Annotated in this window: 118 protein-coding genes and 2 riboswitches (1 of these 120 cut by a window edge); of the genes, 61 read left to right on the forward strand and 57 right to left on the reverse strand. The window is 64.3% G+C overall.

Annotation, left to right across the window (positions count from 1 at the left end; translation table 11 throughout):
• From secA2 to gcvP, 11 genes are all read left to right on the forward strand, one after another.
• A protein-coding gene (gene secA2, locus MAB_RS12225; RefSeq protein WP_005110903.1) for an accessory Sec system translocase SecA2 crosses the window boundary here: on the forward strand, positions 1-1,298 show its 3' portion. The gene continues 1,027 nt to the left of window position 1, outside the view; the window shows 1,298 of its 2,325 coding nt (coding positions 1,028-2,325); its start codon lies off the left edge, out of view; it ends in the stop codon at positions 1,296-1,298.
• A gap of 56 nt (positions 1,299-1,354) precedes the next feature.
• Positions 1,355-1,951, forward strand: a complete 597-nt coding sequence (locus MAB_RS12230) for a CDP-alcohol phosphatidyltransferase family protein (RefSeq protein ID WP_005079356.1) — start codon at positions 1,355-1,357, stop codon at positions 1,949-1,951.
• A 1-nt stretch (position 1,952) separates the two neighbouring features.
• Positions 1,953-2,921: a DUF881 domain-containing protein gene (locus MAB_RS12235; RefSeq protein WP_005079358.1), complete on the forward strand. Its 969-nt coding sequence runs from the start codon at positions 1,953-1,955 to the stop codon at positions 2,919-2,921.
• Between the two features lie 36 nt (positions 2,922-2,957).
• Positions 2,958-3,290, forward strand: coding sequence for a small basic family protein (locus MAB_RS12240; RefSeq protein ID WP_005058551.1), 333 nt, complete (start codon positions 2,958-2,960; stop codon positions 3,288-3,290).
• A 4-nt stretch (positions 3,291-3,294) separates the two neighbouring features.
• Complete coding sequence (locus MAB_RS12245; RefSeq protein WP_005110906.1) at positions 3,295-4,074, forward strand: DUF881 domain-containing protein; 780 nt, start codon at positions 3,295-3,297, stop codon at positions 4,072-4,074.
• A 55-nt stretch (positions 4,075-4,129) separates the two neighbouring features.
• Positions 4,130-4,525: a glycine cleavage system protein GcvH gene (gene gcvH / locus MAB_RS12250; RefSeq protein ID WP_005079361.1), complete on the forward strand. Its 396-nt coding sequence runs from the start codon at positions 4,130-4,132 to the stop codon at positions 4,523-4,525.
• Positions 4,526-4,784: 259 nt separating this feature from the next.
• Entirely contained in the window at positions 4,785-5,258 is a 474-nt protein-coding gene (gene garA, locus MAB_RS12255; protein WP_005058543.1) for a glycogen accumulation regulator GarA, read from the forward strand.
• Positions 5,255-5,998, forward strand: a complete 744-nt coding sequence (gene ftsR, locus MAB_RS12260; RefSeq protein ID WP_005058541.1) for a transcriptional regulator FtsR — start codon at positions 5,255-5,257, stop codon at positions 5,996-5,998. Before garA ends, ftsR begins: the two co-directional genes overlap by 4 nt.
• A 45-nt stretch (positions 5,999-6,043) precedes the next feature.
• Positions 6,044-6,547: a bifunctional nuclease family protein gene (locus MAB_RS12265; protein ID WP_005058539.1), complete on the forward strand. Its 504-nt coding sequence runs from the start codon at positions 6,044-6,046 to the stop codon at positions 6,545-6,547.
• Positions 6,548-6,804: 257 nt separating this feature from the next.
• On the forward strand, positions 6,805-7,428 hold the full coding sequence (locus tag MAB_RS12270) for a MerR family transcriptional regulator (protein WP_005079363.1): 624 nt from the start codon (positions 6,805-6,807) through the stop codon (positions 7,426-7,428).
• A gap of 62 nt (positions 7,429-7,490) precedes the next feature.
• A riboswitch (glycine riboswitch) is annotated at positions 7,491-7,588 on the forward strand.
• Between the two features lie 155 nt (positions 7,589-7,743).
• Entirely contained in the window at positions 7,744-10,611 is a 2,868-nt protein-coding gene (gcvP, locus tag MAB_RS12275; protein WP_005088877.1) for an aminomethyl-transferring glycine dehydrogenase, read from the forward strand.
• Positions 10,612-10,691: 80 nt separating this feature from the next.
• Here the strand turns inward: gcvP and MAB_RS12280 are convergent, their stop codons facing one another.
• The 9 genes from MAB_RS12280 to MAB_RS12320 form a co-directional block, all read right to left on the reverse strand.
• Positions 10,692-12,527 (reverse strand): vWA domain-containing protein, encoded by a 1,836-nt coding sequence (locus MAB_RS12280; protein WP_005110911.1) that lies wholly within the window; start codon positions 12,525-12,527, stop codon positions 10,692-10,694.
• Between the two features lie 188 nt (positions 12,528-12,715).
• A complete protein-coding gene (locus MAB_RS12285; protein ID WP_005075497.1) occupies positions 12,716-14,923 on the reverse strand; it encodes a malate synthase G in 2,208 nt (735 codons plus the stop codon).
• A 100-nt stretch (positions 14,924-15,023) separates the two neighbouring features.
• Positions 15,024-16,079: a hemolysin family protein gene (locus MAB_RS12290; protein WP_005079371.1), complete on the reverse strand. Its 1,056-nt coding sequence runs from the start codon at positions 16,077-16,079 to the stop codon at positions 15,024-15,026.
• Complete coding sequence (locus MAB_RS12295) at positions 16,072-17,433, reverse strand: hemolysin family protein (protein ID WP_005079373.1); 1,362 nt, start codon at positions 17,431-17,433, stop codon at positions 16,072-16,074. The genes MAB_RS12290 and MAB_RS12295 overlap by 8 nt, the downstream gene beginning before the upstream one ends.
• Before the next feature lie 106 nt (positions 17,434-17,539).
• Positions 17,540-18,976: a GuaB1 family IMP dehydrogenase-related protein gene (locus MAB_RS12300; RefSeq protein WP_005088872.1), complete on the reverse strand. Its 1,437-nt coding sequence runs from the start codon at positions 18,974-18,976 to the stop codon at positions 17,540-17,542.
• Between the two features lie 25 nt (positions 18,977-19,001).
• Positions 19,002-20,456: an NADP-dependent phosphogluconate dehydrogenase gene (gndA, locus tag MAB_RS12305; protein WP_005091773.1), complete on the reverse strand. Its 1,455-nt coding sequence runs from the start codon at positions 20,454-20,456 to the stop codon at positions 19,002-19,004.
• A 144-nt stretch (positions 20,457-20,600) separates the two neighbouring features.
• The gene (locus tag MAB_RS12310) at positions 20,601-21,566 is read right to left on the reverse strand and encodes a M56 family metallopeptidase (RefSeq protein WP_005075506.1); all 966 of its coding nucleotides are present in this window, start codon (positions 21,564-21,566) and stop codon (positions 20,601-20,603) included.
• A 14-nt stretch (positions 21,567-21,580) separates the two neighbouring features.
• Positions 21,581-21,988, reverse strand: coding sequence for a BlaI/MecI/CopY family transcriptional regulator (locus MAB_RS12315; protein ID WP_005058519.1), 408 nt, complete (start codon positions 21,986-21,988; stop codon positions 21,581-21,583).
• 29 nt (positions 21,989-22,017) lie between these two features.
• Positions 22,018-22,155 (reverse strand): hypothetical protein, encoded by a 138-nt coding sequence (locus tag MAB_RS12320; protein ID WP_005091772.1) that lies wholly within the window; start codon positions 22,153-22,155, stop codon positions 22,018-22,020.
• Positions 22,156-22,233: 78 nt separating this feature from the next.
• On the opposite strand from MAB_RS12320, the gene MAB_RS12325 reads away from it, so the two are divergent.
• Both MAB_RS12325 and MAB_RS12330 read left to right on the forward strand, forming a co-directional pair.
• On the forward strand, positions 22,234-22,992 hold the full coding sequence (locus MAB_RS12325) for a hypothetical protein (protein WP_005075510.1): 759 nt from the start codon (positions 22,234-22,236) through the stop codon (positions 22,990-22,992).
• A 177-nt stretch (positions 22,993-23,169) separates the two neighbouring features.
• Positions 23,170-23,580 (forward strand): PaaI family thioesterase, encoded by a 411-nt coding sequence (locus tag MAB_RS12330; RefSeq protein ID WP_005079384.1) that lies wholly within the window; start codon positions 23,170-23,172, stop codon positions 23,578-23,580.
• Positions 23,581-23,710: 130 nt separating this feature from the next.
• On the opposite strand, the gene MAB_RS12335 is transcribed toward MAB_RS12330, so the two are convergent.
• From MAB_RS12335 to MAB_RS12350, 4 genes are all read right to left on the reverse strand, one after another.
• Positions 23,711-24,520, reverse strand: coding sequence for a sensor domain-containing protein (locus tag MAB_RS12335; RefSeq protein WP_005088867.1), 810 nt, complete (start codon positions 24,518-24,520; stop codon positions 23,711-23,713).
• Positions 24,517-25,281: a sensor domain-containing protein gene (locus tag MAB_RS12340; RefSeq protein ID WP_005079388.1), complete on the reverse strand. Its 765-nt coding sequence runs from the start codon at positions 25,279-25,281 to the stop codon at positions 24,517-24,519. Before MAB_RS12340 ends, MAB_RS12335 begins: the two co-directional genes overlap by 4 nt.
• Before the next feature lie 99 nt (positions 25,282-25,380).
• On the reverse strand, positions 25,381-26,121 hold the full coding sequence (locus tag MAB_RS12345; protein WP_005091770.1) for a sensor domain-containing protein: 741 nt from the start codon (positions 26,119-26,121) through the stop codon (positions 25,381-25,383).
• A gap of 11 nt (positions 26,122-26,132) precedes the next feature.
• Positions 26,133-26,888 (reverse strand): sensor domain-containing protein, encoded by a 756-nt coding sequence (locus tag MAB_RS12350; protein ID WP_005079392.1) that lies wholly within the window; start codon positions 26,886-26,888, stop codon positions 26,133-26,135.
• 148 nt (positions 26,889-27,036) lie between these two features.
• Here MAB_RS12350 and MAB_RS12355 point away from each other — a divergent pair, with 148 nt between their 5' ends.
• The 6 genes from MAB_RS12355 to MAB_RS12380 are packed head-to-tail and all read left to right on the forward strand — an operon-like array spanning position 27,037 to position 31,393.
• Positions 27,037-27,339 (forward strand): urease subunit gamma, encoded by a 303-nt coding sequence (locus tag MAB_RS12355; protein ID WP_005058500.1) that lies wholly within the window; start codon positions 27,037-27,039, stop codon positions 27,337-27,339.
• Between the two features lie 5 nt (positions 27,340-27,344).
• Complete coding sequence (locus MAB_RS12360) at positions 27,345-27,668, forward strand: urease subunit beta (protein WP_005110916.1); 324 nt, start codon at positions 27,345-27,347, stop codon at positions 27,666-27,668.
• Positions 27,665-29,398: an urease subunit alpha gene (locus tag MAB_RS12365; protein WP_005079396.1), complete on the forward strand. Its 1,734-nt coding sequence runs from the start codon at positions 27,665-27,667 to the stop codon at positions 29,396-29,398. Before MAB_RS12360 ends, MAB_RS12365 begins: the two co-directional genes overlap by 4 nt.
• Complete coding sequence (locus MAB_RS12370) at positions 29,398-30,042, forward strand: urease accessory protein UreF (protein WP_005110918.1); 645 nt, start codon at positions 29,398-29,400, stop codon at positions 30,040-30,042. The genes MAB_RS12365 and MAB_RS12370 overlap by 1 nt, the downstream gene beginning before the upstream one ends.
• Before the next feature lie 21 nt (positions 30,043-30,063).
• The gene (gene ureG, locus MAB_RS12375) at positions 30,064-30,756 is read left to right on the forward strand and encodes an urease accessory protein UreG (RefSeq protein WP_005079400.1); all 693 of its coding nucleotides are present in this window, start codon (positions 30,064-30,066) and stop codon (positions 30,754-30,756) included.
• Positions 30,746-31,393 (forward strand): urease accessory protein UreD, encoded by a 648-nt coding sequence (locus MAB_RS12380; RefSeq protein WP_005079402.1) that lies wholly within the window; start codon positions 30,746-30,748, stop codon positions 31,391-31,393. Before ureG ends, MAB_RS12380 begins: the two co-directional genes overlap by 11 nt.
• A gap of 10 nt (positions 31,394-31,403) precedes the next feature.
• Here MAB_RS12380 and MAB_RS12385 read toward each other — a convergent pair whose 3' ends face one another.
• From MAB_RS12385 to MAB_RS12400, 4 genes are all read right to left on the reverse strand, one after another.
• Positions 31,404-32,858 carry an NAD(P)/FAD-dependent oxidoreductase gene (locus tag MAB_RS12385; RefSeq protein WP_012296549.1) on the reverse strand — a complete coding sequence of 485 codons (1,455 nt, stop codon included), beginning with the start codon at positions 32,856-32,858 and terminating at the stop codon, positions 31,404-31,406.
• Between the two features lie 123 nt (positions 32,859-32,981).
• Positions 32,982-33,587, reverse strand: coding sequence for a TIGR03086 family metal-binding protein (locus MAB_RS12390; RefSeq protein WP_005114352.1), 606 nt, complete (start codon positions 33,585-33,587; stop codon positions 32,982-32,984).
• 42 nt (positions 33,588-33,629) lie between these two features.
• Positions 33,630-34,613, reverse strand: a complete 984-nt coding sequence (locus MAB_RS12395) for an LLM class F420-dependent oxidoreductase (protein ID WP_005110924.1) — start codon at positions 34,611-34,613, stop codon at positions 33,630-33,632.
• Between the two features lie 94 nt (positions 34,614-34,707).
• Positions 34,708-35,391, reverse strand: a complete 684-nt coding sequence (locus tag MAB_RS12400; RefSeq protein WP_005110926.1) for an SDR family oxidoreductase — start codon at positions 35,389-35,391, stop codon at positions 34,708-34,710.
• 195 nt (positions 35,392-35,586) lie between these two features.
• On the opposite strand from MAB_RS12400, the gene modA reads away from it, so the two are divergent.
• The 4 genes from modA (at position 35,587) to MAB_RS12420 (ending at position 39,470) form a co-directional block, all read left to right on the forward strand.
• A complete protein-coding gene (modA, locus tag MAB_RS12405; RefSeq protein ID WP_005110929.1) occupies positions 35,587-36,414 on the forward strand; it encodes a molybdate ABC transporter substrate-binding protein in 828 nt (275 codons plus the stop codon).
• Complete coding sequence (locus tag MAB_RS12410) at positions 36,411-37,211, forward strand: ABC transporter permease (RefSeq protein WP_005091761.1); 801 nt, start codon at positions 36,411-36,413, stop codon at positions 37,209-37,211. Before modA ends, MAB_RS12410 begins: the two co-directional genes overlap by 4 nt.
• The gene (locus tag MAB_RS12415) at positions 37,204-38,265 is read left to right on the forward strand and encodes a sulfate/molybdate ABC transporter ATP-binding protein (protein ID WP_005110932.1); all 1,062 of its coding nucleotides are present in this window, start codon (positions 37,204-37,206) and stop codon (positions 38,263-38,265) included. The genes MAB_RS12410 and MAB_RS12415 overlap by 8 nt, the downstream gene beginning before the upstream one ends.
• Positions 38,266-38,435: 170 nt before the next feature.
• Positions 38,436-39,470 (forward strand): APA family fibronectin-binding glycoprotein, encoded by a 1,035-nt coding sequence (locus MAB_RS12420; RefSeq protein WP_005122600.1) that lies wholly within the window; start codon positions 38,436-38,438, stop codon positions 39,468-39,470.
• Positions 39,471-39,591: 121 nt separating this feature from the next.
• On the opposite strand, the gene MAB_RS12425 is transcribed toward MAB_RS12420, so the two are convergent.
• A complete protein-coding gene (locus MAB_RS12425) occupies positions 39,592-39,867 on the reverse strand; it encodes a GlsB/YeaQ/YmgE family stress response membrane protein (RefSeq protein WP_005058449.1) in 276 nt (91 codons plus the stop codon).
• Between the two features lie 113 nt (positions 39,868-39,980).
• A complete protein-coding gene (locus tag MAB_RS25195) occupies positions 39,981-40,166 on the reverse strand; it encodes a hypothetical protein (RefSeq protein WP_005125912.1) in 186 nt (61 codons plus the stop codon).
• Between MAB_RS25195 and MAB_RS12430 the strand changes: the two genes are divergently transcribed.
• The 4 genes from MAB_RS12430 (at position 40,149) to MAB_RS12445 (ending at position 45,316) form a co-directional block, all read left to right on the forward strand.
• Positions 40,149-43,922, forward strand: a complete 3,774-nt coding sequence (locus MAB_RS12430) for a bifunctional nitrate reductase/sulfite reductase flavoprotein subunit alpha (RefSeq protein WP_005079415.1) — start codon at positions 40,149-40,151, stop codon at positions 43,920-43,922. The two genes, MAB_RS25195 and MAB_RS12430, sit on opposite strands and share 18 nt — an antisense overlap.
• Positions 43,923-43,937: 15 nt before the next feature.
• Positions 43,938-44,010, forward strand: a riboswitch (Fluoride riboswitch).
• 94 nt (positions 44,011-44,104) lie between these two features.
• Entirely contained in the window at positions 44,105-44,494 is a 390-nt protein-coding gene (locus MAB_RS12435; protein ID WP_005110990.1) for a FluC/FEX family fluoride channel, read from the forward strand.
• Positions 44,491-44,862, forward strand: a complete 372-nt coding sequence (gene crcB / locus MAB_RS12440; RefSeq protein WP_005079419.1) for a fluoride efflux transporter CrcB — start codon at positions 44,491-44,493, stop codon at positions 44,860-44,862. The genes MAB_RS12435 and crcB overlap by 4 nt, the downstream gene beginning before the upstream one ends.
• Positions 44,863-44,872: 10 nt before the next feature.
• Positions 44,873-45,316, forward strand: a complete 444-nt coding sequence (locus MAB_RS12445) for a universal stress protein (RefSeq protein WP_005079420.1) — start codon at positions 44,873-44,875, stop codon at positions 45,314-45,316.
• A 31-nt stretch (positions 45,317-45,347) separates the two neighbouring features.
• Here MAB_RS12445 and MAB_RS12450 read toward each other — a convergent pair whose 3' ends face one another.
• On the reverse strand, positions 45,348-45,764 hold the full coding sequence (locus tag MAB_RS12450) for a DUF6194 family protein (RefSeq protein WP_005079423.1): 417 nt from the start codon (positions 45,762-45,764) through the stop codon (positions 45,348-45,350).
• A 31-nt stretch (positions 45,765-45,795) separates the two neighbouring features.
• Between MAB_RS12450 and MAB_RS12455 the strand changes: the two genes are divergently transcribed.
• On the forward strand, positions 45,796-47,058 hold the full coding sequence (locus MAB_RS12455; RefSeq protein WP_005110991.1) for a competence/damage-inducible protein A: 1,263 nt from the start codon (positions 45,796-45,798) through the stop codon (positions 47,056-47,058).
• 2 nt (positions 47,059-47,060) lie between these two features.
• Here MAB_RS12455 and MAB_RS12460 read toward each other — a convergent pair whose 3' ends face one another.
• A complete protein-coding gene (locus tag MAB_RS12460) occupies positions 47,061-47,864 on the reverse strand; it encodes an HD domain-containing protein (RefSeq protein ID WP_005079427.1) in 804 nt (267 codons plus the stop codon).
• A 29-nt stretch (positions 47,865-47,893) separates the two neighbouring features.
• Between MAB_RS12460 and MAB_RS12465 the strand changes: the two genes are divergently transcribed.
• Positions 47,894-48,847, forward strand: coding sequence for a GlxA family transcriptional regulator (locus MAB_RS12465; RefSeq protein WP_005079429.1), 954 nt, complete (start codon positions 47,894-47,896; stop codon positions 48,845-48,847).
• A 10-nt stretch (positions 48,848-48,857) separates the two neighbouring features.
• On the opposite strand, the gene MAB_RS12470 is transcribed toward MAB_RS12465, so the two are convergent.
• Together MAB_RS12470 and MAB_RS12475 are read right to left on the reverse strand one after the other, a co-directional pair.
• Positions 48,858-49,838 (reverse strand): pirin family protein, encoded by a 981-nt coding sequence (locus MAB_RS12470; RefSeq protein ID WP_005079430.1) that lies wholly within the window; start codon positions 49,836-49,838, stop codon positions 48,858-48,860.
• A 67-nt stretch (positions 49,839-49,905) separates the two neighbouring features.
• Positions 49,906-50,502 carry a TetR/AcrR family transcriptional regulator gene (locus MAB_RS12475; RefSeq protein WP_005090991.1) on the reverse strand — a complete coding sequence of 199 codons (597 nt, stop codon included), beginning with the start codon at positions 50,500-50,502 and terminating at the stop codon, positions 49,906-49,908.
• A 108-nt stretch (positions 50,503-50,610) separates the two neighbouring features.
• Here MAB_RS12475 and MAB_RS12480 point away from each other — a divergent pair, with 108 nt between their 5' ends.
• From MAB_RS12480 to MAB_RS12490, 3 genes are all read left to right on the forward strand, one after another.
• On the forward strand, positions 50,611-50,991 hold the full coding sequence (locus MAB_RS12480; protein WP_005079433.1) for a DUF4345 domain-containing protein: 381 nt from the start codon (positions 50,611-50,613) through the stop codon (positions 50,989-50,991).
• A gap of 99 nt (positions 50,992-51,090) precedes the next feature.
• A complete protein-coding gene (locus tag MAB_RS12485; protein ID WP_005079434.1) occupies positions 51,091-51,963 on the forward strand; it encodes an LLM class flavin-dependent oxidoreductase in 873 nt (290 codons plus the stop codon).
• 174 nt (positions 51,964-52,137) lie between these two features.
• Positions 52,138-53,124, forward strand: coding sequence for an undecaprenyl-diphosphate phosphatase (locus tag MAB_RS12490; protein ID WP_032668088.1), 987 nt, complete (start codon positions 52,138-52,140; stop codon positions 53,122-53,124).
• Here the strand turns inward: MAB_RS12490 and MAB_RS12495 are convergent.
• Entirely contained in the window at positions 53,014-54,441 is a 1,428-nt protein-coding gene (locus MAB_RS12495; protein WP_005093306.1) for an alpha/beta hydrolase, read from the reverse strand. The two genes, MAB_RS12490 and MAB_RS12495, sit on opposite strands and share 111 nt — an antisense overlap.
• A 39-nt stretch (positions 54,442-54,480) precedes the next feature.
• Between MAB_RS12495 and MAB_RS12500 the strand changes: the two genes are divergently transcribed.
• Positions 54,481-55,026 (forward strand): hypothetical protein, encoded by a 546-nt coding sequence (locus MAB_RS12500; RefSeq protein WP_005079442.1) that lies wholly within the window; start codon positions 54,481-54,483, stop codon positions 55,024-55,026.
• 4 nt (positions 55,027-55,030) lie between these two features.
• On the opposite strand, the gene MAB_RS12505 is transcribed toward MAB_RS12500, so the two are convergent.
• From MAB_RS12505 to MAB_RS12515, 3 genes are read right to left on the reverse strand one after another with little or no spacing between them, the layout of a single operon-like run.
• Complete coding sequence (locus MAB_RS12505) at positions 55,031-55,594, reverse strand: hypothetical protein (RefSeq protein WP_005087517.1); 564 nt, start codon at positions 55,592-55,594, stop codon at positions 55,031-55,033.
• A 43-nt stretch (positions 55,595-55,637) separates the two neighbouring features.
• The gene (locus tag MAB_RS12510) at positions 55,638-56,417 is read right to left on the reverse strand and encodes an SGNH/GDSL hydrolase family protein (protein ID WP_005093305.1); all 780 of its coding nucleotides are present in this window, start codon (positions 56,415-56,417) and stop codon (positions 55,638-55,640) included.
• Between the two features lie 9 nt (positions 56,418-56,426).
• Positions 56,427-57,200, reverse strand: a complete 774-nt coding sequence (locus tag MAB_RS12515; protein ID WP_005110992.1) for an HAD family hydrolase — start codon at positions 57,198-57,200, stop codon at positions 56,427-56,429.
• A gap of 57 nt (positions 57,201-57,257) precedes the next feature.
• Between MAB_RS12515 and MAB_RS12520 the strand changes: the two genes are divergently transcribed.
• Positions 57,258-58,757, forward strand: a complete 1,500-nt coding sequence (locus MAB_RS12520) for an FAD-binding oxidoreductase (protein ID WP_005093303.1) — start codon at positions 57,258-57,260, stop codon at positions 58,755-58,757.
• A 96-nt stretch (positions 58,758-58,853) separates the two neighbouring features.
• On the opposite strand, the gene MAB_RS12525 is transcribed toward MAB_RS12520, so the two are convergent.
• The gene (locus MAB_RS12525; RefSeq protein WP_005079454.1) at positions 58,854-59,306 is read right to left on the reverse strand and encodes an SRPBCC family protein; all 453 of its coding nucleotides are present in this window, start codon (positions 59,304-59,306) and stop codon (positions 58,854-58,856) included.
• 28 nt (positions 59,307-59,334) lie between these two features.
• Positions 59,335-59,994 carry a TetR/AcrR family transcriptional regulator gene (locus MAB_RS12530; protein WP_005110993.1) on the reverse strand — a complete coding sequence of 220 codons (660 nt, stop codon included), beginning with the start codon at positions 59,992-59,994 and terminating at the stop codon, positions 59,335-59,337.
• Between the two features lie 31 nt (positions 59,995-60,025).
• Between MAB_RS12530 and MAB_RS12535 the strand changes: the two genes are divergently transcribed.
• From MAB_RS12535 to MAB_RS12560, 6 genes are read left to right on the forward strand one after another with little or no spacing between them, the layout of a single operon-like run.
• Positions 60,026-60,556 carry a DUF4242 domain-containing protein gene (locus MAB_RS12535; protein WP_005079458.1) on the forward strand — a complete coding sequence of 177 codons (531 nt, stop codon included), beginning with the start codon at positions 60,026-60,028 and terminating at the stop codon, positions 60,554-60,556.
• Entirely contained in the window at positions 60,553-61,602 is a 1,050-nt protein-coding gene (locus MAB_RS12540) for an acyl-CoA dehydrogenase family protein (protein ID WP_005093301.1), read from the forward strand. Before MAB_RS12535 ends, MAB_RS12540 begins: the two co-directional genes overlap by 4 nt.
• Entirely contained in the window at positions 61,578-62,306 is a 729-nt protein-coding gene (locus MAB_RS12545) for an ABC transporter ATP-binding protein (protein WP_005093300.1), read from the forward strand. The genes MAB_RS12540 and MAB_RS12545 overlap by 25 nt, the downstream gene beginning before the upstream one ends.
• Positions 62,303-63,472: an ABC transporter substrate-binding protein gene (locus MAB_RS12550; protein WP_005093299.1), complete on the forward strand. Its 1,170-nt coding sequence runs from the start codon at positions 62,303-62,305 to the stop codon at positions 63,470-63,472. Before MAB_RS12545 ends, MAB_RS12550 begins: the two co-directional genes overlap by 4 nt.
• The gene (locus tag MAB_RS12555; protein WP_005093298.1) at positions 63,469-64,293 is read left to right on the forward strand and encodes an ABC transporter permease; all 825 of its coding nucleotides are present in this window, start codon (positions 63,469-63,471) and stop codon (positions 64,291-64,293) included. The genes MAB_RS12550 and MAB_RS12555 overlap by 4 nt, the downstream gene beginning before the upstream one ends.
• A gap of 41 nt (positions 64,294-64,334) precedes the next feature.
• Positions 64,335-64,586 carry a hypothetical protein gene (locus tag MAB_RS12560; RefSeq protein ID WP_005093297.1) on the forward strand — a complete coding sequence of 84 codons (252 nt, stop codon included), beginning with the start codon at positions 64,335-64,337 and terminating at the stop codon, positions 64,584-64,586.
• Positions 64,587-64,593: 7 nt separating this feature from the next.
• Here the strand turns inward: MAB_RS12560 and MAB_RS12565 are convergent, their stop codons facing one another.
• Together MAB_RS12565 and MAB_RS12570 are read right to left on the reverse strand one after the other, a co-directional pair.
• Positions 64,594-65,244, reverse strand: a complete 651-nt coding sequence (locus tag MAB_RS12565) for an enoyl-CoA hydratase-related protein (protein WP_005079467.1) — start codon at positions 65,242-65,244, stop codon at positions 64,594-64,596.
• Positions 65,245-65,270: 26 nt separating this feature from the next.
• Entirely contained in the window at positions 65,271-65,900 is a 630-nt protein-coding gene (locus tag MAB_RS12570) for a TetR/AcrR family transcriptional regulator (RefSeq protein ID WP_005110996.1), read from the reverse strand.
• Between the two features lie 135 nt (positions 65,901-66,035).
• On the opposite strand from MAB_RS12570, the gene qcrB reads away from it, so the two are divergent.
• From qcrB to MAB_RS12585, 3 genes are read left to right on the forward strand one after another with little or no spacing between them, the layout of a single operon-like run.
• Positions 66,036-67,613, forward strand: coding sequence for a cytochrome bc1 complex cytochrome b subunit (gene qcrB / locus MAB_RS12575; RefSeq protein WP_005110998.1), 1,578 nt, complete (start codon positions 66,036-66,038; stop codon positions 67,611-67,613).
• Positions 67,614-67,652: 39 nt separating this feature from the next.
• Positions 67,653-68,054, forward strand: coding sequence for a guanyl-specific ribonuclease (locus MAB_RS12580; protein ID WP_005079646.1), 402 nt, complete (start codon positions 67,653-67,655; stop codon positions 68,052-68,054).
• A complete protein-coding gene (locus MAB_RS12585; RefSeq protein WP_005079645.1) occupies positions 68,051-68,353 on the forward strand; it encodes a barstar family protein in 303 nt (100 codons plus the stop codon). The genes MAB_RS12580 and MAB_RS12585 overlap by 4 nt, the downstream gene beginning before the upstream one ends.
• A gap of 51 nt (positions 68,354-68,404) precedes the next feature.
• Here MAB_RS12585 and katG read toward each other — a convergent pair whose 3' ends face one another.
• The 4 genes from katG to MAB_RS12605 all read right to left on the reverse strand — a co-directional run bounded on the left by katG (position 68,405) and on the right by MAB_RS12605 (position 72,508).
• Positions 68,405-70,621, reverse strand: coding sequence for a catalase/peroxidase HPI (gene katG / locus MAB_RS12590; protein ID WP_005111000.1), 2,217 nt, complete (start codon positions 70,619-70,621; stop codon positions 68,405-68,407).
• 36 nt (positions 70,622-70,657) lie between these two features.
• On the reverse strand, positions 70,658-71,116 hold the full coding sequence (locus MAB_RS12595) for a Fur family transcriptional regulator (protein ID WP_005058377.1): 459 nt from the start codon (positions 71,114-71,116) through the stop codon (positions 70,658-70,660).
• Between the two features lie 148 nt (positions 71,117-71,264).
• On the reverse strand, positions 71,265-71,672 hold the full coding sequence (locus MAB_RS12600; RefSeq protein WP_005058373.1) for a MarR family winged helix-turn-helix transcriptional regulator: 408 nt from the start codon (positions 71,670-71,672) through the stop codon (positions 71,265-71,267).
• Positions 71,673-71,842: 170 nt separating this feature from the next.
• Positions 71,843-72,508, reverse strand: coding sequence for a GNAT family N-acetyltransferase (locus tag MAB_RS12605; protein WP_005093324.1), 666 nt, complete (start codon positions 72,506-72,508; stop codon positions 71,843-71,845).
• Between the two features lie 245 nt (positions 72,509-72,753).
• On the opposite strand from MAB_RS12605, the gene ripD reads away from it, so the two are divergent.
• Positions 72,754-73,308: an NlpC/P60 family peptidoglycan-binding protein RipD gene (ripD, locus tag MAB_RS12610; protein ID WP_005068180.1), complete on the forward strand. Its 555-nt coding sequence runs from the start codon at positions 72,754-72,756 to the stop codon at positions 73,306-73,308.
• A gap of 28 nt (positions 73,309-73,336) precedes the next feature.
• On the opposite strand, the gene MAB_RS12615 is transcribed toward ripD, so the two are convergent.
• Positions 73,337-73,783 carry an SRPBCC family protein gene (locus MAB_RS12615; protein WP_005088252.1) on the reverse strand — a complete coding sequence of 149 codons (447 nt, stop codon included), beginning with the start codon at positions 73,781-73,783 and terminating at the stop codon, positions 73,337-73,339.
• Positions 73,784-73,893: 110 nt separating this feature from the next.
• On the opposite strand from MAB_RS12615, the gene MAB_RS12620 reads away from it, so the two are divergent.
• Positions 73,894-74,601: a (2Fe-2S)-binding protein gene (locus MAB_RS12620; RefSeq protein WP_005114360.1), complete on the forward strand. Its 708-nt coding sequence runs from the start codon at positions 73,894-73,896 to the stop codon at positions 74,599-74,601.
• Here the strand turns inward: MAB_RS12620 and MAB_RS12625 are convergent.
• The 3 genes from MAB_RS12625 to MAB_RS12635 are packed head-to-tail and all read right to left on the reverse strand — an operon-like array spanning position 74,598 to position 77,237.
• Complete coding sequence (locus MAB_RS12625) at positions 74,598-76,079, reverse strand: flavin-containing monooxygenase (RefSeq protein ID WP_005079636.1); 1,482 nt, start codon at positions 76,077-76,079, stop codon at positions 74,598-74,600. The two genes, MAB_RS12620 and MAB_RS12625, sit on opposite strands and share 4 nt — an antisense overlap.
• Positions 76,080-76,121: 42 nt before the next feature.
• Complete coding sequence (locus tag MAB_RS12630) at positions 76,122-76,544, reverse strand: SRPBCC domain-containing protein (RefSeq protein ID WP_005111004.1); 423 nt, start codon at positions 76,542-76,544, stop codon at positions 76,122-76,124.
• Between the two features lie 36 nt (positions 76,545-76,580).
• Positions 76,581-77,237: a maleylpyruvate isomerase N-terminal domain-containing protein gene (locus MAB_RS12635; RefSeq protein ID WP_005111006.1), complete on the reverse strand. Its 657-nt coding sequence runs from the start codon at positions 77,235-77,237 to the stop codon at positions 76,581-76,583.
• Between the two features lie 99 nt (positions 77,238-77,336).
• Here MAB_RS12635 and MAB_RS12640 point away from each other — a divergent pair, with 99 nt between their 5' ends.
• The 3 genes from MAB_RS12640 to MAB_RS12650 all read left to right on the forward strand — a co-directional run bounded on the left by MAB_RS12640 (position 77,337) and on the right by MAB_RS12650 (position 80,601).
• Complete coding sequence (locus MAB_RS12640) at positions 77,337-77,819, forward strand: hypothetical protein (protein WP_005111007.1); 483 nt, start codon at positions 77,337-77,339, stop codon at positions 77,817-77,819.
• Between the two features lie 167 nt (positions 77,820-77,986).
• A complete protein-coding gene (locus MAB_RS12645; RefSeq protein WP_005114361.1) occupies positions 77,987-79,234 on the forward strand; it encodes an MFS transporter in 1,248 nt (415 codons plus the stop codon).
• Positions 79,231-80,601: an LLM class flavin-dependent oxidoreductase gene (locus MAB_RS12650; RefSeq protein WP_005079626.1), complete on the forward strand. Its 1,371-nt coding sequence runs from the start codon at positions 79,231-79,233 to the stop codon at positions 80,599-80,601. Before MAB_RS12645 ends, MAB_RS12650 begins: the two co-directional genes overlap by 4 nt.
• Here MAB_RS12650 and MAB_RS12655 read toward each other — a convergent pair.
• From MAB_RS12655 to MAB_RS12670, 4 genes are all read right to left on the reverse strand, one after another.
• Positions 80,590-80,880, reverse strand: coding sequence for a hypothetical protein (locus MAB_RS12655; protein WP_005075643.1), 291 nt, complete (start codon positions 80,878-80,880; stop codon positions 80,590-80,592). The genes MAB_RS12650 and MAB_RS12655 overlap by 12 nt on opposite strands.
• Positions 80,881-81,047: 167 nt before the next feature.
• A complete protein-coding gene (locus MAB_RS12660; RefSeq protein ID WP_005093331.1) occupies positions 81,048-81,884 on the reverse strand; it encodes a ChuX/HutX family heme-like substrate-binding protein in 837 nt (278 codons plus the stop codon).
• Positions 81,874-83,616 carry a diflavin oxidoreductase gene (locus MAB_RS12665; protein ID WP_005088244.1) on the reverse strand — a complete coding sequence of 581 codons (1,743 nt, stop codon included), beginning with the start codon at positions 83,614-83,616 and terminating at the stop codon, positions 81,874-81,876. The genes MAB_RS12660 and MAB_RS12665 overlap by 11 nt, the downstream gene beginning before the upstream one ends.
• A gap of 7 nt (positions 83,617-83,623) precedes the next feature.
• Positions 83,624-89,041 (reverse strand): glutamate synthase-related protein, encoded by a 5,418-nt coding sequence (locus MAB_RS12670; RefSeq protein ID WP_227469805.1) that lies wholly within the window; start codon positions 89,039-89,041, stop codon positions 83,624-83,626.
• On the opposite strand from MAB_RS12670, the gene MAB_RS25395 reads away from it, so the two are divergent.
• Positions 88,922-89,173 (forward strand): hypothetical protein, encoded by a 252-nt coding sequence (locus MAB_RS25395; protein WP_005079618.1) that lies wholly within the window; start codon positions 88,922-88,924, stop codon positions 89,171-89,173. The two genes, MAB_RS12670 and MAB_RS25395, sit on opposite strands and share 120 nt — an antisense overlap.
• Before the next feature lie 162 nt (positions 89,174-89,335).
• Here the strand turns inward: MAB_RS25395 and MAB_RS12675 are convergent, their stop codons facing one another.
• Positions 89,336-89,668: a hemophore-related protein gene (locus tag MAB_RS12675; protein ID WP_005079616.1), complete on the reverse strand. Its 333-nt coding sequence runs from the start codon at positions 89,666-89,668 to the stop codon at positions 89,336-89,338.
• Positions 89,669-89,957: 289 nt separating this feature from the next.
• Here MAB_RS12675 and MAB_RS12680 point away from each other — a divergent pair, with 289 nt between their 5' ends.
• Both MAB_RS12680 and MAB_RS12685 read left to right on the forward strand, forming a co-directional pair.
• Entirely contained in the window at positions 89,958-90,845 is an 888-nt protein-coding gene (locus MAB_RS12680; RefSeq protein ID WP_005058333.1) for a universal stress protein, read from the forward strand.
• Between the two features lie 9 nt (positions 90,846-90,854).
• Positions 90,855-91,403, forward strand: a complete 549-nt coding sequence (locus tag MAB_RS12685; protein WP_005075651.1) for a DUF1802 family protein — start codon at positions 90,855-90,857, stop codon at positions 91,401-91,403.
• Here MAB_RS12685 and MAB_RS12690 read toward each other — a convergent pair.
• The gene (locus MAB_RS12690; RefSeq protein WP_005111012.1) at positions 91,373-92,149 is read right to left on the reverse strand and encodes a hypothetical protein; all 777 of its coding nucleotides are present in this window, start codon (positions 92,147-92,149) and stop codon (positions 91,373-91,375) included. The two genes, MAB_RS12685 and MAB_RS12690, sit on opposite strands and share 31 nt — an antisense overlap.
• Positions 92,150-92,280: 131 nt before the next feature.
• Here MAB_RS12690 and MAB_RS12695 point away from each other — a divergent pair, with 131 nt between their 5' ends.
• Positions 92,281-93,897 (forward strand): diflavin oxidoreductase, encoded by a 1,617-nt coding sequence (locus MAB_RS12695; protein WP_005079611.1) that lies wholly within the window; start codon positions 92,281-92,283, stop codon positions 93,895-93,897.
• Between the two features lie 28 nt (positions 93,898-93,925).
• On the opposite strand, the gene MAB_RS12700 is transcribed toward MAB_RS12695, so the two are convergent.
• Both MAB_RS12700 and MAB_RS12705 read right to left on the reverse strand, forming a co-directional pair.
• Positions 93,926-94,747 carry an aminoglycoside 6-adenylyltransferase gene (locus tag MAB_RS12700; RefSeq protein ID WP_005111014.1) on the reverse strand — a complete coding sequence of 274 codons (822 nt, stop codon included), beginning with the start codon at positions 94,745-94,747 and terminating at the stop codon, positions 93,926-93,928.
• Positions 94,748-94,916: 169 nt separating this feature from the next.
• Positions 94,917-95,543 carry a TetR/AcrR family transcriptional regulator gene (locus tag MAB_RS12705; protein WP_012296554.1) on the reverse strand — a complete coding sequence of 209 codons (627 nt, stop codon included), beginning with the start codon at positions 95,541-95,543 and terminating at the stop codon, positions 94,917-94,919.
• 124 nt (positions 95,544-95,667) lie between these two features.
• On the opposite strand from MAB_RS12705, the gene MAB_RS12710 reads away from it, so the two are divergent.
• Positions 95,668-96,897, forward strand: coding sequence for an acyl-CoA dehydrogenase family protein (locus MAB_RS12710; protein WP_005111017.1), 1,230 nt, complete (start codon positions 95,668-95,670; stop codon positions 96,895-96,897).
• A gap of 21 nt (positions 96,898-96,918) precedes the next feature.
• A complete protein-coding gene (locus MAB_RS12715; protein ID WP_005079606.1) occupies positions 96,919-98,067 on the forward strand; it encodes an acyl-CoA dehydrogenase family protein in 1,149 nt (382 codons plus the stop codon).
• Here MAB_RS12715 and MAB_RS12720 read toward each other — a convergent pair.
• The 3 genes from MAB_RS12720 to MAB_RS12730 are packed head-to-tail and all read right to left on the reverse strand — an operon-like array spanning position 98,064 to position 101,231.
• Positions 98,064-98,681 carry a DUF1345 domain-containing protein gene (locus MAB_RS12720; protein ID WP_005079604.1) on the reverse strand — a complete coding sequence of 206 codons (618 nt, stop codon included), beginning with the start codon at positions 98,679-98,681 and terminating at the stop codon, positions 98,064-98,066. The genes MAB_RS12715 and MAB_RS12720 overlap by 4 nt on opposite strands.
• Before the next feature lie 50 nt (positions 98,682-98,731).
• Complete coding sequence (locus tag MAB_RS12725; protein ID WP_005088239.1) at positions 98,732-100,171, reverse strand: Hsp70 family protein; 1,440 nt, start codon at positions 100,169-100,171, stop codon at positions 98,732-98,734.
• Positions 100,172-100,229: 58 nt separating this feature from the next.
• Positions 100,230-101,231 carry an alpha/beta fold hydrolase gene (locus tag MAB_RS12730; RefSeq protein WP_005111019.1) on the reverse strand — a complete coding sequence of 334 codons (1,002 nt, stop codon included), beginning with the start codon at positions 101,229-101,231 and terminating at the stop codon, positions 100,230-100,232.
• 174 nt (positions 101,232-101,405) lie between these two features.
• Here MAB_RS12730 and MAB_RS12735 point away from each other — a divergent pair, with 174 nt between their 5' ends.
• The 3 genes from MAB_RS12735 to MAB_RS12745 all read left to right on the forward strand — a co-directional run bounded on the left by MAB_RS12735 (position 101,406) and on the right by MAB_RS12745 (position 103,269).
• Positions 101,406-101,927, forward strand: coding sequence for a hypothetical protein (locus MAB_RS12735; RefSeq protein ID WP_005093345.1), 522 nt, complete (start codon positions 101,406-101,408; stop codon positions 101,925-101,927).
• Positions 101,924-102,190 carry a YdeI/OmpD-associated family protein gene (locus MAB_RS12740; protein WP_005079596.1) on the forward strand — a complete coding sequence of 89 codons (267 nt, stop codon included), beginning with the start codon at positions 101,924-101,926 and terminating at the stop codon, positions 102,188-102,190. Before MAB_RS12735 ends, MAB_RS12740 begins: the two co-directional genes overlap by 4 nt.
• Positions 102,191-102,252: 62 nt before the next feature.
• A complete protein-coding gene (locus tag MAB_RS12745; RefSeq protein WP_005093348.1) occupies positions 102,253-103,269 on the forward strand; it encodes a DNA topoisomerase IB in 1,017 nt (338 codons plus the stop codon).
• Positions 103,270-103,281: 12 nt separating this feature from the next.
• Here the strand turns inward: MAB_RS12745 and MAB_RS12750 are convergent, their stop codons facing one another.
• The 4 genes from MAB_RS12750 to MAB_RS12765 are packed head-to-tail and all read right to left on the reverse strand — an operon-like array spanning position 103,282 to position 108,438.
• Positions 103,282-104,730 (reverse strand): FAD-dependent oxidoreductase, encoded by a 1,449-nt coding sequence (locus tag MAB_RS12750; RefSeq protein ID WP_005088236.1) that lies wholly within the window; start codon positions 104,728-104,730, stop codon positions 103,282-103,284.
• 28 nt (positions 104,731-104,758) lie between these two features.
• A complete protein-coding gene (locus tag MAB_RS12755; RefSeq protein ID WP_005079592.1) occupies positions 104,759-105,325 on the reverse strand; it encodes a hemerythrin domain-containing protein in 567 nt (188 codons plus the stop codon).
• Between the two features lie 36 nt (positions 105,326-105,361).
• Positions 105,362-107,782: a phosphoketolase family protein gene (locus MAB_RS12760; protein ID WP_012296555.1), complete on the reverse strand. Its 2,421-nt coding sequence runs from the start codon at positions 107,780-107,782 to the stop codon at positions 105,362-105,364.
• Positions 107,779-108,438 carry a Crp/Fnr family transcriptional regulator gene (locus MAB_RS12765; RefSeq protein ID WP_050546848.1) on the reverse strand — a complete coding sequence of 220 codons (660 nt, stop codon included), beginning with the start codon at positions 108,436-108,438 and terminating at the stop codon, positions 107,779-107,781. Before MAB_RS12765 ends, MAB_RS12760 begins: the two co-directional genes overlap by 4 nt.
• Positions 108,439-108,587: 149 nt before the next feature.
• Here MAB_RS12765 and MAB_RS12770 point away from each other — a divergent pair, with 149 nt between their 5' ends.
• Together MAB_RS12770 and MAB_RS12775 are read left to right on the forward strand one after the other, a co-directional pair.
• A complete protein-coding gene (locus MAB_RS12770; RefSeq protein ID WP_005093354.1) occupies positions 108,588-109,097 on the forward strand; it encodes a flavin reductase family protein in 510 nt (169 codons plus the stop codon).
• 58 nt (positions 109,098-109,155) lie between these two features.
• Positions 109,156-110,163, forward strand: a complete 1,008-nt coding sequence (locus MAB_RS12775; protein ID WP_005111029.1) for an iron-containing redox enzyme family protein — start codon at positions 109,156-109,158, stop codon at positions 110,161-110,163.
• Here MAB_RS12775 and MAB_RS12780 read toward each other — a convergent pair.
• The gene (locus tag MAB_RS12780; RefSeq protein ID WP_005093358.1) at positions 110,160-110,327 is read right to left on the reverse strand and encodes a CDGSH iron-sulfur domain-containing protein; all 168 of its coding nucleotides are present in this window, start codon (positions 110,325-110,327) and stop codon (positions 110,160-110,162) included. The two genes, MAB_RS12775 and MAB_RS12780, sit on opposite strands and share 4 nt — an antisense overlap.
• A gap of 44 nt (positions 110,328-110,371) precedes the next feature.
• Positions 110,372-111,067 (reverse strand): HemK2/MTQ2 family protein methyltransferase, encoded by a 696-nt coding sequence (locus MAB_RS12785; RefSeq protein WP_071997912.1) that lies wholly within the window; start codon positions 111,065-111,067, stop codon positions 110,372-110,374.
• Positions 111,068-111,375: 308 nt separating this feature from the next.
• Between MAB_RS12785 and MAB_RS12790 the strand changes: the two genes are divergently transcribed.
• Together MAB_RS12790 and MAB_RS12800 are read left to right on the forward strand one after the other, a co-directional pair.
• Positions 111,376-112,194 (forward strand): RNA polymerase sigma factor SigF, encoded by an 819-nt coding sequence (locus MAB_RS12790; protein WP_005093360.1) that lies wholly within the window; start codon positions 111,376-111,378, stop codon positions 112,192-112,194.
• A gap of 512 nt (positions 112,195-112,706) precedes the next feature.
• Positions 112,707-113,129: an STAS domain-containing protein gene (locus MAB_RS12800; RefSeq protein ID WP_005111031.1), complete on the forward strand. Its 423-nt coding sequence runs from the start codon at positions 112,707-112,709 to the stop codon at positions 113,127-113,129.
• Positions 113,130-113,179: 50 nt separating this feature from the next.
• Here MAB_RS12800 and MAB_RS12805 read toward each other — a convergent pair whose 3' ends face one another.
• Positions 113,180-113,635 carry an ATP-binding protein gene (locus tag MAB_RS12805; RefSeq protein WP_005114366.1) on the reverse strand — a complete coding sequence of 152 codons (456 nt, stop codon included), beginning with the start codon at positions 113,633-113,635 and terminating at the stop codon, positions 113,180-113,182.
• Positions 113,636-113,772 lie beyond the last annotated feature (137 nt).

The following is a 113,772-nucleotide window of genomic DNA, read 5'->3' on the forward strand; positions in this document are numbered from 1 at the left end:
AAGCGGCCGTCGAAGCCAAAGAAGGAATCGAAACCACCGATACCGGTGAGGTTCTCGACACCATCACCGTGCAGGCGCTCATCAACCGCTACCCGCGGGTCAGCGGCATGACCGGTACAGCGCTCGCGGCCGGCGAACAGCTGCGGCAGTTCTACAAACTGGGTGTCTCACCGATCCCGCCCAACACGCCGAACATTCGTGAAGACCAGCCCGACCGCGTGTACATCACCGAGGCAAGCAAGAACGACGCCATCGTCGCGCATATCGCCGAGATCCACGCCACCGGTCAGCCGGTGCTCGTCGGCACCCATGACGTCGCCGAATCCGAGGCGCTGCATCACCGTCTGGTGCGGGCCGGAGTTCCCGCGGTGGTGCTGAACGCCAAGAACGATGCCGAAGAAGCCCGCGTCATCGCCGAGGCCGGAGCCCTCAAGGCCGTCACGGTGTCGACGCAGATGGCCGGCCGGGGTACCGATATCCGCCTCGGCGGCTCCGATGAGACCGACTACGACGCCGTCGTCGAGGCTGGCGGGCTGCACGTCGTCGGCACCGGGCGGCACCGCACCGAACGACTCGACAACCAGTTGCGTGGACGCGCGGGGCGCCAGGGCGACCCGGGATCGTCGGTCTTCTTCTCCAGCTGGGAGGACGAGGTGGTTGTGGCACATCTGGATTCGGCCAAGCTGCCCACCGAAACCGATGAGAACGGTCGGATAGTCAGCCCCAAGGCGGGCGGCCTCATCGACCACGCCCAGCGCGTGGCCGAGGGCGCGATGCTTGACCTGCACGCCAACACCTGGCGATACAACCAACTGATCGCTCAGCAGCGTGCGATCATTTCCGATCGCCGGGATACCTTGTTGCGCACCGACACCGCCCGCAAGGAGCTTCAGGAGCGCTCCCCGGAGCGCTATGACGAGCTGGCCGAGGAACTTTCCGAAGAGTGGCTGGAGCGCATCTCGCGGCAGATCATGCTGTATCACCTGGATCGGGGCTGGGCCGACCATCTGGCCTACCTCTCGGACGTGCGCGAGAGCATTCACCTGCGCGCACTGGGACGCCAGAACCCGATCGACGAATTCCACCGGCTGGCTGTCGATGCCTTCGCGTCGCTGGCCGCCGACGCCGTGGAGGCCGCCCAGCAGACCTTCGAGACCGCGAATCTGGTTGACGAGGAACAGGGATTGGATCTGTCGAAGCTCGCCCGGCCGACCTCGACGTGGACGTACATGATCCACGACGACCCGCGCAAGAACGACAGCCTCTCGATCCTGAACCTGCCCGGCGTCTTCAGCTGACGACAGGCCGCCCATTTGCGCGGGGTATCGCTTCGCGAATATGAGAGGCTGGCCGGATGGGAACCGCGGAACCGTCCACCGGAGACGACCGGATAGTGACGGTCCCCAACCTGCTGAGCGTCATTCGGCTGGCATTCATCCCACTGTTCCTGTACCTGCTGCTGGTCAGGCATGCCGACGGGTGGGCGGTGGCCATCTTGATGCTCAGCGGGTTCACCGACTGGGCCGACGGCAAGATCGCCCGGCTGATGAATCAGTCGTCGCACCTCGGGACACTGCTGGATCCGGCCGCGGATCGCCTCTACATGGTGACCACGCCGATAGCCTTCGCCATCCGGGACATCGTGCCATGGTGGATCGTGATCACCCTGCTGGCACGCGATCTCATTCTCACCCTGGGGCTACCCGTCGTGCGCCGACGTGGAATCGAGGCACTGCCGGTCATCTACATCGGCAAGGCCGCCACCTTCGCACTGATGTCGGCATTTCCGCTCATCCTGATCGGTGAATGGGACTCCTTGTGGGGCAGAGTGATCGGTCCATGCGGGTGGGCGTTCCTCATCTGGGGCTTGGGCATGTACTTGTGGACGTTCGTGCTCTACGTCGCGCAGATCGTGATGATCGTGCGACGACTGCCGAAGGTGGACACCTGACATGGACGCACAGGACACCTCGGCGAACGGCAAAGAGCCCCAGATACACGGCACCGGCCCGCACCTCATGGGTGGTTTCGAGCCGGAGGAGGGGCTGGGCCACCACAGCGCCAACCGGCCCAAGCGCAATCCGGTGCCCTCGCTACTGCGCACATTGCTTTCCGATCATCTGGACGCCGGATATCTGGAGGCCGCCCAGGCCCGCAAGAACGGGGCCAAGCCGCGCTCGCGGCTGGCCGAATGGGGCTGGCAGGCAATCGCGGCCATCGCCATCGCGGTGGTCTTTGCCGCGGCAGTCGCTCAGACCACGCGTATCGCCCCCGGCATGAAGCAGGAGAAGCAGGGCCTACTGGCCAGCATCCGCAGTGAACAGCGCGATTCCGGCGCGCTGGAGTCCACCCGCGACCGGCTCTCGTCCGAGGTCGCCGGCGCGCGGCGCAGTCAGCTGGAAGGCAATGAACAGGGTAAGGAACTCCTGAATCGGTTGGACCAGTTGGGCCTTGCCGCGGCGTCCACGGAGGTGCGCGGGCCCGCGCTCGTCGTCACGCTGGCCGATCCCGGCAGCGGCGGTGATCTCTCGGATGTCTCCAAGGAGCGCATACCGCGCAGCCAGCAGGTCATCCTGGACAGGGATATGCAGCTCGTCGTGAATTCGCTCTGGACCAGTGGCGCAGAGGCGATTTCGGTCTCCGATGTGCGAATCGGCCCGAACGTGACGATGCGGCAGGCCGGGGGAGCGATCCTGGTCGACAACCAGCCCACGAGCTCCCCCTATCGGATCGTGGCGATCGGCCCGGCTAATACCATCAAGTCCGCGTTCGAGCGCAGTCCGGGGATGGCCCGAATGCGGTTGCTGCAGAAGTCGTATGGCATTCGACTCACCCTCGCTACCCAGGAGAACGTGCAGATGGCCCCGGCGGCCAGTCGGGATGTCAAATACGCCAAAGAGATTCCGGCGGGCAACCGGTGAGGTGGACCCGACCGTGATGTGGAGAGGAAGTGGACGATGATCGGCATAGTCGCGCTGGCGATCGGCGTGGTACTGGGGTTGGTGTTTCACCCGAACGTGCCTGATGCTGTCGCCCCGTACTTGCCGATCGCAGTGGTAGCGGCGCTCGACGCACTCTTCGGCGGCGCGCGGGCCTACCTGGACCAGATATTCGATTCGAAGGTCTTTGTGGTCTCCTTCGTATTCAACGTCCTGGTGGCGGCACTGATCGTTTTCGTGGGTGACCAGCTCGGAGTCGGCACCCAGCTATCGACAGCCATCATCGTCGTTCTCGGCATCCGAATCTTCGGTAATGCTGCCGCCCTGCGGCGCAGGTTGTTTGGGGCGTGAGCCAGTGAACCAATCCCATCCTGGACAGCCCGACCCGCGGCTCGAATCGCACCCCGGCAAACACGAGATGCCCAAGACGCGCCGGCCACCGACGCGCAGCCAGATCACTTTCGGAGTACTGGGTGTGGCCCTGTGCGCGCTCCTCGGCCTGGCGATCACCACCCAGGTGCGTCAAACCGAATCGGGCGACGGCCTGGACACCGCGCGGCCGGCCGACCTGCTCGTCCTCCTCGACTCGTTGCAGCAACGCGAGGCCAATCTCAACAAAGAGATCGCAGACCTGCAGCAAAGCCTAATCACCATGCGCGCCAGCGGAACCGGCAATCAGGCCGTGATCAACGATGCCAAGGCGCGGCTGTCGGCGCTGTCGATCATGGTGGGGACCGTGGGCGCGACCGGGCCCGGCGTCATCCTCACCATCAACGACCCCGGGCAGGGACTCGGTCCCGAGGCGCTGCTCGACATCGTCAACGAGCTGCGGGCGGCGGGAGCCGAGGCCATCGAGATCACGGCCGGCGACAAGTCGGTACGTATCGGGGTCGATTCGTGGATCATCGGCGCCCCCGGACAGCTGGTCGTGGACGGCACCACCCTGACACCCCCGTATTCGGTTCTGGCGATAGGTGATCCGCCGACACTCGCGGCGGCGATGAACATACCGGGCGGTGCCGTCGACACCGTCTCGCGGGTCGGCGGCAGCGTTACGATCGATCAGCCGGCGCGTGTAGACATCACCACCTTGCGAGAACCGAAACCTCGCCAATACGCTCAGCCCGGCAAGTAGCCCTGTGAGCCCAGCGGCTACACCGACCACTGACCGAGAGCAAGGACGACTCACCGTGACCGAAATTCCCGCCGATCTGCACTACACCGAGGAACACGAATGGGTGCGGCGCACCGGTGACACCACCGTGCGCATCGGAATCACCGACTACGCACAGTCGCAGCTCGGTGACGTGGTGTTTGTCCAGCTGCCGGATGTCGGCTCCGAGCTGACCGCGGGCTCCACGTTCGGTGAGGTGGAATCCACCAAATCGGTATCGGACCTGTTCGCGCCCATCACGGCGAAAGTCATTGCCGCGAATGGTGATTTGGATTCCGACCCACAGCTGGTCAATTCCGATCCCTACGGCGAGGGCTGGTTGGTTGATTTGGAAGCCGCCAGTGCGGCCGACCTGGACGCGGCTCTTAATGACCTCTTAGACGCATCGGGATATGGTGACGCCACCGACTAGGAGGACACCGGTTCTCCAACCAGTCCGGCGGCCATAATTTCGGGCAGACCACTGGCGGATACGGCAGAGGTGGCCCGTTACGGGCAGTCAGACGGTACGGTCGGAAATGAGCGGCAATGAGCGCTCGTCGTGAAGAGTACTGAGTTGACGAGCGCTGGCCGCGAAGGGCATGAGGGCAGATGAGGGTCGCGACGAGCATCAGGCTCAGCAAGATCCGCACTGACAATCGAATCCTCCCAGGGGCGAGGAAGAAGGAGCGATGGTGACCGATAACGACAAGGACGACACGTCAGGCGAGGTCACCGCGGAGACGACCTCGGTGTTCCGCGCCGATTTCGCTACCGAGCTTGAGGCGCCCGCCCAGGCCGGTGCCGACGTGTCTGGTGTCGAAGGATTGCCCGCCGGTTCGGCACTGTTGGTGGTCAAGCGCGGTCCCAACGCCGGGTCACGGTTTCTGCTCGATCAGGCCACCACGTCGGCCGGACGGCACCCCGATAGCGACATCTTCCTCGATGACGTCACGGTGAGCCGTCGTCACGCCGAATTCCGGCTTGACAGTGCCGAATTCCAGGTCGTCGATGTGGGCAGCTTGAACGGCACCTACGTCAACCGCGAGCCAGTCGATTCGGCCGTCCTCGCCAATGGTGACGAGGTGCAGATCGGAAAGTTTCGTCTGGTCTTCCTGACCGGGCCGAAGTCGGCCGGTGACGATTCCGCCTCGGGTGGCCAGTGACAGCTCCCGACCGGCCGGCTCTCACCGGAATGTCGATCGGGTCGGTACTCGACCTGTTGCGTCCGGAGTTTCCGGACGTCACGATCTCGAAGATTCGATTTCTGGAATCGGAGGGACTGGTTACCCCGTCGCGTAGCGCGTCGGGGTATCGCCGGTTTTCGGCCTATGACGCCGAACGGCTCCGCTTCATCCTGACCGCCCAGCGCGATCACTACCTGCCGTTGAAGGTGATCAAGGAGCAGCTCGATGCGCAGCCCGACGGGGCGCTGCCCGACCTGGCGGGTTTCTCGGGTGGACCGCGACTATTTGCCATCACCGATGGAGACGACACCAACGGTGTTGCCCGTCAAGGATTTCCGCCCTCCCGGCCCACCCGGCTGAGCCGCGAGGACCTGCTTTCGCGATCCGGTGCCGACGAGGTGCTGCTGACCTCGCTGATCAAGGCCGGGATCATCACGTCCGGACCGGGCGGTTTTTTCGACGAATACACGGTGCTGATCGTCCAGTGCGCCGCTGAGCTGGCCGATTACGGAGTCGAGCCACGGCACCTGCGCACCTTCAGGTCTGCCGTCGACCGCGAGACCGACCTGATCGCCCAGATAGTGGGCCCTACCGTCAAGGCCAACAAGGCGGGAGCCCGCGACCGCGCCGACGACCTGATCCGGGAAGTGGCGGCGCTGTCCATCGCCCTGCACGGGGCCATGATCAAGTCCGCGGTGCGCGGCGTCCTCGATCGCTGAGGACTAGACTCGCGGTACGACAGAAGTACTGGTGTTGGAGGCACGATGAGCGAAGTTCGAGTCGTGGGAATCCGCGTGGAACAGCCCCAGAACCAGCCGGTGTTGTTGCTGCGCGAGTCCGCGGGGGATCGTTACCTGCCCATTTGGATCGGCCAGTCGGAGGCGGCAGCCATCGCGCTGGAGCAACAGGGAGTGGAGCCCGCGCGGCCACTCACTCATGATCTGATCCGTGATCTGATTGCGGCCCTTGGGCATTCACTCAAGGAAGTCCGGATTGTGGACCTGCAGGAGGGCACCTTCTACGCGGACCTGATTTTCGACAGCGATATCCGGGTGTCGGCGCGTCCGTCGGATTCGGTGGCGATCGCGCTGCGTGTTGGGGTGCCGATCTACGTCGAGGAAGCGGTGCTCGCCGAGGCGGGCTTGATCATTCCCGACGAGGATGACGAGGACTCGGGCGGAGCGCTGCGCGAAGACGAAGTGGAGAAGTTCAAGGAATTCCTGGACAGTGTGTCGCCCGACGACTTCAAGGCCACGGAAGGCCCGTGACAGGGCCTTAAGTAACGACTAAGTCTCAACCTAACCTTGACAGTCACACCCCGGGCGCGTCGCGTTGACCGTGATTTTGCGGCGGTCATAATTTGACTCAGCGGCCGGCACGGGGCAGCGCAAGGGGCGTATGCTCGGAGAATTCGTGCTTGGACGAACGCACTACCGGCGGACTCGGATCCGTGGAATCTCTGTAGGGGATTTCCCAGGATCCGCGCCACGAGAGCCGGCGAAGCGATCGGCGAGAGGGAGCAGAAGTGGTCGAACAGCCGCAGCAGGGGCAGCTGGAGATGACGTTGGACAACGGGGCAGCGGGCTCTGTTGATTCCGCGACTACCGGACCTGTCCAGCCGGGTCTCTTCCCGGATGACTCAGTTCCTGATCAGCTCGTCGGCTACCGCGGCCCGAGCGCCTGCCAGGTTGCCGGCATCACCTACCGCCAGCTGGACTACTGGGCTCGCACCTCGCTCGTCGTTCCCTCGATCCGTAGCGCGGCCGGCTCGGGTAGCCAACGGCTTTACTCGTTCAAGGACATCCTGGTCCTCAAGATCGTGAAGCGGCTGTTGGACACCGGCATCTCGCTACAGAACATCCGCGTCGCCGTTGAGCACCTGCGCCAGCGTGGAGTCGAGGACCTGGCGAACATCACGCTGTTCTCGGACGGCACCACCGTCTACGAATGCACCTCCGCCGAAGAGGTCGTCGACCTGCTGCAGGGTGGGCAGGGAGTCTTCGGCATCGCGGTCAGCGGCGCCATGCGCGAGCTGACCGGCGCCATCGCCGAATTCCCCGGCGAGCGTGCCGACGGCGGCGAGGCCATCGAGGCACCCGAGGACGAGCTGGCCTCCCGCCGCAAGGATCGCGCCCGCAAGATCGGCTGATCCGGTGGGCCGTTCCCGCCGGTCCAAACCAAGCCGTCAACTCGCGTAAACTGGTCGCGCATCGCCCGTGCGCGGGAGAGTGTCATGACGGCCAGTCATGACCGCCGAAGGAGCAACACCTCTCCGTCAATCTCTCAGGCCCCCGAACCGCCTGCGGCCCCGATGCCTCTGAAAAGCGGTGATCCGGTTACCGAACCGGACCGCCCGCCGACGGGGAAAGGCTTCTACCAGGAGATTCTCCGGGTAGAACGACCGAATCTCTCAGGCGCCCGTGATGGGTTGATGACAGAGGGAGGGGAGACGCTGTCGCGTGCTGTGTCGCGCGACTCGGCCTCCGGGAGCGCCATGTCTTTCGCCAACCGCCACATCGGTCCTACCACCGCCGATATCGACACCATGCTCGCCACGATCGGCGTCGCCAGCCTTGACGAGCTGGCCGAAAAGGCCGTTCCGGCCAGCATCCTGGACGCGCTGCGCGACGGCCTGGCCAGCGGGCTCGACGCGCTCCCGGTAGCGGCGTCCGAGCATGAAGCCCTGGATGCGCTGCGAAAACTGGCCAGCCAGAACACCGTTGCCGTATCGATGATCGGGCAGGGCTACTTCGATACCCTCACTCCTCCGGTGCTGCGCCGGCACATCCTGGAAAATCCGGCCTGGTACACGGCCTATACGCCCTACCAGCCGGAAATCAGTCAGGGACGCCTGGAGGCGCTACTGAACTTTCAGACGATGGTCGCCGAGCTCACCGGGCTCGATATCGCCAACGCCTCGATGCTCGACGAGGGCACCGCGGCGGCCGAGGCGATGACGCTCATGCATCGCGCCGTGAAGTCGGCGTCCAACCGACTTGTCGTCGACGCCGACCTGTACCCGCAGACCGCCGCCGTGATCGCCACGCGCGCCGAACCGCTCGGCATCGACGTGGTGACCGCAGATCTTGCCGCTGGTCTTCCTGAGGGAGATTTCTTCGGGGTAATCGTGCAGCTGCCGGGGGCCTCCGGGGTGGTGCGCGACTGGACGACGCTGATCTCTGCGGCGCACGAGCGCGGCGCGCTGGTGGCGGTCGGTGCGGACCTGCTGGCCCTTACTCTCGTCGCTCCGCCCGGAGACATCGGCGCCGACGTCGCCTTTGGCACCACACAGCGCTTCGGTGTGCCGATGGGCTTCGGTGGGCCGCACGCGGGGTATCTCGCGGTGCACACCGCCCACGCCCGCCAGCTGCCGGGACGCCTCGTCGGAGTCTCGGTGGATGCCGACGGTTCGCCCGCATACCGGCTTTCGTTGCAGACCCGCGAACAGCACATCCGTCGGGACAAGGCCACCAGCAACATCTGTACCGCACAGGTGCTACTGGCTGTGATGGCCGCGATGTATGCGAGCTACCACGGTCCGGAAGGGTTGCGTGCCATTGCCGCCCGGATCCACCGCAATGCGCAGCTGCTGGCCTCCGGACTGACACGCGGCGGCCACACCGTGGTGCATGATCGCTTCTTTGACACGGTATTGGTGCAGGTGCCGGGAAGGGCAGCACAGATCCAGGCCGCGGCCAAGGCCGAGGGCATCAATATCTGGAGTCCGGACGGCGACCACGTCTCGATCGCGTGCGATGAGGCGACCACTGTGCCGCATCTAGTCGCGGTGCTGCGGGCCTTCGGATCCGAAATCGGCCAGGACACCGCCGGGGCGCCCGGCGCCTCGGACATCGCGACCCGCGGCTCGGATTATCTGACGCATCCAGCGTTCAATCGCTACCACAGCGAGACCGAGATGATGCGGTACCTGCGCGCACTGTCCGATAAGGACATTGCGTTGGACCGCAGCATGATCCCGCTCGGGTCGTGCACCATGAAGCTGAATGCCGCCGCAGAGATGGAGCCCATCACCTGGCCGCAGTTCGCCGCGCTGCATCCGTTCGCACCGGCCGGCGATTCACGCGGCCTGCGCACCCTGATCGCCGATCTGGAGGGCTGGCTGGCCGATATCACCGGATACGACAAGGTAAGTCTGCAGCCCAACGCGGGATCACAGGGCGAGTACGCGGGCCTGCTGGCCATCCGCCAGTACCACATCGATCGCGGCGATTCGGGTCGCGATGTGTGCCTGATCCCGTCGAGCGCCCACGGCACCAACGCCGCCTCGGCCGCATTGGCCGGCATGCGCGTCGTGGTGGTGGCCTGCCGGGAGAACGGTGACGTCGACCTGGACGATCTGCGTGCGAAGATCGCCGCCAATGCCAGCGCGCTGTCCGCGATCATGATCACCTATCCGTCCACCCACGGTGTCTACGAGCACGACATCGCCGACATCTGCGCCGCCGTGCACGATGCCGGGGGACAGGTGTACGTGGACGGTGCGAATCTGAACGCCCTTGTGGGGCTTGCCCGCCCGGGGCATTTCGGTGGCGATGTGAGCCACCTGAACCTGCACAAGACCTTCTGCATCCCGCACGGCGGCGGCGGTCCGGGCGTCGGGCCCGTCGCGGTGCGCAGCCATCTCGCGCAGTACCTGCCCGGGCACCCGTACGCGGAAGAACTCCCGGCCGGGGCCCCGGTGTCGTCGGCCCCGTACGGTTCGGCATCGATCCTGCCGATCACGTGGGCCTATATCCGGATGATGGGCCCCGACGGCCTGCGGGCGGCCTCGCTGACGGCGATCGCCTCGGCCAACTATCTGGCTCGCCGCCTCGACGAGTACTACCCAGTGCTCTACACCGGCGACAACGGCATGGTGGCCCATGAGTGCATCCTGGATCTGCGGGAAATCACTAAGAACACCGGCGTCACCGTGGACGATGTGGCCAAGCGCCTGGCCGACTACGGTTTCCATGCGCCGACCATGAGCTTCCCAGTGGCCGGCACGCTGATGGTGGAGCCCACCGAGAGTGAGAGCCTGGCCGAGGTGGATGCCTTCTGCGAGGCCATGATCGCGATCAAGAGCGAGATCGACAAGGTTGGCTCCGGAGTATGGCCGGCGCAGGACAACCCGCTGCGCGGGGCTCCGCACACCGCCGAATCACTCATCGCCGACGAGTGGCACCACCCCTATACCCGCGCCGAGGCCGCCTACCCCCTCGGCAGGGGGTTCCGTCCCAAGGTGTGGCCCCCGGTGCGTCGCATCGACGGTGCCTATGGTGACCGGAACCTGGTGTGCTCGTGCCCGCCGATCGAGGCCTTCGCACAGTAGCTCCTCACACGCGAGCAGACGCTCGGTGCACCAAAGCCCAGGAGAGGGCCGTGCACCGAACGTCTGCTCGCGGAGGAGGGTTATGAAATGAAACGCGCGATGGCCGCGGCCAGCTCCGGGCTGTTCGATGCCGACACGTTCTGATAGGCGCCACCGCTCTGCTGGGCGATGGTCTGCCAGGTCTGCTGATCGGAGTCGGCGCCAAAGTCGAGCACATTGATACGCACCGGTTTCGCCGGATCCTTGAGCCGGTTGATGGTATCGATCAGGCCGGGTCCGTCCAAGGTCTGGTCGGTGTGCGAACGTCCCGCCACTACCAACACCGAGTTCACCTGATTGGGGCGGAAACCAGCGACGGCGTCCTGGTACAGGGCTCTCAGGGTGGTGTACGCCACGGCGCCGTTACCGGTGGGCTGCAGCGCCGTCAGTGCGTCGGCGACGCTCTGCGAACGGGGCATCCCCTCCACATCATCGCCGGCACCGCCGAGGCGCACCACGGTGTTGCCTTCCTTGCCGTCGTAGACCCAGAGGCCGATGCCCGAACCCGGAGCGAGGGCGCGAACGCGGTTGGCCAGGGGCCCGGTGATATCCGACAATTTCGCATCGGGAGCTGGTGACGAGGCCAACATGATCGTCGTGGTGCCGGACCCCGTCGAAGTGCCGTCGGCCAGGGCGACGCGCACCTTGTCCTCAATGCTCAGCGGCTTGTCGATCTTGGCGAAGCTCACCACGTCGCTGGTGGGAAGGTCCGTGCCCTCGGCGCGGAAACCGGCCGCGGCCAGGTCCTTGATCTGGTCCTTGTCGCCCAGGAAACGCGCGAATTGGCTTGCTGCGGTGTGCTGTTCCTCAGAAAGCCATGCACCGTCCAACTGCACGGTGGGGTAGTCGGCGATGGGGGTCGCCCCGGCCGGTTGCCACTGGGCGATGACTTTCTTGGCGTCTCCGTTGTTGCGGGTGCGCGCATAAAGCTGCTGTTCGGTGGTGACCACCGCATGGACGGCCGCGCCGGGCTGCTCGCCGCCATCCAGTAGCGCGCCGATGGCGTCGGCCACGTTGTTGGCGGGCAGCTTTGGAGCCGTCGCCGCCAAGGAACCGGCAGCACCCGCGCCCAGCTCGGGTGAATCACCCGGGCGGACACTGGCGGCCGCTACCGCTTCGGCGGCGAGCTGCGCCGCGTCGGCGTTGCCGCTCGACGGTAGGGCCAGTCGCAGCGAGCCCCAGCCGGGAAGGCCGACACCATCGAGCGAGTTCGGAACGTTCTGCAGCGCAGGCACATCCGCCCAGCTCTTGTCGTTCGGAATGGCCTGGCGCAATTTCGGCGTCACCGCGATGACGACGGGCGTGCTCACCAGGCTGCGACTGTCGCTGACGATATTGGTCTTGGAGGCCGCCTTCAGGCGGGCCGAGGAGATCGAGCTCCCGGGTATCCACAATGCCGGCTGCTCACCAAGTTCCGCGGGCCACTGGCCGGTAAGCCCCTTGATCACATTGGCCGAGTCCGCGGGCCGCACCGACACGGTGAAGCAGTAGTCGCCGATCACTTCGTGCTTCTGGTTGAACCGCTCCGACAGTTCGCCGATTCGGTCCGCGATGGACGGGTCAGCAACCACGGCGATGGCGTTGTTTCCGTGCACGCAGGTAGCAGCGGCCTCGGCCTGGTTGTCGGAGGTCCGCCGATCGAAGTACCACCACAGCCCGATGGACACCGCTACGACCAGGACGGCCGCGACGGCGCCGATCAGCCCCTTGCTCACACCCCAGTTGCTACCGCCACTGCGATGTGATCGCTGCCAGCTGCCGGTGTCGAACTCCGAACCCGAGCCCGACTCAGAGCCCGGCGCGGAGTCCGCTTCCCAGCCATCGTTGTCTTCCGGATCGTTTGGGCTACCCGACCCAGATGCGCTGTGCCTGCCCATGTGTTGTCGCGACCCCTCTGATCCTGTCTAGGTACTTGTCCTACGGCCGTGTCCGAGCACCGCCGCGCGTCGGCCCGAGTCTACTGTCCCTGACCGCCGAAACCCCGGTACGCGAAACCAAACCGCGTCCAAATAGACGCGGAGGCGTACCCGGCGCCACAGGTAGAGACACGTCGGGTACCCATCCGCTACTTGGCAGCGGCGGCCTTGTACTCACGGCGCCGCCGGTGCAAGATCGGCTCGGTGTAACCGTTCGGCTGGTCCTTGCCCTCCAGGATGAGTTCCTTGGCGGCCTGGAAGGCAATGTTGCTGTCGAAGTCCGGAGCCATCGGGCGGTACTCCTTGTCGCCCGCGTTCTGCCGGTCGACAACCGGAGCCATCCGCTTGAGCCCCTCGACCACCTCGTCCTCGGTGATCACATCGTGGCGCAACCAGTTGGCCAGTAGCTGGCTGGAGATGCGTAGGGTGGCGCGGTCTTCCATGAGTGCCACGTCATGGATATCCGGCACCTTGGAGCAGCCGACGCCCTGGTCGATCCAGCGGACCACGTAACCCAGGATCGACTGGCAGTTGTTGTCGATTTCCTCGCGGATGTCTTCGGCGGTCCAGTCATGGCGCGACTCGGCCAGCGGGATGGTGAGCAAAGACTCCAGCTTGGCGCGGTGCTTACCGGCGAGCTCCTGGTCCACCGCCTTGACGTCGACCTGGTGGTAGTGCAGCGCGTGCAGAGTCGCCGCGGTGGGGGACGGCACCCACGCCGTGGTCGCACCAGCGCGTGGCTGCGCGATCTTCTGCGCCACCATGTCCGCCATCAGGTCCGGCATGGCCCACATGCCCTTGCCGATCTGTGCCTTGCCGGCCAATCCGGCGCCCAGCCCCGTATCCACGTTGTGGTCCTCGTACGCCAGGATCCACGGTTGCGACTTCATGACGGCCTTACGACACATCGGGCCGGCTTCCATGGAGGTGTGGATCTCGTCGCCAGTGCGGTCCAGGAATCCGGTGTTGATGAAGACCACCCGATCCGAAGCGGCCTTGATGGCTGCCTTCAGATTTACGGTGGTGCGGCGCTCCTCGTCCATGATGCCGACCTTGAGGGTGGCGTGCGGCAATCCGAGCACCTCTTCCACGCGGCCGAACAGTTCGGCGGTGAAGGCCACTTCCTCGGGCCCGTGCATCTTGGGCTTCACGATGTAGATCGAGCCGGTGCGGCTGTTCTTGAGCGGGCCGTTCTTCTTGCCCGAGCGCAGGCCGTGGATGGCGATCAGACTGGTGAACAGCGCGTCCTGGATGCCCTCGGGCATCTCGTTGCCCGCGGCGTCCACGATGGCGTCATTGGTCATCAGATGACCGACGTTGCGGACGAATAGCAGGCTGCGACCGGGCAGCGTCAGCTCGCCCTTGCCGTCGGGGGTGGTGAAGACACGGTCCTCGTTGAGCACGCGGGTGAACGTCTTGCCGCCCTTGGACACCTCTTCGGACAGGTCGCCCTTGTTGAGGCCCAACCAGTTTCGGTACCCGAGCACCTTGTCCTCGGCGTCCACGGCCGCGACAGAGTCCTCGAAGTCCATGATCGTGGTGATCGCCGACTCCAGCACCACATCCTTGATGCCGGCCTTGTCGGTGGAACCGATGGGGGAGTCGGGGTCGATCAGCACCTCGATATGCAGGCCGTGGTTGATCAGTAGCACCGACCACTGCGGCTTACCGAGCTTGCCGGTGTAGCCCACGAATTGATCGGGGTTCTGCAGGCCCGTCGAGAACTCGTCGCCCAGCTCGACGAGCAGCTGGCCGTCGTCGATCTTCAGGCCGACGGCGTCCTTCCACGAGCCGGATGCCAGCGGCGCAGCACCGTCGAGCACCTCGCGGGCGTAGGCGATGACCTTGTCACCGCGGACCTTGTTGTACCCACCAGTGTCAGCGGACGCCTTTTCGGCGCCATCGGCTTCCGGGATGACATCGGTGCCGTATAGCGCGTCGTAGAGGGAGCCCCAGCGCGCGTTGGCGGCGTTGAGCGCGAAGCGCGCGTTCAGGATCGGCACCACCAGCTGCGGACCGGCCGTGGTGGTGATTTCGTCGTCCACATTGGCGGTGGTGATGGTGAAATCTTCGGGCTCGGGAACCAGGTATCCGATCTCGGTCAGGAAGTCCTGGTACGCCGCGCCATCGAGCGGTTCGATGGCGCGCTGCCGGTGCCAGCGATCGACCTGAGTTTGCAGGTCGTCCCGGCGCTCGAGCAGCTCGCGGTTCCGCGGAGCCAAATCGGTGACTACTTTGTCGACTCCAGCCCAGAAAGCGTCGGCATCCACACCGGTGCCCGGAAGGGCCTCGTTGGTGATGAAGTCATACAGCACCCGCGCCACGCGTAGGTTGCCCACATCGACGCGATCGCTCATCGCAACTCCTCTGTGTTGTCGGGGGTCTGGGACCGGACGTACTTGCGAAATCGGTAAACATTGATCCTACTCATTGGTAGCCACCAACCCCGAAACCGCTCTATATGCGGTGAGTTCCGTCACGCACGGTGCCGACCAGATCCTCCACCAGGTCCTCCAGTGTGACCAGGCCCACCACGCTGCCGTCGGTGGTCGACATCAGTGCCAGATGACTGTTGCTGCGGCGGAGGGTCGACAGCGCTTCCGGTAGCGGGACGGAACCGTGCAGGCGGGGCAGCGGCCGAATGAATGCGGGGTCGACAATCGCCTCCGGATCGTCGCCCATCGTCAGGACGTCCTTTATGTGCAGATAGCCGAGGTAATCCCCGCGGGGGCCAATAACTGGGAAACGAGAGTACCCAGTTTCTGTCACCGCGCGCTCCACCGCAGTGACAGAAGGCGCCTGCGCCGAGCCCGATACGGCAATGGACCGAATCTGGTTAGCGGGCACCACCACGTCAGCGACCACGCGGTGCTGAATCTGCAGCGCGCGGCGCAACCGGGTGTGTTCCTCCTCGTCCAAAAGTCCTTCGGACAGCGATTCCGCGATCATTTCGGAGAGCTCGACCGTGGATACGGTGACTTCGAGCTCGTCCTTCACCGGTACCTTGACGAGCCGCAGCGCGGTGTTGGCGCACCAGTTGTAGAAGGCGATCAGCGGCCGGGCCAGCCGGATGTAGACCAGGTAGGGCGGGATGAGGAGCATGGCCGCCGATTCGGGGCCGGCGATGGCGATGTTCTTGGGCACCATCTCGCCGAGCAAAACGTGCAGCAACACCACGATGGACAGCGAGATCACGAAGGCGACCGTGTGCGTGACCGCCGCGGGCGCGCCCAATAGTTCGAAAGGCCGCTCCAGCAGGTGCGCGACTGCCGGCTCTCCGACGCGGCCCAACAAGATTGAGCAGATTGTGATACCAAGCTGAGCGCCGGCCAGCATGAGTGAGAGGTTTTGGCCGGCCATCATGACCGTCACGGCGCGTTTCTTCCCCGCCTCCGCGAGAGCCTCCAACCGGTCCCGGCGTGCGGAGATCAGGGCGAATTCGGCACCGACAAAGAACGCGTTGGCCAAAAGCAATGCGGCGGTGAGTAATACGCCGAGTATGTCGCTACCCATCGTCGTTGTTCCCCCGGCTGTCGGCGTCGGTCAGCTCGGTGAGCTCGATCTGATCGATTCGGCGCCCATCCATGCCCGCCACTCTGGCTCGCCAGCGCGGCAGCTCGGCCAGCGGATGGTCCGGCACCACGGCCGTCAATTCGACGGTCTCGCCGACCGTAGGGATGTGGCCGAGTTCTTGCAGCACCAGGCCGCCGATCGTTTCGTACTCTCCCTCAGGAGCTCGGTAACCGGTCGCCGCGGCCACCTCATCGATGCGCAGCAGCCCCGAGACCACCCAGCCACCGCCGGACGACACCACGTCCGGAGTCGCGTCGTCGTGCTCGTCCCGTACATCACCCACGATCTCCTCGATCATGTCCTCCACGGTGACCAGTCCGGCGGTGCCGCCGTACTCGTCGACCACCAGCGCGGTCTGCATGCCGTTGGCCCGCACCTGTTCCATGACCGCGTCACCGTCGAGCGTGGACGGCACCACGGCCACCGGCCGGGCCAGGCTGGCCAGTGTGGTGGTGGCGCGCCGATCCCGCGGCACCTCGAAGACCTGCTTGACGTGGACGATGCCGATCGTGGCGTCCAGGTCGCCCTCGGTGATGGGGAAGCGCGAGAAGCCGGTCTCGACGGCGATGGTGACCAGATCGGCCACCGTGTCGGTCGCTTCCAGCGATTCGATCTCGGTGCGTGGGGTCATGAGTTCCTCGGCGGTGCGACTGCCGAACCGCAGCGACCGATCCACCAACACCGCGGTGGTTTCATCGAGGGCGCCGCTGCGTGCCGAGGTGCGCACCAGCGACCCCAATTCCTGCGGCGAGCGCGCCGAACGCAGCTCCTCGGCGGGTTCGATGCCCATGCGGCGTAGCACCCAGTTGGCGGTACCGTTCAGCGCCCGGATCGCGAAGGCGAAAACCGCCGAGAACAGCACCATGGGGCCCGAGGTGGCACGCGACGTCCAGACCGGACGTGCCAGCGCGAAATTCTTGGGCACCAATTCGCCGAAGATCATCGATATCGACGTGGCGATGATCAACGCCAGCGCCAGCGATATCGCGCTGCTGACCGCAATCCCGGTGTATCCGAACAGTTGTGACAGCAGGCGCGCGATCACCGGCTCGGCGAGGTACCCGGTGACAAGTGTGGTGATGGTGATGCCGAGCTGGGCCCCGGACAGCTGGAAAGAAAGTGTGCTGTGCGCTCGTTTGACCAACCGGTCGCGGCTGTCGCCGGTCTTGGCACGCGCCTCGATGCCGCTTCGTTCCAGCGCGGTCAAGGAGAATTCGGCCGCCACGAAGAGGGCGGTGCCGGCGGTCAGGGCCACGAAGGCAAGCAAGCTCAGCCCGGTGAGTAAGACCGTCACCGCTTGCTGGCCCCCTTAGGCTTAGGGCGGTCACGCTCGAACAAACACGGTGACCATCGTGAGGCTCAATGGTAACCGTGCAGATGGTCGGCAGGGTGCCGACCGGTCACCAACCTTCGGGAAGGGGGCGTCCCTCGGCGAATCCGGCAGCGGACTGCACGCCCAGAACCACGCGTTCATGGAGCTCGCCCAGCGTCCGCGCACCGACATAGGTGCAGGTACTGCGCACACCCGAGATGATGTGGTCGATGAGATCCTCCACGCCGGGACGTTGCGGGTCCAATTCGATCCGGGAGGTGGAGATACCTTCCTCGAACAGGCTTTTGCGCGCCTGGTCGAAGGCGCTGTCGCCGGCGGTGCGGGCGGCCACGGCACGTTTGGAGGCCATCCCAAAACTGTCCTTGTAGCGCCGTCCAGTGGGCGAGAGTTGCAGGTCGCCAGGGGACTCGTGGGTTCCGGCGAACCAGGAGCCGATCATCACGTTGGCGGCACCGGCCGCGAGCGCCAGTGCGACATCGCGGGGATGCCGAACCCCGCCGTCCGCCCACACGTGAGCGCCGAGTTCTCTTGCCGCGGCTGCGCATTCGATGACTGCGGAAAGCTGTGGGCGGCCCACGCCGGTCATCATTCGCGTCGTGCACATGGCGCCCGGGCCCACGCCCACCTTCACGATGTCCGCACCGGCCCGAATCAGATCGCGGGTGCCCTGTGCCGATACCACATTGCCGGCGGCAATGGGTACGCCCAACGACAATTCGGCGACCGCGGCGAGTACGTCGAGCATCTTCTGTTGATGACCGTGCGCGGTGTCGATGACCAGCAGATCCACCCCGGCCTGCACCAAGGCGCTCGCCTTGGCGCGGACATCGCCGTTGATACCGACGGCCCCGGCGACGCGCAGGCGTCCGTTGTCGTCGACGGCCGGGGTGTACAGGCCCGCCCGAATCGCACCGGTACGGGTGAGGATGCCGGCCATCGTCCCGTCCGGGCGTGTCAGTACCGCGACCGGCACGTGCGCTTCGGACAGGCGATCGAAGATCGCACGCGGGTCGGTCCCCGTCGGCACCGTCACGAAGTCGGTGGCCGCGATGTCGTGCACCCGGGTGAATCTGTCGATGCCGGTACATGCCGCCTCGGTGACCAGTCCGAGTGGCTTGCCGTGTTCGAGTACCACCGCGGCCCCGTGTGAGCGCTTGTGGATCAGCGCGATTGCCTCGCCGGCCGAGTCGTCCGGTGCCAGGGTCACCGGTGTGTCGTAGACCAGGTCCCGGCTCTTGATGAACTCGACGGTCTGCGCGACGGCCTGTACCGGAAGATCCTGGGGCAACACGGTGATACCGCCGCGGCGCGCGACAGTCTCGGCCATCCGCCGCCCTGCCACCGCCGTCATGTTGGCGACCACGATGGGAATCGTGGTGCCGGTGCCGTCGGCGGTGGTCAGATCGACATCGAACCGCGAGGTGACGTCGGAGTGGTTGGGCACCACGAAGACGTCGTCATACGTGAGATCGTACGGCGGCCGCTGCCCGTCCAGGAACTTCATATGTGACGCCCTACTCTTCTGGCCGTTACGCCTCTACTTCGTTGCGGTCGCCGCTCCAGAGCGTGTGGAACTTGCCGGGGGCGTCGATGCGCTCATAGGTGTGGGCACCGAAGAAGTCGCGTTGCGCCTGGGTCAGTGCGGCGGGCAGGCGATCGGTACGCAGACCGTCGTAGTAAGACAGCGACGAGGCGAAGCCTGGTACCGGAATACCCAGCTGGGTGGCGGTGACCACCACGCGCCGCCAGCTGTCGATGCCCTTCTCGACGGCGTCGCGGAAGTACGGTGCCGCGATCAGCGTGGCCAGGTCCGGCCGATCGGCGAATGCTTCTTTGACCCGATTGAGGAACTGCGCGCGGATGATGCAGCCGCCACGCCAAATGGTGGCCAGATCGCCAGGGCTGACGTTCCAGCCGTACTCGGCGCTGCCCGCCGCGATCTGGTTGAACCCCTGGGCGTAGGCCACGATCTTGGAGGCGTACAGCGCTTGGCGCACATCTTCAACGAACTGTTTTGCATCGCTTGGCTTTTCGCCGAGCTGACCTGAGGCGAAGCCGACGGAAGCGGCGCGTTGCGGCTTCGAGCCGGACAGCGCACGGGCGAACACGGCCTCCGCGATGCCGGTGACCGGCACTCCCAGGTCGAGTGCGGACTTGACGGTCCAGCGGCCGGTGCCCTTCTGCTCGGCGGCATCGACGATGACGTCCACGAGTGGCTTGCCGGTCTTGGCGTCGACCTGCTTGAGCACCTCGGCGGTGATCTCGATGAGGTAGCTTTCCAGCTCGCCCTTGTTCCATGCGGTGAAGACATCGGCGATCTGCGGTGCGCTCATGCCGAGGCCGTCGCGCAGCAGCTGGTAGGCCTCGCCGATGAGCTGCATGTCCGAGTATTCGATGCCGTTGTGCACCATCTTCACGAAGTGGCCGGAGCCATCGGGGCCGATGTGGGTGCAGCAGGGCACACCGTCGACGTGCGCCGAGATCTCCTCCAGCAGCGGGCCGAGGGACTCATAGGACTTCTTCGGTCCTCCGGGCATGATCGAGGGGCCATTGAGCGCCCCTTCCTCGCCGCCGGAGATGCCGGCACCGACGAAGTGCAGGCCGCGGTCGGCCATCGCCTTCTCGCGGCGGATGGTGTCGGTGTACAGGGAGTTGCCGCCGTCGATGATGATGTCGCCCTGCTCCATGGCATCGGCCAGTTCGTTGATCACCGCGTCGGTCGGGTCACCGGCCTTGACCATGATGAGCACGCGGCGCGGCCGCTCCAGGGCCGCCACGAACTCTTCGATGCTCTCGCTGCGGACGAAGTTCCCCTCGGATCCGTGCTCGGCGAGCAGCGCGTCGGTCTTGGCGATGGACCGGTTGTGCAGTGCGACCGTGTATCCGTGCCGCGCGAAGTTGCGCGCGATATTGGATCCCATGACGGCAAGTCCCGTCACGCCGATCTGAGCCTTACCCTGCGCCGAGCCGTCTGCAGCCGTCACCAGCACATCCTTTCGTTGACGTGTTGCGCACCAAAGCCGTTCGCTCATCGCGCAAGCCGGGGAGCGCTCCCACATAGGGGCGCCTCATCACCGATTCTCGCGCAGTCGCTTTCGGCTCGCGAGCGCGGGGCACCTACTGGCGGGTCACTTGCTGAAGAGGCGCTGAAGTTCGGTGAACCACGGGATGACGACGGCCAACGTGGGCACCACCAGGATTGCGGCGGCCGCGGTGTAGGCGCTGCACGACAGCAGCAGGCTGTTTCCACTTCCGCCGAGGCGGCGGACCCGGATCAGGGTGGTGGGCCCGCCTGCGGCCATCGCGCCGACCGGCGTCGGGCCGCCGGCACAAGCGACCAACGCGCGGGCCAGCGGAGTCGGGCCGGCGGTGCGGACGGCGGCGTCGTCGGCGAGCAACTCGACCAGTAGTTTGACCGCGTCGAGCGCGCTCTTGCTGCGCACGATGACGGGGAACGCGTCGTGGACGGCGGTGAACGCCTCCAGCACCAGATCGTGCCGGGCACGCAGATGGGCCCGCTCGTGTGCCACGATCGCGGTGACCTCGTTGTGCCCCAAGGTGCTCAGCGTCCCCTCACTGACGACCACCCGGCTGCGTACGCCCGGCAGACAGTAGGCCAGCGGCTCATCGACTTCCAGAACGCGTAGATCGTGATCGCGACGGCGGTTGATGTCGTAGCCGCCGCGCCAGTTCTCGCAGTAGCGTTTGTGATCCAGCAGATCAACGATGGCGCGGTGGCGGGCGCGGCGGCGCCGGGTGCGTACCCCCACCCGTACCACCGAGACCATCAGGCGGACGCCGATGAGGATCGTGATCGCGAATACTGTGACGTAAAGCAGCCACAAACCCCAACCAAGACGGTCGATTTCGCCGGTGATGGTGGCGGTCGGATGGCCGTCCGGGCCTGGCACGAGCAGCCTGCTCGCAATGGCGAGCCCGGAACTGAACGCCGACAACACGGCGGCCACGGCGATGGCCTGCCACAGCACCATGGCTGCCCGTGGTGCGCGGTAGGGCCAACGCGCACGCGCGAGCAACGCCGGTACGGGACCGGTCAGCAGCAGCGCGAGTATCGCGAACGCCAGGGCGGACACATAACTAGTGTCCCTTACTCGGTGGGGCGACCGCCAGCAGATGGATCTTTCGCCTCGAGATCGGCCAGTGCCCGGCGCAGCGCGTCGGCCTCGTCCGGGCCCACGCGCTCCACGAAGTGCACCAGTGCGGCCTCGCGGGCGCCCGAATTGTTGGCTTGCGCCAAGGCGTCCACCATCAGGCCCGCGACCAGCTCATCACGGCCGTGAACCGGCGCATACCGGTGGGCACGGTCATCGCGGTGCTGCACGACCAAGTCTTTCTTGGCGAGGCGCTGCAGGACCGTCATCACGGTCGTGTAGGCGAGGTCGCGTCGCGCTGACAATGCCTCGTGAACCTGACGCACGGTCTGAGGCTCGGGGGAGGACCACAGGTGGTCCATCACCGCGCGTTCAAGTTCGCCCAGGCGTGCCATTCCGAACATTCTACGTTCACCTCCGACGCAATGCCGTACTACATCCAGTCGTACTGCTTCTCACGGCCAACGAACCGGGACGGGATCTTTGTTCCGGTGCTCGATCCGTTCTCATCATGTGGGCCGAACACGTCATCGCGGGCCTCATGATCAGGAGCTTCGGTGAGGGCAGTCACAACACCCGCACCTGGCGATGTCATCCTACATGTGGTTAGGCTTACCTATCTTGTCTACGTGAAGGGAGGCTGCCAACTGTGACACTGGCCATCGACCGATCCTCTTCGACCAGGAGTCTCATCGCCGACGATCCTCTGATCGCCGGGATGTCCATCCGCCAATCGCTGCCATTGCACGAGTCGAGCACCAGACTTCGCGAGCTGTATCCGGAGTGTCCGCGCGCCTATGGGGTCGCCGTGATGTCCGATGTGGGCCGTCGACGATGGTGGCCGCTCGCGCGGGCGCTCAACACCGATCGGCTTGAGCAGATGTATGCCCGCGCCGTCGAGGAGACCGGTAGCGACTCGGTTGCCGTCCATCAGCTCGCGGATGCACTGGTGCACACCGTGGTCGGTCGGCTGGTCGCCCTGGTCGTCCTGGAGGGCCGCGCCTGGGATCCGGGGCTGGGTAACCTGTGGGTCTACTTCGACTCGGAGGGCTGCATCGACTGGGCTGGCGTCGTCGACCCGACATTGCGGGTGTTGCCCGACGACCCGGACCGGGACCGTCAGCAGGTCGTGGTCTTCCCCGGCGAGGACGCCCTCGCCGCGTGGACCGCGCACAGATGCCACCGTGCGCTCACGCCGTTGTTCACTCGCCTGTCGAACGTCAGCTCGGGCGCGATGGAAATCGGCCAGATGTGGCAGTTGGTCGGCTCGACGGTGGTGGGTGCGGCGACTCATGTGCCGCTGCTCGCGCGGTCCAGTGAGACCGACGGAATGCGCCGTGGGCAGGCCATCTTGGACCGGTTCATGACCCTCGGATTGCCGGTCCGACACAAAGCCCTTGCAATTTAGGGCAGCCTTGCCTATCCTAAATCTCGTCGAACGCGCTACCGCGCGACCAGACACCCGGACCGCGCCGGAGTCCTGAGGGCTGCAGAGACCCCCGGTCCACTCGAAGGAAGTGCCCCACCTGCTCAGGCAGGTGGGGCACTTCTTCGTTGGCAGGTGCCGCACTGATATGAACATCAGATGTCAGACACGCCGGAGCAGTTCAGCAAGATGCCCACCGCGCCCTTCGACAGGCTCGTGGGACTCGAATACACCTCGCTGACCCCCGATGGAGTGACCGCCAGCCTCGCCATCACCGAAAATCTCCTGCAGCCCCATGGGATCGTGCACGGAGGCGTGTACTGCTCGGTGGTCGAGAGCGTGGCGAGTGTGTCCGCGTTCGTCTGGCGGGCCAACGTGCTGGGGGAGGAGAGCGCGGTGGTCGGGGTCAACAACAACACCGATTTCCTGCGGGCGATCTCGACCGGCACCCTCACCGCGGCGTCCACGCCCATCCATCGGGGCCGCCGGCAGCAGCTGTGGCTCGTCACCATCACCGACGACCAGAACCGGACGGTCGCACGCGGCCAGGTGCGTCTACAGAACCTGTGAGACCCGGGTGGGCGCGACTCCCCGTGCGCCCACCCGAGCTCATTCGAGCGATGTCGGCCAGCCCCCCGATGGTCGGGCCGCCATCCTCGTCCCCCGCCCGGACCCCGTCCCCGCAGGATCCGGAGGCTCATCAACTCAGCTGCAGTTTGTCGACGATTCTGTCGGCCATTTTCTGCACCAACTGCTTCGAATTACTGCGTGCGCAGACCTGGGTCTGCACAACCACATTGGCGACTCCGTTGTACGACACGAAGCAGCGGTACTTACTCGGCCCATAGGTCAGGGCCCAATTCACCCGCTTGGTGTTGCGCAACGCCACCGAAACCGTCACCGGGACCTTGTTGCCGTCCGGGTCGGTGAAGTTGTAGGTCTTTCCGTCGCAAGCCTTGACCTCGTCGGACGCCGTTGTGAACTGCGTCTGCGCCGCGTTCTTGTCGCCGTACGCCGCGATGGCTTGATACACCTGTGCGTCCGGGTTCTTGGCGTCGCCCAACAGCATCTCGGTGCCGCGGAAGGTTTCGTAGTCCTTGCCCACCGACTCGACCGTAAGTCCCTGCGTCACATTGCAGCTCGCGTCGTCGGAGTCGGTGGCGGTGAAGGGCTTGTCGCGCTTGTTGGTCTTGGCGACTTCCGTGTCCAGCGCCCTGGCGATCTCCTCGTCGGTGAACAGCGCCGACACCATGGCTTCTTCGGTGATCTTGTCCTGTCCTGGCCACCCGGTCAGGCCCGCCGGGCCACTGTCCGGCAGGGACGGAGCCGGCGGATTCACGCTCCTTGTCGTCGTGGTGGGGGTGGCGGACGTTTCGGTCGTGCCCTGCTGGCTGGTGCATCCAGACAGTGCCAGCGCGGCGATTGCGGTCACGCACAGCACAGTTCGCGCCCTGCTCTTCGTGGTGGGAATCGTCATCAGTCCCCCTGCCGTGTTCGTCACCGCGGTCATGCCGGAATCCACTCCGCCATGCGATCGACGATCGCGGAAACTATCGGAGCGCCGTTGCCGTTCTGGCACAACAGACTGCCGAAGAGGGCATTGTTCTTCACTCGGTAGTCGTAGAAGCATCGCCATCCCGAGGGCTTTCCGTTCGGGGTTTCCTGTCGTGTCCATTTCACGCTCGTGCCGTCATTGACGATGTCACCGATCTGCCACTCGTCATCGCCCTCGGTTTGGCGGGAGCCCGCACACGATGACAACGACCGGGGATAGGCCGCCTGTAGTTGGCTTGCCGCGGACTTGGGATCCGGGAACAGCACGACCGACTGCCAGACGATGTGGTCGTAGCGTTTTTCCGTCTCCTGTTGGCGAGCACCCCGGTAGGTGGTCCATTCGTCGCCGAGTGACTCGGTGCGCAGACCTGTCAGTGCCTGACATTTGCCGGACGCCAGTGAATCGCTCGGGCTGGAGGACTTGCGCTCGTATGTCAGCGGGGAGCCGACCAGTCTGCCGGCATCGTCAGCGGAAATGATGATCGATTCCGCCTTGTCCGGTGTCACGATCACCGGTGCCGGCGGCTCAAGTGAGGTCGTTACCGGTGGCGCGCTCGACTTGGGGCTCGCGATGGCCGCGTCCGCACCCTTATCGGCAGCGGCCGATGTCTCGGTCGCTCCGACCGGTATCGGCTTGATGCCACCGCTTTGCGTGCCACAACTGACCGCGAGCATCGTTGCCAGGCCAAGCCATCCGGCGGCCAACACGTGACGCATCCCATTCCCTCCCTGGTGATATCGGCCTCTGATCGACCCAAATCATGGCTACATCGGATCGCTCGCGCCCAGTGTTACATGTGTGCCGCGGGCGATTGACTACTTCGATTTCGTGGCGCCCGCCGCCATCCTGTCCACGATGGCCTTGACGGCGGGGGCGGCATTTCCGCGTTGGCAGATCATGGCCATGAAGAGCACATTGTCGATCGCGCGCGCCTCCGCCATACAGCGCCATCCCGAGGGGTTACCGTCGACAATTTCGTCGAGCACCCAGCGTGTGTGATCCTCTGACGCATCCCGCACGGACGCCCGCCAGGTCGCCGTATCGATTTTCAGGTCCTCACCCGAGCAGGTGCGGCTGTCGGCGGCGAATTCCTTGGCGTAGGTTGCCGTGGCGTCATCGCGCGATGGATAAAGCAGTACACGTTGGGTGATCAAGTGGGAGAAGGAGTCCTTGGTCTCCTGATACCAAACGTTCCGATAGGTCGTCCATTTGTCACCGATGTCGATGGTCAACGGCACCATCAGGGCCCGGCACGACTCTTTACCCTCGACCGTCGCGGACGAGGGGTTCGAGGCTTTCCCCTCGTAGTCGAGGGTGGAACCGACCAGTTCGGCGACGTCATTCTTCGGGACGATGAGCGAGTTGGCGGTGTCGGGACTGATCGGGTCGACCGTGGAGGTCGTCGATGCCGCGGATGGGCCCGATGCTCCCGATGTCGCCGACGGCCCCGACGACGCCGGACCCTTCTGGCCGCCGCCGAACAGCGAACAGCCCGTCAGGACAACCGCCACACATGCCACGATCGCGGCCTTCCGAAATACCGATGCGCTCATCATGGCCGGTCCTTTCACTGCGGGATCCATGCGGCGATCCGGTCGGTAATAGTCGTCACGCCCGGCACACCATCGCCGTACTGGCACAGGTACGCCCCGAAGAGCACGTTGTTCTTGTTGCGGAAGTCAAAGAAGCAGCGCCAGGGTGTGCGCTGGAGCGCCTGGAGTTGGGTCCATTTGGCCGTGTTGTCGGAGATCTCCGCGATATTGCTGATGGTCCACTTCTGGTCTTGTTTGGTGATCTCAGCGCCCACGCACGTCTTCGCCGCGGACTTGGGGAACGCATGGACGAAGGCTGTCGCCGCCTCCTCGCGGGTGGGGTAGAGAACCGCTACCTGACTCACGATGTACGCGGTCCGGTCCTTGGTCTCGCGATAGTAATTCCACCGGTAGGTGGTCCATTCCGATCCCAGTTGACTGGCAGTTGGAATGTCCAGCGCCGCGCAGTCGGGCGCGCCACCGATCTGATCGGTCGGCGGCGATGAATCGTTGTTGTCGTACTCCAGCGTGGTGCCGAGAATCTTGCCGACATCAGCACGTGAGCCCAAGATCGATTCGATCTTGTCCGGCGTCACCACCAGCGGTGGCGGGGCGGGCGCCTTGGTGGTGGTGGGGACGGATGGGGGCGCCGAGGTGCCGGCTGTCATCGGCATCTCCGCGGTAGTGGTGGACGGCGCCGCCACCGGCTTGATTCCTTCGCTGGGTTGAGTGCACCCCGCCATCAGCACCGCGGTCGTGACCGCACACCCCAACGTCATTCCATACCGCATGTGCACCCTCCTGATCGACTCCATACACACCGCGAGCTCGGGAAGATTCTTGCATCCACGATCTTGGCCGCGTCGCGAAACCTCATCACCGCCTGTGCGGCGTCTGTGAGAGTGCCGGGCCGCCCGGATCGTGGCAGGATCGCCCCTTATGCGATTGACCCCGCACGAGCAGGAACGGCTGCTCATCTCCTATGCGGCGGAATTGGCGCGGCGGCGCCGATCCCGAGGCCTACTGCTCAACCACCCCGAAGCCATCGCGATCATCACCGATCATCTGCTGGAGGGTGCGCGCGATGGCCGTACCGTCGCGGAGCTGATGGTCAGCGGCCGTGAGGTGCTCGGACGTGACGATGTCATGGACGGCGTGCCCGAGATGATCCCGGATGTTCAGGTGGAGGCCACCTTTCCCGACGGCACCAAACTCGTCACCGTGCATCACCCGATCGGATGAGCCAGATGATTCCCGGCGAATACCTGTTCGCATCCGACGATATCGAGCTCAACGCGGGTGCGATCGTCATCGAACTCGAGGTCGTGAACACCGGCGACCGCCCGGTCCAGGTGGGCAGTCATGTGCACTTCCCGCAATCCAATCCGGCGCTCGACTTTGACCGCGCGGCCGCCCACGGTCATCGGCTCCACATTCCGGCGGGCACCGCGGTGCGCTTTGAACCCGGTGTCGCACAACGCGTTGAGCTGGTGCCCTTGCGCGGTCGCCGCGAGGTGCACGGGCTGACCCTGGACGCACCCGGGCAGCTCGATGGCGGTGATCCGACGTGACCAGGCTGACGCGGGAGCATTACGCGAAGCTTTACGGCCCGACGACAGGCGATCGCATCCGCCTGGCCGATACCGATCTGATCATCGAGATCACCGAAGACCGTTGCGGCGGACCTGGTTTGGCCGGTGAGGAGGCGGTCTTCGGTGGAGGCAAGGTGTTACGGGAGTCGATGGGGCAGAGCCGCCTCACCCGTGCCGGCGGCGCTCCGGATACCGTTATCACCGGTGCGATCATCATCGACCACTGGGGAATCATTAAGGCCGACATCGGTATCCGCGACGGTCGTATCGTCGGTATCGGCAAGGCGGGAAACCCGGACATCATGGACGGGGTGGACCCCGCCCTGATCGTGGGGCCGTCAACCGAGATCATCGCCGGTAACAACAGGATCGTGACTGCCGGCGGCATCGACTGTCACGTGCACTTCATCTGTCCACAGATCCTGCCGGAGGCGCTGAGTGGCGGCATCACCACGATGATCGGTGGCGGTACCGGGCCCGCCGAGGGTAGTAAGGCCACTACCGTCACACCGGGAGCTTGGCATCTGGGCCGGATGCTACAGGCGCTCGACGGCTGGCCCATGAACATTCTGATGCTCGGCAAGGGGAATACCGTCAATCCAGATGCCATGTGGGAGCAATTGCGTGGCGGCGCAGCGGGTTTCAAACTGCACGAAGATTGGGGAACCACCCCGGCGGTGATCGACGCCTGCCTGCGGGTAGCGGACGAGGCCGACGTGCAAGTCGCCTTGCACTCGGACACTCTCAACGAGACCGGATTTGTGGAAGGCACACTGGCGGCGATCGGCGGGCGGGCGATCCACGCGTACCACACCGAGGGGGCCGGTGGCGGTCACGCGCCCGACATCATCACCGTCGCCAGCCACCCGAATGTCATGCCCAGTTCCACGAACCCGACTCGCCCGCACACGGTGAACACCCTCGACGAGCATCTCGACATGCTCATGGTTTGCCACCACCTCAACGCCGCAGTCCCGGAGGACCTGGCATTCGCGGAGAGCCGGATCCGGCCGTCCACCATCGCGGCCGAGGATCTGCTGCACGATATCGGGGCGATCTCGATGATCGGGAGCGACAGCCAGGCCATGGGGCGCATCGGCGAGGTGGTGATGCGAACATGGCAGACCGCGCATGTGATGAAGAAGCGCCGCGGCGCGCTGCCGGGAGATCCATCCGGGCCCAACGGAAACGACAACAACCGGGTACGCCGGTACGTCGCGAAATACACGATCTGCCCGGCGATCACCCACGGCATCGATCACGAGATCGGCTCGGTGGAAGTGGGCAAGCTCGCCGATCTGGTGTTGTGGGAACCGGCGTTTTTCGGGGTGCGGCCGCATGCGGTCATCAAGGGCGGAGGCATCGTCTGGGCGGCAATGGGCGATGCCAACGCGTCCATTCCCACGCCGCAGCCGGTGTTCCCGCGCCCGATGTTCAGTGCCATGCATGCCGTCGCGGCGGGGCTGGCGGTGCATTTCGTATCGCCCACGGCCATCGAAGATGACCTGGCGGCCCGACTGGCGTTGCGGCGCAGACTGGTCCCAACTCGTGATGTTCGCAACCGTGGCAAGGCGGATCTGCCACTCAACGATGCCATGCCCGATATCCGGGTAGACCCCGATACCTTCACCGTGCGTATCGACGGCGAGGTATGGGAAGAGCATCCCGCTGCGGAATTACCTATGGCGCAACGATATTTCCTGTTCTGATGGATTCGGCACATACAACCGCGCTGCTGCTGTCGCTCGCCGACTCCCGGTTACCCACCGGTTCACACATACATTCCGGTGGGGTAGAGGAAGCCATCGCGCAGGGGCTCGTCCGGGACTGTGCGACGCTCATGGCATATCTGCGTCGGCGTATCCGCACCCACGGCCTGGTCGCCGGCTCTATCGCGGCCGCCGTCACTACCGGTCGGCTGGATCCGGCGCGGGCTGACGCCGAGACGGATGCGCGCACACCGTCCCGGGCAGCCCGGGACGCTTCCCGCGCCCAGGGCCGCGGGCTGCGGCGCCTAGCCGGAATCGCCTGGCCCCATATCGATTGGAGCCCGCACGGCCGGCATCCTCATCTGGCGGTCGTCTACGGCGTCGTTGGTGCGGCAACGGGGCTGAGCGGGCGTGATATCGCCCTCGTGGTCGTCTACACCACACTGACCGGGTCGGCTACCGCCGGACAACGGCTGCTGGCGCTGGACCCCGCCGAGGTGGCGGTGGGCACACTGGAACTGACGGGCCTGTGCGAGCAGACGGCTACCCTGGCCGCCACCGAGTTGGCCAGTCTGTCCGACCCGCTGCTGGACGTGCTCGCCGAGCAGCACCTGACACGTGAACGCCCGCTTTTTGTTTCGTAGTCCTCACAAGATTGGATCGTTATGCCACCGCACTTGATAGACGGCCAGCCCCACCAGCACATCGACCGGCCGCGACGCGTTCGTCAGCCGGGGGAGCCGCTGCGCATCGGTATCGGTGGGCCGGTGGGGTCGGGCAAAACCGCGCTGGTCGCCGCGCTGTGCCGCACCTTGCGCGACGAAATCTCCGTCGCGGTCCTAACCAACGACATCTACACGACAGAAGACGCCGACTTCCTGCGCCGCCATGCGGTGCTGCCCGACGAGCGCATCACGGCGGTGCAGACCGGCGGCTGTCCGCACACCGCCATCCGCGACGACATCACGGCGAACCTCGACGCGATCGAGGATCTGATCGCCACCAACGAGCCGCTAGACCTCATCCTCGTCGAATCGGGTGGCGACAATCTCACCGCTACCTTCTCCTCCGGGCTGATCGACGTGCAGATCTTCGTCATCGATGTCGCGGGCGGCGATAAGGTGCCGCGCAAGGGTGGTCCCGGCGTGACCTTCTCGGATCTACTGGTGATCAACAAGACCGATCTGGCACCGATGGTCGGCGCGGATCTCACCGTGATGGCGCGCGATGCCGCGGCCGTGCGCGAGGGCCGGCCGACGGCGATGATCTCGTTGACCGAGGACCCCGCGGCTTCCGAGGTGTTGGCCTGGGTGCGTGCGCATCTCACCGAGGCGCACCAAACGGACCATGCGCACTGACGTCCACATCATCGCGGAGAAGGGCCGGCTCCCTCGGCTGCGCTGCACGGGCAGTCTGCAGGGGCGAATCACCGACACCGATACCGTCCATCTCGTCGGCGTGGCCGCTAGTCCACTGGGGGGTGACGAGATCTCGGTGCGAATCGAGGTCGGTGAAGGCGCGATGCTGCGCGTGCGGTCGGTGGCGGCAGCTGTGGCGCTGCCCGGCCGCGAAAACCTAAGGTCGTTCGCGACATGGGACTGTGCGGTGGCCGGGCTGCTGGATCTGGACCCGGCGCCAACCATTGTGGCGGCCAACGCTTCTCACCATTCTCATGTCACCGTTCGGGGATCAGTCGGTGTCGGCCTGCGGCTGCGGGAGCGGGTGCAGATCGGCAGGGCGGGGGAGTCATCGGGATTCTGGAGCGGCCAACTCGACGCCGACATCGGCGCTACGCCGTTGCTGCGGCATCGCGTTGAACTCGGTACCGGATCGGTGACCGACGACGAACTGGGCCGGCCCCTGGCGTTGATCAGTGAATTGCGCTATCCAGCAACGGATTCCATTGAACAGCTCCCGACAGGCGGCACACTGCTGGGTCTGGCCGGAGACGCCACCCTGCTCACCTGGCAGGGGCAGCGTCTACCGCCCGACTGACGACATCCGTCTAGCTTGCTGCCTTTTCCTTGTCGGGCTGCGTGGTCGGCTCCTCGTCGCCGTTCTTTTCCGCGACGAGCTCCTCGAGTTGATCCAGACGTGTTCGCGCCCAAGCCTGCTGCTCGGTGATCGCCATTTGACCGCGCGAGCGGGTAACAAACGCAATCGACCACAGGATCAGGGTCACCAAGCGATTCTTGAAGCCGACGAGATAGACCAGGTGCAGCGCCAGCCAGCTGAGCCAGGCGATGAATCCGCTGAACTCAATCTTTCCGATCTTGACCACTGCGCTGTACCGCGACACGGTGGCCATCGAGCCCTTGTCGAAGAACTTGAATGGCGCACGCTCAGCGGGGCTGCGCCCCTTGAGCTCGGCCTTGATCTGTTTGGCGGCGTAGCGTCCGCCCTGGATGGCACCCTGTGCCACCCCGGGCACGCCGTCGACGGCCATCATGTCGCCGACCACGAACACGTTGGGGTGTCCCGGAATCGATAGATCGGGTCCCACCTTGACGCGTCCGGCGCGGTCCAGCTCGACGCCGGACTGTTCGGCCAGATTCTTGCCCAGCGGGCTCGCCGATACGCCGGCCGACCACACCTTGCACCAGGATTCGATGCGTTCGATCGAGCCGTCGGCATGTTTGACGGTCAGCCCGTTACGGTCGACGTCGGTAACCATGGCGCTGAGCTGGATTTCGACGCCCAGCTTCTCCAAACGCTTGCGCGCCTTGTCACCGAGCTTCGGGCCGAAGGGCGGCAGCACCGCCGGCGCGGCGTCCAGCAGGATGACACGCGCGTCGGTGGGATCGATATGACGGAAGGTGCCCTTGAGGGTCTCGTTGGCCAGCTCGGCGATCTGTCCGGCCATCTCCACACCGGTCGGGCCGGCCCCGACCACGGTGAAGGTCATCAGCTTGCGGCGCCGGACCGGGTCGCTGGAACGTTCGGCCTGTTCGAATGCGCCGAGAATGCGCCCGCGCAGTTCCAGGGCATCATCGATGGACTTCATGCCCGGGGCCCATTCGGCGAAATGGTCGTTTCCGAAGTAGGACTGGCCCGCTCCGGCCGCCACGATCAGGCTGTCATAGGGCGTTGAATAGTCATGCCCGAGCAGCGAGGAATGTACGACCTGCTTCTCCAGGTCGATGCTCGTCACATCGCCGAGAACGACCTGAGCGTTGTCCTGATCCTTGAGGATCTGCCGGGTGGGGGGAGCGATCTCACCCTCGGAGATGATGCCGGTGGCCACTTGATACAGCAGCGGCTGGAACAGGTGATGGGTCGTACGTGCGATCAGTGTCACGTCGGCGTTGGCGCGTTTGAGTGTCTTGGCAGCGGTCAGGCCGCCGAACCCCGATCCGATGATCACGACTCGGTGTTTCGGCGTCAGCGCGTCCTGGATCTTGGGCTGCGGATTGGCCGCGACAGGCGCCGCAGCACCAGCGGCGTCTGGTGTCGTGCTCATCGATCACTCCTCATCGAATAGTGTCTCAACTGCGGTTATGCACCTTGGCTGACACTTTGTCCAACACCCCAACCGTAGTCGGGATTTCCCGGCACGTCGCGTCAGTTAGTTTAGCGAAATATCTCACATGACCTCGGGTTGCCAGCCTGGATCACGTCCGGACATAGCCAGCATGCGATCGAAACGGGGCGCATCCGGGGCCACTGACACGCGCGGGCCGAACAGGCCTGGTATGCCGCCGTCAGATGCCAGGTCGGTGATGAACCCGAAAAGGCCAGGATCTGTCCCCTCGGGCAACTCGAACGGCTGACCGGTCGCGACCGCCAAATCCCAACCGTGCAGGACCAATTCGTCGAGGGCCACCATCGCCACCTGATGGTTGGGCATCACGTTGCCGGCGATCGTCGATGTGCCTTCCCACGACACGGGTCGCTCCCACACTTCGACCAGATCGGCAAGCCGCCGCGGTAGCGATGTGCGCCACTGCGGATCGAGGTCCTCGGTGAACGACGGTCCCGACGACACGAAGCCCGCCGCGGCAGCTTCCGCCGGGGCCGCGGCGTACCGGAACGCCAGTGACAGCCCCATCACATGGTTCACCAGCGCACGAACGGTGAGTTCGGTGCACGGTGTGGGGTTGTCCAAGGCGCTGTCGGAGATGCCGGGCAGCAGGGCTGCGACGGCCGAGGCCGCGGGTCGCAAACTGAACGGTATCTCCACATCACCCATCCTGCCCGAAGGCCGGTGAGGTGCGGGCGATGATGCCGTCAACTAGTTCTTGAACAGCGGGCGAAGAGTGTTACCGATCAGCTCCACCACACCCGGCAGATGCCCGGTGGCGGGCGCGTTCAGGGTGACGGAGTCGATGCCCTGGTCCAGGACCCGGGTCTGCACCTGCTCGGCGATCTCCTCGGGGTTGCCCACCAGGGTGCGCCCGAGCACCTGAGCCCGGGCCTCGTCCGGCAGGGTGTCCAGATCGATGCCGTTCTGGCTCAGCTGCGAGGCAGCCAGTTTCCATGCCGTCGCCGAATCGTCATCGATGAAGACGGAGAAGAAGGCCGACGTTTCCAGCGTCGACGGATCGCGCCCGGCCTCTTCGCAGCGCTGCCGCAGCACCGTCAGCTTGTGTGGAATCTCATCCAGCGAGCTGAGCAGGTTCAGGTGGTCGGCGTACTTGACCGCTAAACCGAAGGTCTTCTTCTCGCCGCTGCCGCCGATCATGATCGGAATGTTCGGCCGGAGCCGCGGCTCGTTAAGCGCCGATTCGGTGCGGTAGTACTTGCCCTCGAAGGTGGGACGCTCCCCGCGGAGCATCGGCGGAATGATCTCCAAGGCCTCGGTCAACCGCTCGAAGCGGTCGGTGAAGGTGCCGAACTCGAATCCGAGCTGCTGATGCTCCAGTTCGAACCATCCGGCACCGATGCCCAGGATCGCGCGCCCGCCGCTGACGACGTCCAGCGTGGTGACCGCCTTGGCGAGCAGGGCCGGGTTGCGGTACGTGTTGCCGGTGACCAGCGTGGAGAGCTGGATGGTGCTGGTGGCACTCGCGAGAGCGCCCAGCGCCGTGTACGCCTCGAGCATGGGCTGGTCTGGGGTGCCGATCATGGGCAGCTGATAGAAGTGATCCATCACGAAGACCGTGTCGAAGCCCGACGCCTCTGCCTCGCGCACCTGTTTGACAACGGTGGGGAAGAGTTCGGCGACACCGGTGCCGTAGGAGAAGTTGGGAATCTGATATCCGAGCCGAATGGTCACTCGGCCAGCCTACGCCCGATCCGCCGGTGTGGCATTACGGTCTTGCCCTGCAAGGCAATTCGGCATATCAAGCTGGAGTGCACTCCAGCTTGAGTCAGCTAACTCCGGCGGGAACCCCGCGGCTGACGTGCAGAGTCTGGCCGGTGATGTGCCGGGCCTGCGGGCTGGCCAGGAACAACGCCAGCCGGGCGATCTCGCCGGCAACGAGTTCGTGTGCGTCCTCGGTGCTGTCGAGGCCGTCGTAGTTGGCCTCCGCCGACTGTCCGGGGGCGATGGTGTTGATAGTGATGCCGCGGGTCCCCATCCGCTCGGCCTGCTCCGCGGTCCACGCGGAAAGTGCGGCCTTGGCGGCGGTGGTCGCACCCGACCGGTCGCGGGTGCCGAGGGTGCACAGATTGATGATGGCCGCGCCCGAACGGAGGTGATCGCCTATGGCCTGCACGGTCAGCACCGCGGTGAGCACGCTCGACTCGTACCGTGACAGCCAGGCTTCGCCGGTGTCGGTGAGGGTGCCCAGGTGCGGGCCGGGCTCGCTCCAGACGGGATTAGGGATGTTGACGATGGCATCGAGGTGCTGAGGGAAGAGCTCGACGTTATCTTCCAAGCTGTCGGGGTCGGCGTTGTCGCACACGATGGCGTCGACCTCAAGCTCCTTGGCGGCGATTTCGAGTTCGTCGGCGTTGGGGCCGGTGATGACGACCCGATGGCCGGCGTTGCGGAACTCTGCCGCCACCGCCCGGCCGACCTCGTTAACCGCTCCGGTTACCAGTACGTCCATGGCGGTACCTTCCTCACCTTCTTGCAAGCCTTACCAATCTGAACCTGAAGCCAGGCCTGATCAGCTTGATCGTGACACAACCCGGACCTCATACCCCGGATTTGGCGGCCGGGTCGCACGGGTTTGACGCCCAATATTACTGGACGGTAGCAATACCCTTGACCACCGCGTATCGCCTCGGCTGCGGCTAGGGTTGTGGCGGTGACCGGCAGCACAAGGAATGTCCTGACCAGTAGAGCGTGGAAAGTTCTCGCCGCAACACTTCTCGCGGGTTCGTTGATCGTGTCGGGCTGCGGCACACGAACCGGATCCGGGGGCGGCTCAGCGAGCCCTTCGACCGGCGCGGGCGACCCCGTCCGGTTACACGTGCTGGCCGCGGCCTCACTGCGCAAGGCGTTCACAGAAATTGGGAGGTCGTTCGAGTCGACGCACGCGGGCACCACCGTCGAGTTCACCTTCGCAGGCTCCTCCGATTTGGTCACCCAGCTGACGCAAGGCGCTCAGGCCGACGTGCTCGCCACCGCGGACTCGGCCAACATGGACAAGGCATGGAAGGCGCACGCCGTCGTCAACCCCGTTGATTTCGCCGCCAACACGCTGACGATCGTGGTGGCGCCGGGCAACCCGAAGGGCATCGGCGCCTTCGGGGATTTGACGCGTCCGGGCCTCGATGTTGTGGTGTGCGCGCCGCAGGTGCCCTGCGGCGCCGCAACGGCCGGTGTGTCCAAAGAGACTGGGGTGCATCTGAATCCGGCCAGTGAGGAATCCTCGGTGACCGATGTGCTGAACAAGGTGATTGCGGGCCAGGCGGACGCCGGTCTGGTGTACGTCACCGATGCGAAGGCGGCGGCCGACAAGGTGGCTACCGTCGAGATCCCCGAGGCACGCTCCATCGTGAACACTTATCCGATTGCGGCAACGGCGAATTCACGTCATCCAGAGCGCGCCGCCCAGTTTATCGAAACCGTGACCGGCGATATCGGTCACAAGGTGTTGGCGGCGGCGGGGTTCTCCGCGCCGTGACCCCGGCCCCCGGTCTGCCGCGCTGGGTCTATGTGCCCGCGGCCATCGGGGCAGCGCTCATCGTGCTGCCGCTGCTGGCGCTGGTGGTGAAGGCCGATTGGGGGCAGTTCCCGGCGCTGGTCACCAGCCCGGCATCGCAGGCGGCGCTGTTGCTCAGCGTCAGGACCTGTCTGGCTAGCACGGCGCTGTGTCTGTTGTTCGGAGTGCCGCTGGCGGTGGTGTTGGCTCGTGGGCCCGGGCGGATGACTCGGCTGCTGCGCCCGATGATCCTGTTGCCACTGGTGTTGCCGCCGGTGGTCGGCGGCATCGCGCTGCTCTATGCCTTCGGAAAGCTGGGGTTGCTGGGCCACTACCTGGACGCCGCGGGGATTCGCATCGCGTACTCCACGTCTGCCGTGGTTCTGGCGCAGACCTTTGTCTCGCTGCCGTTCCTGGTCATCAGTTTGCAGGGTGCGCTGACCACGACCGGACAGCGCTATGACGAGGTGGCCGCGAGTCTGGGTGCCCCACCCACCACCGTGTTGCGCCGCGTCTCGTTGCCCCTGGTGATGCCGGCGCTCGCCTCGGGCACTGTGCTGGCTTTCGCGCGTTCGCTAGGGGAGTTCGGTGCCACATTGACCTTCGCGGGATCGCGGCAGGGTGTGACGCGCACCCTGCCCCTGGAGATCTATCTGCAACGGGAATCCGATCCGCAGGCCGCGGTGGCGCTGTCGCTGCTATTGGTGGCGGTGGCGGCGGTTGTCCTTGCCGTTGTCGGTGCACGGACCCGACGCCCGGCGGGTGGCGGTTATGAGTGAGCTGCGATTCGACGCGGGTCACCTCGCCCGTGGGGTACGGGCGAGGTTCACCGTCGCCGCGGGTGAGACATTGGCGATCGTCGGCGCCAATGGGGCGGGCAAGTCCACCGTGCTGGCGCTCGTTGGCGGGCTGTTGCGACCGGACACCGGGGAGATTCGTCTCGGCGATCATCTGCTGACGAACTGCGCCACCGGCGTATTCGTGCCCACCCACCGGCGGCGCACGGCGCTACTGCTCCAGCAGGCATCGCTGTTTCCCCATCTGACGGTGGCGCGCAATGTCGAGTTCGGTATCCGTGGAGGCGACGTCGCCGGGGTACGGGACCGATGGCTGGAGGCGGTCGGTGCCCGCGATCTCGCCGAGCGCCGCCCGGGTGAGCTGTCCGGGGGACAGGCGCAGCGGGTGGCCATCGCACGTGCCCTGGCGACCGAACCCGATCTGGTGCTGCTCGACGAGCCATTGGCTGGGCTGGATGCCGAGAGCGCGCCCGCCATCCGGGCGCTGTTGAGCCAGGTGCTGGGGCGAGATGGACAAAGCGCCCTGATCGTGACGCACGACGTCATGGATGCGGTGGCCGTCGCCGATCGTGTGCTGGTGCTGGACTCGGGCCGGGTGGCCGAACTCGGGGATACGGCCACGGTGTTGGCGCGCCCCACCAGCGAGTTCGGTGCGCGTTTCGCGGGAGTGAATCTGGTCGACGGCATCGCCGGTGCCGACGGGGCACTGCACAGCGGTGATCTCGCCATCCATGGTGTGTGGGCCGGGCCCGGAGAACGGGTACCGCGGGGGCAGCACGCCGTCGCGGTGTTCACCCCGCGCGATGTCGCGGTGTATCTGTCCCCACCGGGAGGCAGTCCACGCAACGTTATCGCCGTATCGATCACCACTCTGACCGCACATGGCGGCAGCGTGGTTGTAACGGCAAGTAGGGGGGCCACGATATTCACGGCGCATATCACCGCAGCCGCCGCGGCGGAACTCAGGCTCGCGCCCGATACGCCGGCGTACTTTGCCGTGAAGGCACACGAGGTCGTCATTCAGGCGGCGCAATAGCTGGGGACGGGGACTTTGAGAGGAAACCTATGTTTGCTTCTGGTCAGCCAAACCCCTCCTCACCGCGCCGAATAATCGCGCATGGGCGCAAACCGTGGCTTTCGGCGAATCGGGCGCGCCGATTGCCGGATACGCTTGCACGCGCACGACAAACCGGTACGTTCATTGGCATGCAGCAACCACGGGCAACATCGGCGGCGAAGCGGACGCACCGGGCGCGGGTGATAGCGGCGACCATCGCGGTCACCTCGCTGTCCGGGGCGGGGGCGTACACCCTCGCTGCCACGCCGGTCGACCAGGCGCCGGCCACGGTGCGCACGGCGAATATCCATCTGGTGACCACCGATGCGCCTCCGCCGCCCGCGCCGCCGGCAACGCCCGCTCCGGGGCAGCCGGCGCCGAACCCGGAGACCCCCACCACGGTGACGACGCCTCCGCCCGCACCGGCACCTGGCCAACCGGCGCCGCCCACCCCACCGCCTGCCCCGGGCGCCCCGGCAGATGGCGGACGGGTCAACAATGACCAAGGCGGATTCAGTTTCGTTGTGCCCCAAGGTTGGGTGCAGTCGGACGCCCGCAGGTTGACGTACGGGTCGGCACTGCTGACCAATCCCGCCGCACCCAACGGCAGCATCCTGCTGGGACGGTTGGACCTCAAGCTATTCGCCGGCGCCGAGCCCGACAACCAGAAGGCTGCGCGCAGGCTTGCCTCGGACATGGGCGAGTTCTTCATGCCCTATCCGGGCAACCGCGTGAACCAGGAAGACCAGAGCTTTGACGTCGCCGGTATGTCCGCGGCTTCGTCGTATTACGAGGTCAAATTCGATGACGCCGCCAAGGAGCCCGGCCAAATCTGGGCTGCCGCGGTGGGTAAGGGCAAGGACCGCTGGTTCATCGTCTGGCTCGGCACCGCGGCGTCGCCCGTCGACAAGGGCGTGGCGAAGGCGTTGACCGAGTCGATCCGTCCGTGGACCCCGCCCACTCCGCCGACACCCTCGGCCGCCCCGCCGGCCGACCCCAATCAGCCCGCCCCGCCGCCCGCGGACCCGAATCAGCCGCCACCGCCGCCGGCTGATCCGAACCAGCCGCCGGCTCCTCCGGCGCCCACGGCACCGGCGGCTCCCGCAGCCGAGCCCGCAGCGCCAGGACAGCCCGCACCGCCGACGCCACCCGCGGCACCGCCCGCACCCGGCGTGCCGGTCTAGCGCGTACGCACTTCACCGTCGGTTAGCTGTGAAACCGACGGTGAAGTGCGCAATGGCGCGGGTGGTCGACGGGTCAAGCCAGCGAACTGGCGGTAATTCAGGCCCCGCTGTGTCGCCGAAACTAGCTTTTGGTCTTGCCCGCGATGAACTTGTAGGCGACCAGCAGAATCACCGCGCCCACCAGCGCGCCGAGGAAGGCGTGATTGATCGGCGGGGTGACGGTGAATTTGTGCGGGGCGAACACCAGACTGCCCAGGGTCCCGCCGACGTAACCGCCGATGATGCCGAGCAATGCGGTGGCGATCCAGCCGAAGTTTTCTTTGCCGGGCACGATCAGCCGGGCGATCCAGCCGACGATCAAGCCGAGAATGATCATCCAGATGATGTTCAACACCATGTCTAGCTCCTTCGAGTATGTGTACTTCAGGAAACGAGCGTCGACCCGTTGCTGATGCTAGTGGAATACCGGTGCCGGGGCGCCATTACGACGCGCAGTCGGCCATTGCCATCTCACACCGCTGCGTGGGGTGCGGTGAGGACGCCGTGACAGTCGGATAACGCTGACGGAAGAATTCGGGAATCTACTTCGCGCACCATGGCGGTGTGACTGAAGTTGTCGCGCCGCCAGGCACGCAGCGCGCCGCATGTTCGTACTGTGGCGTCGGCTGCGGTGTCGTCGTGCGCACCGACGCGCATGCGGCGGGCCCGGTCACTGTCGCCACCGTTGAGGGCGACGTGCTGCATCCCAGCAACCAGGGGCGCTTGTGCACCAAGGGCGCCACGCACGCGCAACTGATGGCGGCCGACGGGCGGATGACGACGGCGCACCTTCGTTCGATTCGCGGGCAGCAGCCGATTCCGGCGCCGTTGGCGGCAGCTACCGCGGAAGCGGGCCGGCGACTACGCGAGATCCTTGACAATCATGGCCCCGATGCGATCGCGCTGTATGTGTCCGGTCAAATGACCCTGGAGGCACAGTATCTCGCCAACAAGCTCGCGAAGGGCTACATCCGCACGACCCATATCGAGTCGAACTCGCGGCTGTGCATGGCCAGTGCGGGCACCGGATACGCGCAGTCGCTCGGTGCCGACGGTCCGCCGGGGTCGTACTCGGACATCGAGCACAGCGACCTGTTCTTCGTCATCGGTGCGAACATGGCCGACTGCCACCCGATTCTTTTCCTGCGCATGGCGGACCGGCTCAGCAGCGGCGCACGATTGATCGTGGTGGATCCGCGGCGCACGGCCACCGCCGACCGTGCCGATCTGTTTTTGCAGATCACTCCGGGTACCGATCTAGCCCTGCTCAACGGGCTTTTGCATCTGTTGGTTGAGAACGGCGCTGTCGACGCCGAATTCATCGCCCAGCACACCGAGGGCTGGGACGGTATGCCCGAGTTCCTCGCCGGCTATGCGCCCGCCGTCGTCGCGGCGATCACCGGGCTGGCCGAGGAGGACATCCGCACCGCAGCCCGGTGGATCGGGGAAGCCCGCGAATGGATGACGCTGTGGACGATGGGTCTGAACCAGAGCACCCACGGCACCTGGAACACCAATGCGATTTGCAACCTACATCTGGCGACCGGCGCTATCTGTCGCCCCGGCAGTGGGCCGTTCTCGTTGACCGGACAGCCAAATGCGATGGGCGGCAGGGAAATGGGGTACATGGGTCCGGGTCTTCCTGGCCAGCGGTCCGTTAAATCGCCGGCAGACCGCGACTTTGTCGAGAAACGATGGCAACTGCCCCCCGGCTCCATCCGTGCGGAGTTTGGTACCGGCACTGTCGACATGTTTGCCCAGATGGCCGCCGGGAACATCAAAGCGTGCTGGATTATCTGTACGAATCCTGTTGCCTCGGTGGCGAATAGGAAGAATGTGGTCGACGGGCTGCGGCGGGCGGAACTGGTGATCGCACAGGACGCGTTCCTGGCTACGGCCACCAACGAGTACGCCGACATACTTTTGCCTGCCGCGCTGTGGGCCGAATCCGACGGCGTATCCATCAACTCAGAGCGCACCGCCACCCTGACCAACAGGGCCGTAGAGGCCCCGGGAGATGCCCGGCCCGATTGGCAGCTGATCTGCGACATCGCCACCGCGATGGGCTTCGGCGACGCGTTCGGCTATTCATCGAGCGAAGAGATCTTCGAGGAGATTCGCGCGTTCTGGAATCCGCGTACCGGCTACGACATGCGCGGCATGAGCTACGCGAGGCTGCGGCAGGGGCCGGTGCAGTGGCCCTGCCCGCCCGAGAGCGAGGTGGACCGTAACCCCATCCGCTACCTGAACGACGGCATCAGTCAGCACCCGCATGTCGATGAGAACGGGGTCGTACCACGGCTGGCCTTCCCGACCCCGTCGCGCCGTGCGGTATTCCACGCCCGCGCACATCGCGACCCCGCGGAACTGCCCGGCGAAGGCTATCCCGTGGTTCTCAACACCGGACGCCTGCAACACCATTGGCATACGTTGACCAAGACCGGCCGCATCAAGACCCTCGATCGACTGCACCCGTCGCCCTTTGTGGAGATCCACCCACACGACGCCACGACGTTGGGAATCTCCGATGGCGACATAGTCGAGATAGCGTCACGCCGCGGCACCGCTGAGTTGCCCGCGCTCGTCAGTGACAGGGTCAAACGTGGCAGCTGTTTTGCGCCCTTCCATTGGAATGACGCGCACGGTCCGGGCCTGACGATCAACGCCGTGACCAACGACGCCGTCGATCCGGATTCACTGCAACCCGAGTTCAAGGTGAGCGCCGTCGCCTTGCGGCCCACCGGGCGGACCAAGGCCGATTCGATGCCCGAGAAGCAGAAAGAAGCGTTGGGGGACGTCGCGATCCTGTGGACGTCGCAGACCGGAAACGCCGAGACCGCGGCCGTGTCGGTGCACCGGCTCCTGCACACGGCGGGAATCTCGGCCACCATCACCGCGATGGACGAGTGCGATCCGGCCGACCTGGTTGGTGTCAACACCGCGGTGGTGATCGCCAGCAGTTTCGGCGAGGGCGGGCCACCCGACAACGGCGCACGCTTCTGGGCTGCCTTGTCGGGCGACACAAAACCCTTGAACCACATGCGTTATGCCGTCTTGGGATTCGGCGACCGCGCATACGCCGACTTCTGCGGGCACGCCAAGGCGCTCGACGCCAGGCTGCACGAGCTGGGTGCCAGTCCACTGCTGGGCCGAGTGGACGGCGAGGCCACCGATCGCACGCTCGTCGCATCGTGGACCGCGGACCTGCTGGACGCGATAGGCGATGGTGCAACCGCGATCGTCGAGACCGTTCGAAAATTGCGTAGTGAGGGTCTGCGGGTGGCCGCGCCGGAACGCTTCACGCGCGACGCGCCCATCTTGGCGGCGTTGTCGCACAACGAGCTTCTGTCCGCGCCGAACTCCGGCAAGGAAGTGCGGCGCATAGAATTCGATCTGACCGGTCACGATGTCTCATATTCGGCGGGCGATGCGCTCGGAATCTATCCGACCAACCGCGAGGAAGACGTCCAACGCTGGCTCACCACAACCGGATTCGATGCTCAGCTGCCCGTGACGATCGATGGGGGAGAGCTTCCGTTGGCCACTGCCCTGGCCAATCACTATGACATCTGCCGGGTCACCGAGGATCTGCTGCGTTTCATCGCCGAGCGACGCCGCGACAAGCACTCCGCCAAGTTGCTACAGGGGCGCGATACCCAAGCGCGCGAGGTCTGGCTGCGCGGGCGTAACGCGCTGGATGTGATCCGTGAATTCCCGATCCGCGCTGCTATTGAGGAGTGGCAGCAGGTACTGATCAGACTCACCCCGCGCCAGTACTCGATATCGTCGAGCCCGCTGGTCAGTCCGCAGGCCATCTCGCTGACGGTGTCCATAGTCCGATATCAGGGGCCGGACGGCTCGCCGCGCGGTGGTGTGGGATCGACCTTCCTGGCCGATCGTGCCCAGCACCTGCCTGTCCCGATCTTTCTGCAGCGCTCGCCGCATTTCCGGCCGCCCAGGACGTCCGACACGCCGATGATCATGATCGGCCCGGGAACTGGTATTGCCCCGTTCCGCGGGTTCCTGCAGGAACGCCGGGCACTCGGCCACACGGGCGCCAATTGGCTGTTCTTCGGCGATCAGCACCGCACCGAGCATTTCTACTACCGCGACGAACTCGACGGCTTTCTGCGCGACGGCTCACTGCGCCGACTCGACCTCGCATTCTCGCGCGACCAGGCCAAACGCATCTACGTCCAGCACCGCATGATGGAACAGGGCGCACAGCTGTGGCGGTGGCTCAATGAGGGCGCACATCTTTACGTGTGTGGTGACGCCAGTCGTATGGCCAAAGACGTCGACGGCGCGCTGCTCACGATCGCACAGAAGCACGGAAAGCTTTCGGGGGAGCAAGCTCTCGAGTTCCGTAAGGAACTTGTGGCCGAAAAACGGTACGTCCGCGACGTGTACTGACGCACCTCGGCTATATTCGTCAGGCGCGATGGATCTCGCCAGGGCTTGTCCCGAACCGCCACTGACGGCTGATAGTTCCTGTGTTGATGTGTCGTGACACGATGGGACCGAATGTGACAGCTGGATACCGCCAAGAACCTCCGCGCCCTCGGCCATATTTACGTCCTTCCGCACTGTTGTGGGTGTTCCTCGGCGGTGCGTGTGGGACGGCGCTGCGCTACGGGTTCGAGCAGACGTGGCCGGCCTCTGGTACGTCATGGCCGTGGGGGACCTTCGCGGCCAATGTGTCGGGGGCGTTCGTTCTCGGCGCCACCCTGGAGACTCTGACGCTGCTGGGGCCGGACGGCGGCTGGCGCTGGCACGCGCGGTTGTTTCTGGGAACGGGTTTCTGCGGTGCCTTCACCACCTACAGCGCCCTCGCGCTGGAGATCGACACCCTCACCCGCAACGGGTTCGTGGCCATCGGTGTGCTCTACGCGTTGGTGAGCGTGGCCGCCGGGCTGGTGGCCGCGCTGGGCGGCATTGCCGCCGCAGCCAGGGCTTTGGCGCGTTACGCCGGGGGTTCTGGGTGACGATCATGATCGTGATCCTGGCCGGTGCGCTGGGCGCGGTATTGCGGTTTGTGGTGGACTCGGCCATCAAATATCGGCGGACCCATCGCTTCCCATGGACAACGCTACTCATCAATCTCACCGGATCGGCGCTCATCGGTCTGTTGGCCGGTCTGGTGATCTTCCACCATGCGGCGCCCGATCTGCTGACCGTGCTGGGCACCGGATTTTGTGGTGGCTACACCACATTCAGCACCGCCAGCGTCGAAACGGTACGACTCATCGAACGACGGCGATGGACGCCCGCCTTCTACAACACGTTCGGCACGCTGCTGGGCACGGTCGGGGCGTGCGCGGCGGGTCTGGCGCTCGGGTGGGTGCTGGCATGAGGATGGCACCATGAGTGATTCGCCCACTGTGCATTTGGTGGTCGGATGGGACCACTACTCGCCAAGTACTGCCGCGTTGCATTTCGCAATAGATATGGCCCGCCGGCTGAATGCGCACGTACACGTTGTGCACATTCAGGATATGGACGATGAACCGTTGGACCCCGACTGTGATAGCTGGGAATCTCAGTCACGCACAGCCATTGCCGCCGCCGAAACCTCGGCGCGTGATGAGTTCTCCACCGGAGATGTCTCGTGGGAGTACCACCGCGCGCACGGGCCCGCTGCCGTTCAGCTGCTCGGGGTGGCGCAACAGTGCGATGCGTTGATGATCGTCCTGGGGAGCCCTCGGGGTGGTCCTGCGTCAGCACTCGACACGCTTCTCGGGCAATCGGTGTCCCATCGCCTCATCGGCGCCCGACGAGTGCCGCTGGTGCTGGTGCCGGCGCTCTGACCACGCGCCCGGACCTGCTCTGGGCGTACCCTCACGTGGTCAGCGGCGGTTCGCCGCGGGAATGGGCCTCTGCGAGCAGCGGTCGCACCACCTCGGCGAAAGTGTCCTCGCTCGGGTTGACCACGCACACCCATTTGGCGCCGCCGTATTCGGGATGCGGCAAGATCCGGTCGGACTCGGTGTAGTCGACGGCGCTCGTACGGGCGTTGCCGGGTACCAGCCGATCGAAAGTGTCACTGCTGACGCCGATATTGAGGCGGTATACCGACGGACGTCCCAAATCAGAGTAGGTATCGAAGACATCGTTGGACATCAGCGTGATCGCCGGTATCTTACGGTCGGCGCCCCGGAAGAAGAACCAATTGCCCTGCACCACCTCGTACTGAAGGTCGGGGAAGGTGGTGACGATGTATTCGATGACAGCGCCCTCGTCGATGCCCACGATCATGACACCGAACCTACCGGCCTAGGCTGCTGACATGTTGCGTGCGGGAATCGTCGTCACGGGTACCGAGGTCCTCACCGGGCGGGTTGCGGACGCGAACGGACCATGGCTTGCCGAGCACCTGCGAAAGGTGGGGGTCGATGTCGCGCACCTCTGCGTGTGTGGGGACCGCAGAGAAGATCTGCTGGCGCAGCTGAAGTTTCTCACCGATCAAGGTGTCGATTTGATCGTCACATCAGGCGGCTTGGGACCCACCGCTGACGATATGACGCTGCCGACTGTTGCTGAATTTGCCGGAACCACACTTATTTTCGATGATGTGCTGGAGACGGCCATCATGGACCGGCTCCGGCCGATGGCCAATCGCTGGGAGAATGTCGATTGGGAGGCGCTGCGAGTCGGCATTGCCAAACAGGCGCTGGTGCCGGCCCGCGGACAGATATTGGACCCGGTGGGCACTGCTCCGGGTGCGATCATGAGCGCGGGAGACGTGCTTATCGTGGTGCTACCCGGACCACCACACGAACTGCAACGGATGTGGCAAACGGCGGTCAACGCCGCGCCGTTCCGCGCACTTGTGGGCGACGATGCCGCGGCCATCGAAGAGACGGTGCTGCGGTTGTACGGAATCACCGAGCCGGATATCGCCGAGACACTGCGCCTCGCCGAGAATGCACTGGGAGGCCTTGCCGCGCTGGAAATCACCACGTGTCTGCGGCGTAGTGAGGTCGAGGTGGTCACCCGGTTCGACTCGTCCGCGCGGTCTGTCTGGCAGGGCCTCTACGAGTTCATTCGCGCCAGGCACGGCGTGGCGCTGTTCTCCTCCGATGGTTCGACCGTCGATGAGGTGGTGGCCGCGCTGCTGCACGGACGGCGGCTTGCTGTGGCGGAGTCATGCACCGCAGGGCTTTTGGGGGCGCGGATAGCGGATGTGCCGGGCTCTTCGGCGTACTTCCTCGGCGGTGTCATCAGCTATGCCAATGATGTCAAGGTCGGTCAGCTGTGTGTGGACCCGGATCTGCTCGCCAGCCATGGTGCGGTATCACCGGAGGTCGCGGAGGCCATGGCCGACGGGGCACTGAAGGCATTGGGTGCCGATATCGCGGTGTCGACCACTGGCGTAGCCGGTCCAGGAGGCGGGTCGCCGGATAAACCGGTGGGCACCGTGTGTTTCTGCGCCAAGACCGCGGCGGGCGAGAAGGCGGAACTACGGGTGGTTATCCCGGGAAACCGCAACCAAATTCGCGAGCGCGCCACTACTGTCGCCCTGCACCTGCTGCGCAGGCTGCTGTCGTAGCACTATTCCCCAAAGGGGGCGGCCTTGACGAGCATGGGGAAGGCCGCGTATCGGGTGAGCCACGCGGCGCGCCCGTTCGGCACTGCGGCGCTCTCGGCAGCCCACGCCCTGCGCATGTGCCGTTTGAAATCCAGCCGCGGATGTCGGTGCAGTAGCTCCTGCACCCACTCGGCATCCAGGTCCGACAGCCGCAGGCCGAATACGTCAGTTCCTGCCCCCGCTGAGACGAATCCACCCGGATCTGCGAGGTTGTCGCTGGCGCCCAGGGTTATATGCGCGGCGATCGCCGCGCCTACCGCCTCGGCACGGTCCGCGGGCGCCCCCTGAGTCATGACGAACCGGGCGGCGCGTTCGCCACCGACCACGGCGAAACATCGTCCAGGTGTCGGATGTTCCAGCTGCAGATCGTGCAGCAGGCTTGCGACGTACACGAGTTCGTCGTCGACCTGTATGTCATCCAGCTCGGCCAGTGCTTTGCCGAAGAAATAGGTGCGATACGAGTGCTCGAGCACGTGTGGGGTGACACAGTCGCGGGCTTCCTGCTCGGCCGCGCGCGCGAGTGTGGAATCGGGTACCACGATCGATCCGAACTCCACTCGGCCCAGCCCCCGCCGCCCGACCCGGGTCTTGACGGCGTCACTGACCATCCCCGGTAGCGCGCGGATCAGGCGCCCCAACAGCGCCCGCCGCTGAGCGGTCGAGACCGCCCCGCCGGTGCGGGTCGCCCAATGCCAATCCAATTCGACGGTTGCCATGACTTCAGTGAAGATGGGCGCTTCGAATCCGACCAGTGGCGTGAATGCCATAGATACTCCGATTCATGCCATAGTGAGGTATGGGCACCAAGACGGTGGCAGCGCTGGCGCTCGACGGCGTGATCACCTACGACTTGGCGTGCGCCGTGCAGATGTTCCGCAGGGGGCCGGGACGTACCGGCCAGCCCGACGGTTTCGATCTGGTGACTTGTGGCCATCGGCCTGGAAGTGTCTGGACGCCAGATGGTTTCCATCTCGATGTGGAACATGGCGTCGACACGCTCGAGGCTGCGGATATCGTCGTCGTGCCCGCACGTGCCCCACATGACCACCCGCCTCCGGATGACGTGTTGAACGCGTTGCGGGGCGCGCATCAGCGTGGAGCCGTGGTGCTCAGCATCTGTCTGGGTGCGTTTGTCCTGGCTGCCGCAGGCCTGTTGGACGGACGTCCCGCCACGACGCATTGGGAGTACTGCGACGATATGCGCAGGTTGTATCCGCGGGTCGAGCTGCGGCCCGACGCGTTGTACGTCGATGACGGCGACATCCTGACCTCGGCGGGATTGTCGGCGGGTATGGACCTGTGCCTGCATGTGGTGCGGCGTGAACTCGGTGCGGCGGCGGCATCCGATTTGGCTCGCTGGAACGTCATGGCGCCACATCGCGATGGCGGCCAGGCTCAGTTCATCCCGCCCGTCAGGACCGCCCTCGGTGCCGGCGGTCTGGGGCCGACATTGAGCTGGGCGGCCGAGCGTCTCGCCGAGATCGATGATGTGTCGGCACTGGCGAGGCATGCGCATCTGAGTCTTCGCACCTTCAACCGCCGATTCGCGGAAGAAGTGGGCACCACGCCCAAGCGGTGGCTCGACGTGCAGCGGGCGACGCGAGCTCGTGAACTGCTTGAGAATACCGATATGACCGTGGAATCCATTGCCGCGCAATGTGGATTTGGCAGTGTCGCCGCCATGAGGACGCATCTGCGCCGGGTCACGGCGACCACACCGAGCGCCTACCGCCGGGCGTTTCGGCGGTAGGCGCTCGCGATCAGCGCGCGACGTGCGGCATCAAGGCGTTGGGCGGAATGGCGCCGAACCGGCCGGCCTGGTAGTCCTCGACCGCCTGGATCAGCTCGGCCTTGGTGTTCATCACGAACGGGCCGTAGGCCACCACTCGCTCGCGGATCGGCTGTCCGCCGAGCAGTAGCACCTCCATGGCGGGGCGATTTCCATCCTGGTCCTCGTCGGCCTGCACCGTGATTCGGTCACCGGGGCCCAGCACCGCGAGTTGGCCCTGCTCGATGGGATGCCCCAGCGCGCCGACGGTGCCACGTCCGGAGAGCACGTAGACGAGTGCGTTGAACTCCCGATTCCACGGCACATTCAATTGCGCTCCCGGCTGAATCGTCGCATGCGCCAGGGTAATTGGAGTGTGCGTGCTACCCGGGCCATGATGTGGGCCGATATCTCCGGCGATGATCCGCACCAGTGCTCCGCCATCGGGCGAGCTGACCAGAGTGGTCTGTGCTCCCTCGATCGCCTGGTATGCCGGTGTCAGGAACTTATCGCGGGCCGGAAGGTTGACCCACAGCTGGATGCCGTGGAAGGTTCCCCCACTTTCCACCAATTCGGCTGGGGGAGTCTCGATATGAAGGATCCCGGACCCGGCCGTCATCCATTGGGTGGCGCCGTCATGGATGAGCCCGCCGCCGCCGTGTGAGTCCTGATGGGCGAACCTTCCGTCGATCATGTAGGTGACGGTTTCGAAGCCGCGATGGGGGTGCCAACTCGTCCCGCGCGGTTCGCCGGGTTCGTATTCGACCTCACCCATCTGATCCATGTGGATGAACGGGTCCAACTCGGAGGACGGCACGCCGGCGAAGGCGCGGACGACGGGGAAGCCTTCCCCTTCGTATCCGCGGGGTCCCGTGGTGATGGACCGTACCGGACGTTCGGTGTCGGCGGGTTCGGGGACTGGGATGCGCGGCAGGGTCAGGGCCTCCATCGCCGACACAGTGATAGCTGGCATGCAAACCTCCTTGAGGGCTGTGGTTCTATGCCTGCATTAACCGGACCGCAGTCCGCTTTATTCCGCTTCATTCCGCGTGGGTCGCTAGCGCCGCCAGCGCCGAGGTGGCCGCGGCAGCGACCGTCTCGCCCGCGGCGAACAGCGGTTCGGGATCGCGCAACGCACGGCTCAGCACGAATGCGCCCTCCAGGCCGGTGATGAATCCCAGTATGAGCCGGCGGCGGGTACCGGGCGGTAGTCCGGTGTCGGCGATTCGCTCGGTGCCCTGCTCGATCCAGTCTGTGAAGACCTCGGCGGTGGCATGCCGTAAATCTTCGTCGGTGCTTGCGACTTCCAGTGCGATCGTCGCAATCGGGCAGGCGTCGGTGTAGTCCGTGGCGATGAGATTATCGGCGGCCGCGGCGAATGCGGTGCGAATGGTCGCGGCCAGGTCGGGGCCATTCTGATCGAAGACCGCCAGCACCAGGTCCCGATACATCGCGCCGGCGGCACGGATTGCCTCGTCAGCCAGCTGTGCCTTACCCCCGGGAAAGAAGTGATAGATCGACCCGAAGGGCGCCCCCGCGCTCTGCGCGATCTGCTTGAGCCCGGTGCCGGTCATGCCCTGCCTGCGGAAGAGCTCGCAGGTGGCGGCGACTATTCGGTCGCGAGTGTTTGCCGGCATCGCATGTCCCTCCGGATGTTTGAACAGTCTTGTATCCGCCTACCACGCATTGTACGGTCTCTCTAGAACGTTCTATCAATTCCGTCAGGCATCGGGAAGGGCGTAGAGATGGACAAAGTACTCAAGTATCTGGCCATTCTGACCGGCGTGACGTGTCTGGCCATCGGGCTGTACCACGTCGTCGGGGGTCCTCAGACGGTCTTCGGCGGGGGCGAGGTCAACGCGAGCACCGACAGCCAGGAGCGGTTCTTCGCTGGCCTCTTCGCCGTCTACGGAGCTGCGTGGATTTGGGTGGCGCGTCTGGTTCCGATCCCCGGTATCGCGATCCGACTGCTGGCGGCGGGGCTTTTCGCCGGCGGGCTCGGACGAGGCGTCTCGCTGATCGACAAGGGCCAGCCGCATCCGTTCTGGATTGCCATGCTGGTGGTCGAAATCGTCATTCCGGCACTGTTTTTCGCCATCGCGGGCGCTGGTGCGAAGGCGCGTTGACACCGCAAAAACAATATGCGAGTTCAGATTTCGCAACCGCTAGAGTGCGTAGTACGGGCAGCATCGGTGCTCCCCGATAGGGCACTCTAGGAGGAATCTATGCGGTTCACCTTCGCCGAGGCGATGACCGACCCCTCGTACTACATCCCGTTGGCCCAGGCTGCCGAGGCCGCTGGATATGACGGCATGACCATCGCCGACAGCCTGGCGTATCCCTATGAGTCGGACGCGAAATATCCGTATACGCCCGACGGGAACCGTGAATTCCTCGAGGGCAAACCGTTTATCGAAGCGCTGACCCTTACCGCGGCCCTTGGTGCCGTGACCTCGACACTGCGGTTCAACATCTTCGTTCTCAAGCTACCGATCCGCCCTCCTGCGCTGGTGGCCAAGCAGGCCTCTTCCATCGCGGCGTTGACGGGCAACCGCCTTGGCCTGGGCGTGGGCACCAGCCCCTGGCCCGAGGACTATGAGCTGATGAATGTGCCATTCGCCAAGCGCGGCAAGCGCATGGACGAGTGCATCGAGATCATCCAGGGACTTACCACCGGCGACTACTTCGAGTTCCACGGCGAGTTCTACGACATTCCCAAGACCAAGATGTGCCCCGCGCCCACAGCACCCATCCCGATCCTCGTCGGTGGCCATGCCGATGCGGCGCTGCGGCGCGCGGCCCGGTGCGACGGTTGGATGCACGGCGGCGGCACCGAGGACCTGGACGAGCTGTTGGCCACGTTGAACAAGTTCCGCGAAGAGGAAGGGACGGTCGAGAAGCCGTTCGAGGTGCACGTCATCTCCGTCGACGGGTTCACGGTGGACGGCGTAAAGCGCCTCGAAGATAAGGGTGTCACCGATGTCATCGTCGGCTTCCGCATTCCCTACATCGTCGGACCGGATACCGAGCCGCTGGACACCAAGATCCGCAACCTGGAGAGCTTCGCCGAACACGTCATTTCCAAGGTGAATCCCTGACCCTTCTCCTCTTTACATCTACTCGCGAGTGGCAGGGCCTACCCGCTCCGGTCATCTCCAGGTTTCTGTGGCAGGGTGTGGGCCGCATTGCTGCCCAGCCCCCGGGATAACACCCGCCCGGCCCACCCGGGATAACACCCGCCCAGCCCACCCGGGAGGAAACCATTGCCCGCGTTGACCTACACCCAGGCCATCGTCATCGGTGCCCTGCAGGGTGTCACCGAGCTGTTTCCCGTGTCCAGCCTCGGCCATTCGGTACTCGTACCGGCTTGGATCGGTGGTTCGTGGCAGCAGCTCGTGACGCAGGGCGATTCGGATTCCGGCACTCCGTATCTTGCCTTCGTCGTCGGGTTGCACGTGGCCACCGCGCTAGCGCTGCTGGTCTTCTACTGGCGCGACTGGGTGGGCATCATCGGGGGACTGATCACTTCGGTACGTATCCGAAAGGTCGAGACCTCCACGCAGCGGCTCGGCTGGCTGATCGTGGTCGCGACGATCCCGGTGGGATTGCTCGGGCTGCTACTTGAGCACTCACTGCGCACCTTGTTCGCGAAACCCGGCGCGGCTGCCGTGTTCCTCTTTCTCAACGGTCTCCTGTTGGCAGGAGCCGAGGTTTTACGCAGGCAGCAGGTAGTTCGGGCCGGCAACGGGCTTGGCGCCGAAGGCGCCAAGCAGATCACCGACTTGGGCTACCCGGACGCGGGCACCATCGGCCTGGCGCAGAGTCTGGCGCTGCTCGCCGGCATCAGCCGCTCGGGCGTGGCGATGGTCGGTGGATTGCTTCGTGGCCTGGACCACGAGGATTCCGCGAAGTTCGCATTCTTGCTGGCTACCCCGGTGATCCTGGCCGCGGGAGTGCTGAAGCTACCGACGCTGGCCGGCCCACAGGGCGAGGGCATTCTCGGTCAGGTCCTGGTGGGTTCGTTGGTGGCGGCCATGGCAGCTTATCTGGCAGTGCGCTTCCTTACCAAGTACTTTCACACCAGAACGCTCGTTCCCGTTCGCGGTGTACTGCTTGGTGGCCGGCGGGGTGTCGACGGTGCATTTTCTCTAGCCGGTGGCACCCGGGGTGCGGATCTGCGCGGCCAGCCAGGGCAACGCGTCCGAGAAGGTTCGGCTGGCGAATTGCCAGGTGTGGCCGCTGATCATCTGGTGAATTGAGCAGGAGATCTGTACCCGCTGTGCGGCGGCACAGAGGTCCTGGGCTGCGCCCTCCCGATCATCATCGGTCACATCGTCATGCCCGCCTATCCCGGTCGGGGTATCGGCGGTGGGCCGCTTGGGCCCGCTGGGCTTCTTGGCGTCGGCAGGCGGTATCGCGTCTTCGAACCATCCGGTGACACCGGTATACGGCCCGTGCTTGGCCATGACCGTGCGCGGATCAAACGCGTCCCATTGCGCGGCGTCGCCGCCATAGAGACGATCAATGGTCTGCTGTTTGGTTCCAGCGGTGGGGCCGTGGTCGCCCGCGATATCGACGAAGGTGGAGAACAGGTCAGGATGCATAACCGTCAGATCCACAGCGCAGGTGCCACCCATCGACCAGCCCACGACGGCCCAGTTGGCCGGGTCAGGTGAACTGTCGAACTCCGAGACCACGTAGGGCCGCACATCTTCGGTGAGGTGACTGGCGGCGTTTCCGCGTGGGCCGTTGACGCATTCGGTGTCGTTGTTGAAGCTGCCCGCGACGTCCACGAAGACGAATATCGGTGCCTGCCCGGCATGCGATGCGGCGTAGTCGTCGATCATCTTCGTGGCATTGCCGGTACGTACCCAGTCGGCCGGAGTATTGAATTCCCCGGCGATCATCATCACCACCGGCAGCCGGGGCGGGGTTTCGCCGGCAAACCAGGCAGGCGGCAGGTAGACGTATTCGCCGCGGTGTTTGAACCCGCTGGCATCGGCGGGGATGTCCACCGGGACCAGCTTGCCGGTTGCCGGAGTCGAATTACGCAGGCCCGCAAGGTCGCTCATATCTACCTCGTTGGGCAGTGGCCCCGCTGAGATCGCGCCCCAGGCCGCTTGCACGGTGGGGTAGTAGCCCACCCAGGTGTTGAGGGCGACCAGTGCTGCGAGCAATGTCAGCGGAATGGCCAGCAGTGATACGCCTCGGCGCCACCACCGCGCACTCCGGAAGCCGACGGCGGCGACCGCCACCGATGTGGCGAAGACACCGATCCACAACCACAGCCGGAAGGGTGCCGGATCCGAGGCCAACCCCTCGGAGTTCATGTACATCCACGCCGCTAGGGCGCCCAGGGCACCGAAGGCTACGCTCACGGGCACCCAGAGCAGCCGCCACCGGCGGCTGCGCCACCCGATGACCACCAGCAAGACCACCACCGCCAGCACCTGAACGGCAATCGGAAACCAGCCGCCGAGGGCTGAAACCCCGTGGCTGTACTGGTGGAAGTCGTTGGCGGGCAGTTGTGGGATAGGAGTCGGCGCCGGAGGAGGCGTCGGCGTAGTCGGTGGCACGCTGACATTGTGCTGACGTTTCCTGGGAGGAAGCTGGACATGACCCAGAGTTATCTGTCGGATGAGACGATCGCGACGATGTCCGCCGACGCGCGCCGAGACTTGATCCAGCGGCTGGAGCGCCCGCTCAGCGAGGTGGCGCCGCCCTATCTGGCCAGGTTTCGCGCCCTACGGCTGGGGTTGATGATCGGCGGCTCGATCGCGCTGATCCCGTGGATCACCTATCTTGCGTTCACGCTGCCCGAAAACTATGTGGCACAGCGCTGGACGGCGACATGGGTGGGCTTCGACATGCTGGTGGTGACCTTCATGATCGCCACCGCGGCGCTGGCTCTACTGAGGCGTCAACTGCTCGTGTTGACCGCGTTCACCACCGGAGTGCTGCTGATCTGCGACGCCTGGTTCGACGTGATGACCGCCGGCCCGGCGGAAGTGCGATGGGCGATCCTGACGGCAGTTGCGGCAGAGCTTCCGGTCGCGGTGGTGATGATTCGGGGCGCTTTGCTGATCACACGTTTGACGATGACGCGTCTTCTGGTGATCGATCCTGGTATGCGGCTCTGGCGGGTACCGCTGCTGCCGTGATGGTCTACCAGCAGTGCGCAAATCCGTCGCAGTACTGCGGGAAACGTTCGACGGGTACATCGAGCGGCTTCACGAATTGCAGGCTGAAGGGCTTCTTCGTCATCCCGGGCTGACCCCCGCACACCGCGCTGTGGATCGTGGTGTGCGTGCCCGCGAGGGTTTCGTCGTTGAAGACGTACTTCTCCTGGGTGGGGGCATAGCTACCGTCCGGGCAGGTCATTCCCTGGGGGCGGGCATGCAAAAACGTCCACTGGTCATCAACCAGCCTGGCCGGAGTGGAGAAGTTCTGAAGCCTGTCGCTGTGCTTGACGATGTCCGGTGTCGCGCTGGTGACGGTGAGGGTGCAGCCGTCGGCCTGGATGGTGGGGTCGGTGTAGTCCGATTGGACACGGGTACCGGAGGCCTGCACGCATACCGCCGATATCGTCCAGGTGACCTCGCCGGCCCCGTCCTCGATCATCCGATACGTGCCATCGGCCGGGGGTGCCACCGCAGCCGCCGGTCCGGCGAAGCCAACCCCCATCGCGGTCGCGAAGACGGGAGCCATCAGCAGGGAAGTTGTGCGCACGGCATCAAGTATCGCAATGTGGTCGCCGGCTCAGGGCGCAACCTCAGTCATTAGACGCGGCGTTCAATAGGGCCACAACGAGATCGGCGACGGCGGTCATACCGTCCTCGTTGGGGTGCAGCGGCGCCGGACGCCAGGGCCAGGGGATGGCGGGCCGCGTCGTCCAGGGCCGCGCCGACCACGCGTGATGATCCGCGCTGGCCGTGGACGCGTGAACGATTTCGCAGCCAGCGGCCTGCGCGGCCTCCGCGGTGGCCGCCGCCAGTGCCGCGGCGATGCGATGCCCCGTGGTGCTCTGCTGCAGGGTGTACGGAGGGGCGGGCTGGCCCTCGGGTGGCAACAACGAGAGGTAGTCGACGAAGATCACCCGGGCCCGCGGGGACCGGTCCCGCACCTGCTCACCCACCGCGCGCAGTGACTTCCCGATGACGGCGCACGCTTCCTTGCGCTTGTTCGGGTCCAGCAGCGCGTCCAGCGCACGACCGACGACGGGCAGGGCGTGCAGGATGCGCGGTAGCGAGGCGGCAACCAGAAACGGTACGTACCCGACGTCGTTGCCGCCGACGGTCACCGTGACCAGCTCCTCGGTGCCATCGAGCGCGTCGATCTGAGGGGGGTCGTTGTTGTGCGAGTCGGTCAGGATATGTGCCGTGGTCGCCCCGGAATAGGTGACGTCGACGAGCTGGTAGCCCTGACGCTCGGCGATCTGATGCGGGTAATTGCGCGCCGACCGCCCTGCCAGGCGTGGTGATCCCTGCGCGCGGGGCATGATCCCTGGCCCCGCCGCCATCGAACTTCCCAATGCCACATAGCGTCCCGCCATATGCCAACCTTATGGTCGAGCCAGCCCGGCAAGCCGGCGCAGCGATGGCCTCATTCCCCGTGGGCGCGGATCCTCCAGCCGTAAGACGGGCCAACCCTGCTCGGCAGCCATCACCGCCAGCCTGCCGCGCGGATTGACGGGGCGAGGTTCGCCGACAAGGGCCATCAGGTCTATGTCCTCCTCGCCATCGGCGTAGAAATAACTGCGCTGCAGGTCAACGCCGTTGGTTTCACAAAAACTTCGTACCACAGAGGCCTTGTTGCGTCCCCACACGATGGGCTTGCGGATGTCGCCGGTGAGCAGTCCGCGATTGTCGACATCGAAGTGGTTGCACAGCACATGGGTTATCCCGAGGTGACGTGCCACCGGCTCTGCGTGGATGGTCAGCGCCGAGGAGCTCAATACCACGGTGTGGCCCTGATTCTGATGTGCGCTGACCCGCTCGCGCATCTGCGGATAGATCATTGCGGCGTTGTGCTGGTGGAAGATTCGTTCACCCACCGCTTCGAGTTCCGCCAGCGAGTCGCCGCGCAGGTATCCGGCGGCCCGCACCACCAAACGCTCGAACTCCATGCGGCCCAGCTTGTACCGGAAAGTGGCCTCCAGTACGCCGAGTACCTCGCCTACGCTGGCCTGGCGCCGGCGCATCCGGTCACGAGCATGTGCCGTGGGTGTGAAGCCGGCCACGAGCGTGCCGTCCAGGTCGAAGAACGCTCCAACCTCTGATCCCACGGGGCTCAGTGCTATGTCGGCCACCGGATGAGGCGTCGAGTTGGCCGTCATTCCGTCAATCTACCGTTGCACGGCACACTCACCGGCTGCAGGCGACAAGATGAGGCCATGGACCCGCAATCGCGTCCCGCGTTGATGACCAGGCGCACGGTGCTGTCCGCCGGAGCGATGTTGGCACTCGGCTCGACTTCGCTCATCGGATGCTCGCCGGTTCTTCCCAACGAAATACCGGCTGGTGTCCGGTGGGAAGACCTGCGCCGCAGCCTATCCGGAGCCTTGGTGGTGCGTGGTGACGCCGCCATGGACGAGTCCGGCCGGGCCTTCAATCCTCTCTTCGATGTGAATCATCCCGGTGCGGTGGCCTTCTGCGCGTCCGATCAGGATGTGGCACGGTGTGTGGAGTTCGCAACGAGCGCCCGTCTTCCGATAGCGGCGCGTGGTGGTGGGCACAGCTACGCCGCGTACTGCATTCCTAACGATGGGCTGGTGGTCGATCTCGCGCGCATGGCGGCGGTGTCGGTTACCGGAACGCGGGCGGTGGTCGGAGCGGGAGCCCGGCTTATCGATGTCTATGCGGGTATTGCAGGGGCGGGCCGCATGCTGGCCGGCGGTTCCTGCCCGACCGTCGGTATCGCCGGACTGACCCTGGGTGGCGGGGTGGGGGTTCTCACCCGCAGGTTCGGCCTTACCTGTGACCAGCTGATCTCGGCCCGGGTGGTAACCGCCGACGGCAAGATCCGGGTGGTATCCGCGGACACCGAGTCCGACCTGTTCTGGGCGATACGCGGGGTAGGCGGCGGAAACTTTTGTATCGCAACGGAGCTGGCGTTCGAAACGGCCGCATCCACCGACCTGACGGTGTTCACCCTCGACTACGCGGCGGGGGAGATGGCCCCCATCGTGCATCGATGGCTCACCTTCATGGCCGGGGCGCCGGACGAACTGTGGACAACTTTGCATGCGATCGGTGGCGCCATCCCACAATGCCGGATCGTGGGATGTGTTGCACAGGGCGTCAATTCGCAGGACGTGATCGAGAGCCTGCGCGGCGGGATCGGCGTACGCGCCGCCGACTCTTTCATTGCCGAGATGACCTTCCTCGACGCGATGAAATTCATGGGCGGATGTACCACGCTGACCGTGGCCCAGTGTCACCCATCATGGACCGGCCCGGGATCGGGGCAGCTCAAGCGTGAGGCCTTCGTGGCGTCCTCGAGGATGGTTCCGCATCCCGATGTCGATACCGCCCGCATCGAGACGCTCCTGGCGGGCAAGCCCGGGCTCACGTTTATTTTCGACAGCCTGGGCGGGGCGGTGCGCCGAATTTCCCCGGATGCCACAGCTTTTCCTCATCGACAGGCCGCCGCCTGTATTCAGATATACCACGGCGTCGGTGCGGACCCCGCGGTGGCACACGAGCGCGTAAGCCAGGCACGGGACGGGCTCGGGGACATTTGTGGTCCTGCTGCGTATGTGAACTACATCGACCCCGGTATGCCTGATTGGGCGACCGCGTACTACGGAGACAATCTGCCGCGTTTACGGGGAATCGCTGCTGCCTACGATCCGAAAGGGATTTTCCGGTTTGCGCAGGCGGTTCGGCCGTAACTGCGTCCGATCGCAGCGGTCAAAGTCCGGCGCCGGGGAGTCGGGTTCTCGAACAACTACCGTCCTACCTCGTGCTCAAGGGCCTTGACAGGCCGACTATGCGCCCGACTCTGCCAGCGCGGCGAGTCTGTCGACCGACGCTTGCAGCCGCTCCGATGTGGTGTTGCGCGCCCGGACCAGCCTCTTCTCATCGGTGAGATTCGTCCAGTCGTAGGTGTGTGTCACCTGGGTACGGTCGTCGTCAAGCGGCCGCAGCTCCCACCGCCAGAGATGGCCGGGTGGTCGCTTACCCACTTCGGACGGCAACCATGCGATCCGGCGTGCCTCCTCGAATTCGACGATGTGGTTTTCGCGATCGGCGCCGGTGGTCAGGGTCATCACGAACACATCTCCCACCGCGTGCGCTCGTTGCCCGGCAGCAGCTTCGGCGAGGTTCTCGTTGCCGTCCCACTCACGCTGCCGCGCCGGGTCGGCTATGAGCTCGAAAATCGCCGCCGCCGATGCCTGCACCTCGCGGCTGGCCGAGACCACTCGAACGTCATCAGTCATGGGTTCCATCCAACCAGAGTGTGCGTGCCTAGCCGATCAATTGACGAGTCAGCCTGCGCGCTAGCGTGATGGGGACAACGGATTTGTCGATCTTTGAGCCGGTCAGCGCACCGTCGTAGAGCAACTGCACCTGCCGGGCGATGCTGTCCGGGCGTGCCAGCCCCGCCTCGCGCAACAGCGCGGCCACCGTTGCGCGGAACCACTCACGATGGGTGCGCACCGGCTCCAGTTGCAGTCCCGGGAATTCGGTAGCGGCATTGGCATACAGACAGCCGCGGAAGTTCCGGGACTCAGCGGCAGTGGCGGCGAGGTCGAAGAACGTCAGGACCTTCGCGATGGGGTCCCGCTGAGCCGCCACCGCCGCATTCCACCGGTTGCGATCACGCTGATCCAATTCCTCGAGATAGGCAACGACGAGTGCGTCCTTGGATCCGAAGCTGCTGTACAGACTCGCCTTGGCAACCCCCGCCTCGCGCAGTATCTGGTCTATCCCCACTGACCGAATGCCCTGCGTTGCAAAGAGATCTGTGGCGGTTTGTAGAAGCCGATCGGCGGGGCCGAGCACACGGGCAGTCCGCGCGGAGTCTGCGGCCGTCGGCACGGTGGCTGAGCTCATGGCAGCAGGGTAACTCACCGCACGGTGATAGACAGACCGGTCTGTCCATGCAACTGTCACGTTGTCGCACATGAAGTCGTCCACCGAAGTTAGGAAGAGTGACGTGACACTGCACCTCTATGAGATCTCCGTTGCCCCTGTCGATACGCCGGACGTCACCCAGCTCCTGAAGGAAATTGACGCACGTGTTCATCGAGACGGTGGCGAGCTGATCGAAGCGCAGGTGACAAGCGAGGCCCGCCGGATTTTCGTCATCGCTGAATTCGACGGCGAGATAGCGCCGTGGGATTCGGATCCGGTTGGGGCCGAGCAGGTCTCGGGGCCGCACGCGGTGCGTCTGGTGGGCGCTGACCTCGACCAGCTGAAGTCTGCCCGCCCGGCGGCAGGGTACTTGGTGGAATGGGATCTGCCCGCAGATCTCGATATGGAAACCTATCTGGCGCGTAAGAAGGCCAAGGCTCCCAAGTACGCCGACGTTCCAGAGGTGAGTTTTCTGCGTACGTATGTACGCGAGGACATGGATAAGTGCCTGTGCTTTTACGATGCTCCGGACGAAGAAGCGGTACTTCGCGCGCGGAAAGCCGTCGACACTCCCGTCGACAGACTGCACGGGCTCGGAGAAATCTCGCTGTGACGGCAGCCATGGCCAGGGAAATCGACGACGAGTTGGAACGTGTCGTCGATGAGGTGGCCCGCCGCGCAGCCGCTCTCGACGCCGATCAGACCGACGTGCGGGTGGACATCGCGGCGCTGGGCGCACAGGGACTGTTTCATGCCGGTGGTGTCGGAACGGACCTCGCGCCAATGGTGCGCACCATCGAACGCGTCGCTACCGGCAGCCTGGCCGTGGGCTTCTCGGCGTGGGCACATCGTATGGCCATTGAGTACGTGAGCCTTGCCGCGGCAGATTTTCGTGCGGAACACCTGGCAGAGTTGACCGGTGGGCACCGTCCCGGTGTGACCGCCATGGCGGCCGGCCTCAAACAGGCGGCGGGCCTGGGAGAGGTCCCGCTGCGTGCCACTAACCAGGGCGACGGGCTGTCCATCTCCGGCCCGATCCGGTGGGCCTCCAACGTGTTCCCGGATGCGCTGATGGTGGTGCCCGCCTGCGGGGCGGATGGCACCACCTATGTGGTGGCCATCGAAGTCTGTGCGAATGGAGTACGCATCCAGCGGCCCCCTGACCTGATGGCGCTGACGGCCACGGCATCGACGTCGCTGCACTTGGACGACGTTCGTGTGCCCATGGAGCATGTGATCAGTACCGATCTGCAGGGGTTCGTGCGCCGAATCCGCCCGGCCTTTCTTCTGCTCCAGACCGCCTTTTGTTCCGGCGTCAGCGTGGCTGCTCTGGAGGGCGCGCGCGCCGCGCATGGCATCATCGCCGCACAATTCAGCACCGAACTCGACGACATCACGCGGCGGAGTCACGCGTTGCGCGAACGCCTTTACACATTTGCGGCGGTGCCTTCGGCTCCGGATATCGCGGATCTGCTGCGATTGCGGCTCGACGCCGCAGGGCTGGCCGGTGCGGCGTCACGGCTTGAGGTCACCCTGTCCGGCGGCGCCGGCTACGCATTGGGTACCCCGGCCAATCGGCGGTTCCGGGAGGCCGCCTTTCTCCCCATCCAATCACCTTCGGAAGGACAGTTGCGGTGGGAACTGAAGCAGTACGAATAGAAAAAGGCACCAAGCATTTCGGGTCCTCGACGGCATTCCGTGAGGTTGACGTCCGGGTGGCCACGGGTGAGTTCCTGGCCATCTTGGGTCCCAGCGGAAGCGGAAAATCTACCTTGTTGCGGGTGCTGGCGGGATTGGAGGAGCTGAGCGCCGGGGCCGTGGTCTGGGCATCGGACGAAGGGCGGCCGCGAACCGGCGTCGTTTTCCAGGATGCTCTGCTGATGCCATGGCTGACCGTTGCGGAGAATATCGCGTTTGCCAAGCGGTTCGGGGCGCACCGCAGCGGCTTTGACGACGCTTATGTGGACAACCTGGTCCGCCACTTTGGGCTCCAACAGCTCTCGGTGCGCTACCCGGACCAATTATCCGGTGGACAGGCCCAGCGTGTGGCGATCTTGCGTGCCGCGGCGACTCGTCCAGGTCTGTTGTTACTCGATGAGCCCTTCAGCGCGCTGGATCCCGTGACACGGGCGGACCTGCAGGCTTGGCTGCAGAATCTGGCCGATGAATTGGCCGTGACAGTTGTCCTGGTGACCCACGATGTGGACGAGGCCTTGAACCTTGCGCACAGGGTGATACTCCTGGGAGATGACGGACGGATCCGTCAGGAGTGGGTGCTCGGAGATGAGGGAGCGGGGGACCGCGCTCAGATACGCGGGCAGATCCTTGCCCAGTATCAACCGATTGAGGCCGCAGCGCAGTGAACGGCCGTGCCCCGCGTCGTGCTGTGCTGACCGGTGCCGCCGGCATTGCTGCCACGGCAGGTCTCTTCGGTGCTACTGGGCTGGTTCGCGCCGCGATGTTCGACGGTACCAACTCCACTGGTCAACTGCGGATCGGATATCTGCCGATCACCGACGCGGCGCCACTGCTGTATGCGCATTCGGCTGGGCTCTATCCGGCAGGCGCGGTCAGCGCCGCCAAACCGGTGCTATTCCGCAGTTGGGCGGCTTTGGCAGAGGCCTTCATGGCGCGGCAGATCGACGTCGTACACCTGCTGATGCCCATGGCCATTCAGCTGCGCCAGGTGCTGGGTCATGGCGTCCGGGTACTCGGCTGGAATCACACCAACGGATCGGCACTGACCGTGGCACCGGACATCGAACACCTCGAAGATCTCGCGGGCACCGCCGTGGCCATTCCGTTCTGGTGGTCGATCCACAACATCGTGCTGCAAGAGCTCTTACGCGCACACGGGTTGCGGCCGGTGATCCGGGGTACCGCGTCCCGCGTTCGCCGCACGGTTGAGCTGGTGGTGATGAGTCCGTCCGATATGGTTCCGGCGCTGGCGAATCGCTCCATCGGCGGGTACGTCGTGGCCGATCCCTTCAACGCCATCGCGCAGATCAAGAAGATCGGGCGGATTCACACCTTTCTGGGCGACGTATGGCGTGACCATGCGTGCTGCGCACTCGTTACGCGCGAGGACGTGATCGAACGTAGGGCCGACGCCGTGCAGGGTGTTACCGACGCGGTGGTCGCGGCCCAGCTGCGGGTCGACACCGACAGAAAATCGGCGGCCACAACACTCGGCGGCGGTAAGTACCTGCCACAATCCGTGCTGGCCGTGCAGACGGCGTTGACCTATCCGAATCCGCCGTATCCGTTGAAGCATCCGGATTGGTATCCGCAACGACTGGGGTACCAGCCGTTTCCGTACCGGAGCTTCACCCAGCGATTGGTTGAGTCGATGCACGATACCGTCGTCGACGGCGACCGCGCATTCCTCGACAGGCTGGATCCGGCACGCGTGCATGACGATCTCGTCGACGACACCTTCGTGCGCAGGGCGATTGCCGCGCATGGGGGACCGGAAGCCTTTGGTATTACGCCGCAATTCGCCCGAATAGAACAGGTGCAGGTCTTGTGAGCATCATCGAACGTGCACCCAGGGCTGTCCCTGTTGGTACGGTTGCGGCGCAAAAAGCTTTGTTGTTGAGCCGTATTTGGCCGCCGGCCCTGGCCATCGCGGCGACCGTCGCAGTGTGGTGGTTGGCCAGCTCGGTGCTCAGCCAGCCGTATTCCCTATTGCGGCAGACCGCTCCGGACAAGGCATTCCGAGCCGCGATGGATCTGTTGAATCGCGGGGTATTGCTGCAGGACGCCGGAATCAGTCTGTGGCGATTATTGATTGGGCTATGCCTGGCGGCCGTGATCGGCGTCCCGGCGGGACTGCTGCTCGGCGTCAGTACCACCGCCGAGCGCGCGGCACGTCCGGTGATTCAGTTTCTGCGGATGATCTCACCGCTTTCCTGGACTCCGATCGCGGTAGCGGTCTTCGGGATCGGTAATCAACCGGTCGTTTTTCTGATCGCCACAGCGGCGGTATGGCCCATTCTCCTCAACACCACGGCGGGCGTGCACAGCATCGAGCCCGGCTATCTGCATGTGGCGCGGTCGTTTCACGCCACCAGGTCCGAGGTGCTCACGGCGGTGATACTGCCGGCAATCCGTGGTCACATCCAGACCGGTATACGGGTAGCGCTGGGCGTCGCCTGGGTTGTCCTCGTGCCTGCTGAAATGCTCGGTGTGCGATCAGGTTTGGGCTACCAGGTGCTCAATGCCCGAGATCAGCTTGCTTACGATCAAGTCGTGGCCGTCATCTTGGTGATCGGGATACTCGGATACGCCCTCGACATGGCGGCCAAACGGCTGTTGGCGTCGAGGTTTCGCGTACCGAGTGCCGGGTAGGCTCACACAAGTCGCCTTACCTGATACCGGAGGTGGTTCAGATGAACGTGCTTGCCCGCCGATTGATAATCGCCGGGGCCGGAGTGCTGTTGCCGCTAGCCGCGATGTCCGGCCTTCCACCCGTGATCGGCTCCGCGGACCCGATCGTGCCCAACTGTCCGGGCGGATGGTGGGATCCGGCCGCCAACACCTGTCGACCGCCCGTGTCATCGACTCCGTTGAACTGTGAGAATGGCTGGTGGTGGGATCCGGTGGGCAACGTGTGCCGCCCACCGATGATCCCTCCCCAGTAGGTAGAGCTCAGGCCGCCAGCGCCGTGGCAGTGGCGGCGAACATGGTGGCCTTGATGGCGCTGAGAGTGCCGCTGTCCTTGCCTGTCAGGGGCTTCATCAGATCTATTGCGGTGCTGAGTACTTCGTGTTCGGCAGCGCAGCTGTCCGCCAAGCCGGCTGCGACGGCGGCCGCGCCGCCATAGCGGTGCCCGGTTGTCATGGCCGTGACCGCCGTCTGCGGACCGACCTTCGCCTGGATGAGGCTGGCCATCCCCGGCGTGAACGGGATGTGGATATCGACCTCGGGGAAGCACAGGAACCCGCGGTCGGAGCGCATCACCCGGTAGTCGTGGGCGACGGCGAGCATCGCTCCGGCGCCGAAAGCATGGCCGTTGATCGCGGCCACTGTCGGCAATCCGAAGGTGAGGACGCGTCTGAACAGGGCGTGCACGCGCCCGACGTACCAGTCGGTGCGATCGCCGTGGGACATAAGCCAATCCAGGTCCAACCCGTTCGAGTAAAACTTTCCGGTGCCCACGGTCACCAGGGCCTGTGCCTGGGTCAGCACGTCATCGAGCAGACCGTCGACGGTCTCCAGCCAATCGGGGGAGAAGCGATTCTCGTCGGCGCCCAGATTCAGTACCGCAATGGTGTCCTGAAGTTCTAGTGTGGGGGTCATTGCATGCTTCCTTTCCTGTTGATGCCTTACGTTTTCGGGTTCGCCGGGGGTGGATTCAGCGCGAGAACGGCGCGTACCGCGGCCTCCAGCCGAGAGCGTGTTGCCGTGTCGGGCGGGCGGCGTCCGCGCAGCAGCAGACCGGTTGGTAGGCCCACGATGCAGTCCTCGATGACCTGCACCGCGCGGCCGTCACGACGGCCCCACAGGGCCATGGACAGGCGGATGAAAAGTCGGACAAGCAGCGCGTCGACCGCGGCCATGTCGCGGGCGACCTCTTCGGGTATACCCGAGCCGAGCACGTCCTCGCGCCGCACGCTGAGTACCAACCGGGAGGATTCGGGGAAGCGCTCGGCGAAGGCAGCCGGGGTGTCGGCGGCCGCGACGACGGCGTTCACTGCCGCGGTGCGGGTTTCGCTCTCGGCCAGGGCCCCGTCGACGGCGTCCCGCTGCATGTCGAGAAACCGCTGTGCTGCGCGCAGCCATGCGTGCCCGACCATCCCGCCGCGAGATCCGAAGGCGTGGTAAATGGCGCCGTTGGAGATCCCGGTCGCCTGGGACACCGCACGCACTGTCACTGCCGCCGGACCATCTTGTACCGCGATGCGTTCGGTGGCATCGAGCAGGTCCTCGACGGAGTGGATGCGTGGGCGCGGCACGTACCCACGATAACAGAGCACTTGCTCTATTAAGGATCGTTCCCGTCCGGATCATCGGAAATCGCTACTACCACTTGTAGTAAATGCGTACTACCCTTCGTAGTAGGCACAAAGTCTCTTCCCTAGGGAGCAGCCATGGGTCAAGCAACGAAGCTTGCCGGTGCGGTCGATTCGCGCTACCGCGCGTCAGCCGGTCTGCGCAGACAGTTGAACAAGGTCTTTCCCACGCATTGGTCATTCCTGCTGGGGGAGATCGCCGTCTACAGCTTTGTGGTGCTCCTTCTTTCCGGTATCTACCTGGCGTTGTTCTTTGATCCGTCCATGTCCGAGATCGCCTACAACGGCGTGTACCAGCCATTGCGCGGCACTGAGATGTCCACGGCCTACGCAAGCGCACTGGATCTGAGTTTCGAGGTGCGTGGTGGTCTGTTCGTGCGTCAGATCCATCATTGGGCGGCGCTGATGTTCGCGGCGTCGATTGTGGTGCACCTGGCCCGCGTCTTCTTCACCGGCGCCTTCCGGCGCCCCCGTGAGGCCAATTGGGTCATCGGATCGGTGCTGTTGATACTCGCCATGGCAGAGGGGTTCACCGGGTACTCACTACCCGATGATCTGTTGTCCGGGACCGGGCTTCGCGTGGTTACCCAGGGCATGATGTCGCTACCCATTGTCGGTACCTGGATGCACTGGGGGCTGTTCGGCGGCGATTTTCCCGGGCACAGCGTTCTACCAAGACTTTACGTTCTGCACGTGCTGCTCGTTCCCGCGATCATGATCGCGCTGATCAGTGCGCATCTTGTCCTTGTGTGGTACCAGAAACACACTCAGTTCCCGGGACCGCGCCGCACCGAGTCCAATGTCGTTGGCGTGCGGATCGTTCCGGTGTTCGCACTGAAATCCGGTGCGCTCTTCGCGGTAGTAGTCGCCATCCTGGCACTCATGGGCGGTCTGCTGCAGATCAACCCGGTCTGGAATCTTGGTCCCTACAAGCCATCTCAGGTGGCGGCCGGGTCGCCGCCGGACATTTATCTCATGTGGACCGATGGGCTGTTGCGGCTGGTCCCCAACTGGGAACTGTATGTCTTCGGCCACACCGTCCCGGCGGTGCTGTGGGGCGTGCTGGGCATCTTGGCTGCCTTTATGGTCATTGTCGCGTGGCCCTGGCTGGAGCAGCACTTCACCGGTGATGATGCCGCCCACAACCTGCTGCAGCGCCCACGTGATGCGCCGGTGCGTACAGCCATTGGGGCAGCGGCCTTTTCGCTGTACTTCTTACTCACACTGTCGTGTATGAACGACATCATCGCGCTGAAGTTCCACATCTCGCTGAACGCGACGACGTGGATCGGTCGTATCGGCATGGTCATCTTGCCGGCGGTGGTGTACTACATCGCCTATCGCTGGGCCATCGGCCTGCAGCGCAGCGATCGCGCGGTGCTGGAGCACGGCATCGAGACCGGCATCATCAAGCGCCTGCCGCACGGTGAGTACATCGAGATCCACCAGCCGCTGGCCGGAGTCGATGAGCACGGCCATGCGATTCCGCTGGAGTACCAGGGGGCACCGGTGCCTCAGCGCATGAACAAGCTCGGGTCCGCCGGAGCACCGGGCACCGGCTCGTTCCTGTTCGCCGACCCCGCCGACGAACAACACGCACTGGCCGAAGCCGAACACGAGGCCATGTGCGCGCAGCTTGCCGCGCTGCGGCAGTGATCCGACAGAAGTGGCGGCTCGATCTTCTAAGCTACCGGCATGCAGTACCGTCGAGTGGTGTCGCTGCGTTTGCGTGTGGTGGGTGCTGCGCTTCTCGCGCTGGCACTCATTGGTTGCACTGAACCCTCGCCCGCGCGCGCCACCATCAGCCAGTGCAATCTTTCCGAACTGCCCGCGGAGGCCTCAGGGACCGTGGATCTCATCCATGCCGGCGGCCCCTTTCCCTACCCGCGCAACGACGGCGTCGTGTTCCAGAACCGCGAGCGGGTGCTGCCATCGGAGCCTCGCGGCTACTACCACGAGTACACAGTCCGCACTCCGGGGGCAAAAACACGGGGCACGCGGCGCATCATCACCGGCGGCAACCCGCTGAACGATCCGCCGCACGTGTATTACACGGGCGACCACTACCAGTCATTCTGTGAGGTTGAAGGCACATGAAGACCTACGTCGTCGATGGCTCTCGTGTCCGCACCCGGGCTGACTTCTTCACCGAACTCGGCCGCGCGGTGAACGGGCCGGGTGGCTATTTCGGCAGCAACCTCGATGCCCTCGTCGATTGTCTACGCGGTGGATTTGGCACTCCGGAGGACGAGCCGTTCCGCTTTGTCGTGCAGGACGCCACGCGCATCAAATCGGCCGTGGGTAAGAAGGACTGGGACGCCATCGAAGAAATCTTCGACGAGGCCGGGGTGCCGCTGACAACACGGACCGCGACCGGTGACCGCGAACGGTCCTAGGTAGTGCGATGGCCGGCCCCGAAGGAGCCGGCCATCGACGCAGTGCAAAGGTCAGCGGACGTCGAACCGATCCGCGTCCGAAACCTTGACCCAGGCCGCGACGAAGTCCTTGGCGAACTTCTCCTGGGCGTCGTCCTGCGCATAAACCTCTGCCAGAGCGCGCAGTTCGGAGTTGGCGCCGAACACCAGATCCACGCGGCTGGCAGTCCACTTCGACGCACCGGTGGCGCGGTCTGTGCCCACGTAGGTGCCGTCATCGGCCGGCGAGGGCGTCCACTCGGTGCCCATATCGACCAGGTTGACAAAGAAGTCGTTGGTCAATGTCCCGGGCCTGTCGGTGAGCACGCCGAGTTCAGAACCCTGGTAGTTCGCACCCAGTACACGGAGGCCGCCGACGAGGACAGCCAACTCCGGCGGAGACAGTGCCAATAGGTTGGCCCTGTCGATGAGCTTGTACTCGGCCGGAATTTGCGCGCCCTTGCCGAGGTAGTTCCGGAAGCCATCGGCGGTCGGCTCAAGATAGGAGAACGACTCGACATCGGTCTGTTCCTGAGTGGCGTCGCCCCGGCCGGGCGTGAACGGAACCGTGATATCGAATCCGGCATCTCTGGCCGCCTTCTCGACGGCGGCAGCCCCACCCAGCACCACAAGGTCGGCGAACGAGATCTTCTTATCGCCGGCGTTGAACGACTCCTGGACACCCTCCAGGATGCGGATCACCTGGGCCAGCTCGTCGGGCTCATTGGACTCCCAGCCTGCCTGTGGCTGCAGCCGGATACGTCCACCGTTGGCGCCGCCGCGCTTGTCGCTGTTGCGGTACGAGGCAGCGGCCTTCCACGCGGTCGAAACCAGCTGTGGCACCGTCAGGCCGGAAGCCAGGACTTGCTTCTTCAGCTCAGCGACATCGTCGGCACCCACATTGGTCTCCGAGACGGGGATGACGTCTTGCCATGGCAGCGTTTCCTTGGGCACCAGTGGGCCGAGGTAGCGCGAGAGCGGTCCCAGGTCGCGGTGGATCAGCTTGTACCAGGCCTTGGCATACGCGTCGGCGAGCTCTTCAGGGTGGTCCAGCCAGCGTTTGGTGATCTGGCCGTAGATCGGGTCGAAGCGCATCGACAGGTCAGTGGTGAGCATCGAGGGGTGTGTCTTGCCGGTGCCCTGCGCCATCGGCACAGAGTTGGCCCAACCGCCATCCTTTGGCTTCCACTGGTGCGCGCCGGCAGGGCTCTTGGTCAGCTCCCATTCATTGCCATACAGGATCTCCAGGAAGCTGTTGTCCCACTTGGTGGGGGTGTGAGTCCAGATGACCTCCAGCCCACTGCCAATTGCGTCATTGCCCTTTCCGGAGCCGAACGCGCTCTTCCAGCCGATGCCCATTTGCTCCAGTGGGGCTGCCTCGGGGTCGGGTCCGACCAGGCCGGCGTCTCCCGCGCCATGCGTCTTGCCGAAGGTGTGGCCACCCACAATGAGCGCGGCAGTCTCCTCGTCGTTCATCGCCATCCGGCCGAAGGTCTCGCGGATATCGATCGCAGCCGCCAGCGGATCCGGATTACCGTTCGGGCCTTCGGGATTGACGTAGATCAGTCCCATCTGTACTGCCGCCAGCGGGTTCTCCAGGTCACGGTCTCCGGTGTAGCGCTCGTCGCCCAGCCAGGTGTGTTCGGGACCCCAGTAGACGTCCTGTTCGGGCTCCCAACGATCCTCGCGCCCAAATGCGAAGCCAAAGGTCTTGAACCCCATGGTGTCCATGGCGTGGTTGCCCGCAAAGACGATCAGATCGGCCCAGGACAGCTTGTTTCCATACTTTTTCTTGACCGGCCACAGCAAGCGGCGCGCCCGGTCCAACAACACGTTATCGGGCCAGCTGTTCAGCGGTGCGAACCGCTGCATGCCGGCGCCGGCGCCGCCGCGTCCATCCCCGACGCGGTAGGTGCCGGCGGCGTGCCAGGCCATCCGAATGAACATCGGCCCGTAGTTACCGAAGTCCGCGGGCCACCAGTCCTGTGAGTCGGTGAGCACCTTTGCGACATCGGCCTTGAGCTGGTCGACATCGATCGTCTGCACGGCCTTGGCGTAGTCAAAATCCTCGCCCAGCGGGTTGGCCGCGGGCGGGTTCTTCTTCAGGATTTGCAGATTGAGCTGGGTGGGCCACCATTCGCGATTGGCATTGCCACCCTCGACCGGGTAGTTGAGGCGTCCGCCCGCGACGGGGCAACCGTTTGAGGGTTGGCTGTTCGCCTCTGCAATAGGCGGGTGTTCTTCAGACACAACATTCCTTTCGGGAGGGGGTGATGTGGGCTGTGATCACGTGTGTGATCCCGAAATTCGTGGTGCCGCTTCCGTGGAAGCGCAATCGGGGCACAGACCCCAGTAGATGACCTCGGCCTCTTCGAGGATGAAGCCGTTGTAGTCCGACGGTGTCAAGCATGGCGCGGCGCCTACGGCGCAGTCGACGTCGGCGATAGCGCCGCAGGAGCGGCATACGACGTGGTGATGGTTGTCGCCGACCCGCGATTCATAGCGTGCGACGGAGCCGGAAGGCTGAATTTTGCGTATCAGGCCCGCCGAGGTCAGCGCAGCCAACACGTCGTAAACGGCTTGGCGGGACACCTCGGGCAGCCCGGTCCTGACGACACCGAAAACAGTTTCGGTATCGGCATGCGGGTTCGCTTCCACGGCTTCCAGCACGGCGACCCGGGGCCGGGTCACGCGCAGATCGGCCGTGCGCAGCAGCGCCGCGTACTCATCCGATGTGAAGGCCATGAGGCCAGTATGCCCAATTATCTGGAATCAATCCAGGAAATGCGAAAAACAGACGGCGGGATTCCGAAAGGGTCCTGACCAGCGTCACATCACCGGTAGAGGTGATCGATGGTGGTGGATAGCGCGTGCTCTTACCCCGGATCGCAGATCATCTCGCTGAGATCGTTTCGATGACGCCGCCGAGCAATCTGCGCAGCTGGACGCGATCTCTTTCTGTCATGTTGGCCAGGATTTCCTCATCGTCCTCGCGCAGCGTCGCGTCGGCGCGCTCGAAGAGCTTGCGCCCTTTCGCGGTCAACTCGGTGGTCAGCACCCTGGCGTCGGCCTGCCTGCGGGATCGATGGACCAGGCCTGCCTCTTCGAGGGAGCGCTGAACCAGGCTCACCGCTTGCGGCGTGATCCGAAGCTCAGCGGCAATCTCCACGTTGGATATCCCCGGCTGCGCGGACAGCACAGCCAAACACTCCATCTGCGGAACTGTCACACCGAAGTCGCGCACGATCACAGAGGCCCGCGACCACAGCAGCCGGTACATCTGAGACACCAGGATGCCCATCGGAGATTCCTCGTATGTGCTCATACCGCGCTAACAGTAGCGGACTTCGCCTGTGTTGCATCGCCCTAAGTAGCGCGAACGGATGGCGTGTCGCTCGCGAACTGTCGCCAATTCGTCAGCGCATCAAGCACATTGATCAATGCTCTTGACGGGTGTGTGATCCCGAGAGCTCAGGGGGCATCGACTCCCGGGGCCCGCACCACCATGGGGACCGCGGGGAAGTAGGCGGCCATCACCGAACGAGACTTGCGCAAAGCAGCTGTGCCGTAACCCTTCTTTCGATGGTCGGGGTGAACCCAGATTCGGACATTCACCTCGCCGTCGACCAGCTCGCCGAAGACGATGCCGACCTTGCTGGGACCTTCCACTGCGACGAACCAGGCGGCCTCCTCGTCGTCGATCCGCGCCAGTGCTGCTTGCAGCTCATCTTCCAGCACGCCTGCGGGCGCGCCGGATCCGTCACCGGCCTGGCCGACTTCTTCGGTACGCACCGCGAAGATGTCGGCATCGCTGCTGCCGGAGAAGGGGCGCAGTTCCAGGGTGTCTCCCGAGCTTGCGGGGCGTTCCATGAGAGTGAAGGTGAGTTGGCTGTTAAGGTCCTCGAGCTCCGCGGCGTTCTTGCGGCGCTCATCCTTGGTCAGCTTGTCGAACGACATGCCCATGACCGCCTCGCCGCCCAAATGGGAGGTGCCAAGCAGAGTGGCGATCGCATCGATGGCACTCTTTCGGTCGTCGGCTTCCACAATCAGATCAAGCACTTCGTGGCGCCGTTCGAAGGCGCTCGTGAGTGCGTCGGCAATCTCGCGGCGGGTAGCAAGGCGGTCGTGGTCGGTCATGGCGCCAGCCTACGACCGGTCGGCCGGCGGCGCTCAAGAAACGTTGAGCACAAAGGTTGACTTCGGCGCGCACCGGCACTCAGTGTCACCGTTCGGTCACGGTACGACAACTCATTGGCCATGTCGCAGAACCCAATTGGGATCTTCGGGCGGTCGGCGGTACAAAGGATCTTGGTGGTCATCGCCGGTCGGAGGGAACCACCCGGGAGTCACAGAATTCACGACCGGAGAGAAGCGACAATCGAATGAAAAGCACCTACGCCGTCCTGCTCGGCATCGCCCTCCTGCTCGTCACCCCGGGGCTGGCCTCTGCCGACGTCCCCAGGAGTCCCGTCGACAGGCAACAGGCCATCAACGCGGTCATCGCCCGGGGTCTGTCCCAACGTGGTGTGCCCTTCACCTATGGCGGCGGCAACACCGATGGCCCGACCACCAGCACAGACACCGCACCGGCGGCGCCGGAGGCGAACACGAGTCTGCTCGGGCTGATCCCGGCTCCGGTTGCCGCGCCCACGCCGAAGGTTCCCGGATTCGATGCGTCGGGACTCATGGTCTATTCCTATGCCGCCGCCGGCATCAAGCTGCCGCGCCGGTCCGGCGACCAGTACAACGTTGGCCGGAAAATCCTTCCCGCACAGGCTCTTCCAGGTGATCTCATCTTCTACGGGCCCAATGGAAGTCAGAGCGTGACCATGTTCCTGGGGAACAACCTCATGCTGGAGGCGTCCGAACCCGCGGTGCAGGTATCGCAGGTTCGTTTCAACGACATGGCCCCGTACCTGGTGCGCGTGATCGAGTGAGCATCCGCGTCACGAGCTTTCCGTGCGATCAGCGTTCGTGCAGAAGCTCGTCGATCCGCTGCAGCACCGTGGGCCATCCGACAAGACACAGCTGCCTGAACCGCATCTGATCCTGATCATCGGGCTTGAAACCGGCCGCGTCGACCAATAGCAGCGTCCCGCCCGGATCTGGATTCAACGTCCATCGAGAGTCGATGGTGATCGAACCGTCGCGCGTGGTCAGCCGGTATGCCAACAACTCGTCGGCGACAACCCTGGTGAAACTACCGTCGATCTCTCCGACGAATCCGCTGCCCATGAACGGGAAGACGCTGAACGAAAAGGCAACTCCGGTCTCGTATCTCGTTGTTTCAAAGTCCTTGATCCACTGCCCGAACAATTGCGGTGAGATAAGTATCGTCCACACTTCGTGGGCCGGATACGAGTAGTGGTACTCGAATGTGACAGTCGTGAGGTCCCCAACCTGCTCAGCCACCCAAACATACCTTTCGTGCACACTGCTCATCGACGGAGTGGACGCAAACAACCTAATCCCATCGCCGCGCCCGCGCGTGATCTTGATCGTGCTGATGGCATTATCGGCATGTGAGTGCGGTGGAACAGTCAGTTTTCGGCCCCTTTTTCACCGTTGAGGCACATGCCGCCGATGAGACACCGGCTCCGCCCTGGCGTTCCGTGTCGGGACTGGTCGACGGGTCACCTTCGCTGGGAGACCGGATCAGTGCTGTCCGAAGCAGTCTCGCCGCTCGCATCGCGAAGACCGCCGCCGAGGTTGATCTCCGGGTAGCGGCTTCGGTCACCCATCTCGGCCTGATCGCCCGCATCCTTGCCCCGACGATCGCCGCCGCAACATGTGGCGTGCGCATCTCACAGGAGCTAGACGACCTCTGGTGGCAGGACCGATTGGGCGGCCCGTTTCCGCTATCCGTGCTCAAGACGGAATCGGATCACCGAGAAGCGGAGTGTAGTGCGGTCCCCGGGGCCGCCGTCGAATCGATCACCCAGTGCGTAGTTGGTGAAACAGGGGTGAGCGACCGCGTCCTGTGGGGAAACGTCGGTTCGGCCGCCAATAGCGCGGCCCGGCTGATTGCCGCGTCACGGCCTGCCCTGACCGGTGCCGCCCGCGACATCGCGGACACCTATCTTCGTGATCCTCGCGTCGAGGGTGGTGTGTTGCGCGCCGGTCCAGACTTTCGGCGACGCAGCTGCTGCCTCATCTACCGACTCGCCGAGGATCGCACTGCGGTATGCGGCGACTGTGTTTTAGAGACGAGGGCGGGTGCGACGGGCTAGGCCAACTGATAGGCCTCCAGCGGGAAGGACTCCTGCTCCTTGTACGCGCTGGCCGTTGAGGTTGGGCGCAGAAGCGCGGCTTCGCCGTGCTGATTGAAGTAGTAGCTCCTGGACGTCTGGCAGCTGCCCAGGTAGAACACCGAGTTGTCCAGGTTGCGGGTCATACGGTCCAGGAATTCGGTATTGGCCTCGTCGGTCACCTCGAAGACTTCCGTACCGGTCCGTGCCATCTCTGCGAATAGCCGCTTGATATGCCGCATCTGCGACTCGATGGTGTCGAAGTACGACAAGCCGCTGTACGAGTAGGGCCCATTGAGCGTCAGAAGATTCGGGAACTTGGGCACCGCAATGCCTTCGAAGGCCTGGAATCTGTTGTCGCGCCAAAATTTTCCGAGGTTGTAGTCTTCGCGTCCGATAACTTCGAAAGCAGGGAAGGTTGATTCCCACAGATTGAAGCCGGTGGCCAGCACCAGGGTGTCGATCACCGTCTTGCGGCCGTCGGCGGTCACGATGCCGTCGGCCTCGATGCGCGCGATCGACGCCGTCTCGAGGCTGACATTCTTCTTGGTGAACGCGCGGAAATACGTGTTCGAGAAGGTGGGCCGTTTGCAGCCGAAGTCGTAATCGGGAGTCAGCTTGCGGCGTAGCTCCCGATCGCGTACCTGTGCGAACAGATGCGCCTTGGCAAGTAACGAAGCCCCATGGTTGGCCTGCCGGAACTGGCGGAAATGTAATACGCCGCCAACCATGATCACTTCAAGGATTGCCGAACCCACTGTGCGAGCGATCTTCTGGGTCCGTGGCACCTTTGCGAAGAGTTTTTTGACGACGCCAGGGACCTTCGCGTCGGCCTTGGGCACCACCCAGATCGGGGTGCGCTGATACACCGTGAGGTGTTGTGCGTCCTTGGCCAACTCGGGGATGAGTTGAACGGCGGTGGCGCCAGTACCGATCAGGCCGATCCTGTGGCCCGCGGCCCGATAGGAGTTGTCCCACTTGGTGGTGTGGATGACCTTGCCCGCGAAGGATTCGATGCCCTCGATATCGGGCATCTTCGGCTGGGAAAGGTATCCGGTGGCGGTGAGCAGGTACTTGCCGGTGACGGTGTCGCCGGATTCGGTAGCGACAACCCAGTGCTGATGTTCCTCATCCCACCGGGCGCCGGACACCGGAGTGTTGAACCGCATGTACTTGCGCAGGTCATGTTTGTCGGCCACGTGACTGGCGTACTGCTTCAATTCGGAGCCCGGTGCGAACAGGCGCGACCAGTACGGATTGGGCTCGAATGAGTATGAGTACGTCGCCGACGGGATGTCGACTGCCAGACCGGGATAGTGGTTGACGTGCCACGTGCCGCCGAGGTCATCCTCGCGGTCCAAGATCGCGAGATTTGTCAGACCCAGCTCCTTGAGCTGAATTGCCGCGCCCATTCCACCGAAACCGGCCCCGACGATGACGGCATCAAACTGCGTTGTCATGTCCCAATGCTAGCCGCGCTCCCTGGTAAATGGTCGGCCCGTCTAGATACCTGTTACCTCGGTCCCCAATCGGGTGAGCACTTCCTCATTCGCCGAAGTGAGGAGGGGTGCTAGCCGTCGGCCGACGGCTGGGTTCTCGAACTCCTGATTCCAGCCGACGGTGGTACCGCCGTCCGAAGTCGATTCCAACGTGACCGTCAGGAGGTATCGCGGCCCGGAAACGTGATGCAAGACGATCTTGCTGTTGGGCGCCACCTCGAGCACCGAAATCTGGTTCTTGTAGTCCCTGCCGTCCGGTCCGTGCATGACGAACGTCCATATCCGGCCGGGTTCCAGCGCGAACGATTGGAAGGTACTGGTGAAGCCGTTCGGACCCCACCACCGGACGAGGCGGGCCTCGTCCGCAAACGCCGCGAAGATGCTGGACGGGGACGCCGCGATCTCTCGTGACGCGTGCAATCTCATGGCCGGAACGGTACTGCCCTAATGGAATTTTGTGTGTCAGGCCAGGAGCAGGGGGAGCCGCTCGTGAAGCGGCCCCAGGGCCTCTGCCTCGTACGCGCTTGCGGCACGCCGTCCGGTGCCGACCAGGAGTGCGTCCGTGTCAGGGATCTGGGCCGGGAATTCGAATCCGCCGATCCGCTCCATCAATCCGCGCGCGTAGCCGAGGCCTTCTGTCGGCGGCGTCGCAAGCTCGGGCAGGTGCGCGATCAGGTCGAGATGATGCAGGGTCCATTCCAGGACGTAGGCGTCGAGGTAGTCAGCCGTGGTGAGGACCTGCCCCTTGGTGGCGATCGGCTGCTTGCCGTCGGCGAGCGCGGCGGCGCGTCCCGCTGCGGCCCCGACGTCGTCCAGATGAAAGGACAGCAGACTGGGGTCCCGGTAGGCCGCGGCGAGCCGCACGATCAGCGCGTCGAGTGGATCCCGCCCGGTAGGGGGCGAATCGAGAAGCTTCCAGTAGGTCACCGCATCATGCGTCGGTGCCTGGTCGCTCGGGGTTGCCAGCGTGATCAGCACATCCTGGGCATCGATGATCAAATGGCACACCAGGTCGCGTACGAGCCAGCCGGCGCAGCCGGAGGGCTGTGCAAACGCCTGAATCGGCAGGTCCGCAACCGCCGCACGCAGCGTGGCCCAGCTGTGGGTGAACAGGTTCACCGCCGCAAGCTAGCACTGCGGTCGTCAAGTGGCACGGAACTGCCGGGGCGCCGCATCCGACCTCTACTCTCAGAGGCGTACGAATTTGGGAGGCATGGAGTGAAGACGCAACGCCACGACGTTGGGCTTGAGGACACGCTGCGCGCCATCGAGCGCGGTGTGCTCGAAGACGTCTGGATGAGCCGTCCACGCCGCTGGAGCGTGCTCCTGGCGTCCCTCCTTCTGGGTGTGGCGGCGGTGAGCCGCTGGTCAAACCTCGGCGCGCACGCAAGTCCGTCGTTGCATGTCGACGCGGTGGTGCCGGGGACGTCGATCATGTTTCTGGCCGCATGTATGTTCTCGCTCATCGCGCTGCGGCGGCGGCGCTTCCGCTGGTGCTGCGGCGCGGCCTACACCGCGGCGCTGAGCACGGTGACCAGCCTGGCCGCGCTGTGGTGGCATCAGACCGCTGTCGGTTCCGATCCGTTGGTGTGGACGCTGCTTGCTGCATTTGCCTCTGTCACGTTGACGGTTACCTGGCTCGCGACCATCCTCACCCCGCTAGAGGATTCGCAGCCCGACATGCGTGCCGACCGCTTCTGACTGTGACGCTTCGGTGCTGAAATCCTGCCGAGTGCAAAGGTTCCGGTCGACCACCCGCTGATACACCGTGGTGTCGCGTGACTACCACCAGTGCGGTACCTGCTGTCCATGCGGGCGGTCCGGCTGACGGGGACGCGCCCGCGGCGCGCACGGTCGCGCTGAGTTGCATGGTCGGCACCACGATCGAGTGGTACGACTTCTATCTCTACGCGACGGCCGCGGCGTTGGTTCTCAAGCCGCTGTTCTTCCCGAGCGTCTCGCCGACGGCAGGCACGCTGGCCTCGTTTGCCACCTATGCGGCCGGCTTCGGCGCGCGCCCGGTGGGAGCCGTGATCGCCGGGCACTTGGGGGACAGGGTGGGGCGCAAGGCCGTCCTTGTCGGTGCGTTGCTGCTCATGGGGGTGGCGACCGCGGTGATCGGTGCACTGCCCACCTACTCCGAGGCGGGTGTGCTGGCGCCTGCGGCGCTGGCGACGCTTCGGGTCCTGCAGGGGCTTGCCGCCGGGGCCGAGTGGGGCGGGGCCGCTCTGCTGGCGGTTGAACATGCCCCGGTGGGGCGGCGAGGTCTATTCGGTAGCTTCACGCAATTGGGGTCACCCGCGGGAATGCTCTTGGCCACCGGAGTGTTCGGGCTCACCCGAGCCCTGACCGGGCCGGAGGCATTTCTAGCCTTCGGCTGGCGGATCCCCTTTCTGAGCAGCATCGTCCTGGTGGTCGTTGGTTTGGCCATCCGGTTACGGTTGAGGGACTCGGTGGTGTTCCGGAAGGTACTGGAACGCGGGGAGGCGGCCCGGCTTCCGGTGGTGGAAGTGCTACGCACTCAATCTCGTAATGTGCTGCTTACCACGGGCTTACGCCTATCTCAGATCGCTCTGTTCGTGCTCCTGACGACGTTCTCGCTGACCTACCTGCAAGGTTCTTTCGGCGGGGACAGCCAGATCGGGTTGACTGCCGTCCTGATCTCCTCGGCGTTGGGGATCTTGAGCACTCCGGTGTGGTCTGCGCTCTCGGACAGGGTGGGGCGCCGGCCTCTCTATCTGTTCGGATCGGCCGCTGGCCCACTGGCCCTGGGGCTCTTTTTTCTGGCCGCGGGCAGTGGCTCGAAGGTGCTGGTGGTGCTGTCAATTGTGTTCGGTATCAACGTTGTTCATGATGCCATGTACGGTCCACAGGCGGCCTGGTTCGCCGAGCTCTTCGATACCAGGGTGCGATACAGCGGCGCCTCGCTGGGTTATCAGATCGGCGCGGTACTGTCCGGTGGATTCGCTCCGTTGATCGCCGCGGCGCTGCTGGCGGCGAATCATGGCGATCCGCGGCTCATCGTGTGCTACTACCTGGCGCTATCGGTGCTCACCTTCGGCGCGGCATGTGTGGCACGCGAAACTTACCGGGACCAGATAGGAGATTCCCTGTGAGCAGGATCTATCTGAATGCCTTCGACATGGCATGTGTCGGGCATCAGTCGCCCGGCCTGTGGCGTCATCCGGATGATCAGGGGCATCGCTACAAAAGCCTGGGCTACTGGACCGATCTCGCCAAGACCCTGGAGGCGGGCGGTTTCGACCTGCTGTTTCTTGCCGACGTGCTGGGTGCGTATGACGTCTACGGCGGTTCGCGAGACGCCGCAGTGGCCGACGCCGCCCAATTTCCGGTCAATGATCCGACCTTGGCGGTCTCGGCGATGGCCGCGGTCACCGAAACCCTCGGGTTCGGACTCACCCTGTCGCTCACTTACGAGCAGCCGTATGCGTTGGCGCGCCGTCTCACCACACTGGACCACCTCACCGAAGGGCGAGTGGCCTGGAATATCGTGACATCTTATTTGGACAGTGCGGCAAGGAATTTGGGGCTGGATGCGCAGATTCCACATGATCAGCGTTATGACATCGCCGAAGAGTACCTACAGGTCTGCTACAAGCTGTGGGAAGGCTCATGGGAGTCGGGCGCCGTGGTGCGAGACCGTGGGCGAGGGGTCTTCACCGATCCCGCGAAGGTTCACGACATAGAACACCATGGCCAGTACTTCACCGTTCCGGGACCATTTCTGTGCGAGCCGTCGGCACAGCGCACCCCGCTGCTCTTCCAGGCTGGTGCCTCGGCGCGCGGAGTTCGGTTTGCGGCCGCGCATGCGGAGGCTGTGTTCGTGTCGGGCCCCACACCCGATGTGGTGCGTGCACCGGTACGAGCGCTGCGAGCAGAAGCAGCCCGGTTGGGCCGTGACCCCCGGTCCGTCAAGGTGTTCACGATGGTGACGCCGATAGTCGCGGAATCTCACGACGCGGCGGTTGCCAAGCTGCTCGAGTATCGCCGATTCGTCAGCGCCGCTGGGGCATTGGCGCTGTTCGGCGGCTGGACGGGTGTTGATCTGGCTCGATTGGACCCGGACGAACCGTTGCGGCATGTCGAGACCGAGGCCAATCGTTCGGCACTGGCCTCATTCACCAACGATCCGAAACGGACCTGGACCACGCGGGAGCTGGCGCAGGAAATAGGGATAGGCGGGCGCGGGCCGGTTTTGGTCGGTACCGGGTCCAGCATCGCGGACGAACTGGAGCGTTGGTCCGACGAGGCCGATATCGACGGGTTCAATGTCGCGTATGTGACGACACCCGGGACCTTCGCCGATTTCGCACGCTTGGTGATACCGGAGCTACGCCGGCGTGGCCGGGTACCGCACCAGCGCGAAAGATGCACTCTGCGTGAGCAACTCGGTGGGTCTGGCCCATATTTGGCCGACACCCATCCGGGCACCGGCTACCGCCGGGCGCCGCTACCCGGCTGACAGACTGGAATGATCGCCGAATCGCTCACTGAGGGCCACCAATAGTTGGTCCAGGACGGCCAGTTCCGCGCGTTTGGCGCCAACTAGCCGGTGCAGTCGCGCGAGGTTGGATGGCTTGCCGCTCTGCTTTCGCCTTTCCAGCGCGGCGAGATGCTCATCCAATTCTCGTTGGGCCACCGAATGCAGCTCGCCAAGAATGTCCTGGTAATACTGCGCTTGCCGCAGATCGGCGCTTCGACCGGGCACAATTGGATCGACGGCCTTGACCAGGCTGCTCACCGTCCACCGCCCATATCGCGCCCTCCGGCTGTCGCATTCATGGGCATACGTTAGGCCCGCCCAATTTCCCAGACGCTGCCCCTAATTCACGGGGACATCTCAATTTGTTCACACCGCACTGGCTGCCAGATGTGAGAAGCGGGCCGGGCTATCGGGATTATCGCTAGTCAGGCACAGTCCGGCAGTGAGGTAACCATGTGCTCCCAGGCTCGGTGCAGCCGGGCCGTGATCGGCCCGGTCTGGGTGATGGAGGTGACGCATCGATGGCTGTGGTCGTACAGCTCCACGGAGGATGTCACACCCTGTGTGCCATGAGCCTGCGTCACCCAGCTTTCTGCGACGAAGACGGGGTCCACAGCGTACCGCGACGCGCCGAAGATAACCGCGAGGTGGGCGCCGGCCTGTTCGGCCATGGCCGCGTGGCCGCGATGCAACTGCACACAGCCGCCGCCTGGCACTGCGATGGTGAAAGGCATATCCACATCCACCAGATGAGCCAACAGATAGGGCACCACCCCGGAGTCGATCTTGCGGGCGCCGGTAAAGGGGAGCACCCGGTACCGCGCCGGCGTGAGCGCGTCGAGATGGATGAGCTGATCGCTGTCACGCCAGCTGATGTCCGGCCAATCGGTGACGGGGAAGGACTCCGGTGCGGGCGCCGGTGCGAGCTCGAGTGCGCCGACCGTCAGATGATTCGACAGCGGCGTGAGATAGGCGCGGTGCGTGCCGGTTTCGCCGACCATTGTCAGAGCACGGGGCGCCACGAATGCGTCGCGGACAAGCGCTGGGTTGAGCCGGAGCGCGATGTATTCGTCATCGCAGCTGAGTGCCTCACCGGGAAACGCGGGCTCGAGGTATTCGCCCGTGTGGCTCAATAAGGCGGCATCGTTCGCGGTGACGGCGACCACCGTGCCGAGCGCGGGAAGTGCTTCGGCAATGGCTTTGGGCCCCGCGACGATCCGTCGGGCAGGGCAGTGTTCGCAGCGTCGGCCGTCAGTACACATCGCGGACGTACCGCTTTTCCCGCTTGAGGGTATTCACATATTCGGAGGCCTCATCGTCGCTGAATCCGCCGTGCTCGCCGACGATCTCGTGCAGCGCCTTGTCCACGTCCTTGGCCATGCGTGTCGCGTCACCGCAGACGTAGAAGTGGCCGCCGTCCTGCAGCCATGCGAACAGATCGCTGCCATGCTCGCGCATTCGGTTCTGCACATAGACCTTCTCGGCTTGATCGCGGGAGAAGGCGAGATCGAGGCGATCCAGGAGGCCAGAAGAGTGCCAGGTGTCGATCTCGTTCTCGTAGATGTAGTCATGTGCCCGGTGCTGGTCGCCGAAGAACAGCCAGTTGTTGCCCCTCGCTCCCCGCTGCTCGCGTTCCTGCAGGAATGCGCGGAATGGGGCCACACCCGTGCCGGGGCCCACCATGATCATCGGGGCTTCGTCGTCGCTGGGCACTCGGAATGATTTGTTGGGTTGCAGGAAGATCCGTGCGTTACTGCCGCGGTCTGCCAAGAACGTCGAGCACACGCCGCCGCGCTCACGGCCCAGGCTCTGATACCGGACGCTGGCCACGGTCAGGTGGATCCTATCCGGGTGAGCCAGCGCGCTCGATGAGATCGAGTAGGCGCGATGCTGTAGGGGCTTGAGCAGTCCCATGAACTCTTCGAGGCTCAAAGCGTCGCCGCCGATACGCAGGATGTCGAGAATGTCCTTGCCATATAGCCAGGTATCCAGTACCTCTTTGACCCCGCCGCGCAGCGCGTGCGAGAACTCCTCGCTTTCGGCACGGCTTTCCACCTCGCTCAACAGGTCTCGCGACGGAGTACTGATCTCGTACCGATGGCGTAGCAGTTCTCCGAGCGGCTCCCCATCGACGAGTGTGCCGGTCGAGACCCGGAAGTGATCGGCGATCGCCTCGACCAGCGCCGGGTCGTTCTCCGGAATCACCGCGAGTGCGTCGCCCGCTTCGTAGGTGATCCCGCTGTCGGCGAGTGCGAACTCGTAGTGGCGAATCTCCTTGTCAGAGCCTGCCCGTGAGAGCAGTCGGTTGACCGGGACCTCGGCGGGGAACGGGTTCTTGCGGGTCCACCCGGAACGCGCGACGGTGCTCGGAGGGGGAGTGCCCGGACTGCCGCTGGCGCCGGCCAGAGTGACCAGGCTTGCCACTGCGCCCTGAACCCACTCCGCGGCCTGGGCCTCGTAATCGACGTCGCAGTCGGTGCGCCCGACCACGCGGCTCGCGCCCAGTTGCTCAAGACGGGTATCGATCAGCTTGCCGGCCTGGCAGAACCCGTCGTAGCTGGTGTCACCCAGGGCCAGCACGCCGTAGGACACTCCCTCGAGTCGTGGAGCGACCGCCGAAGACAGTGCATCCCAGAATAATTCGGCATTGTCGGGCATCTCGCCCTCGCCGTAGGTGGAGGTGATGATCAGGACGTATCGCAGGCCCGCGAACTCGTCGAGGGCGATTTCGTCGAGGCCGCTGACGGTCACGTCGAAACCTTGTGCTTTGGCGGCCGCCGCGGCGTCGCCCGCCACGATTTCCGCGTTGCCCGTCTGGGTGCCGTACAGGATGCGCAGTGGTGGCCGGGGAGCAGCCAGATCCGCGGTGGCCGCCGGCGGTTGCGCCGCCAGGTTCATGGCGAGGCGGGAGTGCAACCCGGCGAGGAAGCCCGAAAGCCATGCTCTCTGGTCCTCGTTGAAGGGTGCGTCTTCGGGAATGTAGGCGATCTTCATGGCTTCTTCACGTGGTCTGGAGGGACGGTCCGGAGAGGGCAACGGCAGGCAGTGCGCGATGCGCGAACAGCTCTTCGAAAGAGGGCAGCCGGCCGATCTTGTCAATGTTTTTTGCGCTCTGGTGCAGGATCCAGCCGTAGGTGCCCGGGCTGTCCATCGATAGGACGTTGCGCTGGCTCAGTGCGTCCTTGTAATCGGTGAGCCGCTTGTCCGCGATGAGGACCGCAAGGTCCTCGTCGCTGTATCCGTCAATCGCCTCACGTGCGTATTTCTGCAGCTTCTGGATCAAGAAGAAGTCCTCGGTGAGGACAAGGTTGCGCACCGCCTTGCCGATCCGCGGGTCGGTCACGTCCGTGACGTTGGGCATCCGGGACAGGGCGAGCTGCTGCGCCATATTGAGCACCGTGTAGGTGTTGAGCAGCGCGTACATGCCCTCAGTGTCGGTATCTCCGTACGCCGGAACCGTGCCGCCGACGACGTCGCGCCGGTCACGGTAGGACAGCTTGAATTTGTGCACCTGGTATCCCGCCAGGGCGGCGGTGAGTTCGTCCAGTAGTTCCTTGCGTGTTTTGCCCTGCAGGATGGCGTCAGAGTCTTGATACTGCAGCAGTGCCCGCGACATGGTGTACACCATGTGATCTCTAGCGGACTGCCAATCATCAAGCAGTGCTTGTCCTTTGGTGGATCCAGTGGCTGCGACATGCCACTGCAGCAGGATGTGCGCGGCGGCCTCATGGAACGGCGCGTCGGTGATGGGCAGCACCAACACCGAATCATGGCTGACCTTGGATGGCAGCTGGCCGTGGGGGTCGTACTGATAGAGGAAGCCGCCACTCATGCCGTTGGCCACTCCCTTGCCAAAGTCACCGATGTTGAGCACGGCACCGTTGGTCATGTACTCGCACAGGAATTCGCCGGTGCCCTCGACCACGGCTGTCGCGCCAGAGTTCCGGACCGCGAAGCGGTCCCCGGCCTGGCCCTGGACGAACAGCCGCCCGCCAGAGGCGCCGAAGAGCGCGAAGTTGCCGATGAGGACGTTGCCCCCGGGCTCACTGGAACCGCCACCGGGTGAGCGCACCGTGATGGTGCCGCCGCACGCGCTCTTGCCCACCCCGTCGTTGCAGGTGCCCGTGTGCGTGAGCACCATCCCGTCGTTGCAGAAGACGCCGTAGCTCTGGCCCGCCGAGCCCGTGGTGGTGATGGCGATGCTCTCGGGCAGTAAGTAGCGGCGGCCACGCTCGTCGGTGGCCACCGCGGGCCCCTCGATGTTCTGGTAGTTGAGCGATCGTTCGATATCGATCGCCAATTGCCCGCCCACGCTCTTGTTCTGATTGGTCAGAGTCACCGGCTTCAGCACCGCGCCGCGCGCGTCGAACTGCGCGGCGAACGCATCGTCCACCGAGTAGTCCTTCTCCATGTACACAGGATTTTCGACGACGAATTCCTCTGCGACAGCGAGCATGCGGCGCAGGTCGAGGGTGCCGATGCTGGACGGGTGGTCAAGGAGATGCAGCAGGTCGCTGCGGCCACGTGCCTCGCGCAATGTGCGCATTCCCAGTGCCGCCAGAATCTCCCGCACTTCGTGCGCGATGTTCAGCAGGTACTGGGCCAGCGCGCGCGGGTCCCCCTCGAACACCTCGGCGTTGGTTGTCAGCCCCGCCGGGCACTTGATGTTGCAGTTCTTAGCCATCACGCACTTGAGCATCATCAGTGCGGTGGTCCCGAACTCGAAACTGTCCGCTCCCAGCAGCGCCGACTTGACCACGTCGCTGGCCGTCTGGTGCGCGCCGGAGCAACGCAACACCACCTTCTGTCGTATTCCATTGGCGCAGAGCGCTTGATGCACTTCGGCGACACCGATTTCGGCCGACCGGCCCGCATACTTGAGGCTCGTAACGGCCGCCGCGCCCGTGCCGCCGGTATTGCCGGCCACGTTGATGACATCGGCGCCTGCCTTGGCGACACCTACCGCAATGGTTCCGATGCCCTCCGAGGACACCAATTTGACGATCACCCGGACTCGGGCCGCCTTGCAATCGTGGATCAGTTGGGCGAGGTCCTCGATCGAGTATGTGTCGTGGTGGGGCGGGGGCGAGACGAGCTCGACACCCGGTGTTCCACCACGGGCGGCCGCGATTTGGACGGTCACCTTCGGAGCCGGAAGCTGGCCGCCTTCACCGGGTTTAGCGCCCTGGCCGATCTTGATCTCGAGTTCCTGGAGCATAGGGTCGGCAAGGTAGCCGGCCCACACCCCGAAACGGCCGGAGGCGAACTGCTTGATGCGGGAGCCGCGGATAGTGCCGTATCGGCTGATGTGCTCACCGCCCTCACCGCAGTTGGAGAGGCCGCCAACCAGATTGGTTCCATGCGCCACGGCCTCGTGTGCCGGGGCCACCAGGGCGCCGTGGCTCATGGCTCCCGATGTCAGTGTCGGCGTGATCTCGCTGGCCGGTTGCACCGAGGACAGCGGGATCGATTCCGGCGCTGTCCTGATCTGCGCCAGGTAGTCCGCTGCCTGGCCGGTCGCGGTGATCCTGAGCTCATCGCCCACGATCTCGTGGTGGGTGATTTCTCGCCCGAATCGGGTGCGCAGCGATGACGCGAGGGCCGCCAGCCGTTCGGGGGAGTGTGCGAGCCGCAGCACGAAAACGTCATCCGTCTGCTGGCACGACAGCCCGCGCACCTGGAAGTCGTTATTGCCGAGCCGTGCGAATTGTCCCATCTCTCTGCGGAATTCGTCGGCGGTACGCACAAAGTTCACGTCTGCGGGTAGCGCCAGCACATCGCGCAGCGCGGCGGGGCGCCTGGTGCGCTCCGAATTCATCGCCCGCACGAAATTCCGGTACCCGGGGGTGATGTCGAAGCTGTCGATCGCGCGCGTGGGCAGCTCATCGAAGCTGTTGTTGCGGTAGGCCTCGTCGTCGAGTCCGAAAGCGCCCTCGAGCTGATGCAGAGGCAGTAGGCGCAAGTATGTCGGGTCGGCCATGTCGGGGTTCTCGGGTCTGGCCTCGTCCCCAAAGGAGATGGATTCCTCGGTCATATCCACGAATCCGCGCACTGCCGTGGTGCCGTACGAGTGACCGGCGCCTTCGGCACGCTCCTTGAAGAGCCCGAGTAAAGGGACATCCTTTTCGCCTGTCACGGCCAGTGCCCGTGCATGCCAGTCGGCGACGGCCGCGGCCAGGGTGGAGAAACCGACACCGGCCACCGGTGACACCACATTGGGGAAATACTTGCGCAATACCGGGTCCGAGGTGTCCAGGTAGTTGGGTTCGAAGAACTCCCCGCCGATGTAGCTCTCGACGGTGCACAGCCCGACCCGGCCCATCGTCTTCATCAGGGATTTCTCAGCTGCCTTGGCGAAGTGCTTGAAGGCGTTGACCGCGTCGTCTACGTCGGGACCGTACTTCTCCTCGGCCCGCATCTGCACCGCGAGTGGATATACCGCGGAGGCCCCGAAGCCCAATACCGCGGCCACATGGTGCGAGGAACACAGCTGGCCGCTCTCGGCGATCAGGGAGACGCGTAATCGCAGGCCTTCCTCGATGAGGCGCTGGTTGATCGCCGAGATGACGATGATGAGGGGCATGGCCGCGCGTTCACTGGAGACGTGGCGGTCGGAAATCACTGCGATGCCACCGGTCTCGCGTGCAAACTCCTCGACCGCGTCACACAGGTCGTCAATCGCCCGCACGATTCTTTCGGCGTTGGACACCGCATCGGTGAGGTCTACGCGGTAGCGCATCCCGAAGCGCCGGACGGGGGTGCGCCCCTGTTCGCGGATTTTGAGCATGTCGAGATGCGTGAGGATGGGGGAGGGCACCACGATCTGCGGTGCGGGCTGCGCGCCGCTGTTGGGTTTGGCGCCGAGCGCCACGCGCAGCGTCATGCCGTCGGCCTCGCGGATGCTGTCCAGCGGCGGATTGGTCACCTGAGCGAATCGCTGCGAGAAGTACTTGGCAACGCCGCCTTCCTGATTCGACAGCGCGTTGATGGCCGCGCCGTACCCCATGGCAGAGATCTTCTCCTGGCCGGTAGCCAACATCGGATCCATCAGGAACTTGAAGCTCTCCTGGTTGAGCGAGTAGGCCACATAGCGCTGGTGGCGGTCGAGGTCACCGTCGTACCGCGCGGGGGAACCCTGGCCAGCGGGCGGCACGTGCGGCAGGTCGGCGATATTGACTCGGGCCTGCGCCAACATCGCCGGATAATCATGCCGCGCGGCAAGCATTTCCAGGGCCTCGACGGTGTTGTACGAACGGCCCTCGGAATGGTCGTAGTAACGCATTCCGCCGGCCTCGATGCGGCCGCGCTCAAGCACCGAATCCGGTTCGAAGTAGATCTGTCCGGCCTCGGACATCACGCCCAGGTATTCGGCGGTCTCGACGGTGCGCAGTGGTCTGAGCCCCAGCCGGTCCAGTCGTGCGCCGATGATGTTGCCGTCACCGAAGATCAGTGCGGCCGGGCCGTCGTTCTTCTCCTCGTAGAGGCTGAAATATTCGAGCATGGCCGTCACCCGCGGGGATAGCGTGGTGTCGTTCTCCCAGGCGGGCGGCATCATCGCGACGACGGCAGTGACCAGGTCCAGGTCATCCTCCAGCACCCGGCTCTGCAGGGTCTGATCGAGCCTGCAGCTATCCGATTGTCCGACTGGGCGGATGATCGCCCGATTACGGGCCCGGGCAATCGCGTTTTCGGACAACCGGTTTTTCTTGTCGGTGTTGAGTTCGCCGTTGTGTGCCATGAGTCGGAAAGGCTGGGCCATGGTGGCATTCGGTGCGGTGTTCGTCGAGAACCGGGTATGGAAGAACATCGAATGCACTTCCATCCGAGGATCGGATAGGTCGCTGAAGTAGGGCACCACTTCATTTGAGTTGAGACGTCCTTTGAGGACCTGGGTGCGTGTGCTCAGCGAAAGCGGGTAGAGCCCAAGAAGTTCCGGGCGGGTATACGCGACGGACTCGATCGCCATGAGCGCCTCATGAGTCTTGCGTTCAGAATCGGAGCGAAACACCCACTGCCGGATCGGCAGCTGATACTTGATGGCCGCCGGACGGATCGCGTCGTTGTTCACCGGCACATCGCGGCTGAGCAGGATCGTGAATCCCTGTGCGCGTAGCGCCTGCTCGATGACTTGCTCGGCCTCAGCGTGTGATGCCGGGTCGTTGGGCAGGAAGAAGTTGCCCACACCGAATTGCCCGTGACGGAGGTCAGAGACCCCCGTCAGCTCGGAGAAGAAGCGCAGCGAGAGATCGAGGTTGACGCCGGCGCCGTCTCCGACGCCTTCAGAGGACATTCCCCCGCGATGAGGTACGGCGCAGAGCGCTTCGTGGAGCTTGCGGACGACGTCATGAGTCTGGACGCCATCCTTGCGGGTCAGGAATCCGACGCCGCAGCTACTTTTCTCCTGCTCTTGGTCATACAGCCCGTTCAGACGATTCTCCTCACCCAGCGCCGCGCACGGCGTATCCAGCGTGTGACGTTGGGTTTCTCGTCCGTTGAGCGAACCCGCCCTGACCAGCTTTCGGCGTGGTCTCGACCCGGCAGGCGCCGGTAACCCGGTCTCCGGGGCCAGTTAAACCAAGCCTAGCCTAAGTCTATGAGGGCTGATAGTCGGCGGGATGTATGTCACACCGAGCATCGGCCACAGCAAGCATGCCTACGCGTCGATGGATCGGCTGCTCACACCATTATGGGGCAGCGGCCAGGAAATCGCCGGTCAGTAGTTATTACAGGAGTTGGCAACCTGATTGATCAGCACCGTGTACTCCTGCACCGCCGGCATGCCGCGCACCTCATTGACCATCTGCTGACGCTTAGGCTTCGGTGAAGCGACGAATTGCTGCAGCCAGGCACCGGCGATCGGGTTGGCGTTGACCTGCTGCGCCGCCGCGGGCGACTGTTCGTTCAGCGCTGCCATGATCTGCGGGTACGTGCAGGTGGTGTTCACGATCGCGGTCACATCCGGGTCGGCGGATGCGATTCCGCCACCGGCGACCAGTGACAACGCCACCGCGCCAGAACCAACAACCAACTTCGCCGTCAGGGCCATTCTCGTCTACCTTCCGCCAGGTCCCCCGACGTCCATATCGACGATCGGCGAGATTCCGTTACGTACAACGCTAGCAGGAGCGCCAGAGTCCTTAGACTTGCTATCTACTGGGCCTTGGGTCCCAAATGGGAGCTCTGCCAACACGAATGCCCCTGGTAATGAGTGAAACAACACAGGTTGGTATGGCCGAAAGTCACCAACAGTGGGGATTTTGGCCCGTGGGAGCGATGAGCGGCGATCAATAGCGTTGCGGGTAGGAGCAATCGCCCTATCGCACATCGGAGGAGCTATGACCACCTCGACGCCAAACTCGCACATACTCGTCGGTGTCGACGGATCGACGTCGGCGCTGCATGCCCTGACCTGGGCGGGCGCCGAAGCTCAGCGCAGGAACCTGCCGCTGACTTTGGTTCACGTCATCGACCACAGCAGCCTCGGGCAGGGGTACAACCTCGGCGCGTCGGCGAGCTTTTTTCAGCATCTGGAGACCGACGGGGCGGAGTTTCTCAGTCAGGCCAAAGACCACGTCTACGCGCTGCATCCGAACGTCGAGGTTTCCACGGTCAAAGCCACCGGTAGACCGGTACCCGTCCTTGTCGAGCTATCCAGAAATGCCCTGATGACAGTGCTCGGCTCGAGCGGCCTGGGCGGGTTTACCGGGATGATGGCAGGTTCGGTCTCGGTGTCGCTGACCGCGAAGGGGCACAGCCCGGTGGTTGTCGTCAGGGAATCGCCGGTGCCGGGGGGTGGACCGGTGGTTGTCGGCATCGACGACTCTGAATCCAGTGACGGCGCGGCCGCATGGGCGTTCGAGGAGGCCGCAATGCGGGAGACCGAGCTGGTCGCGGTCCACGTGTGGAACAACATTCCGCCGGGCTACGTGTACGCCTACACCGCGTGGAGCGCGATGGACTCGGCCGGGGAACAGCAGCGTCAGGAACAGCTTCTCGCCGAGCGTCTGGCCGGCTGGCAGGAGAAGTACCCGGACGTACCGGTTCGCCGGGTCGTCGCGGTCGGACATCCCGCCGACGTCCTGCTCAGCCAGGCTGCCGGCGCCCAGCTGATTGTCACGGGCAGCCGGGGGCGTGGTGACATCGCGGGGTTTTTCCTCGGATCCACCAGTCACGCGTTGATACACAAGGCCAGCTGTCCGGTACTGGTGGCCCCGCGGACGTAGTCTCGCTGGGTGACCACCGCGCTGAAGGAATGGAGTGCGGCGGTGCATGCCTTGCTCGATGGCAGGCAGACAATTCTGCTGCGCAAGGGCGGGATCCACGAGAAGCGTTTCACACTGGCCGATTCGAGATTCTTGTTCTTTCCGACTGCCGTGCATGGCCACGCCGAGCGGGTACGGCCAGAACACCATGACCTGTTGCCGCGCGCTGGCGCCGATAGCACCGAAGCGCAGGTCGTGGTGCGGGCCGGCGCAGAGGTGGTGGCCGCTATCGAGGTCGGCCGCCCCGAGGCGCTCGAAGAGATTGCCGCACTGCATATCTGGACAGCAGAGTCGATCCGGGCGGACCGTTTGGACTTTCGGCCCAAACACCGTCTCACGGTGCTGGTGGTGCGTGCATACCCCTTAGTCGCGCCCGTGCGAATCCCGCGCCGCGATGAACACCGCGGATGCTCCAGCTGGGTGCAACTGGACGTGGCCCCGCAATGGGGAACAGCGGTCCATACCGAATCAGCACTGGCGCGGGTCGCTCAACGAGTCCGTGAATCCGTGGGCGGCTGAGGAAGCTCGGGCGTGGGCGTGCCCCCGATGGCGTCGAGCCAATGCCGGCGCACCGGGCCCCACCGGTGGTCGAAACCCAGCGCTCGCTGTCTAGCCCGCGTGAGTCTCCGGGGTGAGTAGCGCCATCGCGCCCACGGAGATGTGGGACGTGCCAGGCGGAAGGCCGCCACCCAGGCGATGGGTGCCAGGAAAATGCCCAGCATCGCGGTGGGGTATTTGCCTTTCAACGCGGTGACCGCGACCAGGGCCAGGTGCACTAGCAAGAGAAGCATGGCGACGCCGCGTGCGATGGCGATGACTCCCGTGAGTCCGTCCACATTCAGCGGTGACACTCCGACAGCCGCCAGGCTGATGCACGCGGTGGCCAGTGTCACCATGTCCACCGACAGCTGCCCCTCGTTGGTCCAGTAGACGTCCTGCAAATGGAAGATCATCGCGAACTCATCGAGCACCAGCGAGGCGCCGACGCCGACCAGCAGGCCGGCCAGATAGGTCCACACCGATAGGGGTGGCGATCCCAGCGCGGTAAAGCCGCCGACGATCAGCAGCAGCACACCGGGTGTCGAGTGGTGGATATGGACGCCCCCGCCGGAAATGTTGTGAAAGGGGCCTTTCCCGTCGCGGATGAGCCGCGTGATCGTGCGCGTCACCACAAAGGTCACCACGAACGCGACGAAACCCAGCAGAAGGGGGCCCTTGTAACCGTCCACCACGTCGTAGCGCCACCAGGTACTCAGCCAGGACACGTTGGGATGCTAGCGGGTTGATAGGGGGTCCAGGCAGGGAAAGAGGGGAGGCCCCCACAGTGCCCTGTGTCAAAGTAAGGTCGCCCTCACCCAGCGCTGGGATCAGCCCCGCGCGCGAGTGAGGGAGCGCTGTGACCGCCCAGCCGGATTTTTCGTTGATCGTCGGCTACGGCACCGATATGGGCAACGCCGAGGACGCCGCCATGTCGTTCTGCGAGGCTCTGGAAGAGGCCACCGGCATCAAATCCGAGGCGGTCGAACTCAACCAGGTCGATATCGCGAACTTGCAGTCGGCGTCACACCTCGTCGTGGTGGTGTCCACCTTCGGCGACGGCGAATTTCCCGATAATGCGCTGTTGTTCTGGGAGGCGCTGAGTGCTGAAGGCGCCGAGCGGCTTGCGCACCTGCAATTCGCGGTCTTGGCATTGGGCGACAGCAGCTACGAATTCTTCTGCAATGCGGGGCTGCTGTTGGACAAGCGCCTGGAGGAGCTTGGCGCGAGTCGGCTCACCGAACGTACCGATGTCGACGGACCGTACCTGCAGCCCTCGAAGGAATGGACCACCGATCTGGTGAAGCTGCTGGCCGCCGGCCCTATTGGGTCCACGGAATCCGCCGTCGTCACCGAAACGGCAACACCCGCCAAACGCGAACGCCACGAAACCGTCGAGGCACGCCTTGTTGTCAACCGATTGCTCACCACGGCGGAATCCGACAAGGAGGTGCGTCACTATGAGGTGGACCTCGCGGGGACCGGAATCTCCTATGAAGCCGGCGATTCCATCGCCGTGCACGCGCCCAATGACCCCGCATTGGTCGAGGCGATCCTTGCCGAGTTGGGCGTGCCGGCCGCGCATCGGCTAGCCGGCCACGACCTGCCCCTCGGTGAGCTGTTATCCGACCACCTGGAGATCCGGACTCCCTCGCGAACGCTTCGGGCGTTGGTCGCATCCCGCACCGACGACGCGGATGCGGTCGCCGCGCTCAGCGGTGACGGCACGCCGGTACCGGGCTCCTGGCTATACGGTAAGGATGTGTTGGACCTGGTCAGGCTGGGAAAGCTGGCCGTTGAGGAACTGATCGACAATCTGCGCCCCCTGCAGTTCCGCGATTACTCCATCGCCTCAAGCCCTGTCGTGTATCCCGATACGGTTCATCTGACCGTGGCGACCATCCGCTACTCCAATGCCGATCGCACGTATGGCGGTGTGGCGTCGACATTCTTGGCTGATCGCGGGCAGGCGGTCCGGGTGCATCTGCGCCCAAACCACGCCTTCCGGCTGCCCGGGGGCCATGTCCCGATCATCATGATCGGGCCGGGGACGGGGATTGCGCCGTTTCGCGGCTTTCTGCAAGAGCGCCAGGCGGCCGGTTCCACGGGGCGTTCCTGGCTGTTCTTCGGTGACCGGCATCGCGCCGCGAGTTTCCTCTACGGCGAGGAGCTGCAGGGGTTCGTGGCCTCGGGTGTTCTGACTCGACTTGACCTTGCCTTCTCCCGTGACGGGGCCAACGGTGAGCCCAAACAGTATGTCCAACATCGTATGTCGGAGAATGCGGCCGAGCTGTGGGCCTGGCTCCAGGACGGGGCTTATGTGTATGTGTGCGGCGACGCCGAGCACATGGCAAAGGACGTCGATGCGACACTGCACGAGATCGTGGCTCGCTGCGGTGGTATGGACGCCGCCGGCGCACACGCTTATGTCAATGAACTCATCAAGAACCACCGGTACGTGCGCGACGTCTACTAGAGCCGACGCGCGCACCGGCGGAGCGCACCTACGAATGCACCTGAATCTCGCGGAGCGCCAAGATCGCGTCGATCTCGCCGTGAAGGAGGTGATGGTTGAACGGCCTGAAGCCCAGAGCGGCTTCGGCGCGGATGGCCAGCCGTGTAAATAGGTCCACCGTGTGGCGCAGGGCCTTGACAGAGTCCTCTGCGTCGAAATGGCCCCAGCATTCGCCGAGCTCATCGCGGATGTCGGCGTCCATCCAGCTGTTCATCCCGGCACCCAGGTACCGGGTGTCGTGAGCGGTGCCGTATCGCAACAGGTGATCCCACTCGATGATCCGCAGGAGTTCTTCCTTGAGGTCTTGGTCACGCAGCTTCGCTGACCAGAGTTCTTCGCGTACCAGGGATTTCGCGCACATCAATGCGGCGGCATAGCCCCAGTGCACACATTCCTCGAACTCTTCGTCGTCCGGCAGTTGGCCGTGCGGTATGACCACAGCGGCGGGATCGGGAGCGCCCCCGTCCTTGTCGAGTAGTACCCGAAATGGCCGGTCGTGTTCCACCGTGGGGAGATCTTCGGCAGGAATCAGGGTGAAATCGAGCTTGCCGCCCTTGTAGTAGATCAGTCGGGTCGGGTATCCGGAGTCCTCGTCTTCCAGTCGCTCGACCACCAGCACCTCGCCGAGATCCGACCACCACGATTCGTCGTCCGCCAGCTCGTCGGGATCCGGTGCGTATAGCTCGATATCGCGGTCTGACAGGGGATGGGCGTCCCCGTCGGCGCCGGACCCGGTGACGATAACCGCCCGAACCGAGTTCGTTTCGTTGGCCCAGCCGACCAGACGCTCAAGTACCTCGCCGTAATCCACGCCTACATCTTTGGCGGTGGGAGCCCTGTTCTCAAGACCTTGTGAAACGTCAAAGTCAACTGCGATAACGTTGGTGAACGGTTGGTGTTGAGCGCATTGCATGTCGGTGTACAGAGGCATCGGAATTTATGCCGTTGCAACAGATTTGACGGATATAGCAGACGCGTCCTCAGCGCTGCCCCGACCCCGCGGGGCCGTGGGCTAACAGCATGTCGACCAGCTGCTCGATCAGTTCGTCCTCACTGATCGTGACCTCCTGATGCAGCCATGCCGTCACGGCTTGCCCAACTCCGCCCACAATGAAATGCGCGAGCACGGGCAGATTGCCCTGATCATCGCGGCGGAACCAGTCGTGCAGATGCTGAGCGAACAGTGACACGAACATTGCCGTAGCGTCGAACCGGCGCCGTACCAGCACCGGATTGACCTGGTGGCGGCTGTAGAGCAGTTGGCCGATGCGACGATCGGCGCTCACCGCGCGGACCACACTGGTTATGCCCGCACGCACCTGCAGGCGCGGATGCGCGGCGGCGACCTCCGCTTCGACGGTCGCGGCAAGCCCTTCGATCGCCCAGTCGAAGATGGCGGCCGCATACTCGTCCTTGTCGGCGAAGCTCTCGTAGAAGTAGCGCTGAGCCAGGCCGGACCGCTGGCAGACGGTTCGCAGCGTGAGGTCACCGGACCCATCAGGGGTGCCGAGAATGTCCAGGCCCACTTCCAAGAGCCGCTGTCGGCGTCGGGCCAGGCGCTCGTCCGCGGGGAGGCCGCTGTATGAGCGGCCGGCTGGAGACGACATCTGACCAGTCTTGCAGGAGCCGGTATTGCCTGGGACCGGAACGGGTATTAATCTGAATGCGCCTGCATCCAGATCGGTCGCAGTCGTCGTTTTCCCACCGCAGACTCGACACCACGGAGCGCACATGGACCTGGCCTTCTCGGCAGAGGAAGAACAATTCCGTACCGAAGTCCGGGAGTTCCTGGACGCGAACCTCACCGCGGAGCTGCGGGCGGCCGGGCGTCTGCAGACCAGCGTGTACAGCGATCACGAGGCAAGTATGCGGTGGCAGGCGATCCTGCACCGGAAGGGATGGGCCGCGCCGGCTTGGCCGGTCAAATACGGCGGGCAGCCGTGGAGTCTTGCCCAGCACTACATCTTTTCGGTTGAATCGATGGTTGCGGGGGCACCTTCACTGTCGCCCATGGGAATTCGGATGGTCGCACATGCCATCATCAAGTTCGGCAGCCCGGAACAGAAAGAGTTCTTCCTGCCCCGGATCCTCACGGGCGAGGTGTTCTTCTGTCAGGGGTACAGCGAGCCCGAGTCGGGGTCTGACCTGGCCTCGTTGCAGATGTCGGCCGTTGCCGACGGTGATGACTTCGTCCTCAATGGCTCCAAGATCTGGACCACCCATGCGCGCGAGGCGAATTGGATGTTCGCCCTTGTTCGCACCACCAAGGGGCCCAAGAAACAGCTCGGTATCACCTTCATTCTCATCGACTTCACGTCGCCGGGCATAGACGTCAAACCCTTGGTGATGAGTTCCGGCGAGGAGGTACAGAATGTCGTGTTCTTCGACAACGTGCGTGTGCCGCGGGCCAATGTGCTCGGGGAGGTTGACCAGGGGTGGACCGTCGCGAAGTACCTCCTTGAGTTCGAGCGCGGCGGCGGGGCCGTGGCACCCATGCTGCAGGTGGGCCTCGATCAGCTGAGCGTTGACGCGCGGTCGGTGCCTGCCGAGAACGGCACCCTGGCAGACGATCCCGTGTTCTGTGCCAAACTGGCCGACCTGGCGATTCGTGTCGACGTACTCGAGGTCCTCGAGCATCGCGTGCTGGCGGTCGTGGCAGGCGGCGGCAATCCGGGCGCGGCATCCTCGATGCTGAAAATCCTTGGCACCGAACTATCGCAGGCGTTGACCACACTGACGTTAGAGGCGGCAGGGCCGCGGGGCCGGGCATACCAGCCTCACGTCACCAAGCCGGGTGGCCCGGTCGTCGAGTACACCCCGCCCGCAGACGGTTATCACAGCGGCGAGCTGTGGCAGGCGGTGGCGCCGTTGCACTATTTCAACGATCGCGCCGGGTCGATCTATGCCGGTTCCAACGAGATTCAACGCAACATCCTCGCCAAGGCCCAGCTGGGTCTCTGACAGACAAGAGCGAATATCACCATGGATTTCAGCCTCACCGACGAACAACAACTCCTGAAGCACTCGATATCGGATTTTCTGTCTAATCGGTACGCCTTGAACACCAGCCGGCGCGCGGCGCGCTCGGATATCAGGTGGCAGCCGCAGGTGTGGAAGTCCTTCGCCGAGGAGCTCGGCATCCTCGCCGCGCCGCTGCCCGAGGACCGCGGTGGCCTCGGTGGTGGCGCCGAGGAAGTACTTGTCATTTGCGAGGTGCTCGGACGCCATCTCGTCGTCGAGCCGTTCATCGGCACGGTGGTGCTCGGCGGCGGGCTGCTGCGGCGGTCGAACGCCGAAGTGGCCGGCGACCTTATCGGAGGCATTGCCTCCGGTGACGTCGTGACGGGATTCGCGGCCCTTGAACCCACTTCCGGCCAGTCGTTCCACTCGGTGCAGACCACCGCCCGCCGCGATGGGCCGGATTGGGTGCTCGACGGTGAGAAAATCGTGGTGAGCGACGCGCCTCTGGCCACCCATGTGATTGTCAGCGCACGAACCTCCGGCGAGGTTGCCGATACCTCCGGCCTCACGCTGTTCGTCGTGCCGTTCGATCCGGCCGCCCCAGCTCAGGGAATCGAGGCGCATCATTACCGGACGATTGATGACCACCATGCCAGCGACTTGGTGATATCTGGACTGCGGGTGCCGGATTCGGCACGGATTTCGGAAGTGGATCAAGCATGGCCACTCATTGAGGCCGCGCTCGATGAAGCCACGGCTGCGACTGTGGCCGAGGCAGTTGGCATGTTGCGCAAGGTGCTGGCCGATACGGTCGAATACACCAAGCAGCGCCAGCAATTCGGCGTAGCGATCTCCAATTTCCAAGCGTTGCAACATCGTATGGTGGACATGCATATCGAGGTTGAGCAGTCGGTCGCGGCTTCCTATCTGGCCTCGCTCAATCTCGATGGACCTCGCCGCGCCCGTGCTGTGTCGGCGGCCAAGGCAACGATCGCGCGTGCCGCACGTCTGGTGGGGCAGGAGGCCGTACAGTTGCACGGCGGCATGGGCATGACCGAGGAACTGGCCATCGGCCATTATTTCAAGCGTCTCACCGTCATTGAGTCAGAGTTCGGCAACCGCGACTTTCACACCGCACGGTACGGGATCGCGCGCAGCACCCAGGGCTAGCCGACCAGGTTGATCACCAGGTTGATCGTGCACGCGATGATCACCGTGCCGTAGATATAACTGAAAAGGCAGTGCTTCAACACCACGTCGCGCAGGTGTGAGGTGGTGACGGCGGTGTCGGAGACCTGGTAGGTCATGCCGAGATTGAATGAGAAGTAGTAGAAATCCACATACCGCGGCGGCACATCGGAATTGAAGTCGATGCCGCCTGGGGCGCCCTGGTAGTAGATGCGCGCGTATCGGGCGGCGTAGATCGTGTGCAGCATCGCCCACACCGTCAAGATGGCACCGATACACAGGGCCGCGTAAGTGCCCTTGTCCTCATCGTTGGCAGAGACCAGGAGTATGCCGATTGCCGAGAGGCTGGCCACGAGGATCAGCAGCATCGCAAGATCGCCTAGCTCGTCGTCCATGTCCTCACTGCCGGCGCGGGTGCGCGTTTGATCGGGGTCCATGGGCCACAACACAACAAGTGACCACGCGACGTTGATGACGGCGGTCACGATGACCACCGCGAGCAGAGCCACCTGCCAGCGTGCTAGTACAGCCCCGGTCAATGCCCCGGCCATCATCCCCACCGCCAGTGCGATCCAAAATCGATTGGCGCCGGTCATGAAAACACCACCATCTCGTCATCCTGGCTTCGATAGGGATTCCTGCCGTACTAGGGGTGTGGCGTGCTGGTCGCCGTCGTCGTGGTCGAGGTGCGGTTACTCGGAGCCGGAGCCTCGTCGCGGTCCTGCCAGGCGATGAACAATGCGGTGAACACCGCAGCGGAGAAGACCGCGGCGGCAAAGAACCACAGGACCGGCCGCTGAAACCAGCGCATCGGGGGAGTGTCCCGGTAATCGTCCGGTGCCGGGCTAAAGGTCACCTCGGGCCGCGCGGTTGTGGTCGGTGTCGAGTAGTCCTGGTAGTCCTCGTACTCCTGCAGTTCGGGGGAAGTATCGGATTCGGACCAGGCAAGTCCGGACTCGACAGTGTCGATGGGCGCCGATGCGGGACTCTTGGCGGTCTCCTCGCCGGTGGCGACAGGCCGCAGCATGGTCGCTTCCGGTGACCGCATCGTTGCTTCGGCGGAAGGTGTTTCATCGGGCTGGCCAGCCATGAAGGCAGCTCCGAACGCCACGGCGAGCTGGGGGTGAGGTGCGGCGATGATCGGGCATCGCAATCGTTCGGAAAGCTGTTGGGTGACAAGCGGAATGCTGGAGCCGCCACCCACTGTGAGGACCGCTGCGACGCTCGCGGGCGCGATGTTGTTGTACTCCAGGGTTTCTTGGATCTTGGTGATCAATGCTGAGAGCGGTTCGCGGATGCGCTCTTCGAGTTCGCCGCGGGTGAGCCGAACATCGGATGCCAGGCCTGGCAACGCGACTGGGATAACCGTTGTGGTGTCGGTCGACAGATGCTCCTTGGCGGCGCGACAGCGATCCCGCAGGCGCGTCAAGGCACCCAGGGAGGCCGTCCCGTCGGGATCCTGGTTGAGGTTGGCCAGGACCAGTGCCAACAGTTCCTGGTCGATCCGCTGCCCGGAGAAGTCGCGAAAGCGAACGCTCTCGCCGAGTGTTGCGAAGTCGTCGGCGGCATCGGCCAGCGTGATGCTGGTACCGGTTCCGCCGAAATCGCAGACCACGACCACGCCATGGTGGGGGATGCGATCGCGCATGCTCACCAAGGCGGCGCGCGCGTCCGGCACCAACTTCATCGGTCGGCCGCCGGGTGCCAGCGCGGGCACTTTGTCTATGGCGGCCCGTAGCGCGGCGATGGAGTGCCCACCCCAATATGCGGGCACTGCGGCGGCCAGCGCCGGTGGACTATCGAAGTTCGCGACCACAGCCGCGTCGGCGATCATGATGCGGATGGCTTCGGCCATCACCCAGTCGGCACTGTGCACAGAACCATCGGCTCCGACGATTCCTACTGGGTCTCCGACACGGTCGACGAATCCGGCCAGGCCCAGACCGGGCTCCTTGGGGACGCCAACCTCCGAGGGCTGGTCTTCGTGGAGAGTGAGCAGCGAACTTCGCACTACCGGGACACCGTCCGGGTTGCCATCGGTGGCAACCAGCTGTGTAGCCCCGATCGACATTCCGAGTGAGTTCATTACCTACCTGTTCGCCTGTTCCCTTGCGATTCTAGGCGGGAGATCCCGGGGAAGAGGTCTAGAGGGCATGTGCAGCGATGATCGCGTTGGCGAACTCCTGCGGCGCCTCCTGCGGGACGTTGTGGCCGATCCCGTCCAGCACGCGGTGGGCATACTTTCCGGTGAACATTTTCCGGTAGGCGGTCCCATCTTTGGTCGGTCCGTCGAAATCGCTGCCGATCGTGATGGTCGGCACGGCGATCGTGGGCTTGGTCGCCAACTTGGCTTCGACGGCGTCATAGCGCGACTCGCCCCTGGCCAGGCCGAGTCGCCACCGGTAGTTGTGAATGACGATGTCGACGTGGTCGGGATTGTCGAAGGCCGCGGCGGAGCGAGCATAGGTGTCGTCGTCGAACTTCCACGTCGGCGACGCGTTATGCCAAATGAGCTTGTTGAAGTCGCGCGTGTTGTGGCGATAGCCGTGCAGGCCGCGCTCGGTGGCGAAGTAGTACTGATACCACCAACCCCATTCCGCCTGGGGCGAGAGGGGCTGCTGGTTGGCTTCCAGATTCACGATGATGTAGCCGCTGACAGCGACAAGTGCCGTCACTCGATCGGGCCATATGGCTGCGACGATATCGGCGTTGCGGGCACCCCAGTCGAATCCCCCCAGGATGGCCGACGGAATCTTGAGGGCGTCCATGAAGTCGATGACGTCAGTGGCGAGTGCGGCCTGTTGACCGTTGTGAAACGTGTCGCCCGACCTGAACCGGGTGCTGCCGTAACCGCGTAGGTAAGGCACCAATACCCGAAAACCCTTGGTGGTCAAAAGAGGTACCACATCGAGGTAACTGTGGATATCGTAGGGCCAGCCGTGCAACAGGATTACCGGTGGCCCGTCGGACGGCCCCTCGTCGACATAGCCGACATTGAGCAGCCCGGCGTCGACCTGTTTGAGGGGCGGAAACTCGGTGCGCGGGCGTGTCGGGTCGACACTGGCACCATTCGAGCACGCCCCGAGTGCGGTGGCACCGACCGCGGTGAGCAGCGCCACCTTGGAAAACCCGCGTCTGCTGATCATGTCAGGAACCGATTCTGTGAGTGACCCATTGGCGTCGACAATTCGGGGAAACGACGGCGTCGAACTCTACCGTGCCAGGGTGGCGCGCCGCGGTAGATGATCGAGGGCTCGTTTCTCACCCGTCAGCATCGCCACTGACCAGCAGCTGCACATCGTGTATGCGACGATGGCCGGATGGACGTAGCCAAGCTGTTCGTCGCTGGCGTGATCGTCGCCGGTGCCGCACTCTCTTTGTCGGCGCCCGCCGGTGCGGATCCGGCCGAGCCCGGGCCTGGGCCTTCGCCCGCGCCTTCGGCTCCGCAGGCGGCCGCACCCGGTACTGAGGCTCTGGGACCACCGCCGCCACCAGCCCTACAACCGTCGGTGCCCGAGGTTACGAACCCGACCTATGGCTCGGGCTCAGGAGGGCCGCTGGGCACCATCCGCGATCTCTGGCATCAAGCCCATGACGGTCCGCTCGACACACCCGAGGGTGTCGCCGGGCGTCCTGCCAATGCCGGGCCGGCGCCTCAACTGCCGCCGGGATACATCTCCACGAATGCACCCGAGTCCTCGAACCCGGGCAGGATCCGGGACCCGTATGCGGCGCCGGAGCCGTCGGGGCCACCGTTGCCTCCCGGGTACCACTCGCTGAACGGGCCTCCACCGCCTGGATACGAGCCAACCGGTCCGGCGCCGGCCGCTGCCACGCCATGAGTAGCGCGAAGGTCGCTGGGGGAGTAGTGCACAGGGTGCCCGCAGATTTGCGCGCGGCGCTGATCGCGAATCCCGCGGCGCTGGCGTTGTGGCAGGACATCACGCCGCTGGGGCGCAACGAGTTCATCTGTTGGGTGGAAGATGCCAAACAACAGGTCACTCGGGAGCGGCGCATTCGGCGTACTCAGGAAGAGCTCGAAGAAGGCAAGCGCAGACCGTGCTGCTGGCCCGGATGTAAGCATCGCGAGCGCACCGGCAAATAGCTCGTACGTGTAGGACCGCTCCCGCACGGGTAGTGCACCCACCAAGCGATTGGGAGGGTTCCATGCGCCTACGCCGAAGCACACCCGATGCGCCGGGGATTGCACGTAAACGATGCGGCAAGGGTTTCGCCTATTACGCCGCCAACGGCGACGTGTTATCCGATGATGCGACACTGCAACGAATTAAGTCGCTGGCCATCCCGCCGGCGTGGAATGAGGTGTGGATCAGTCCACACATCAACGGCCACATTCAGGCGGTCGGCAGAGACACCGCAGGCAGGCGACAGTACATCTACCATGAGGCATGGCAAGACGAGCGTGCTGAGGAAAAGTTCGACAGAGTACTGGAACTGTCACGTCGGCTGCCCGAGTTACGTGCGCACATCGATGAGGATCTCGACACGCGGGGCGCCACTCGCCGTCGGGTCCTCGCGTTGGGTATCCGGCTGCTCGACCATGGCCATTTTCGTTCCGGTGGAGACGAATACGCGGATGACAACGATTCCTACGGCGTGGCTACGCTTCTCCCGGAGCACGTGCGCGTGCGCGGCTCGCTGACAATTTTCGACTACCCGGCGAAAAGCGGTGTCCGGCAACACTTTGAAGTGGTCGATGCCAAGGCTGCGCGTGGCATCCGCGGGTTGCTGCGCATCAACGACGGGTCACATCGACTCCTGCGATACCGTGACGGGCACGAACTTGTAGAGGTTCGCTCCGACGATTTGAACCAGTACTTCAGGAGCGTTGTCGGTGGCGAGTTCAGTGTCAAGGATCTGCGTACCTGGCACGGAACGGTCCTTGCCGCCATAGAGTTTTCGGAAATGGTGACGCCGCCAGAGAATCGGACACAGATCGCCAAGGCGACGTCGGCGGTGATGAAACAGGTCGGTGCGGCGTTGGGCAACACCGCCACCGTGGCCCGCGACGCATACGTTGATCCCCGGGTGGTGGTGAGCTATCGGCATGGACGCACGATCGCGCCGGCACTGCGGCGGGCGGCACGCAAGAAACCGGATGCGGCCCAAAACATCCTCGACAAGGCAACCCGCCACCTCATCCAGCGTGCCGCGCGGCTGTGAAAGGGGTTCCTGCTAGCGTGCGCCGTCGGCCGGAAGTCGATCGAGTGGCTCGGTGGCGGGCCCCCAGAGAACCGAACCGCCCGAATCGAAGCAGGAGCCGTGTAATGGGCACTCCCAGATATCCTCTGCGTCATTCCATGTGGTAATTCCGCCTAGATGAGTACACACCGGCGCATGTTCGGGACGAGAGGTGAGCATGGCTGTCGCCCAGCCGGAAGCGAAGTCACGGGCAACCCGGCTCCCCAGGCGTATCGCCGCCGGGATGGCTCGCAGGTCTAGTGCACTCCAGCTTGCGAATGCGTTCGCCCAATCCATCCGACCTCCGAGAATCTGTGAGGACAGTGCCAGGGAAGCTGCGATGCCATTGGTCATGCCCCACTTGTCATATCCAGTGGCCAGGTAAATTCTCTTCCCGCCGGGCAGCAGCGGTCCCGCATAAGGAAGTTCGCTGATGGTCGCATAGTCCTGTGCAGCCCAGCTGTGTGTCCGGGTGGCGCCCGGATAGTGGGTTTGAGCCCAGCCGGCCAGTTCCCGCAACGCCTCCCGGGCATGTGCCGGATGGCCCACCACATGGCCCGCCCCGCCCACGACCAATCGGTCACCTGTCGATGAGGGTGCGTAGCGCACGGATCGCAGCGGCGCGTCTACCGACAGATACATCGCCCGGGTAATGGGCCCCGGAACGTCGAATGACATGCAATAGGATCGGTTTGCGGTCAGTTTTGCGAAGAATCCGCCGCGATCCAGGATCGGCGTGCCGGTCGCCAGCACACAGCGTTGTGCCTCGAGTGCGAATTCCCCTGCGCCCGCGTCATGTGCGTAGTCGCCCTTGATTCGCAGCGGCCCCCGCCCCGATATGGACCGGACCCGCATGCCGCTGAAGAAATGGGCGCCGTGGTCCTCGAGCTGCGCGACCATGCTTTCCACGAGTTGTGCGGGGTTGAACTGCGCCTGGTCGGGCAGGCGAACACCGCCGTAGTAGGGGAAGGGAGTGTCGGCTGTGGTCTCCCACCTGACGGGCAGCCCGGCCTGCAGACAAGCATTCCATTCATCCCGAGCGCCGGCGGTGCCCTCACGGGTTTGCGCATAGGTGTAGGCATCCTCGGTTTGTGTCGGTACGCCGTGTTCCTCGCAATAGCGCAGCAGCCAGTCGCGCCCCTCTGTGTTGCCCGTGGTGTATGCGCGTGCGACGGCATGGCCATGCCTGTGCGCGATACGAGACAGCTTGGTTCCGTGCAGGGCACTGATTTTCCCAGTGGAGTTTCCCGTCGTCCCATCTCCGGCGCTCCGTGCCTCAAGCACCACCACCTCAAGGCCTGCGCGAGCAAGGAGAAGTGCTGTGGTGAGGCCAGTGATGCCCGCTCCGATAACCGCGATGTCGACGGTCTGTGTGGTGTCATCGGGCGCAAGCGGCACACGCGCTACCAAGCCCGAACGGCCCTCCAGCCAAATGGAATTCACCCATCAGACCTACCCGGTCGCCCGCTCGTCAAACCGCGGCGAGAATATCTCTTACCCTGGCCGCCATTTCCCCGTAAGGGCCATGCGTGGGACTGGCGATCGTGGATTCAGCGGGTGAACGCTCGGGAGCGGGCGCGAACCATTCGGACATGCCGACGGCAAGACCCGCTCGGCGTCTGTCGACGGGCCCGAGTTCTCCTGAGAGCATGGGAAATTCCTCCTCCTCTTCGAGCCTGCAGTGCTCCAGCGTCGCCGATCGCAACGCCGCAAGACCCACGATGAATTCCGGACTCCCCACCGCCGTGGCCTCCAACTGTTCAAGGTCGGTCGTCAGCGCCAGTTCTTCAGCCAAACGTGTGTTCGCAACCGTCCGTCCGGCCTCAGAGATTCCACGTGACCACGGGTGCACAACCATCGCTTCAACAGTCTCGTGCACCGCGAGCAGGCCACGCAATCGAGTGAAACTCCCGCTGTCGATGCCCTTTTCAGGTGACAGCGCGGCGTCGAACAACGTCCGAATGGCGACATGCTGGTCTTCGAGGAACTCCACGAGATCGCTGGCTGTCGCGAGTTCAGGAGTGGGCAGACTCGCCATCGAGATCGACCTCCTCTCACGTTGCTGCGGATGTTCTCAGCGACTGCCACTCAGGGAACCGAGTTCGTGTTCCCATACCCAGTCGGCGATCACGGGATCATCCCGGCCATGCTCTCGGGTGTACCGGCAGGCAGCGATTCGGTCGTCGACCATTTCCTGCCGTAGGTTTGCGGCTCGGCTGCCCAGACCCTCGACCCTGTCGATAACATCCATGACAAGGTGGAAACGGTCCAGATCATTGAGCATCACCATGTCAAAAGGTGTTGTGGTGGTGCCCCGATCCTTGAACCCGCGTACGTGCATCCGATCGTGATTGGTATGGCGGTAGGCAAGGCGGTGGATCAACCAGGGATAGCCGTGGTAGGCGAAGATGATCGGTTTATCAGGGGTGAAAAGTGCGTCAAAATCAGTGTGGGGCAGTCCATGTGGATGCTCAGATGCTGGTTGCAAGCGCATGATGTCCACGATATTGATTACCCGGACCGCGAGCTCGGGCAACCTCCGGCGCAAGATGTCCGCGGCTGCCAAGGTTTCCAGCGTTGGTACATCTCCGGCGCAGGCCAGCACGACATCCGGCTCGTTCGGCGCATTACTCGCCCAATCCCAGATGCCCAGCCCTCTGGCGCAGTGTGCGCGTGCCGCCTCCATGCTCAAATAGGTCAGGGCAGGTTGTTTACCCGCCACCACAACATTGACGCAGTGCCTGCTACGCAGACAATGGTCGGTGACTGCCAAGAGCGTGTTGGCGTCGGGCGGTAGATACACCCGCACTACCTCCGGGCGCTTGTTGGCGACGTGATCGATAAACCCCGGGTCTTGGTGAGACGCGCCATTGTGGTCTTGGCGCCAAACATGGGATGTCAGTAGATAGTTCAAAGAAGGAATCGGCTGTCGCCACGGAACTTCTGAGCTGCTGGAAAGCCATTTGGCATGCTGGTTGAGCATCGAGTCGACAATATGGGCGAAGGCCTCGTAACAGTTGAAGAGGCCGTGCCGTCCGGTGAGGAGATATCCCTCAAGCCACCCCTGACACAGGTGTTCGGAGAGTACTTCCATCACCCGGCCCTCGGGGCCCAAATGTTCATCGGTGGTTTCGCTACGTTCCAGCCATACCTTGTCGGTGCGTTCGTAGACCGTCGACAAGCGATTGGATGCCGTCTCATCGGGGCCCATTAGCCGGAAGTTGTTCGGGTTGAGATCGATCACATCGCGAAGATAGGCGCCGAGCACTTTGGTTGCTTCTGCGGTCATCGCGCCCGGAGATCCCACGGGGACCGCGTATTGATCGACCTCCGGCAGGTCAAGCTCCCGAATCAACAGGCCGCCGTTGGCGTGTGGGTTGCTACCTATCGCCTTTTCCGTACGGGGAGCCAGCCCGGCCACCTCAGGCCGCAGCACCCCACGGTCGTCGAAAAGCTCCTCGGGTCGGTAGCTGTGCATCCAGTTGGCCAGCTGCATCAATTGTGATGGGTTGGTGCGGCATTCGGCCAGTGGTACCTGATGAGAACGCCAGGTTCCCTCCACGGGCACACCTTCGACCATTTTCGGTCCGGTCCATCCCTTGGGAGTGCGTAGCACAATGAGTGGCCAGCGGGGAAGATGCGCCGCTCGTTCCTGTCGGGCTTCTTGCTGGATATGCGAGATCCGGTCGAAGGCCCAATCACATGCCGCGGCCAATTGCTGGTGCACCTCGGCCGGATCGTCGCCGACGACTATTCGCGGATCATGACCGTATCCGGTCAGAAGCGCCGTGAGATCGTCTTCGGGGATGCGAGCCAATACCGTCGGGTTGGCAATCTTGTAGCCGTTGAGATGCAGGATGGGTAGCACCGCGCCGTCGGTGGCAGGATTGACGAATTTGTTGGAGTGCCAGCTCGCGGCGAGGGGCCCGGTCTCGGCCTCCCCGTCGCCGATAACGCACGCGACCACCAGGTCTGGATTATCCAAGGCGGCGCCATATGCGTGCGCCAGCGCGTACCCGAGCTCGCCGCCTTCGTGGATCGAGCCGGGTGTCTCCGGAGCCGTATGGCTGGGAATGCCGCCAGGGAAGGAGAATTGCCTGAACAGTTTTCGCAAGCCGTCCAGGTCTTGGCCGATGTGTGCGTAGAAGCGGCTGTAGCTGCCTTCCAGGTAGGTGTTGGCCACCACCCCGGGGCCGCCGTGTCCGGGGCCCGTGACCAGCATGACATTGGTATCACGTTGGCGGATAATGCGATTGAGATGTGCATAGATGATGTTGAGGCCGGGCGTCGTGCCCCAGTGTCCCAACAAGCGGGGCTTGATGTGGCTTGCGGTGAGCGGATCGCGCAACAGGGGATTGTCCAACAGGTAGATCTGGCCCACCGACAGGTAGTTCGCGGCGCGCCAGTAGGCGTCGATCTGTCTGACTTCCTCCGCGGAGAGCGGGCGCGGGTATGTCGGAATCTGTGAATCAGTCACTGACAGTGCGGTATTCATTTCTCGATCACTCCACTTGCCGCATGGTTGCGCACGGAAAGTACCTCGCAGTCGTAGATCGTCAGGGAAGTGCCGTGGACCTGGATAAGTCCGCGCTTCTCGAATTCGTGCAGCACACGGCACATGGACTCTCGCGATGTCCCAACCAGGTCGGCGAGCTCGAGCTGCGAAAGGCCATGTTCGACGTACACCGAGTCGCCTTCTATGGTCCCGAACCGTTGGGCGAGGTCGAGCAGCTGCGCGGCCACTCGCGCGGTGATATCGGCGTGAGGTATGTCGGCCAACTTGCGGGTGGCCTTCCTCACCTGCCGGGCGAGCACCCTGAGCAGTTGTTCGGCCGCGTCGCTGTGGTGGGCAATCCACCAGCGCATGGTGTCGCGATCCATGCCCCTTGCCGCCACGGCGGTCAGCGCTCGGGCCTCAGACCTTCGGGGCTCCGGATCGAATATCGACAACTCTCCGAACATCTCCGTAGGACCGACCAAGGTGGCAAGACGCTCGGCGCCATCGCCCGACCGCCTGCTCAGTGCCACCTTTCCCTGGGTGACCAGATACATGCGGTCACCGGGGTCCCCCGGACGGAATATCACCTCGTCCGGCTGAAAATGCTCGGTGGTCAGACGCGCAGTGGCTGCCGCCACCGCGGGCGTGCTCATGCCGCGAAACACTGGCGTTTCCTCGACCGCACTGTGCACAATCGCTCCATCTTCCGTGGACTGTCGTACTGAGCCCGCCTACCCGTTCTTGGCAGTGACAAACGGGGTATGCAAACGGGGTATGACTGAGATAGGGATCGGAGGTCGAGATGACAGGCATGCCGGAAAACTGCGCGCAAGCCCAGTTCGCCAGCCTTATGTGCCAATTGGATCAACCGGTGTATGTGGTGACGGTGCGAGGGGCCGATGGTCCCGCGGGGTGTCTTGTCGGATTCGCCGGCCAGGTCAGTATCGATCCGCCGCTGTTTCTCGCAGGGCTGTCCGAGAAGAACCACACCTGGCGTGCTTCGCAGCAGGCAAGTCACCTGGCAGTGCATATAATCCCACGCGCGGAAGACGAGCTGGTGCACCTCTTCGGCGAGCTGACGGGAGACAGTGTCGACAAGTTTGCGCGATGTACCTGGCGCGACGGTCCGCACGGTGTCCCCATCCTGGAACAGTCCGCCGCCTGGTTCGTGGGCGAGATACTGGCCCGTATCACGCTGGGTGACCATATCGGCCATGTGCTGTTGCCGGTGGCCGTAAGCCGCTCGCGGGAACTGGGTCAGTATGTGTCCCTCAGCGACGTCCACGGGCTCACTCCCGGTCACGAAGCCTAGGGCGGAAAGTTCGTTTGACGGCAGTCCGCCGGGGTACTCACCGTGTGTGAATCGTACTGTGATCGCCGCCGAGCCCCGCCTCCCGCAACCGCGGGGGCCGTTGTCGGCGGTGGTGATTGACCTGCTGGCCAAGGGATCGCCGTCGGCTCACCCCGACGATGTCGAAGAAATGCTGGCCGCCGCCAATCCCTATGGGCTAGATCTACAACTGGCGTTATATGTCTGCTACGAGCTTCACTATCGAGGTTTCTCCGGTGTTGATCCGAGGTGGGAGTGGGATATCGGCTTGCTCAACCTGCGTCGCCGGATGGAGGAAGATTTCCTTGCGCGGCTGGAGAGTGACGCCGGGCAGGATTCTCACGAGTATGCGATCGCCGCGGAACTGGATGCGCTCATGCGGGAGCCTGAAGACGACGCGAACCTGTCGGTGCACCTTGCCGAGTACGCGTCGTGGGAGCACATGCAGGAGTACTTTGCCCAGCGTTCGATCTACCACCTCAAGGAGGGCGACCCGCAGGCCTGGGTTATCCCGCGGTTGTCCGGCCAGGCCAAGGCCTCATTCGTGGCCATCGAGTTCGACGAGTTCGGCGGCGGGCACGGAAACGCACTGCACCAGAGTCTATTTGGTGATCTGTTGGCAGCCGCGGGGATGGATCCCGAGTACCTTGGATATCTCGAACATGCTGCTGCTGAATCGCTGGCGGCGGTGAATGTCATGTCCCTGTTCGGGCTACACCGCGCATTACGCGGGGCCGCGATTGGGCATTTTGCGGCGACGGAGATTACCTCGCCGCCGGGTTCACGCCAGATGGTCCGCGGCTTGCGGCGCCTGTCGGCGCCGTCGCCTTGCGTCGACTTCTACCAGGAGCACGTCGAGGCGGACGCGGTCCACGAGGAGGTCGTCCGCTCGGATGTGGTGGCGAACCTGGTAGAGACAGAACCGGGTCTAAGCGGGCGAGTGGTGTTCGGTATGAGGGTGTTTCGGATGATGGAGGACCGGCTGGCCCATCACCTGTTGAGCAGCTGGGCCTTGGGCCGTACCTCCCTGAATCGTGCCCTGAGCTAGCCGCACTTGCGCCGTTTCGACGTCCGCTTGAAACGGCGATGGCTCGTGTCGCACAGCGGATAACAGGAACTCTTGTGGCACATGCAGATCGCCACCTGAAACCGGTCCGACTCGACAACATCGCCGTTGGGCAACTCGATAGACAGCGGTCCCTCAACCATCATCGGTCCCGCGGTAACGATCCGTACTGAGCGGCGCGGACGCGGTGTCATGGCCGTCGCCCCGCGATCACGACCAGCCGTTCGGTCCGGCGACCCTTGTCAAGGCGACCCATGCGTTCCAACCAGGGCGCTCGCGCCGACATCACCGGACCAAATGGAACATGCTGTTCAGCAATGACTTCCGCAGTAAGTCCGGTGGCCGCGAGTGCGTACACAGTTTGGGATACATCGGCAAACTCCGATTGGACCAGGAGCAACACCCCGTGCGGGTCCAGTAACTCGTGCGCGTGCGTACACAGCGGGTCGAGTACGAGTCGTCCACTCACTCCGGCATGAAATGCCAAGGTGGTACCCACCGATGCCGGAACGGCATCGCCGAGCAGTACACGTCGATCGCCCGGCACGTACGGGGGATTGGCCAGCACCAGATCGAAGGGGCCAAATTCCTTTGCGCGCAACCAGTCACCCTGCAAAGCCGTGATATCGGCACCTACGCGTTGTGCGTTGCTTTGTGCGCACTCGACGGCGAGTGGGCACATGTCTAGCGCCGTCACGGCGGCGGCTCCTTCTTTGGCGGCCGCCAGGGCCAAATAGCCGCTTCCCGTGCACAGGTCAGCTACTCTGAGTCCGGCCGGCGGAAAGAACCTGGTCATAGACTCTCTTAGCAGTGCTGAATCATACTGTGGGACATAAACACCCGAATCGACGTGAATCCCGCTGTCCGCGCGGTGGTCAATGAGCATCGGCTCTGCCCCTCTTCAGTTCGTATGCGGCCATCGTGGCCTAATTTCCCCTTTTGACCGCGAAACAAACCTGTATAGAGCGCAAAACTTTGGTAAGGGGGCATTCCCATCGGAGGGTGGTGCCCATCGCGGTGGCCGCTTAGTGTGAAGGGATAGATGTGGCGCGCATAGGTTGGCATGAGAGAACGGGGTCTGCCGGAGCAGGGCCGGCGGCGGACCACCGTCGGATGTAGGCGCAGCTGGCCGACATGGACGTTGCCGGCCAAATTATATGAGCTGCTCCGTCGACAGCGTTGAGAGGTTTACACATGGAATGCCCTGTTGATGTACCGGAGACCGGACACTCACAGGTGAAACCACGCGTTGGCCGGCCGACTGACGACTACGCGGACGTACCGGACATGTTTCGGTCTCTCGCCGGCTTGGCGGAGCACAGTGACGCATACCAACGTAAGCACGAGGAGATAGTCACCAGATGCCTGCCGCTGGCCGACAATGTCGCACGTCATTTCGATCGCCGTGGTGAAGATCTCGAGGACCTGATCCAGGTTGCCCGAGTGGGCTTGCTCAATGCGGTCAACCGTTTTGACCCGGAAAAGGGCGCCAGCTTCCTCGGCTTTGCGGTTCCTACCATGATGGGGGAGGTGCGCCGGCACTTTCGCGACCACGGATGGTCGCTGCACGTACCGCGGGCTATAAGAGATAGACACGCTCAAATCTCCAGGGCCACTGCGGAATTGACCCAGGAGCTACAGCGGGCGCCTACCGCCGGGGAGTTGGCGGCAGAGTTGGGTATCGACCGCGAAGAGGTGGTGGAATCTCTGATTGCCGCGGACGCCTATCAGCCTCAATCCATCGAGGCGCCCCTCAGCCACGGCGATCAGGAATCCAAGCATCTTTCCGATCTGCTGGGGAATGAAGATCCAGCCCTGGAACACGTGACCAACCGCGAGGCAGTACGGCCTCTTTTAGCCAATTTACCCCTGCGAGAGCGAACCGTGCTTGAGCTCCGGTTTTTCAAGGGAATGACCCAGAGCCAGATTGCCGCACAGATTGGTGTTTCGCAGATGCACGTATCCCGGATTCTCAGCGACACCTTGCGGTACCTGCGAGAACAGATGGCGTAGACCGCCCTGTCCGCGGTTAGAGAACTGCTTGACCGGGTATATGACGTGCCAAGCGGTCTGCCCTGGAGGTGTGCAATGAGCCCATTGTCCTTGATTCGACGGTTCGCAGGCTTCGTGCGGCAGGGATACCCGCAGCATGCGCCTGCCGTCGGCCATTGTTCGCTGTTGGCATTGGCCCGGACACCCTCGGCGTCCACTCTGATTCACGACGATCAAGATTAGCTTTCGGGCCGTCATCCCCGTGCTCGCGCGCGCCGGGGTGTGCGTCCTCCACAAGGCGAAACACCCCTAGACGTGCGTTCCGTCCGGATGCGGTGTTGTCCTTTGCGCTGCGTCACTCGGCGACGAGAAACGTTGTGGACTAGCGCGAAGGGGCGTAGCGTCATCTTCAGGTTGAGTCCACAGCCGCGCAGGGTCTACTCGATGCCAGCGCAGAGCGCGGGCTTCTGCCCGGGCGACTGGCCTGGTGTCTCCGATCCGAAAAGAACGTACATTTCGATCGATGGAGTCATATGTCTGTCATTGACCAAAATGCATCACGATTCGCGGCTCGAGCCAAAACCGGTGTGGTTTCGCTGTTTTCGTCAGCAGACGACACCGCAAGGTTCACGGCACACTGGCACCGCCCGTCTGCGGTGTTGGTGCGAGCCACCGGCGAGATCGATGCAGTAAACGCTAATCACCTGGCCGAGTACGCGACCCGCTATTTGGACGGACACCGGACCTTGGTGCTCGATCTGCAGGGCCTGCGGTTTTTCGGAACTGATGGACTGGTGGCCTTGGATAGGGTGCGACGTCACTGCAAGGTACAGGGGATCGACTGGACGGTCATACCGGGGGATGCCGTCACAAAGCTGCTCACCCTGAGCGGTGATATGGCCGCCTACCCAGTGAACGACGCGATACCCGACGTATGGAAGAAGTTGGCACAGTAGCGGCGTAGCCGGTGGAAGAAGTTGGCACAGTAGCCGCGTAGCGGGCTCCGCTACCCGTTCGCCACGCGGACAGCGGAGCCGGTGTCGCGTAGCTTGGTCAGGCTGATTCCGACAATGTGCCCGACCGGATCATCCGGGTGCGCACGCTCAAATGTTTCCACGTGATCCGCCAGCGAGCTGAGCACATGCCAACTGAAGCTGTCGAGCGGAAAGACATCGCCCGGCTGACAGTGTGAATACACCGCCATGACCAACCGGTCCAGATGGAAGTCCAATCGGACCACCAACATCGCGTTGGGTACCGAGGATCGGACCAGGCGAGTGCACGCTTCATCCGTGGCCAGTTTGAGGTCGGCCACCATGTCCATATCAAGATCGTCAACCGTTGCGGCCGCGGCGACGACGGTGCGCATCATGGCCAGGTTCTCCAAGCGTGCCGCCATGTCGAACCTCAGAGATCGGTCGTCTGGGTGGCTGCCGGAATGAGTGGTGTGGGCCTCGGTCATATCTCTCCCAATGCGTCCTGCGTTTGAGATTACCCGGATCATCGGTGCGCAACCAATACTTGCCGACCGTCTCTTGGCGTTCGCCTCAAGATCCTTGCGCCCCCGGTGAATTTAGGTAACACCAGTATACCTCTTTG

It is taken from the genome of Mycobacteroides abscessus ATCC 19977 (assembly GCF_000069185.1).
Lineage (GTDB): Bacteria > Actinomycetota > Actinomycetes > Mycobacteriales > Mycobacteriaceae > Mycobacterium > Mycobacterium abscessus.

Coding starts and splice junctions, on each gene's coding strand:
- MAB_RS12315 (WP_005058519.1), bottom strand. CDS start 21,988: ATGTTCGGAATGGCACGCCTGGGCGAACTTGAACGCGCGGTGATGGAC.
- MAB_RS12730 (WP_005111019.1), bottom strand. CDS start 101,231: ATGATCAGCAGACGCGGGTTTTCCAAGGTGGCGCTGCTCACCGCGGTC.
- MAB_RS12710 (WP_005111017.1), top strand. CDS start 95,668: ATGGACCTGGCCTTCTCGGCAGAGGAAGAACAATTCCGTACCGAAGTC.
- MAB_RS12790 (WP_005093360.1), top strand. CDS start 111,376: ATGGAATGCCCTGTTGATGTACCGGAGACCGGACACTCACAGGTGAAA.
- MAB_RS12445 (WP_005079420.1), top strand. CDS start 44,873: ATGAGTGATTCGCCCACTGTGCATTTGGTGGTCGGATGGGACCACTAC.
- MAB_RS12530 (WP_005110993.1), bottom strand. CDS start 59,994: ATGTGCGACAACGTGACAGTTGCATGGACAGACCGGTCTGTCTATCAC.
- MAB_RS12280 (WP_005110911.1), bottom strand. CDS start 12,527: ATGGGCAGGCACAGCGCATCTGGGTCGGGTAGCCCAAACGATCCGGAA.
- MAB_RS12665 (WP_005088244.1), bottom strand. CDS start 83,616: ATGAAGATCGCCTACATTCCCGAAGACGCACCCTTCAACGAGGACCAG.
- MAB_RS12600 (WP_005058373.1), bottom strand. CDS start 71,672: ATGGGCATCCTGGTGTCTCAGATGTACCGGCTGCTGTGGTCGCGGGCC.
- MAB_RS12745 (WP_005093348.1), top strand. CDS start 102,253: ATGCGCCTACGCCGAAGCACACCCGATGCGCCGGGGATTGCACGTAAA.
- MAB_RS12645 (WP_005114361.1), top strand. CDS start 77,987: ATGGTCGGCACCACGATCGAGTGGTACGACTTCTATCTCTACGCGACG.
- MAB_RS12705 (WP_012296554.1), bottom strand. CDS start 95,543: ATGTCGTCTCCAGCCGGCCGCTCATACAGCGGCCTCCCCGCGGACGAG.
- ureG (WP_005079400.1), top strand. CDS start 30,064: ATGCCACCGCACTTGATAGACGGCCAGCCCCACCAGCACATCGACCGG.
- MAB_RS12265 (WP_005058539.1), top strand. CDS start 6,044: ATGAGCGAAGTTCGAGTCGTGGGAATCCGCGTGGAACAGCCCCAGAAC.
- MAB_RS12720 (WP_005079604.1), bottom strand. CDS start 98,681: ATGACCGGCGCCAATCGATTTTGGATCGCACTGGCGGTGGGGATGATG.
- MAB_RS12675 (WP_005079616.1), bottom strand. CDS start 89,668: ATGGCCCTGACGGCGAAGTTGGTTGTTGGTTCTGGCGCGGTGGCGTTG.
- MAB_RS12345 (WP_005091770.1), bottom strand. CDS start 26,121: ATGATGAGCGCATCGGTATTTCGGAAGGCCGCGATCGTGGCATGTGTG.
- MAB_RS12735 (WP_005093345.1), top strand. CDS start 101,406: ATGGACGTAGCCAAGCTGTTCGTCGCTGGCGTGATCGTCGCCGGTGCC.
- MAB_RS12725 (WP_005088239.1), bottom strand. CDS start 100,171: ATGAACTCACTCGGAATGTCGATCGGGGCTACACAGCTGGTTGCCACC.
- MAB_RS12760 (WP_012296555.1), bottom strand. CDS start 107,782: ATGAATACCGCACTGTCAGTGACTGATTCACAGATTCCGACATACCCG.
- MAB_RS12765 (WP_050546848.1), bottom strand. CDS start 108,438: ATGAGCACGCCCGCGGTGGCGGCAGCCACTGCGCGTCTGACCACCGAG.
- MAB_RS12625 (WP_005079636.1), bottom strand. CDS start 76,079: ATGACAACGCAGTTTGATGCCGTCATCGTCGGGGCCGGTTTCGGTGGA.
- MAB_RS12660 (WP_005093331.1), bottom strand. CDS start 81,884: ATGTGTACTGACGGCCGACGCTGCGAACACTGCCCTGCCCGACGGATC.
- MAB_RS12455 (WP_005110991.1), top strand. CDS start 45,796: ATGTTGCGTGCGGGAATCGTCGTCACGGGTACCGAGGTCCTCACCGGG.
- MAB_RS12480 (WP_005079433.1), top strand. CDS start 50,611: ATGGACAAAGTACTCAAGTATCTGGCCATTCTGACCGGCGTGACGTGT.
- MAB_RS25195 (WP_005125912.1), bottom strand. CDS start 40,166: ATGCGCGTCGGTGCGCACGACGACACCGCAGCCGACGCCACAGTACGA.
- MAB_RS12230 (WP_005079356.1), top strand. CDS start 1,355: ATGGGAACCGCGGAACCGTCCACCGGAGACGACCGGATAGTGACGGTC.
- MAB_RS12785 (WP_071997912.1), bottom strand. CDS start 111,067: ATGCTCATTGACCACCGCGCGGACAGCGGGATTCACGTCGATTCGGGT.
- MAB_RS12285 (WP_005075497.1), bottom strand. CDS start 14,923: ATGAGCGATCGCGTCGATGTGGGCAACCTACGCGTGGCGCGGGTGCTG.
- garA (WP_005058543.1), top strand. CDS start 4,785: ATGGTGACCGATAACGACAAGGACGACACGTCAGGCGAGGTCACCGCG.
- MAB_RS12425 (WP_005058449.1), bottom strand. CDS start 39,867: ATGGTGTTGAACATCATCTGGATGATCATTCTCGGCTTGATCGTCGGC.
- MAB_RS25395 (WP_005079618.1), top strand. CDS start 88,922: ATGAGGTACGGCGCAGAGCGCTTCGTGGAGCTTGCGGACGACGTCATG.
- MAB_RS12420 (WP_005122600.1), top strand. CDS start 38,436: ATGCAGCAACCACGGGCAACATCGGCGGCGAAGCGGACGCACCGGGCG.
- MAB_RS12680 (WP_005058333.1), top strand. CDS start 89,958: ATGACCACCTCGACGCCAAACTCGCACATACTCGTCGGTGTCGACGGA.
- MAB_RS12335 (WP_005088867.1), bottom strand. CDS start 24,520: ATGACCGCGGTGACGAACACGGCAGGGGGACTGATGACGATTCCCACC.
- MAB_RS12630 (WP_005111004.1), bottom strand. CDS start 76,544: ATGAGATTGCACGCGTCACGAGAGATCGCGGCGTCCCCGTCCAGCATC.
- MAB_RS12360 (WP_005110916.1), top strand. CDS start 27,345: ATGATTCCCGGCGAATACCTGTTCGCATCCGACGATATCGAGCTCAAC.
- qcrB (WP_005110998.1), top strand. CDS start 66,036: ATGGGTCAAGCAACGAAGCTTGCCGGTGCGGTCGATTCGCGCTACCGC.
- MAB_RS12770 (WP_005093354.1), top strand. CDS start 108,588: ATGACAGGCATGCCGGAAAACTGCGCGCAAGCCCAGTTCGCCAGCCTT.
- MAB_RS12805 (WP_005114366.1), bottom strand. CDS start 113,635: ATGACCGAGGCCCACACCACTCATTCCGGCAGCCACCCAGACGACCGA.
- MAB_RS12565 (WP_005079467.1), bottom strand. CDS start 65,244: ATGACCCCCACACTAGAACTTCAGGACACCATTGCGGTACTGAATCTG.
- MAB_RS12380 (WP_005079402.1), top strand. CDS start 30,746: ATGCGCACTGACGTCCACATCATCGCGGAGAAGGGCCGGCTCCCTCGG.
- MAB_RS12500 (WP_005079442.1), top strand. CDS start 54,481: ATGACCCAGAGTTATCTGTCGGATGAGACGATCGCGACGATGTCCGCC.
- MAB_RS12385 (WP_012296549.1), bottom strand. CDS start 32,858: ATGAGCACGACACCAGACGCCGCTGGTGCTGCGGCGCCTGTCGCGGCC.
- MAB_RS12510 (WP_005093305.1), bottom strand. CDS start 56,417: ATGGCGGGACGCTATGTGGCATTGGGAAGTTCGATGGCGGCGGGGCCA.
- MAB_RS12475 (WP_005090991.1), bottom strand. CDS start 50,502: ATGCCGGCAAACACTCGCGACCGAATAGTCGCCGCCACCTGCGAGCTC.
- MAB_RS12755 (WP_005079592.1), bottom strand. CDS start 105,325: ATGGCGAGTCTGCCCACTCCTGAACTCGCGACAGCCAGCGATCTCGTG.
- MAB_RS12485 (WP_005079434.1), top strand. CDS start 51,091: ATGCGGTTCACCTTCGCCGAGGCGATGACCGACCCCTCGTACTACATC.
- MAB_RS12470 (WP_005079430.1), bottom strand. CDS start 49,838: ATGCCAGCTATCACTGTGTCGGCGATGGAGGCCCTGACCCTGCCGCGC.
- MAB_RS12350 (WP_005079392.1), bottom strand. CDS start 26,888: ATGCGGTATGGAATGACGTTGGGGTGTGCGGTCACGACCGCGGTGCTG.
- MAB_RS12390 (WP_005114352.1), bottom strand. CDS start 33,587: ATGGGTGATGTGGAGATACCGTTCAGTTTGCGACCCGCGGCCTCGGCC.
- MAB_RS12780 (WP_005093358.1), bottom strand. CDS start 110,327: ATGATGGTTGAGGGACCGCTGTCTATCGAGTTGCCCAACGGCGATGTT.
- MAB_RS12525 (WP_005079454.1), bottom strand. CDS start 59,306: ATGACTGATGACGTTCGAGTGGTCTCGGCCAGCCGCGAGGTGCAGGCA.
- MAB_RS12450 (WP_005079423.1), bottom strand. CDS start 45,764: ATGATCGTGGGCATCGACGAGGGCGCTGTCATCGAATACATCGTCACC.
- MAB_RS12355 (WP_005058500.1), top strand. CDS start 27,037: ATGCGATTGACCCCGCACGAGCAGGAACGGCTGCTCATCTCCTATGCG.
- MAB_RS12595 (WP_005058377.1), bottom strand. CDS start 71,116: ATGGCCTTCACATCGGATGAGTACGCGGCGCTGCTGCGCACGGCCGAT.
- MAB_RS12330 (WP_005079384.1), top strand. CDS start 23,170: ATGTCAGACACGCCGGAGCAGTTCAGCAAGATGCCCACCGCGCCCTTC.
- MAB_RS12740 (WP_005079596.1), top strand. CDS start 101,924: ATGAGTAGCGCGAAGGTCGCTGGGGGAGTAGTGCACAGGGTGCCCGCA.
- MAB_RS12240 (WP_005058551.1), top strand. CDS start 2,958: ATGATCGGCATAGTCGCGCTGGCGATCGGCGTGGTACTGGGGTTGGTG.
- MAB_RS12400 (WP_005110926.1), bottom strand. CDS start 35,391: ATGGACGTACTGGTAACCGGAGCGGTTAACGAGGTCGGCCGGGCGGTG.
- MAB_RS12715 (WP_005079606.1), top strand. CDS start 96,919: ATGGATTTCAGCCTCACCGACGAACAACAACTCCTGAAGCACTCGATA.
- MAB_RS12800 (WP_005111031.1), top strand. CDS start 112,707: ATGTCTGTCATTGACCAAAATGCATCACGATTCGCGGCTCGAGCCAAA.
- MAB_RS12460 (WP_005079427.1), bottom strand. CDS start 47,864: ATGGCATTCACGCCACTGGTCGGATTCGAAGCGCCCATCTTCACTGAA.
- MAB_RS12465 (WP_005079429.1), top strand. CDS start 47,894: ATGGGCACCAAGACGGTGGCAGCGCTGGCGCTCGACGGCGTGATCACC.
- MAB_RS12605 (WP_005093324.1), bottom strand. CDS start 72,508: ATGACCGACCACGACCGCCTTGCTACCCGCCGCGAGATTGCCGACGCA.
- MAB_RS12515 (WP_005110992.1), bottom strand. CDS start 57,200: ATGACGGCCAACTCGACGCCTCATCCGGTGGCCGACATAGCACTGAGC.
- MAB_RS12585 (WP_005079645.1), top strand. CDS start 68,051: ATGAAGACCTACGTCGTCGATGGCTCTCGTGTCCGCACCCGGGCTGAC.
- ripD (WP_005068180.1), top strand. CDS start 72,754: ATGAAAAGCACCTACGCCGTCCTGCTCGGCATCGCCCTCCTGCTCGTC.
- MAB_RS12235 (WP_005079358.1), top strand. CDS start 1,953: ATGGACGCACAGGACACCTCGGCGAACGGCAAAGAGCCCCAGATACAC.
- MAB_RS12520 (WP_005093303.1), top strand. CDS start 57,258: ATGGACCCGCAATCGCGTCCCGCGTTGATGACCAGGCGCACGGTGCTG.
- MAB_RS12580 (WP_005079646.1), top strand. CDS start 67,653: ATGCAGTACCGTCGAGTGGTGTCGCTGCGTTTGCGTGTGGTGGGTGCT.
- MAB_RS12290 (WP_005079371.1), bottom strand. CDS start 16,079: ATGGGTAGCGACATACTCGGCGTATTACTCACCGCCGCATTGCTTTTG.
- MAB_RS12300 (WP_005088872.1), bottom strand. CDS start 18,976: ATGAAGTTCCTGGACGGGCAGCGGCCGCCGTACGATCTCACGTATGAC.
- MAB_RS12370 (WP_005110918.1), top strand. CDS start 29,398: ATGGATTCGGCACATACAACCGCGCTGCTGCTGTCGCTCGCCGACTCC.
- MAB_RS12340 (WP_005079388.1), bottom strand. CDS start 25,281: ATGCGTCACGTGTTGGCCGCCGGATGGCTTGGCCTGGCAACGATGCTC.
- MAB_RS12415 (WP_005110932.1), top strand. CDS start 37,204: ATGAGTGAGCTGCGATTCGACGCGGGTCACCTCGCCCGTGGGGTACGG.
- MAB_RS12560 (WP_005093297.1), top strand. CDS start 64,335: ATGAACGTGCTTGCCCGCCGATTGATAATCGCCGGGGCCGGAGTGCTG.